The organism is Pseudomonas alkylphenolica (genome assembly GCF_000746525.1).
Lineage (GTDB): Bacteria > Pseudomonadota > Gammaproteobacteria > Pseudomonadales > Pseudomonadaceae > Aquipseudomonas > Aquipseudomonas alkylphenolica.
In genome coordinates this window covers 5,097,501-5,209,713 of record NZ_CP009048.1, presented here as the reverse complement: position 1 = coordinate 5,209,713, position 112,213 = coordinate 5,097,501, and the positions used below count along the sequence as shown (strand labels likewise).

Sequence of the window (112,213 nt, the reverse complement as noted above, 5' to 3'; positions counted from 1 at the left end):
ATGCAGGAAGGCATCGATCTGCGCATAGGTCACGCCATGCGACGCCTCGTCCGGCTTGCCTGGGGCCAGGTCTTCCAGGTCCGCGGTCGGTACTTTCTCCACCAGTGATTCCGGGGCGCCAAAGCTGCGCGCGATTGCCCGTACCTGGTTCTTCACCAGTCCGCTCAGGGGCGCCAGGTCGCAGGAACCATCCCCGAACTTGGTAAAGAAGCCCATCACCGCTTCGGCGGCGTGGTCGGTGCCGATCACCAGGCCCTGGCGGGCGCCGGCGATGGTGTATTGGGCGACCATGCGCATGCGTGCCTTGGTATTGCCGACGACGAAATCGACCATCGCTGGCTGACCGTTCTCGAGCGCTTGCACCTCTTTGGTCAGCGCCTGTACGGCCGGGGCAATGTTTACCGTGTGCAGTTCATCCGGCTTGATCACTTCCAGACAAGCCTGAGCGTCATGCTCATCCTGTTGGACGTGGTAGGGCAGGCGCACGGCGATGAAGCGGTACTGCTCATCACCGGTCTCGCTACGCAACTCATTGATCGCCCGTTGCGCCAGCAGGGCAGCGGTCAGCGAATCGACACCGCCACTGATACCCAGCACCAGGGTTTTCAGGCGGGCATTGTTCAGGCACTGCTTGATGAATGCCACGCGCCGGGTCACTTCGGCATCGAGCGCGGCGCGGTCGGCAAACGGCGGCTGGACCTTGAGCGCTTGCGCAATCTCTCGCTGGACAGCTTGCATGAATTACTCCTTGGGCACTTTGAAGACGTGGCGCAGGTAGGCGACGAAGTTTTCGTCGCGGCATTGGGTCTTGGCTGCCTCGTCGGAAATCTTGGCGACAGGCTGGCCGTTGCAGTCGGTCATTTTAAGCACGATGTTCATCGGCGCCACCCCGGGAATGTCACAGGTCAGGTTGGTGCCAATGCCGAAGCTGACGTTGATCCGCCCGCGCAGGGCACGGAAGATCTCCAGCGACTTGGTCAGGTTCAGGCCATCGGAGAACACCAGGGTCTTGGTCATCGGGTCGATGCCGAGCTTGCGGTAGTGGGCGATGGCCTTTTCCGCCCAGCGCACCGGGTCGCCCGAGTCATGGCGCAGGCCGTCGAACAGCTTGGCGAAGAACAGGTCGAAATCGCCGAGGAAGGCATCCATGGTGATGCAGTCGGTCAAGGCGATGCCGAGCAGGCCGCGGTACTCGCGGACCCAGCAGTCGAGGGCGGCGATCTGGCTGTCGATCAAACGTGGTCCCAGCTGCTGGTGGGCCATGATCCACTCGTGGGCCATGGTCCCCAAGGGCTTGATATCCAGCTTTCGTGCCAGGTGCACGTTGCTGGTGCCGACGAAGCGCGCGGGGAAATCCTCCTTGAGTACCCTTACGACTTCTTCCTGGACCTTGTAGGAGAAGCGCCGGCGGGTGCCGAAGTCGGCCACCTGCAATTCAGCCAGCTCATCGCTGCTGGCGTGGGCCTTGAGCCAGTCGAACTTGCGGTAGAGCTGGTCGCGCGCTTCGCTGAGTTTGACCTGGGGATAGCGCTGGCGGTTGCGCACTTCGCTGATGATCGCCAGCAGCGGCACCTCGAAGAGGATCACGTGCAGCCACGGGCCACGCAGACGCAGGTACAGCTCATCGTTTTCGATGCCCAATTGCAGGTAGCGCAAATTGAAGCGAAACAGGCCGAGAAAACGCAGGAAGTCCGGCTTTATGAAGCTGATCTGTTCAAGAAAACCCAATTGGCCATTGGCCAGACTCAGTTCGCACAGCTTGTCGATCTGTTCGCGTATCTGCGCCAGATAGGGGCGCAGATCTTCGCCATTGCGGCAGCGAAACTCCCATTCGACGTCGACGTTGGGATAGTTGTGCAGCACGGCCTGCATCATGCTCAGCTTGTAGAAATCCGTGTCGAGCAGGTTCTGCACGATGCGATCGGCGAAGGCGCTCTCGCTCATAAGGGGCTCCGTAAGGGGCGCGCGCCATCAACTGCCAGCAACGACGCACAGACCTCGCCATTGTGCCAGCCTTTTTCCGCAGGTGGGCAGGCACGCCTCGGGTACATCGGTAGCAGCCTACAGGTAGCAGCGCTTTCCCGGGTCAGCGGCTAGCCTGTAGTGGTGCCCGCTGTAGCAGTCGCGCACCAAGGATGTGCAGTTCGGTTACGCATCCTGTTACAGGCTGGTTGCACGTAAACACTTGCCGGGGTTGCAATGATGGCACTTGGTGGTTGCTCTTTTTCTCCTGGTGCGGTGGCGCTTGGCTTGCCGCAGACGGTTGCACAGCCAGTAAAAAAAGGACGCGGCCCAGACCCCGGGAACTTCTTCACGCGTTTTTCCAGAATAAAAATCCAATGGCACGGCCCTTGCTCAGAGCAATTGCTGAAAGTTGTAGTGCCAACCAAAAAAACTCCAAGGAGCACCACCTCATGTCGCAGACGTTTTACAAGAAAGGCTTTCTGGCCCTTGCCGTAGCTACGGCGCTGGGTGTTTCTTCGTATGTTCAGGCCGACATCAAGATCGGCGTAGCAGGGCCGATGACCGGTCCCAGCGCAGCGTTTGGCGAGCAGTACATGAAAGGTGCACAGGCGGCGGCAGATGCCATCAACGCCGCGGGCGGTGTCAACGGCGAGAAGATCGTTCTGGTAGCAGGTGACGATGCCTGTGAGCCGAAACAGGCCGTAGCCGTTGCCAACCGTCTGGTCGACCAGGACAAGGTCGCCGGTGTGGTCGGGCACTTCTGCTCGTCCAATACCATCCCCGCTTCCGAGGTGTATGACGAAGCCGGGGTGATCTCCATCACCCCGGGCTCGACCAACCCAAAGGTTACCGAGCGCGGCCTGAGCGCCATGTTCCGTATGTGCGGGCGTGACGACCAGCAAGGCATCGTCGCCGGCGACTACATCGTCGACGTGCTCAAGGGCAAGAAAGTCGTGGTGCTGCACGACAAGGACACCTACGGTCAGGGCCTGGCGGATGCAACCAAAGCCCAGCTGGCCAAACGTGGCGTAACCCCGGTGCTGTATGAAGGTCTGACCCGTGGCGAGAAGGACTTCAGCGCCGTGGTCACCAAGATCCGCGGAGCGGGTGCCGACGTCGTCTACTTCGGTGGGCTGCATCCAGAAGCAGGTCCATTGGTCCGTCAACTGCGTGAGGCGGGTCTGAAGGACGTCAAATTCATGTCCGATGACGGCATCGTCACTGACGAGCTGGTCACCACCGCCGGTGGCGCACAGTACGTCGATGGCGTGTACATGACTTTCGGCGCCGACCCACGCCTGCTGCCTGACAGCAAGGCGGTAGTGGATGCCTTCCGCAAGACCGGCTATGAACCTGAGGGCTACACCCTGTACGCCTATGCATCGCTGCAGGCCCTGGCCGCAGGCTTCAACGGCGCCAAGTCGAACAAGGGCGAGGACGCTGCCAAGTGGCTCAAGGCCAATCCGGTGAAAACCGTGATGGGTGAGAAGACCTGGGACGACAAGGGCGACCTGAAAGTCTCTGACTACGTGGTCTACCAGTGGGACAAGGACGGCAAGTACCACCAACTGGAAAAACAAAAATAACAACGGTATCCGACCCGGGCCTGTGCCCGGGTCGCTACCCGGTTTTGCGCCGTACCTGTCTTTTCTCGTAGATCTGCACAACCCTGCGCTGCGAGGGCCGCTTCATCCGGGGCTCACCGTAGTCGGCGCTTGTGCAATCTCAAATACGTGAGATTGCGTTATGGATGGTATTTTTCTGCAGCAACTGGTCAACGGGCTGACCCTCGGGTCTGTCTATGGCCTGATCGCCATCGGCTACACAATGGTCTATGGCATTATCGGCATGATCAACTTCGCGCACGGCGAGGTGTATATGATCTCCGCTTACCTGGCGGCGATCAGTCTGGCATTGCTGGCGTACTTCGGTATCGAATCCTTCCCGCTGCTGATGCTCGGGACGCTGATCTTCACTGTCGTGGTAACCGGCGTTTATGGCTGGACCATTGAACGCATCGCCTACAAACCCCTGCGTAACTCCACCCGCCTGGCGCCGCTGATCAGTGCCATCGGTATCTCGCTGATCCTGCAGAACTACGCACAGATCAGCCAGGGTGCACGCCAGCAAGGCATTCCTACCCTGCTCGAAGGCGCCTGGCGCCTGGAAGTGGGCACCGGCTTCGTCCAGCTGACCTACACCAAGATCTTTATCCTGGTCGCCGCGTTCGTCGGCATGGCCGCGCTGACCTACATCATCAAGTTCACCAAGCTGGGGCGCATGTGCCGAGCGACCCAACAGGATCGCAAGATGGCCTCGATCCTCGGTATCAACACTGACCGGGTGATCTCCTACGTGTTCGTCATCGGTGCGGTAATGGCCGCGCTGGCGGGCGTGCTGATCACCATGAACTACGGCACCTTCGACTTCTATGCCGGCTTCATCATCGGCATCAAGGCCTTCACCGCAGCGGTACTGGGTGGCATCGGCTCGCTGCCGGGCGCCATGCTCGGCGGGATCATCCTCGGCATCTCCGAGTCGCTGTTCTCCGGGTTGATCAACTCCGACTACAAAGACGTGTTCAGTTTCTCCCTGCTGGTGCTGATTCTGATCTTCCGTCCCCAAGGCCTGCTGGGTCGCCCACTCGTGGCGAAGGTGTAAGTATGTCTGCTGCCAAATCCGCTTCATTCGATCTCAAACGCAGCCTGATTGATGCGATTCTCGCCGGGCTGATTTCCCTGATTGTCTTCGGGCCCATCGTTGGTGTGGTACTCGATGGCTACAGCTTCAACATGGAACCGACGCGCGTGGCCTGGCTGGTGGCCGGGGTCATGGTCGGACGTTTCGTTCTCAGCCTGTTCCTGCAGACCCCCAAGGGCCAGACGATCCTGCAAGGTTTCGAGGGCAGCGGCTCCGGCGTGCACGTGCTGGCGCCGGACTACAAATCGCGGCTGCGCTGGATCATTCCTGGCCTGATCGTGATCGCCATCGTCTTCCCGTTCTTTGCCAACAAGTACCTGCTGACGGTGGTCATCCTCGGCCTGATCTACGTGCTGCTCGGGCTTGGCCTGAACATCGTGGTAGGTCTGGCCGGCCTGCTCGACCTCGGCTACGTGGCTTTCTACGCCATCGGTGCCTACGGTCTGGCGCTGGGCTACCAGTACCTGGGCCTGGGCTTCTGGACCGTGTTGCCGCTGGCCGCCCTAGCCGCAGCGTTGGCCGGGTGCATATTGGGCTTCCCGGTCTTGCGAATGCACGGTGACTACCTGGCCATCGTGACCCTGGGCTTCGGTGAAATCATCCGCCTGATACTCAACAACTGGCTGTCGTTCACCGGCGGTCCGAACGGCATGCCGGTGCCATCGCCGACCTTCATGGGCCTGGAATTCGGGCGTCGGGCCAAGGACGGCGGGGTGCCGTTTCACGAGTTCTTCGGCATCGACTACAACCCCAACCTGAAATTCCTGTTCATCTACATCGTGCTGTTCCTGGTGGTGCTGGCGGTGCTGTACATCAAGCACCGGCTGACCCGCATGCCGGTCGGCCGCGCCTGGGAAGCGCTGCGCGAAGACGAAATCGCCTGTCGTTCCATGGGCCTGAACCACGTACTGGTCAAACTCTCGGCGTTCACCATCGGTGCTTCGACGGCGGGCCTGGCCGGGGTGTTCTTTGCCAGCTACCAGGGCTTCGTCAACCCGTCCTCGTTCACCTTCTTCGAGTCGGCGCTGATCCTCGCCATCGTGGTCCTCGGTGGCATGGGCTCGACGGTCGGTGTGGTGATCGCCGCGTTCGTCCTGACCGTGGCCCCGGAGCTGCTGCGCAGCTTCTCCGAGTACCGGGTGCTGCTGTTCGGCGTACTCATGGTGTTGATGATGATCTGGCGACCGCGCGGGCTGATTCGCATCAGCCGTACCGGTGTAGTTCCGCGTAAAGGAGTAGCGCCATGAGCGATGACGTGATTCTCTCGGTCGACAACCTGATGATGCAGTTTGGCGGGATCAAGGCGCTCAGCGATGTCAGCCTCAAGGTCCGGCGCAACTCGATCTTCGCCTTGATCGGCCCTAACGGCGCGGGCAAGACCACGGTGTTCAACTGCCTGACCGGCTTCTACAAGGCCAGTGGCGGCAAGATCGAACTGAACATGCGCGGTACCCGCACCAACGTGATCCAGCTGCTTGGCGAGCGTTTCCGGCTGGGCGACTTCGTTTCGCCCAAGCGCTTCATCAACCGCCTGCACTACAAAATGTTCGGCGGTACCCACCTGGTCAACCGCGCAGGTCTGGCGCGGACCTTCCAGAACATTCGCCTGTTCCGGGAAATGTCGGTGGTGGAGAACCTGCTGGTGGCCCAGCACATGTGGGTCAACCGCAATCTGCTGTCGGGTGTGCTCAATACCAAGGCGTACCGCAAGGCGGAAAGCGATGCCCTGGACCATGCCTTCTACTGGCTGGAAGTGGTCGACCTGGTTGACTGTGCCAACCGTCTGGCTGGTGAGTTGTCCTACGGCCAGCAACGCCGCCTGGAGATTGCCCGGGCAATGTGTACCCGGCCACAGATCATCTGCCTGGATGAACCGGCGGCAGGCCTCAACCCGCAGGAAACCGAAGCGCTGAGCAAGATGATCCGCGTGCTGCGGGACGAGCACGACATTACCGTGGTGCTGATCGAGCACGACATGGGCATGGTCATGAGCATCTCCGACCATATCGTGGTCCTGGACCACGGCAACGTGATCGCCGAAGGCGCACCGCAAGACATCCGTCATAACCCGACGGTGATTGCGGCTTATCTGGGCGCCGATGAAGAGGAACTGGTATGAGTTCAGCGATCCTCGAAATGAAAGAGATCGATGTGTTCTACGGGCCGATCCAGGCCCTGAAGAAAGTCTCGCTGCACATCAACGAAGGCGAAACGGTGAGCCTGATCGGCTCCAACGGTGCCGGCAAATCGACCCTGCTGATGTCGATCTTCGGGCAGCCGCGGGCGGCGAGCGGGCAGATTGTCTATCGCGGTACTGACATTACCCGCAAGTCCTCTCACTACATTGCCTCCAACGGTATCGCCCAGTCGCCGGAAGGGCGCCGGGTGTTCCCGGACATGTCGGTGGAAGAGAACCTGATGATGGGCACCATCCCCATCGGGGACAAATTCGCCAACGAAGACATGCAGCGCATGTTCGAGCTGTTTCCACGGCTCAAGGAACGGCGTAATCAGCGTGCCATGACCATGTCCGGTGGTGAGCAGCAAATGCTCGCCATCGCCCGGGCGTTGATGAGCAGGCCCAAGCTGTTGCTGCTCGACGAGCCGTCCCTGGGGCTGGCGCCGATTGTGGTCAAGCAGATCTTCGCCACCCTGCGCGAACTGGCACAGACCGGCATGACCATCTTCCTGGTGGAGCAGAACGCCAACCATGCGCTCAAGCTCTCGGACCGCGCCTATGTGATGGTCAACGGCCAGATCCGCATGACCGGTAGCGGACAGGAGCTGTTGGTCAACGAGGAGGTGCGTAACGCTTATCTGGGCGGGCACTGATCCGAGCTGGCAAAAAGGCCCTGCACTGCAGGGCTTTTTTTTGTCCACAGCTTTGTGGAAAACCTTACGAGCACTTCCTTTGGGGCGCGACACAAAGTCGCTGCAAGCGGATGTTTTTACGTGCATTCGAGTTGTCCACCATTGGTGTGGAAGCGGCTGTGGGTAACTTGGTGGCACCTTGCTGAAAGCCTTTGATTACAAGGCTCTCAGTCGTATGGTTGTTTTTTGATCAAGTGTTCAGGAAAGATTTTCAGCGGCCGTTGTCAAGTCTTTTGTAGTCAGTGCAACTTGCCTGAAAACCCAGGGAGAAGGCTGTGGATAAGTCTGTGGGCAAGCATTGGAAAGAACGCTGTAAGCGCCGTCGCCGAAGGCCTTGAGCCATCACGGAAATTATCGCCCACGCGCTTTGGGTAGCCCCGAGGTCAATCTGCACGTCTGTGGTCAAGGAAAATACTTGTCGATCCCGCTGAAACAGGCGGATTGCGCGGCGTGGAGTTGCCCCCATTCTTTGTGCAAGAGCCTGTGGATAAGGTGAGCAAAGCTTGCTCCAGGCCATATGGATCAAGGGGTTGGCGCGTTTGATCGTTTTTTGTACAGTGCATGTATGCTTGCTGGCAGGGTTATCGGCGGGCATTCTGCTGATCCGTGATCTCGACCTTGCAAGGAGTACCCGATGACTTCCACCGTTTTCATCACTGGCGCGACCTCTGGCTTCGGCGAAGCCTGTGCCCGTCGATTTGCCGAAGCTGGCTGGTCGCTGGTGCTGACCGGTCGCCGTCAGGAGCGCCTGGACGCGCTATGCGCAGAGTTGTCGAAGCAGACTGAAGTGCACGGCCTGGTAGTCGATGTGCGTGACCGCAAGGCCATGGAAGCGGCGATTGCCAACTTGCCGCCGTCGTTCGCCAAGTTGCGCGGGCTGATCAACAACGCCGGCCTGGCCCTGGGCGCCGACCCGGCCCCCAAGTGCGACCTGGACGACTGGGAAACCATGGTCGACACCAACATCAAGGGCCTGATGTACAGCACCCGCCTGTTGTTGCCACGGCTGATTGCCCATGGTCGCGGCGCAACCATTCTCAACGTGGGGTCGGTGGCGGGTAACTATCCGTATCCGGGCAGCCATGTGTATGGCGGTACCAAGGCCTTTGTCGGCCAGTTTTCCTTGAGCCTGCGCTGCGACCTGCAAGGCACCGGTGTGCGTGTCAGCAACATTGAGCCAGGCTTGTGTGAAAGCGAGTTTTCCCTGGTGCGCTTTGGTGGTGATCAGGCACGCTATGACGCGACCTACGCAGGCGCTGAGGCCATCCAGCCGCAGGACATTGCCGAGACCATTTTCTGGATCATGAACCAGCCGGCGCATATCAATATCAACAGCCTGGAGCTGATGCCGGTGAGCCAGGCGTGGGCCGGGTTCTCGATTGACCGATCCGGTAAGGCTTGATTGGCTCTATCGCGGGGCAAGCCCGCTCCCACCGGTTTTTACACTGTGGGAGCGGGCTTGCCCCGCGATAGCTTCAGCAACCCTTCCAGACAGGTCGCCAGATGATAAGGCGTGGTCGACGGCATATCGCTGCGGCTGACCGCGCCACTGGCGTCACGGCACTCGTACCAGCCACCGGCATGCAGGAAATGCTGCTGCAGCGCCTGCAACTGGGTAAGTACCTTGCCGGCGCAGCTCGGGCGCAAGGCCAGGGCGCGCAAGTACTCGGCCTGGGCCCAGATGCGCTGGGTGGCATCGCGGACCTCGCCGTCGGCGCCGAGCATGGCCAACACCGCGGTGTCTTTCACTCCGTATTGCTCGGCATAGGCGAACGCCCGGTCGAGTGACGCATGCAGCTCGCTACCGCGCAGCAGCGCTGAAGACTCCAGCAGGAAGAACCACTCGAACTGGTGGCCCGGTTCGAACCAGTTATCCACAGCGCCGCGTGGTTTTTCCAGCATCACCCCGTGTTCGGCATCGATGAAGTGCTCCTGCATGGCTTTGGCTAGCGTTTGCAGGGCATTTTGTACTGCTTCGTCATCGCGTACCGAGAGGGTCGCGAGGAGCGCTTCAGCCAAATGCATCAGCGGATTCTGCAAAGGGCCGCTACCAAGGTCCGACCAGTCTTCATCGAGGCTGGCTTCATACAAGCCGTCATCCCGGGCAAAACGTTCGGCGACCACACTCAGTGCTGCATTGAGGGTGGACTCGACCAGCTGTTCGCGGATCTGTCCCCAGTAGTGAGCGCAGGCAAAGATGATGAAGGCGTGGGTGTAGAGGTCCTTGCGCCGATCCAGCGGTTTGCCCTGGGCATCGATGCTGTAGAACCAGCCGCCATGCTCGGCATCGTGGAAGTGCCGTTGCAACGAGCGGAACAGCGCCGCTGCGCGTTCACGGGCGCCAGGTTGCTCGATGCGGCTGCTGAACAGGTACAGCTGACGGGCACAGGCCATGGCCCGGTAGCGCTCTACAGGCAGCGGCTGCTGCTGTGCATCCAGCGCTTCGTAAGGCAGGGCCATTTCTGCATTCCAGCCCGGTCCTTGCCAGAGCGGCACGATGCGCTGGGTAAAGTGCGTCTGCACTTGTTCGAGCAGGGCGGGCAGTTCAGGCTTGGCAGTACGAAGGTCGGGCATGGAGAAGAATCGTCGCGATCGGTGCGTTTGCGCGCATGGTAGCAGGAAACGCTGCTATAGCCTTATGGGAGCAACTAACGTGAGCTCCCCGGTGGGAGCGGGCTTGCCCCGCGATTGCGAGCTGTCTGGCACACCGCTTCGCGGGGCAAGCCCGCTCCTACAGGGTACTGAGCCCTTGCCAGTGCTTGGCGCCGACGAAGATGAAGCGCAGTTGCTGGGTGATCTTGTCCTGGGCGCTCAGCGTTTGTCCGGCATCGTCGGCCGGCTCATCGATCAGTTCCGGCAGGGTGGCGAACACGGTTTTCACCACTAGGTCGGCGATCACCGAGAGGGCGGCGTTATCCAGGTGCTGCCAGCGCGGCATACGCTCAAGGTCGGTGGCCAGGTCCGAACTGATGCCCTGGCGCAGGGTGGCAATCGCCTGTCGTACCGGTTGCGAGCCACCGTATTGCTCGCGCGCGAGAAACAGGAACTGCGGGCGATTGGCCGCGACCACGTCGAGGAAGATACGCACCGAGGCGTCGGTAATGCCGCCGAGTTCGAGTTCATTGTGGCGGACCAGGCGAATGGTCTGGCGAAAGGTTTCGCCGACTTCATTGACCAGGGCCAGGCCGAGCTGGTCCATATCGGAAAAATGCCGGTAGAAACCGGTGGGTACGATACCCGCGCATTTGCTCACTTCACGCAGGCTGATGCTGCCGAAGCCTCGGCCACTTTCCATCAGGTGGCGGGCGGCATCCAGCAGGGCTTGGCGGGTCTGTTGCTTTTGTTCGGCGCGCGGCAGCATGGCGAGTATCGGTTGGCAGTGAAACAGCCCTGCACTCTAATAGCCTGCGCCAGGAAAAACAAAGCCCGGTCAATTGACCGGGCTTGGAGGGGAACCGTTGCAAGGCTGGGATCTCTTATTGTCTGGCATAGGTTTCAGCTCGCGCGCTGGTTCATTTCGATCAGCCGGTCAGAACCACCTTCGGCTACGCGGATGTTACGTTCCAGCAGACGATCCGAACCGCCTTCGGCTACACGGTTGTTGCGTTCCAGCAGACGATCCGAGCCGCCTTCGGCTACACGATTGTTGCGTTCCAGCAGACGATCAGATCCACCTTCGGCCAGGGTGTTCAGCGGTTGCGATATCACGGTGGAGCTGGAACGGGACTCGGCGGTCAGGCTTTGTTCGCTGGCAGGAATGGCGAAGGCATTGGCGGCCAGGATGGACAGGGACAGGCTCAGCAGCAATTGGCGTTTCATGGTTCGGTGCTCCTTGGAGGGGCTGGAAAGTGGGTACGGAGCCAATGCTACGCTCGGGGGCGCGAGATAAAAGTTCATAAAGATAATGGTGACAATCGATGGAATTGATGCTTTGGCGCGAAGGCTCTAGGCTGCACTCTGCAGCCGGGTGAAAGGGCGCTGGCAGCGCTTTTCAAGGCGGGGGTGGCAAGCCGGATTGATGGAAAACCGAGAAAAAAGTCAGGAAAAAAGCGAAATCACCCATCGCCAGTTAAACCCCTCGGCTTTTCAGCAGTCCGATGACTAAGTGCCATCAATACGCCCATTAGTGCTTTATGGGCGTCAGGAGAGTCATGCAATGACGCGTCCCGCCAGAATCCTCACCTGGACCTTTGCCAGCCTGCTGCTGGTCGTGACCTTACTGGTAATCGTCATCGCGACGTTCGACTGGAACCGGGTCAAGCCGACCCTCAATGCCAAGGTCTCCGAAGCGCTGCAGCGGCCCTTCGCTATCAACGGTAATCTCGCCGTGGTTTGGCAGCGCGAGCCGCAGCAGGGTGGTTGGCGGGCCTGGATTCCCTGGCCGCGCTTCATCGCCGAAGACCTGACCCTGGGCAACCCGGACTGGCTCAAGGAGCCACAGATGGCTGCTCTCAAGCGCGTCGAGTTTCGCCTGGCACCCTTGCCGCTGCTGTTCCAGCAAATCGTCATCCCGCGTATCGATCTCAACCAGCCCACCGCCACGCTCACGCGCCTGGCCGATGGGCGGGCCAACTGGACCTTCGATTTCGCTGCCAAGGATAAGCAGGCCGAGCCTTCCGGGTGGGCGCTGGATATCGGCGCCATCGGTTTCGACAAGGGCCAGGTCAGCCTTGACGACCAGACGTTGAAAACCAGCCTGGATATCGTTATCGATCCGCTGGGCAAGCCGATCCCGTTCGCCGACATTGTCGGCAAGGCCGCGGCGCAGAAAAGCGCCACCGCCCAGGCCTACGCCTTTGGCCTCAAGGTCAAAGGGCGCTACAAAGGCCAGCCACTTTCAGGCAGCGGCAAGATTGGCGGCCTGCTGGCGCTGCAGGATGCGAGCCTGCCGTTCCCGTTGCAGGCCGACATGCAGATCGCCGATACCCGTATCGCGCTGGCCGGCACCCTGACCGACCCGCGCAACCTGGGCGCTCTTGATCTGCGCCTGCGACTCTCGGGCGCGAGCCTGGGCAACCTGTATCCGTTGACGGGGGTGACCCTGCCGGATTCGCCGGCGTATTCCACCGATGGGCATCTGGTAGCCAAGTTGCATGAACCCGGTGGCGCACTGTTTCGCTACGAGGGCTTCAACGGCAAGATCGGTGACAGTGATATCCATGGCGACCTGACGTTCGTCTCCAGCCAGCCGCGGCCCAAGCTCAGTGGCAACCTGGTGTCCAATCAATTGCTGTTCAAGGACCTTGCGCCGCTGATCGGTGCCGACTCCAACGCCGAGCAGAAGGCTCGCGGCGGCGCCAGTAAGCAACCGGCAGGCAAGGTTCTGCCGGTCGAGGAATTTCGCACCGAGCGCTGGCGGAGCATGGACGCCGACGTGACCTTCAGTGGCAAGCGCATCGTGCACAACCAGGATTTGCCGTTCAACGACCTCTCCAGTCACTTTGTCCTCGATGATGGCGTGCTGCGCCTGGCGCCGCTGCATTTTGGCGTGGCCGGTGGCACCCTTGATGCTCAGATTCGCCTGGATGGCCGCACGGCGCCGCTGCAAGGCCGCGCCCAGCTCAGCGCGCGCGGTTTCAAGCTCAAGCAGCTGTTTCCGACCTTCGAACCGATGAAAACCAGCTTCGGTCAGCTCAATGGCGACGCCGACCTCAGTGGCCGCGGTAATTCGGTGGCGGCGTTGCTGGCCACTGCCAATGGCGACCTGAAGATGTTGATCAACGATGGCGCCATCAGCCGGGGCCTGATGGAAATCGCCGGGCTGAACGTGGGCAACTATGTGGTGGGCCAGCTGTTTGGTGACAAGGAAGTGAAGATCAACTGTGCAGCCGCTGATTTCGGTATCAAGGAGGGTTTGGCGACCACCCGCCTGTTCGTCTTCGACACCGAGAACGCAATCATCTATATCAATGGCACCGCCAACTTCGCCAGTGAGCAGCTGGACCTGAAGGTCAATCCCGAGTCCAAGGGCCTGCGCTTGTTCTCGCTGCGTTCGCCTTTGTATGTGCGTGGACCGTTTGCCAAGCCCAGCGCCGGCGTACAGGCGGTACCGCTGGCCTTGCGAGGGGCGGGTATGGTCGCGTTGGGGGTGGTGGTTGGCCCGGCGGCGGGCCTGCTGGCGTTGGTGGCACCTGGCGGTGATGTGCCGAATCAGTGCACGCCGCTGCTTGAGCAGATGAAGGCCGGGAAGGCGCCGCGGACGGTGAAGGCCGGTTAACAGCATCGCGGGGCAAGCCCGCTCCTACCAGGTGATCTCGGTGGGAGCGGGCTTGCCCCGCGATATCATCGGCGTGCCCTTCTTCCTGCGCGAGGACGCCTTCGAAGACGCGCCAGCAGTTCGATTGCGATTGCAACTGAAGTACCTGTAGGGTGGGCCGACTGTCCACGGAACGGAGACTGCAGCCATGGCCCAAGCGCTTGCCACGCGTTATCCACTGGTACTGGTGCCGGGCATGCTCGGCTTCGTCCGCCTGCTGCTCTATCCCTACTGGTTCGGCATTGTCTCGGCCTTGCGCCGGGGCGGGGCCAGGGTCTTTGCCATTCAGGTGTCGCCACTCAATGCCACTGAGGTGCGTGGCGAGCAGTTGTTGCAGATCATCGCCGACATCCGCCAACGCACAGGTGCCGACAAGGTCAACCTGCTCGGCCACAGCCAGGGTGCGCTGACGGCACGCTATGCGGCGGCCAGGCGCCCGGAATGGGTGGCGTCGGTGACTTCGATTGCCGGGCCCAATCACGGCTCGGAGCTGGCGGATTACCTGCTTGAGCATTACCCCGCCGATTCTGCCCGTGGGCGCTTGCTCAAGGCCCTGCTGCATGGCCTGGGGGTGTTGATGGGCTGGCTGGAAACCGGCTGGCGCGGACCAAAGCTGCCGATTGACGTGCACGCCTCGCACCATTCGCTGACCCGCGCTGGCGTGGCGTTGTTCAATCAGGCTTATCCACAGGGGCTGCCCAGCACCTGGGGCGGGGAGGGGCCCGCCGAGGTCAACGGCGTGCGTTACTACTCCTGGTCCGGCACCTTGCAGCCGGGGCTGACCGACAAGGGCCTGAACCGCCTGGACGGCAGCAATCGCTTCTGCCGTCTGTTTGCCCGGACCTTCATCCATGAGGCCGGGCAGTGTGACGGCATGGTCGGTCGCTACAGCTCGCACCTGGGCCAGGTGATCGGCGATGACTATCCGCTCGACCACCTGGACATCGTCAATCAGTCACTCGGTGCGGTGGGCAAGGGCGCCGACCCGGTGCGCCTGTTCACCGAGCATGCGGCGCGGCTCAAGGCTGCGGGGCTGTAACCGGGACCGGGCGGATGGGCGTTTTCCAGCGTTCAGCCAGAATCACCCCGGCCAGGGTCAACAGACCGCCGAACAGGTGATACCGTGCCAGCTGTTCATCGAGGACCACGGCGGCGATCACTGCGGTGATCGCAGGCAACAGGTTGAAAAACAGTGTGGTACGGCTGGGGCCCAGACGACTGACGGCCTGCATCCAGGTCAGTGGCGCGACCATCGAGGCCAGTACGCAGGCGTACAGCACCAGGCCGATATTGCCCGGGCCAAGGCCGGTTTTCTCGGAGAACAGGAACAGTGGGAACAACACAACAATCGCCACCAGCACCTGCAGATAGAGCAGCACGAGCGGGGCAAGGCGCAGCTGCCATTTTTTCAGCAAGGTGCTGTACAGCGCGTAGGCCAGGGTGGCGATCAGCATCAGTGCATCACCGCCATTGACCCCGTGTTGCAGCAAGGCGCCCAGATCACCCGCCGACACCACCACAAGCACCCCGACAAAGGACACCACGGCACCGATCAGCGCACCGAAGGTCAGGCGCTGGCCCAGGCTGATGATTGCCAGGGCCAGCGACATCAACGGCATCAGCGACAGGATGATGCCCATGTTGGTCGCGCTGGTGATGGCGGCGGCGAAGTAGGCCAGGCTCTGGTACACCGCCATGCCCAGCACGCCGAGGATGAAGATTTTGCCCAGGTTACGGCGGATTTCCGCCCAGTTGCGCAGCATCGGCCGTAGCAGGAACGGGGTGAACAACAGACCGGCCAGCAGCCAGCGGTAGAAACCGATCTCGGCGGGAAAAATCGCCCCGGCCGACATCTTGGTGACTACCGTGTTGCCGGCCCAGATCAGGATGGCCAGCAAAGGAAACGCATAATTCATGACGCAGGAACTCGTGTAGGTACAGGGCGCTATTATCCACTGTCTGTCTTGCTAGCTATACTTGCATCCAGACAACCTGCCCATCGATCCAGACAGCATGCAGCGCAAATACCTCAACATCCCGCAATTCACAGCCTTGCCGGCGCCGGTGTACTTCCGTTACGACGAGTTCGGGGCCGACACCCACAGTGCCGCGCACCGCCATGCCTGGGGCCAGCTCAATTATGCGGCCCACGGCATCATGCACCTGGAGATCGCCGGCCAGCGCTTTGTTTCGCCACCGCACTATGCCGTGTGGGTACCGCCGGACACCGAACACAGCTGCTACAACCCCCAGGCCATCGTCTACCGCTCGGTCTATCTGGACCGCGCCTTGTGCCAGGGATTACCGACGCAGCCCTGCACGCTGGTGATCAGTGAGATTCTCAAGGCCATCCTCGGCGACTTTGCCCGGCGCGACGTGAAGGTTCCCGAGGATGAAGCCGACCGCCGCCTGGCTCAGGTGCTGGTCGACCAGCTGCGCCTGGCCCCGACCCAGACCTGCTTTCTGCCCTATGCCCGCAGCGCCGGCCTGGACGGCGTATTGCAGGCCTTGCACGCTGAGCCCGGGGACAACCGGCCGTTGGCCGACTGGGCGGCGAGTGTGCATGTCAGTGAGCGCACCCTGGCCCGGCAGTTTCTGCGCGAGCTGGGCATCAGCTTTGGCGAATGGCGCCTGCGTCTGCGCTTTCTGCGGGCCATTGATGCGCTGGAGCAGAACCTGCCGATCCAGCAGATTGCCTTCGACCTTGGCTACAGCAGCCCCTCGGCTTTTATCGCCATGTTTCAGCGTCATGCCCACTGCACGCCTGAGCAATATCGGCGTCAGGCCCGCACTGCCACTATGCCTGCCCGGTGAAGGCTGGCAGACTGCGTTTTTTCCTGCAGTTGCCCCTTGAGGTTGTATGACCTTTACCCCGCGCCAGATCAAAATGGCCAGTTGGATCATCGTCTTCGCCGGCCTGTTGCTGGCGTTGCCGCTCAAGCTGTTGCCGAGCCTGCTGGCAGGCCTGCTGGTGTTCGAACTGGTCAACATGCTTACCCCCAAACTGCAGCACCTGATCGCCGGCGAGCGCGCGCGCTGGCTGGCGGTGGCATTGCTCGGCACCCTGGTGGTCAGCACCCTGACCCTGGTGTTTGCCGGTGCGATCAGTTTTCTCCTGCACGAAGCCGAGAATCCTGGCGCCTCGCTGGACAAGTTCATGCTCTTGGTGGATCAGGCCCGTGGCCAGTTACCGCCGTTCGTCGATGCCTACCTGCCGGCCAGCGCGGCGGAGTTCAAGGTCGCCATTGGCGAGTGGCTGAAGACCCATCTGGGTGAACTGCAACTGGTCGGCAAGGGCGCGGCGCACATGTTCGTCACCCTGCTGATCGGGATGATCCTCGGGGCCATCGTCGCCTTGCAGCGCATCCCGGATATTTCCCGGCGCAAGCCGTTGGCCGCGGCGCTGTTCAATCGCCTGGCGCTGCTGGTCCAGGCGTTTCGCAACATCGTCTTCGCGCAGATCAAGATTTCCCTGCTCAACACCTTTTTCACCGGGATCTTCCTGGCCGTGGTGTTGCCGATGTTCGGCGTGCACCTGCCGCTGACCAAGACCCTGATCGTGCTGACCTTCCTGCTGGGCCTGTTGCCGGTGATCGGCAACCTGATGTCCAACACCCTGATCACCATCGTCGGGCTGTCGCTGTCGATCTGGGTGGCGATGGCGGCGCTGGGCTATCTGATTGTTATCCACAAGGTCGAGTACTTCCTCAACGCGCGGATTGTCGGCGGGCAGATCAGCGCCAAGTCCTGGGAACTGTTGTTGGCGATGCTGGTGTGTGAGGCGGCGTTCGGGTTGCCGGGGGTGGTGGCGGGGCCGATCTACTATGCCTACCTGAAGAGCGAGCTGCGCCAGGCTGAGCTGGTGTGAAGTCTGATCGCGGGGCAAGCCCGCTCCCACCGGATTTTCACTATCCCTGTGGGAGCGGGCTTGCCCCGCGATAGTTTTTCAGCCGTACCGCTTGCGAGCCTCAATGGCCAAACCACTACCGATACTGCCGAAGATGTTGCCTTCAACATGCCGCGCATTCGGCAGCATGGCCGCCACGCTCTGGCGCAGCGCCGGAATGCCGCTGGAACCACCGGTGAAGAACACCGTATCAACCTGGGCAACGCCGACACCGGCCTTGTTCAGCAGCTCGCTGACACTGCCACGCACGCGCTCGAGCAGGTTGTCGATCGATTCTTCGAATAGCGCCCGGGTCAGCTCGACGCTCAACCCCGACTCAACCCGCTTGAGATCGACCAGGCGGCGCTCGTTGTGGGTCAGTTCGATCTTGGTTTCTTCCACTTCCATCGCCAGCCAGTGACCGGCGCGCTGTTCGATCAGCTTGAACAGGCGGTCGATGCCGTCGGTGTCTTCGATGTCGTAACGCATGCTGCCCAGGGCCAGCTGGGATTTTTGCGAGTACACCGAGTTGATCGTGTGCCAGGTGGCCAGGTTCATGTGGTGGCTGGTCGGCATGAAGGCGCCGCTTTTCATCCGGCTGCCATAGCCGAACAGCGGCATCACGCCCTGCAGGCTCAATTGCTTGTCGAAGTCGGTACCGCCGATGTGCACACCGCCGGTAGCGAGAATGTCGGCGTGGCGATCATCGAGCATGTGCCGTTCAGGCGCCAGGCGCACCAGGGAGAAGTCCGAGGTACCACCGCCGATGTCGACGATCAGTACCAGCTCTTCGCCCTGAATGTTTGACTCGTAGTCGAAGGCCGCGGCAATCGGCTCGTACTGGAAGGAGACTTCCTTGAAGCCGATTTTGCGGGCCACTTCGGCCAGGGTGTCTTCGGCTTCCTGGTCGGCGGCCTGGTCGTCATCGACGAAATGCACCGGGCGACCCAGCACCACTTCATCGAAGGCTCTGCCCGCATTGGCTTCGGCGCGTTTTTTCAGCTCGCCGATGAACATGCCCAGCAGGTCCTTGAACGGCAGCGCGGTGCCGAGCACGCTGGTGTCGTGCTTGATCAGCTTGGAACCCAGCAGGCTCTTGAGCGAGCGCATCAGCCGGCCTTCGTAACCTTCGAGGTATTCGTGCAGGGCCAGCCGGCCGTAGACCGGGCGGCGCTCCTCGATGTTGAAGAACACCACCGACGGCAGGGTGATCTTGCCGTCTTCCAGGGCGATCAACGACTCCACGCCCGGGCGATGCCAGCCGACGGTGGAGTTGGAGGTGCCGAAGTCGATGCCGCAGGCACGGGCCGGGGATGCGTCACTCATGGGTTGTACTTCCAGCGGAAAAACGGCCGCGCAGTTTATGCCAGTGGCCAGCAGAATCAAGACCGATTATCTGCTTTACAGCAAACCCAAGGGCACCTTGAAAGGCTATGCTTGACCCCAATCTTCAGAAGCATTGAACAACTTTACGGTGATTCCTTAGATGGACTTCAAAGACTATTACAAGATACTGGGCGTAGAGCCGACTGCGGACGACAAGGCGATCAAGACCGCCTACCGCAAGCTTGCGCGCAAGTATCACCCCGACGTCAGCAAAGAGCGCGACGCCGAGGAAAAATTCAAAGAGGCCAATGAAGCCTACGAGGCCTTGAGCAGCCCGGAAAAACGCGCTGAGTACGACGAACTGCGCAAATACGGCCAGCACGGCCGGCCCTTCCAGGGCCCGCCAGGCTGGGAAAGCCGCAGTTCCGGCGGTTTCGAAGGCGGCGATTTTTCCGACTTCTTCAGCTCGATCTTCGGTGCGCGTGGTGGCAACGGCAATCCTTTTGGCCGCGGCCAGCAACGTAGCAGCGGTCGGCGAGGGCAGGACGTGGAAATGGAACTGGCGATTTTCCTAGAGGAAACCCTGTCCGCGGAATCGAAGCAGATCAGCTTCCAGGTCCCGCAACACAACGCCAATGGCCAGCGTACCGGCTTCACCACCAAGACCCTGAACGTGAAGATCCCGGCCGGGGTCAGCGATGGCGAGAAGATCCGCCTCAAGGGCCAGGGTGCACCGGGGATCGGCGGTGGCGCCAACGGCGACCTGTTCCTGACCATTCGCATGGCACCGCATCCGCTGTTCGATGTCGAAGGTCATGACCTGATCATCACCGTGCCGCTGGCGCCCTGGGAAGCGGCGCTGGGTACCAAGGTGGCGATGCCGACCCTGACCGGCAAGGTCAACCTGACCATCCGTCCGGACAGTCAGAACGGCCAACGCCTGCGGATCAAAGGCATGGGCCTGAGTAACAAGCAGGGCCAGCGTGGCGACCTGTACGCACAGTTGAAAGTGGTGATGCCGAGCCAGTCCGATGCTGCCGCCCGCGAGCTGTGGACCAAGCTGTCGGAGCAGGCCGCGTTCAATCCGAGGACACAATGGAGTAGCTGACCATGAGCAGTACCCTGATCGTTCAACTGGACATGCAGACCCTCTGTCAGGAAGCCGATCTGCCGGCGGCCTACGTGATCGAAATCGTCGAACACGGCATTGTCGAGCCTTCCGGGCGAACGCCGGAAGACTGGCTGTTTGACGATCAGGCACCGGTGCTGGCCAAGCGCGCGGCCAAGCTGCATCACGATCTGCACCTGGAGTGGGAAGGGGTGGCGCTGGCCCTGGAGTTGTTGGAGGAGGTTCAGCAGCTGCGTAGTGAGAACAGTATGCTCAGGCAACGCTTAGCGCGGTTTGTACAGGGGTGAAAATACGCTAGGGCTACCTAGTATTTTTGTCAGTAGACGAGTTTTTTGATAGCTCGTAGCGTAATGGCCTGGGCATGCCCATGTGTCCAATTCGCCAGGAGCAACCAAAATGGCAGTGAAAATTTTGAGTCACTCGGATTTTGCCGATCAGGTTTTGAAGTCTAGCAAGCCGGTAGTGGTTGAGTTTTATAGGTACAAAGCTGACGGCAGCGAAAACGCCAGCAAGAGAGCAAGTGTGTATGTTGATGAGTGGGCTGCATCTGAGGGCAGAGCAACATTTTTTCGTATCTCTTTAACTGAAGCGATTCAACTTGCCAAGACCTACGATGTCCAGTCTGCTCCTACGTTGGTCTATTTCAGCGGTGGCGAAAAAAAGAATGAATTGGTTGGTTACTACAACGATGAGCGGCCGAAAAGTATGTTGGCCAAATTGCTTTGAGCTTGTTCATTTTTGTGTGCTCTCGTTGAGCGCTTTGTTAGCCAAGCCTACTCTGAAAGGGCTTTCATTGCCCTGCAGGAGTGAGCTTGGCCTGCACTGAATTCCTAAAGTAATTTGTAATACAACGCCGTCGGCCGATAAGTGCCATCCGGCCCGCAGGCGTATTCCGGAATTTCCCCCGCCTTGATATACCCCAGCGACTGATAGAACGCCTCCGCCCCCGACCCCGCCTCGGTATCTAGATACAACGTATTACGCTGTTTCTGCCGCGCCGCCGCTTCCAGGGCCTGTATCAGTTGCAACCCCAGTCCGCGGCGCCGCGCCGCACTGTGCACCAGCAGCTTCTGCACTTCGGCGCGTTTCAAGCCATTGAGCTTCTGGCACAGCCCCAACTGCACACTGCCCAGCACTTCCTTGTCTTTGCCGACCACCCACAGCAGCAGCTCGCCGCTGACCAGGCGCTGTTTCACTTCATCGAGATAGCTGTTGGCCTGCTGTGTATCGAGGTCCGCCAGAAAGCCCACCGAAGCGCCGTGCGCGACGGCATCCAGCAACAGCGCCATCAGGCCGTCGCGGTAGTAGGCAAAGCCTTCAGCGGTGACACGATTGAGTTGCGCTGCATTCATGGAACTTCACTCCGTTGAGCGTGGGGGCGCGCCGGGGTTGAGGATCAACTGCATAAATGTCAGGTCGAGCCAGCGACCGAACTTCACCCCGACCTGAGGCATCTGCCCGTTTAAGGTGAAACCCAGACGCTCGTGTAAACGGATCGAGGCGGTATTACCGCTTTCGATGGCAGCGACCAACACATGCTTGTCACAGGCGCGTGCGCGCTCGATCAAGGCCGCCATCAGTTTCGGGCCCAGACCGTTGCCGCGCTGGTCGCTGCGGATGTACACCGAGTGCTCGACGGTATGGCGAAAGCCTTCGAAGGGCCGCCAGTCGCCGAATGAAGCATAGCCAAGCACGTCGTTGCCTGCGGCTGCGTCCACCGCTACCAGGATCGGGTAGCGCTGGGCCTGGCGGGCGTCGAACCAGGCCTGGCGATTGGCTAGATCAACGGGTTGTTCATTCCAGATCGCCGTGGTGTTGAGCACGGCGTCGTTGTAGATGTCGCGAATGCCCGGCAGATCGGCAGTTTCGGCATCACGAATCAGGTAAGTCATGGCAGGTTCTCGAACGTCTACGAAGTGTTGTCAGGTTAAATGGTTACCAGCCCGCGCACACCTTCGGCTTCCATGTTTTCACCGCGTCCGGCCTGGACGATTTCGCCGCGGGACATCACCAGGTACTGGTCGGCAAGTTCGGCGGCAAAGTCGTAGAACTGCTCGACCAGAAGGATGGCCATGTCGCCACGGGCGGCCAGTTTGCTGATGACTGCGCCGATTTCCTTGATCACCGAGGGCTGGATGCCTTCGGTTGGCTCATCGAGGATCAGCAGGCGTGGCTGACTGGCCAGGGCGCGGCCGATCGCCAGTTGCTGTTGCTGGCCACCGGAGAGGTCACCGCCACGGCGATGTTTCATTTGCAGCAGTACCGGGAATAGTTCGTAGATGAACGGCGGGACGCTTCTGGCCTGGCTGGCGCTGAAGCGCGACAGGCCCATCAGCAGGTTCTCTTCGACGCTCAGGCGCGGGAAAATCTCCCGGCCCTGGGGGACATAGGCGATACCGGCTTGCACCCGTTGATGCGGCTTGAGTGCGGTGATGGCCTGGCCCTCCCAGTGCACGCTGCCTTCACGGGTGGGCAGCAGGCCCATCAGGCAGCGCAGCAGGGTGGTCTTGCCGACGCCGTTGCGGCCCAGAAGGCAGGTCACTTCGCCGACCCTGGCCTCGAAAGACAGACCGCGCAGGATGTGGCTGCCGCCGTAGTATTGGTGCAGTGAGTCGATTTTCAGCATGGTGTTGTCCTTGGTTGGCCTTTTCGCGGGGCAAGCCCGCTCCCACCGAGCCCCCCCTGTGGGAGCGGGCTTGCCCCGCGATGCTTTAAATTACCTACCCAGATAAACCTCAATAACCCGATCCTCAGCCTGCACCTGTTCCAGCGAACCCTCTGCCAGCACACTACCCTGGTGCAGCACGGTGACATGGTCGGCAATGCTGCCGACAAAGCCCATGTCGTGCTCGACCACCATCAGTGAGTGCTTGCCGGCCAGGCCCTTGAACAGTTCGGCGGTGAACTCGGTTTCAGCGTCGGTCATGCCCGCCACCGGCTCGTCGAGCAGCAGCAGTTGCGGGTCTTGCATCAACAGCATGCCGATCTCCAGGAATTGCTTCTGGCCGTGCGAGAGCAAACCAGCCGGGCGTTGAGCAGAGGCGGTCAGGCGAATGGTGTGGAGGATTTCGTCGATACGGTCCCTTTGTTCACCACTCAGGCGTGCAATCAGGCTGGCGAGTACCGACTTGTCGGCCTTCTGCGCCAGTTCCAGGTTCTCGAACACACTCAAGGCCTCGAACACCGTCGGCTTCTGGAACTTGCGCCCGATGCCGGCCTGGGCGATCTGTACTTCGCTCATGCGCGTCAGGTCGAGGGTATCGCCGAACCAGGCCTTGCCGCTGCTGGGGCGGGTCTTGCCGGTGATCACATCCATCAGGGTGGTTTTACCCGCGCCGTTAGGGCCGATGATGCAGCGCAATTCGCCGACGCCGATGTACAGATTCAGCGCATTGAGTGCCTTGAATCCGTCGAAGCTGACGCTGATGTCCTCCAGCGTCAGAACGGTACCGTGGCGGGCATCCAGGCCTGCGCCGCGCACCTGGCCAAGGCCGATGGCATCGCGGCCGCTGCCGGCGTCGAGGATCGGTTCGAGCATGAATTCCGGGTGCACCGGTGGCAGTGGTATGGCTCTCATTGCTCGCCCCTTTTCTTCAGCAGTCCGACTACGCCTTTGGGCAGGTACAAGGTGACCACAATGAACAGCGCTCCCAGGCAGAACAGCCAGTACTCGGGAAACGCCACGGTGAACCAGCTCTTCATGCCATTGACCAGACCGGCGCCGAGCAACGGGCCGATCAGGGTGCCGCGCCCACCGAGGGCCACCCACACGGCGGCTTCGATGGAGTTGGTCGGCGACATTTCACTGGGGTTGATGATGCCCACCTGCGGTACATACAGCGCACCAGCCAGGCCGCAGAGCACGGCGCTGAGCACCCAGACGAACAGCTTGAAACCACGCGGGTCGTAGCCACAGAACATCAGCCGGTTCTCGGCGTCGCGCAGCGCGGTCAGCACCCGGCCGAACTTGCTCCGGGCCAGGCGCCAGCCGAGGTACAGGCTGACCACCAGCAGCGCGACGGTCAGCAGGAACAGCACCGCGCGGGTGCTTTGCGCAGTGATCGGAAAACCGAGGATGCTGCGAAAGTTGGTAAAGCCGTTGTTGCCGCCAAAACCGGTCTCGTTGCGAAAGAACAAGAGCATGCCGGCGAAGGTCAGGGCCTGGGTCATGATCGAGAAATACACGCCCTTGATCCGCGAGCGGAAGGCGAAGAAGCCGAACACCAACGCCAGCAATCCGGGCGCCAGCACCACCAGGCACAGGGCCCAGGCAAAGTGCTGGGTGCCGGCCCAGTACCAGGGCAGTTCGGTCCACGACAGGAAGGTCATGAACGCCGGCAGGCCATCGCCCGCCGCCTCGCGCATCAGGTACATGCCCATGGCATAGCCGCCGAGGGCGAAGAACAGCCCGTGACCCAGCGACAGCAATCCGGCATAGCCCCAGACCAGATCCAGTGCCAGGGCGACAATGGCGTAGCAGAGAATCTTGCCGACCAGGGTCAGGGTATAGGCCGAGACCTGTAGGCCATGGCCGTCGGGTAGCAACGACAACAACGGCAGGGCCAGCAGCACCAGCAGGACAACAGCAGCAATGGCCACCGTCCAGCGCGGGCCGGCTTTCTGGCTGGCGGTAACAAGCAGAGGCTGGTTCATCAGTCGATTACCCGTCCCTTGAGGGCGAAGAGGCCTTGCGGGCGTTTCTGGATGAACAGAATAATCAGCGCAAGGATGAGGATCTTGCCGAGCACCGCACCGATCTGCGGCTCCAGCAGTTTGTTGGCTATCCCCAGGCCGAAGGCGGCCCAGAGGCTACCGGCCAGTTGCCCGACGCCGCCGAGCACCACCACCAGGAAGGAATCGATGATGTAGCTCTGGCCCAGGTCCGGGCCGACGTTGCCGATCTGGCTCAGGGCCACGCCGCCGAGCCCGGCGATGCCCGACCCGAGGCCAAAGGCGAGCATGTCCACGCGCCCGGTGGGCACGCCGCAGCAGGCGGCCATGTTGCGGTTCTGGGTGACGGCACGCACGTTCAGGCCCAGGCGCGTACGGTTGAGCAGCAGCCAGGTCAGCAACACCACGAACAGGGCGAAGCCGATGATCACCATGCGGCTGTAGGGCAGGACCAGGTTCGGCAGCACCTGAATACCGCCGGAGAGCCAGCCCGGGTTGGCCACTTCGACGTTCTGCGCGCCAAACAGCAGGCGGATGGCCTGGATCAGGATCAGGCTGATGCCCCAGGTCGCCAGCAGGGTTTCCAGCGGGCGACCGTACAAGTGACGGATCACCGTGCGTTCCAGCAGCATGCCGACCCCGGCACTGACGGCGAAGGCCACCGGCAGGGCAATCAGCGGATAGAACTCGATGGCGCTTGGTGCGTAGCGCTGGATCAGCACCTGCACCACATAGGTGGCGTAAGCGCCGAGCATCAGCATCTCGCCGTGGGCCATGTTGATCACCCCGAGCAGGCCGAAGGTGATTGCCAGGCCCAGGGCGGCCAACAGCAGGATCGAGCCCAGCGACAGGCCGCTGAAGGCCTGGCCGAGTAGTTCACCGACCAGCAGCTTGCGCTTGACCTGGGCCAGGCTGGTTTCGGCGGCGGTGCGGACACTGGCGTCGGTTTCTACGCCAGGTTCAAGCAGCGATTCGAGGCGGGTGCGGGCCATCGGGTCGCCGGTTTCACCGAGCAGACGTACGGCGGCCAGGCGTACGGCTGGGTCGCTGGCTGCCAGTTGCAGGTTGGCCAGGGCCAGGCCGAGGGCTGCGTGCACGGCGGCATCGGTTTCAGTGGCGAAGCGTCGGTCGAGGAAGGCGACTTGTGGCGGCTGGGCGCTTTTTTGCAGCTGTTGGGCGGCGGCCAGACGCACCTTGGCGTCGTCGCTGAGTAATTGATGGCTGGCCAGGGCGTTATCGACGAGCCCGCGCAGGCGATTGTTCAGGCGCAGCTTGCGGTTGTCGCTGGCGCTGAGGCGGCCCTGCTGCAGGGAAGTCAGCAGTTCCAGGCGAGCCGGGTCGGGTTGTGCTGCCCAGTCCTGAAGCAGGCGGGCCTGGTCGTTGGCCTTGGCGGCGATGAAGTAGTCGGCATCGCTGGCCTGGGCGGCCAGGGGCAGCAGTAGAAGACTGAGGAAAAGGTACAGGAGAGCCTTGGGCATGACGGTTTCCTTGTGGGGTGCTTTGGGGCCTCTTCGCGGGGCAAGCCCGCTCCCACCGGGGTTGTGTATCCCCCCTGTGGGAGCGGGCTTGCCCCGCGATGAACTCAGTTACCCTTCACCGCATAATCCGGCCGCTTGTCATTACCCGGAATGAACGGGCTCCACGGCTGCGCCCGCAGCGGCTGCTCGGTCTCCCAGACCACATTGAACTGCCCGTCATCCTGGATCTCGCCGATCATCACCGGCTTGTGCAGGTGGTGGTTGGTCTTGTCCATGGTCAGGGTGTAACCCGACGGTGCCTTGAAAGTCTGCCCGGCCAGGGCTTCGCGAACCTTGTCGACATCGGTGGTGCCAGCCTTCTCGACTGCCTGGGCCCACATGTGGATACCGACGTAGGTGGCTTCCATCGGATCGTTGGTCACCGCCTTGTCGGCGCCCGGCAGGTTCTTGGCCTTGGCGTAGGCTTTCCAGTCGGCGACGAACTGGCTGTTGACCGGGTTGTCCACCGACTCGAAGTAGTTCCATGCTGCCAGATGCCCCACCAACGGCTTGGTGTCGATCCCGCGCAGTTCTTCTTCACCCACGGAGAAGGCCACCACCGGCACGTCGGTGGCTTTCAGACCCTGGTTGGCCAGTTCTTTGTAGAACGGCACGTTGGAGTCGCCGTTGACCGTGGAGATCACCGCCGTCTTGCCGCCTGCCGAGAACTTCTTGATGTTGGCGACGATGGTTTGATAGTCGCTGTGGCCAAACGGCGTGTACACCTCTTCGATGTCCTTGTCGGCCACGCCCTTGCTGTGCAGGAAGGCGCGCAGGATCTTGTTGGTGGTGCGTGGATAGACATAGTCGGTGCCGAGCAGGAAGTAGCGCCTGGCCGCGCCGCCGTCTTCGCTCATCAGGTACTCCACCGCCGGGATCGCCTGCTGGTTCGGCGCGGCGCCGGTGTAGAAGACGTTCGGCGACATTTCTTCGCCTTCGTACTGCACCGGGTAGAACAGCAGGCCGTTGAGCTCTTCGAACACTGGCAGCACCGACTTGCGTGACACCGAGGTCCAGCAACCGAACACCACCGCGACCTTGTCCTGAGTCAGCAGCTGGCGGCCTTTCTCGGCGAACAGCGGCCAGTTCGACGCCGGGTCGACCACCACCGGTTCCAGCAGCTTGCCGTTGACGCCACCCTTGGCGTTGATCTGCTCGATGGTCATCAAGGCCATGTCCTTGAGCGAGGTCTCGGAAATCGCCATGGTCCCGGACAGCGAATGCAGGATGCCGACCTTGATGGTCTCGGCGGCCTGAATGCTCCAGCTAAGACCCATCGCCGCGATGGACGCGCTGAGGGTGAAGGCCTTGATCAGACTGCGACGCTTCATAGTGCTCTCTCCGTTGAGTTCGAATGTGCGGGTAAGGCAGATGGCGACTTCGGGAGAGAGCTTTAGCAAGGGCTGTGCCGGAACCGCCGAGGGCTCTGGCACGGGCATTGAGCGGCGTGGAGGCGAATACTTGCACCGGCCTGGGGCTGAACGGGGGAGGCGGTGCAGCCGGTTGCGCCGCGCTGGTGCGCAACCGGCTGGGGGTCAGTTCTGCTGGGTTGCCAACGCTTGGCGATTGCGCCGCACGAACTGATAGGTCACGGCCAGCAACAGGAACCACAGCGGCGTGACGATCAATGCCTGACGGGTGTCGCTCTCCAGGCTCAGCAGCACCAGGATGAAGGCGAAGAAGGTCAGGCACACGTAGCACATCAAACGTCCGCCGGGCATCTTGTACTTCGACGCCTGATGCAGGGCCGGGCGGTTTTTGCGGAAGCTCAGGTACGACAGCAGGATCAGGGTCCAGACGAACATGAACAGGATCGCCGACACCGTGGTCACCAGGGTGAAGGCTTCGATCAGGTCCGGAATCACGTACATCAGCGCCGCGCCGAGCAACAGGCAGGTGCAGGAGAAGTACAAGCCGTTGGCCGGTACCTTGCGGCTGGACAGGTGCTCGAAGCTGCGCGGCGCATCGCCTTGCTGGGCCAGGCCGAACAGCATGCGGCTGGTGGAGAACACGCCGCTGTTGGCCGAAGAGGCGGCCGAGGTCAGCACCACGAAGTTGATGATGCTCGCCGCCGCAGGCAGTCCCGCCAGCACGAACAGTTCAACGAACGGGCTCTTGCCCGGCACCACGTCACGCCATGGTGTCACCACCATGATGGTGATCAGCGCCAGGACGTAGAAGATGATGATCCGCACCGGAATCGAGTTGATTGCACGCGGCAGGGTGCGCTCGGGGTTCTTCGCCTCGGCGGCAGTGGTACCCACCAGCTCGATACCGACGAAGGCAAACACGGCAATCTGGAAGCCGGCGAAGAAGCCCATCAGGCCATGGGGGAACATGCCGTCATCGTTCCACAGGTTGGCCAGGTTGGCGGTACGTCCGGCTGGCGATTCGAAGCCGACCAGGACCATGTACAGGCCAGTGCCGACCAGGGCGAGAATCGCAACGATCTTGATCATGGCAAACCAGAACTCGATCTCGCCGAACATCTTCACCGTGATCAGGTTCAGCGACAGCAACAGGCCGACACACGCCAGCGCCGGCGCCCACTGCGGCAGATCGGGAAACCAGAACTGTGAGTAGGCGGAGATGGCAATGACGTCGGCGATACCGGTGATGATCCAGCAGAACCAGTAGGTCCAGCCGGTGAAATAGCCCGCCCAGGGACCGAGCAGGTCGGCGGAGAAGTCGATGAACGACTTGTATTCCAGGTTCGACAGCAGCAGTTCGCCCATGGCGCGCATGACGAAGAACAGCATGAAGCCGATGATCATGTAGACGAAGATGATCGACGGGCCGGCGAGGCTGATGGTCTTGCCCGAGCCCATGAACAGCCCGGTGCCGATGGCGCCACCGATGGCGATCAGCTGAATATGGCGGTTGGAGAGGCTGCGTTCGAGGTGTTCGTGTTCGTCAGGCGTGGGGTGTTGCGGGGACAGGTTCGCGGTCATAGGCTCGGCATTCCGTTCAGTACAGTTCTCTTGTGCGCGCTAGGCTAACACGCGCCTTCCTGGCGCAACCGCGACAATACGTCTCAAGACCAAAGCGTGGTTGACGGTGATCAACGCTTGCGCATCAAGCCGATAAAGAACAGGCCGCCGATGGCTGCGGTGGCGATACCGATGGGCAGGTCCTCCGGCGAAATCAGCGTGCGCGCGGCCACATCGACCCAGATCAGGAACAGGCTGCCGAGCAGCAGGCACACCGGCAGCAGGCGCGTGTGTTCGGCACCGACCAGGCGCCGGGCAATGTGCGGGACCATCAGGCCGACAAAGCCGATGGAACCACTGATCGCCACCAGCACCCCAGTCAGCAGTGAGCAGATCAGGAAGGCCACCAGGCGCACCGAGCGCGCATTCAAGCCGAGGGTCACCGCCGTCTGTTCGCCAGCCATCAGCGCATTCAGCGCGCGGGCCATGCCCAGCAACAGGGTCAGGCCCAGCAGCACGCTGATGGCCGGGATCGGCAGCAGCTCCCAGCGCGCCAGGCCCAGGCCGCCGAGCATCCAGAACATCACCGCGGAGCTGGCGCGGTGGTCGCCGAGAAACAGCAACAGGTTGGCGATGGCCATCATCACAAAGGCCACCGCCACGCCGCACAGCAGCAGGCGGTCGCTGTCCAGGCGGCCATGGCGGCTGGCAATCGCCAGCACCAGCAGCATGCTGCACAGGGCGCCGACAAAGGCGGCCAGCGGCAAGGTCAGCACGCCGAGTACTTCACCGATGTGCAGCACCACCAGCACCGCACCGAGCGTGGCACCGGAGGTTACGCCGAGCAGGTGCGGGTCGGCCAAGGGATTGCGCGTCGTTGCCTGCAGCACCGCACCGATCATTGCCAGGCCACCACCGACCAGTGCTGCCAGGAGCATGCGCGGCACGCGGATAAGCCAGACGATATGTTCCTGGCCGGTGCTCCAGGCGGGGGCTTCGGGGGCAATGCCGAAGACCTTGAACAGCAGCACCCGCCATACCACCTCGACTGGTACCGGCGCGGCGCCAAAACCCAGCGACACCACGCAGGACACCAGCAGCAGGCCAATCAGCCCGAGCAACAGCAGGCGATAGCGGCTCATGTGTCGTGCAGGCCGGCGGCGATGACTTCGATGGCCTCGACGTTTTCCAGGCTCGGCGTGGCGCCGACGTAGGGAATCACCACGAAGCGCTTGTTGCGGATTGCCGCCACTGATTGCAGGGCCGGGTGCTGTTCGAGGAATGCCTGCTTCTGCGCGGCGCTGATTTCGCCATAGTCGACGATGACAATCACTTCAGGGTTGCGCTCGACCACGCTCTCCCAGTTCACCCGCGTCCAGCTGGCCTCGATATCGTCCAGTACGTTGCGGCCACCGGCAGCGTCGATCAGCGCTTGCGGCATGCCCAGGCGCCCGGAGGTCATGGCGCGGTCTTCGCCGCTGTCATACAGGAACACCCGTGGGCGCTGTGCGGGCAGTTGTTGCTGCACGACAGCGATGCGCTGCTGCATCTGGCCGATCAACTGCTCGGCGCGGTCCTGCACGTCGAAGATCCGGCCCAGGTTGCGCAGGTCGTTGTAGGTGTCGTCGAGGCTGGCTGCCGGACGCTTCATGACGAAGGCACAGGACTCGGTCAATTCGTACACCGGGATGTCCAGCGGCGCCAGGGTCTGCGGGGTCAGGTCGCCGCCGACGCGCATGCCGTAGTCCCAGCCGGCGAAGAAGAAGTCGACATTGGCGTTGAGCAGGGTTTCCACCGACGGGTACTTGCTGGCCAGCTCCGGCAGGCCAGCGAGTTCTTTGCGCAGCTCAGGAGTGACCGCCTTCCAGCCGCTGACACCGCTGTAGCCGACCATGCGCTGGCGCAGGCCGAGGGCGAGCATCATCTGGGTCATGTTGATGTCGTGACTCAGGGCATGCGTCGGGGCCTTGTTGAAGGTCACCTGGCGGTTGCAGCTCTGGATGGTCAACGGGTACTGGGTCGCCTGGGCGAAGGCGCTGCTGCTGGCGAGCAGGCCCAGCAGCATAAGCAGGGTGGTTCGAATCATCGCTGGGTTATCCAGGTAAGGCGTGGGTGGTCGGCGAGCGGGTGGCGGTCGATCAGTGCCTGTACCCCGAAGACCTCGTGCAGCAACTCGGTGGTGAGCACTTCGCTCGGCGTGCCGCTGGCGACGATGCGCCCGTGGTCCAGCACATACAGGCGATCACAGAAAGCGGCGGCCAGATTCAGGTCATGGATGCTCGCAAGGGTGCCGATACCCAGGCACCGTACCTGCTGCAACAGCTCCAGCTGATAACGCGGATCGAGGTGGTTGGTCGGCTCGTCGAGGATCAACAGTTGCGGCTGCTGAACCAGCGCGCGGGCGAGAATTACCCGCTGCTTTTCACCTCCTGACAGGCTGGCAAAACTGTGGTCGTCGAAACCCTCCAGACCGACCGCCTGCAGTGCGGATTTGACCAAACGGCGGTCTTCGTCGTTGTCGCCGTCGAACAGGCCCTTGTGCGGCGTGCGACCCATGGCGACGACTTCCTCGACGTTGAGGCCGAAGGCATCGGGAAATTCCTGCAGGACCACAGCGATACGCTGGGCACACCAGCGCGGCGATTGCCGCCACAGGTCGTGTTGATCCAGACACACCTGGCCACGCTCGGGCTTGTTGAAGCGATAAGCACAACGCAGCAGGCTGGTCTTGCCGCTGCCGTTGGGGCCGATCAGGCCGACGAACTCCCCCGCCCTGACCTGCAGATCGACCGCGCGCAGCTGGAACTGGTGATGACAATGGCCGTGGCCCAGGGGCGACCAGTGCAGGTCGCTGATACTCAGGGTACTCATGACAGTCCTGGCGAAAGCGGGCGCGTATGTTAGCAGCTGCCTGTGCAGGGGGGCAGTCGGTGGGAGCGGGCTTGCCCCGCGATTGCGGTTTGTCAGCCATATCGCATCGCGGGGCAAGCCCGCTCCCACAGGCGCACGTCAGGCTACTTTCAGTTTCCGTGACAACACTCCCCAGTCCAACACCCAAACCGCAAGCAGCGAAATGCCCACCAATGGAAATGCCACCCCTAACCCAATCATGATCACGATTGCAGTCTTCCAGCGCGGCAGGTCATGACGCAGTGGCGGTACGCCAAGACCACCTTCGGGACGACGCTTCCACCACATCACCAGCCCGCTGACCGAGCCCAGCAGGATCATCAGGCACACCAACAGAATGATGATCTGGTTGAGCGCACCGAACATCTTGCCCTCATGCAGCATCACCCCAAGCTCGGTGGCGCGGGCAACGTTGTTGTAATCCTGCCAGCGCACATCCACCAGGACCTTGCCGGTGTACTGGTCGACATGCAGGGTGGCGTCGTTGCGTGGGTCGTCGGCGAATACGGCAATGGTGTATACGCCGTCGGCGCTGGTCGGCAGGGTGATGCTGTAGCCGGGTTCGATCGCGCGGGTGCTGGCCAGGTCCTGGACTTGCTGCAGGCTGACTTGCGGGGCCGCCGGTGCACTTGCCCCCATGCTGTGCCCGACATGTTCGGCATGCGCGCCCGACTGCGGTATGGGGGTGTTTTCCATGGCCCAGGGTACGGTCTGGCGCGTTGCGCTGTTGAGCTCGCGAGCCTGTTGATCGGACTTGGGCACATCGTTCCACATCGCTGCCGGGAAGGTGTTCCAGACATCGGCATAGTGTTTGCCCCAGAAACCGGTCCAGGTCATGCCGCTGAGCAGCATCAACAGCAGCAGGGCCGAACCCCAGAACCCGGTGACCGCGTGCAGGTCGCGCCATAGCAGGCGTCCGCGGGCATTCAGGCGTGGCCAGAGCACGCCGGCGCTAAGCTTGCCGCGCGGCCACCAGAGGTACAGACCGGACACCACCAGGACGATGCCCCAGCCTGCGGCCAGCTCCACCAGACGATCGCCGACGGTGCCGATCATCAGCTCGCCATGCAGGGCACGGGCGACCGCTTGCAGGTTGCTTTTCGCGTCTTGCTCGCCCAGCACGTTGCCGTCGTAGGGGTTGATGAACACATTCAGTTCACGACCTGCATCCTGAACCACAAACTGCGCGCTACGGTCGGCGGCCACCGCTGGCAGGTACTGGCTGACCTGGCCCTTGGGGTAAACCTGGTGCACTTGCTGCAGCAAGCTGTCGGCGCTTTGTGTGTGGTGCCCGGCCTCGACCACCATCAAGTCGCGGTAGAGCAACGGATCAAGCTGCGGTTTGAACAGATAGATGATCCCGGTAATCGCCAGCAGGATCATGAACGGGGCGACGAACAGCCCAGCATAAAAGTGCCAACGCCAGGCCAGGTTGTAAAAACTGATCGGCGGTTTGCTCATGGTGTGCTCCCATGTTGTGCAGAGAAGGCGCGATCGCTGATCGCGCCCCGGTGATGGATCAGAAACTCAGGTCGACTTTGGTCCAGAGCGTGCGCCCCGGCTCATTGATGGCCTGTGGATCGCTCGCGGGATAACCAAAGCCGGCATTACCCGCCAGGTTCAGATGTTCGGCGTAAGCCTTGTCGAACAGGTTGTCGACCCCCGCACTGAGCTTCAGGTGCGTGCTGACCTTGTAGCTGCCATTGAGCGAAAACACCCCGAAACCCGCGCTTTTTTCATAGTCCTTGCCGACCACGTTGCCGTAGCCCTCGGCGACGCGGTTCTGCGCGGCGACGAGCCGCCACAACGCCCCGGCGCTCCAGTCGTCGCGGCTGTAGGTCAGCCCCAGGCGGCTCTCCAGGGGTGGCATCTGTGGTAGCGCCGTGCCATCACTGCTGTTCTTGCCCCAAGCGTAGGCCAGGGTTGCGTCGGCTTTCCAGTTGGAGGTCAACATATACGCTGCCCCCAGTTCGCCTCCCATGATCCGCGCGTCGACGTTCTGCGCCCGCGAGCTGCTCTTGCCCATCATGTTCGTGCGGTAGTCGAAGAGGATGTAGTCGCGGATCTGTCCGACATAGCCTGACGCCCAGGCTTGCAGATTTTCGTTCTGGTACTGGATGCCGAAGTCCAGCTGGGTGGTTTTCTCCGGTTTGATGCTGTCGAAGGCATTGACCGAACCGGCTGGCCCCGATTTGGGCGAGAACAGCTCCCAGTAGTCGGGGAAGCGCTCGGCATGGCCGAGGCCAACGTAGGTGGTGGCAGGGATCTCGACGAGGTCATGCTCGTAGCGGACAAAACCGCTGGGCAGGGTGTCTGCGCGTGTATCGCCGTTGGTGGCGCTGGTTTCCCGGTAGTCCTTGGCCGAGGCACGGTCCAGGCGCGCGCCGGTGATCACGCGGTCCTGCTCGGCGGCATACCAGGTCAGTTCGCCGAACGCGCCGTAGTTGTGGAAGTCGGCGTCTTTGGTCCAGGGCATCTCCTTGTGCACGTCAATGCCCATGCCGCCGCGCTTGCGGTGTTCGTTGGTCTGCGCATCGACGCCGGCGATCAATTGCAGCTCGCTCCAGCGCCAGGTGCCCTTGATCCGGCCGCCCAGGGTGCGGCGGTCGACGTTGCTGACCATCGGCATACCCATCATCCCCGTGCCCGAGGGCGTGCGCAGGGTGTAGTTGTCCATCACGTGGTCGGCGTAGTTGTAGTAGACCTGGGCTTCAAGCTTGTCCCAGACCTCGCCAATGTTGGACTTCTCAAAGCGCAGGCCGAGGCTTTCGCGCTTGAACTGCGAGCCGTCCATGCCGCGCCCGGCGTAACGGGCTTCGCCGTCGCCCTTGCCGGCCGTGAGTTCCACCAGGGTGTCGGCATCGGGTGTCCAGCCCAGGGCCACGTCGCCATTCCACTTGTCCCAGCGCGACGGCACGGTGTCGCCATTGCCGTCTTCGTAATCATCCGAGTGCGATTGGTTGCCGACAAAGCGTACGTAGCCAAGCGCGTTGCCCGCAGCGGTGTCGACGACTTTGTCGAAGCGGCCGTTGGAGCCGGCCAGCAGGCTGGCGTTGACCCGGCTGCCCAGCTCACCGAATTTCTCCGGGTCACGGTCAAAGAGGATGGTTCCGGCCGATGCGCCTGGGCCCCAGATCACGCTTTGCGGGCCTTTGATCACGGTCAGGCGATCATAGGTTTCCGGCGAGATGTAAGAGGTGGGGGCGTCCATCCGGTTGGGGCAGGCGCCGAGCATCACGCCGCCGTTGGTGAGGATGTTCAGGCGCGAGCCGAACATGCCGCGCAGTACCGGGTCGCCATTGGTGCCGCCGGCGCGGATCGCGGAAAAGCCGGGGATGGTTTTCAGGTAGTCGGCGCCATCGCTGGCCGGCACCGGTTGGCGTGGGTCCTTGGGGTTGGTGACGATGGTCAGGGGCGAGCTGGGGGCGACGGCGGTGATCACCGTCGGGCTCAGTTCGGGGGCGTCGTGAGCGTGCTCGTCATGCGGCTGGCTGGCGGCCAGGGCGAAAGGGCTGAGCAGGGTGCCGCAGATCACGGCGAGGGTCCCGCGCAGGGACAAACGAAAGACAGCAGTACAGCTGGACATAGTGATTCCAACATCGATCAGTCATGAAGGCGCGCAAGGTCAGCGGCAAGGTGCCGGAGCCTTGAGTGCGGAAAGTGTTTTCAGACAGCGATGAAGGACGGTGGGGCGCGGGTTCGGGCCCCGGGGAAAACAGTCTGCCGGGCATGGCCCTGGCGGGGCTGGACGATCAGGCTGCTGCTGGCAGGCGCCGCTTCGGTATTGAGCAGGCTCAGGGCCTGCGGCAGTGCCGGGCAGTGGAAGAACAGGCTGCAGTAGCCACATTTCTCCCAGATCACATGCAGCGATGGACTGCTGTTGTGATGGCTGTCGCCATGGCAATCAGCGCTGCTGTCCATGCTCATGGACATGCTCATGCCCATGTCTTTCGACATGGCACGGTGATCCATCGGCATCGACTGGGAAACCAGTGGGCCGATAAAGATCATCAACATGGCGAACAGGCTCAGCCAGCTGCCGCGCACCCTTCTGGAGTCAGGGCGCGCGTGGCGGGTGAGGCTGCTGCGGGCGATGCTCATGGCGAGCAGCGTTCAGCGGTCAGTGATTGTGTACTTCACCTTCGGGCGCTTGCTTCTGCACCGTGACTTCGACGGTGATATCGCCTGCGTTCTTGAAATGCAGGGTCAACGGGAAGCGCTTGCCGTCAGTCAGCAGGCTGCGGTCTTTGGGTTGCATCAGCATCACGTGGTAGGCACCGGGGGCGAACACCAGGTCTTTGCCTGGGGCCACTTCGACGCTCTGTACCTGCTGCATTTTCATCAGGCCGTCTTTGTGCACATGCTCATGCAACTGGGCATCGTCGCTGATCGGGCTGTCGACACGGAGCAGCGTATCGGCGGCAGTACCGTTGTTATGGATGACGAAGTAGGCAGCAACGTTAGGGGCGTTGGGCGGCAGTTCCTGCGACCACGGATGGGCGATATGCAGATCACCCTTGGTGTATTCGTGGGCAGTGGCAAAGGTTGCCGGCAGCAACAGGGCGGCCAGCAGCAGGGCGTTCTTGAACATGGTGATTCTCCAGTCGATTCAGGTTCGCAGCAGTGAGCGTAGTGAAATCAGGCCAGAGGGGAGGCGCGCGGATTCAGCGCCGGCCACAGCTGACGCGGGGTCGGCTGGTTGGCGCTGAGCAGGATCCTGGGCGGTGCAAAGTCCTGGGCAGGCAGCAGCAAGCGTGGCGGATGCCCTGGCAGTGCCAACAGTGGCGCGGCCCCGGAACAGCACCAGCAATGCTGCATGGTCGAGTGGTCATCGTTCTGTTGGCTGCCGTCCGGCGAGCCTAGAGAAATGGCGATCAGCTTGGTGCCGCCAGTGGAGCAGAACGCGCCCCAGAGCAACTGTTCGCTCTGGCTTTTTGGCGCGGCAGCGGACAACGGCATGGCCAGCAGATTGAACAGCACTGCAAAGCAGGCGATCCAGGCATGGGCAAGCCGATGTGATGGCATGGAGAGATCCGGTCAGGAATCGAATGGTGGCTATTTAGCCAGAGTTGAAAGTATATGTAAAAAAGCCGGGCATGCGATGAAGTGTCGCACGGTGGGAGCAACTGTCTTGGCCTAGTGCTTTGTAAAGCAGCCTCTGTGGTGGGAGCGGGCTTGCCCCGCGATGCGATTTGACTGACAGCATGCGATCGCGGGGCAAGCCCGCTCCCACGGCAAGCCTGCTCCCACCAAAGTCGTCAGACGGCCTTGTTGCGGCCCATCAAACCACGCACGGTCTCCTGCAGGTCGGCCGGGAGCACCACGACTTTGGCGTTGTCGCTGCCGGCCAGGTTTTCCATCGCACCGATGTAGCGCTCGCCCAGCAAGTACATCGCCGGGGTGATCTCGCTGCCAACCGCGTCCCTGACCAGGGTGATTGAACGGGCCGAGGCTTCGGCCAGGTTGATCTGCGCTTCGGCATCGAGCTTGGCCGATTGCAGGCGGGCTTCGGCTTCGAGAATGGCCGCCTGCTTGGCACCTTCGGCACGGGTGACATCGGCTTTACGTTCACGCTCGGCAGCGGCCTGACGTTCCATGGCCGACTGCATGTTTTCCGAAGGCTTGATGTCCTGGATCTCGACCGAGCGGACGGTCACGCCCCAGTCTTCGGTCTGCTCCGACATCGCTTCGCGCAGACGGGCCTTGATCTGTTCGCGGCTGGAGAGGGCTTCGTCCAGATCCATGGCGCCGACAATGGCACGCAACGAGGTCATGGTCAGGCTGGTCACCGCGTAGGTGAAATCCTGCACCCCGTAGGCGGCTTTCTGCGGGTCGACGACCTTGGCGAAGCACAGCGCGTTGGCGACGATGACGGCGTTGTCGCGGGTGATGATTTCCTGTTGCTGCACGTCGAGGATGATGTCCTTGGTCGGCAGGCGGTAGGCGACCACGTCCATGTAGGGAATGACGATGTTCAGGCCGGGCTTGAGGGTGGCGTGGTAGCGACCCAGGCGCTCGACGATCCACTCCTCGCCCTGAGGCACGATGCGCACCCCTTTGAACAGGGTAATGATGACGAACGCGGCGATAGTGGCGGCGACGATAAGGCTGGTCATGTATCAAGCTTTCCTTTTGCTGATCAGGCCCGGGTGACCCGGGCAGTATTGCCTTCGATGGCAGTGATGCGTACGCGCTCGCCCGACGGGATCTCGGCATCGGCGACGCAGATCCATTCCTCGTTGCCGAGGATAGGCTTCTGGAAGCGCACACGGCCCTTGGTGAACTCGGAGACCGTGGCGGTGAGCAGGCCGACTTCGCCGATCACGTTGTCGGCGGTCCAGCGGGTGTCCGGCTTCTTCTTGCGAAACACCTTGAACCACAGCAGCGTGGTGATGGACGAGAGCGCTACCCAGAGCAGCACCTGCATGTCGAGCTGCAGGCTCGGGGCCAGGTAGGCGATGAACGACACCAGCACAGCGCCGATGCCGAACCAGAGAATGAAGAAGGTCGGCAGCACGAGTTCGAGCACAACCAGGCCGAAACCGAACACCAGCCAGATCCACCATTGCATTTCCATATGGGCGAATTCTTCCAGGGGGAGAGGGCGTAGTGTAAGGCAGGGGGGGACGATTGAGCCATTCAGAAAAGTCTGAAACAGCAGGTAGGGCGCATCGAAAGCTTCAGATTTCGCGTCTTTAGAAACTATCTTACGGATGTCGTATGGCCGCCGCCCGCGGATCTCTTCCGTATAGGCCTAGATCAGTCGCCGTAATTTGTAGGAGCGGATTCATCCGCGAAGGACTGCCTCGCAGTCCCTTTTTTGGGGCCGCATCGCGACCCTTCGCGGATGAATCCGCTCCTACGACAAGCCTTGTATCCTGTGTGGCTTGCCCCGCAATTTCGTTACAGGTCGAGTGCAGCGACCATCTCATCGACAGTAAAGAACTCCCTATCGACCACCGGCAACTCAGGCCGCTTCAGCACCAGCACAGGTACACCACGCTCTCTTGCGACTTCCAGCTTGGGCTCAGTCGCACCGCTGCCACTGTTTTTGCTGATCAGCACATCAATCTGCCGACGCTCGAACAACGCACGTTCGTCTTCGAGGTGAAACGGCCCGCGTGCGCCGATCACTTCACAACGCTCATTTCCGGGACAGGCTTCCAGAGCACGCAAGGTCCAGAACTGCTGCTCCGGGATTTCGTCGAGATGCTGCAAGGGCTCGCGGCCAAGGGTGAACAGCGGACGCCGGAACGGCCGCAGCGCTTCGATCAATTCAGCCCAGTCGGCCACTTCGCGCCAGTCATCTCCGGCTTGCGCCTGCCAGGCCGGCCGTCGCAGGGCCCAGCAGGGAATGCCGGTTAGCTGTGCGGCGCGGGCTGCGTTGGCGCTGATCTGCGCAGCATAGGGATGGGTGGCGTCGATCAACAGGTCGATGTTTTCCGCGAGTAGATAAGCGGCCAAGCCCTCGGCCCCACCAAAACCGCCAACCCGCACCTGACATCTCAAGTCACTGGGCACCCGGCCAATCCCGGCCAGGCTGTAGACATGCGCAGGGCCTAGGGTACGGGCAATGGTCAATGCCTCGGTGACGCCGCCAAGCAGCAAGATACGCTTCATACAGTTGCTCGCCTCTCGGTGGGAGCGGGCTTGCCCCGCGATCGCATGTTGTCAGTCAAATCGCATCGCGAGGCAAGCTCGCTCCCACAGCAAGCTCGCTCCCACCGGGGTGAGCGGCATGGCCAACGATGGCGCCTTGCCGATCAATGGCAAACACTTCTACCTGCACCTGGGCAGGCACTACGCTGCGCGCAAAGGCCAGGGCATGGGCGCACACCGCATCACCCAGGGCGATACCTGCAGCGCTGGCCATGGCCAGGGCCTGCTGGCTGGTGTTGGCCTGGCGAATCGCCGCTTGCAAGTCGCTGTCGGCACCTATGGCTGCGGCCCACTCGGCCAGTTGCGGCAAGTCGATGCTGGAGTGGCGGCTGTGCAGGTCCATGTGGCCGGCGGCGAGTTTGCTGATCTTGCCGAAGCCGCCGCACAGGCTGAGTTTATCCACCGGCACTTTGCGCAGGTGTTTGAGTACTGCGCCGACGAAGTCGCCCATTTCGATCAGGGCGATTTCCGGCAGGTTGTAGACCCGGCGCATGGTGTCTTCGCTGGCGTTGCCGGTGCAGGCGGCGATGTGCAGGTAGCCGTTGGTTTTCGCCACATCGATACCTTGATGGATCGAGGCGATATAGGCCGAGCAGGAGAACGGCCGAACGATACCGCTAGTGCCAAGAATCGACAGGCCACCCAGAATGCCCAGGCGCGGGTTCATGGTTTTCAGCGCCAGGCTTTCGCCGTCCTGCACATTTACCGTGACTTCAAAACCGCCGTTGTACGCACACGCTTCGGCAAGCTGCTGCAGGTGCTCGGTCATCATCCGCCGTGGCACCGGGTTGATCGCCGGTTCGCCCACCGCCAGGACCAGACCGGGACGGGTCACGGTACCCACGCCTGTGCCAGCGACAAAGCGCACGCCGGGTTCAGCCTGCAGGCGCACGCGACTGTAGAGCAGGGCACCATGGGTAACATCGGGGTCGTCACCGGCATCCTTGAGGGTGCCGGCTTCGGCGCCGTCCTCGTGCAGGCGACAGAACTCCAGGCGCATTTGCACCTGCTTGCCCTTGGGCAAGGTGATCTGCACGGCGTCGCTCTGGGCACCGGTCAACAGCAGACGTGCCGCGGCAAGACTGGTGGCAGTGGCGCAGCTGCCGGTAGTCAGGCCGCTGCGCAGGGGGGCGGGTTGTTCCTGGGTCTCGTCACGCATCAACGGGCTTGATCGCTTCTAGCAGGGTGATCGGCAAGGCTTGGCGCCAGGTGTCGAACTCGCCCAAGGGTTGTGCCTGGGCGATATGGATGCGGGTCAGTTCGCCGCCATGTTGTTCACGCCAGTTGACCAGGGTCAGCTCGCTTTGCAGAGTCACTGCATTGGCCACCAGGCGGCCACCCGGGCGCAGTTGCGCCCAGCAATGTTGCAGCACGCCTTCACGGGTGACGCCGCCGCCGATGAAGATCGCATCCGGGCGCTCCAGCCCCTCCAGCGCCTGCGGAGCACGGCCACGGATCAATTGCAGGCCAGGGACGCCAAGGGCATCGCGGTTGTGCTCGATCAGTTGTTGGCGACCCTCATCGGATTCAATCGCCAGTGCCCGGCAGCTGGGGTGGGCGCGCATCCACTCGATGCCGATCGAGCCGCTGCCAGCGCCGACATCCCACAGCAACTCACCCGGTTGTGGCGCCAGGCGGGCGAGGGTGATGGCGCGTACGTCACGTTTGGTCAGTTGACCGTCGTGCTCGAAGGCGGCGTCAGGCAGACCTGCCAGGGGCGACAGGCGCGGTGCATCGGGCGCGGCCAGGCATTCGATGGCAACCAGGTTCAAGTCGGCGATGTCGCTGTGCGGCCAGCGTCCGGCAGTGCCTTCGAGGCAGCGTTCGGCGCTACCGCCAAGGTGCTCGAAGACCTGTATACGGCTCGGCCCGAAGCCACGTTCGCGCAGCAACGCGGCAATCGCCGCAGGGCTGCTGCCATCGTTGCTCAGCACCAGCAAGCGCACACCGCTATAGAGATGAACATTGAGGGCACTGAGTGGCCGGGCCACCACCGACAGTGTCGTCACCTCCTGCAACGGCCAGCCCAGGCGCGCGGCAGCCAGGGCGCAGGAGGAGGGCATCGGCAACACGTTCATCTCATCGGCGTCGAGCTGGCGGGCGAGGCTGGCGCCCACCCCGAAGAACATCGGGTCACCGCTGGCCAGCACGCACACCGGTTCGCCGCGCAGGGCCAGCACTGGCGCCAGGGAGAAGGGGCTGGGCCACAACAGGCGTTCGCCGCGGATACAGCGCGGCAGCAAATCCAGCTGGCGCTGGCCGCCAAACACCCGTGAAGCAGCCAACAGTGCACGCCGGGCATTCTTGCCCAGGCCACTGAAGCCGTCTTCACCGATACCTACTACAGTCAGCCACGGCGACATGCGTTTTCCTCAATACCCAGCAATCCGACCGGCAGGCTTTTCATGCCTTCGGACAAAGCAGGCATAATACCGCGCCTTCTACACTGAAGTGCCTTTTCACGATTGTCGGGTGACCTTTTGAACCAGCCTGTATCGGCCCACCAGCCCCACGCTTCGTTGCGCCCCTCGGCCTGTCCGGGGTTGCTGCGTATCGTCCAGGCCAAAGACGGTGGGATCTGCCGGATCAAGCTGGCCGGCGGTGCGCTCACGGCAGACCAGGCTGATGCGGTCGCTAGTGCTGCCGAACGGTTTGCCGCCGGCGAGATCGAGGCCACCAACCGGGGCAATCTGCAGGTCCGTGGCATCGGCAACGAACAGGCCGGGCTGATCGAACTGTTGTTGGCGGCCGGCCTGGGCCCGCGCGATGCTGCGGGGGACGATGTGCGTAACCTGATGCTCAGCCCGGTAGCCGGGGTCGATCCGCAGATGCTGTTCGACACCCGCCCTTTGGCGGCGCAGCTGCTGCAGGCGCTGGAAACCACTGCGCGCTTTCATCAGCTTTCCGCCAAGTTCGCCGTGCAGCTGGATGGCGGCGAAGCGTTGGCGATGCTTGAACACCCCCATGACCTGTGGCTCAGCGCCGTGCAGCTGGATGGTGCACTATGGCTGGTGTTTGGCCTGGCAGGTTGCCCTGCGCAGGATGCACCCCTGGGTGCTGTGCCCCTGGCTCAGGGGCATGCGCTGGTGCTGGCGGTGCTCCATCGCTTTCTCGACCTGGCCACACCAGAGCAAGTGCGGATGCGTCAGTTGCTGGTCGAGCATTCGCCGGACGATTTTGTCGCGGGGCTCGGTTTGTCGATCCGTCGCGACCCGGCTGTCTTGCAATGGCGTCGCCCGGCAACGGCAGGCAGCCGCTATCTGGGGATTTATCCACAGTGCCAAGCTGACCTGAGCGCGGTCGGCGGTGCTGCACCGTTGGGCCGTCTGAGCCCGTCGATGTTGCGCGGCGCTGCGCAACTGGCGCGTGAATGGGGTGACGGCAGTCTGCGCATGACACCTTGGCAGAGCCTGTTGCTACCCAATATCCCACACCGCCACGTCGACGCCGTTCAGACCGGACTGGCCCAACTCGGCCTGCTGTGCTCGGCAGATGAACAGCTGGCTCGTCTGGTTGCCTGCACCGGTTCTGCCGGGTGCGCCAAGGCCCAGGCCGAGACCAAGGGCGATGCCCGGCTGCTGGCCACATTGCTCACCAGCGGCGCCCCGGCCAGCGTGCACTTGAGCGGCTGTCCACGTTCCTGTGCCATGGCCCACGTCGCTCCGGCCACCTTGCTGGCGCAAAGCCCGGGCCACTATGACTTGTATCTGCGTGACGCAGCCCAGCCGGGTTTCGGCAGCCTGCGCGCACGCAACCTCACACTGAAAGAAGCCGGCGCACTGCTAGACGCCTGCCCACGGAGCACCCTTGATGATTGATTACATCCGCGATGGTCAGGAGATCTATCGCAATTCCTTCGCGATCATTCGGGAGGAAGCGCGGCTCGATCGTATTCCTGCCGATCTGGAAAAACTCGCGGTTCGGGTGATCCATGCATGCGGCATGGTCGATGCCATTGATGGCCTGCAGTTTTCGCCAGGCGCCGGCAAGGCCGGGCGTGATGCCCTGGCCGCTGGCGCGCCGATCCTCTGCGATGCACGGATGGTCTCTGAAGGCATCACCCGCGCTCGTCTGCCAGCCAATAACCCGGTGATCTGTACGTTGCGTGACGAACAGGTGCCGGATCTGGCCCGTGAGCTGGGCAACACCCGCTCGGCGGTGGCCCTGGAACTCTGGCGCCCGCACCTTGAAGGCAGCGTGGTGGTGATTGGCAACGCGCCGACCGCGTTGTTCTACCTGCTGGAAATGCTCGATGCCGGTGCACCGAAACCGGCCTTGATTCTCGGCTTCCCGGTGGGCTTTGTCGGGGCTGCCGAATCCAAGGCAATGCTCGCTGCCGACAGCCGTGGCGTGCCTTTTGTGATCATGCAGGGCCGTCTTGGCGGCAGCGCCATGGCGGCGGCTGCGGTCAATGCCCTGGCCACGGAGGTCGAATGATGCAGGCTCGTGGACGTTTGCTTGGCCTGGGCGTGGGCCCCGGCGATCCGGAACTGATTACCCTCAAGGCCTTGCGCCTGCTGCGCGAGTCGCCAGTGGTGGCTTACTTCGTCGCCAAGGGCAAGCGTGGCAATGCCTTTGGCATCATCGAAGGTCACTTGCAGGAGGCCCAGACGTTGCTGCCGCTGGTGTACCCAGTGACCACCGAAGCGCTGCCCGCACCGTTGTCGTACGAACAGGTAATCAGCGATTTTTATGATGAGGCCGCGCTGGAAGTGGCTGCCCATCTGGACGCCGGGCGTGATGTCGCGGTGATCTGCGAAGGTGATCCGTTCTTTTATGGCTCCTACATGTACCTGCATGACCGGCTTGCTGAACGCTACGATGCCGAAGTGATTCCGGGGGTCTGCTCGATGCTTGGCGGTGCTTCGGTATTGGGTGCGCCGCTGGTCTATCGCAACCAGAGTCTGTCGGTGCTGTCCGGTGTGTTGCCGCACGATGAGCTCAAACGCCGCCTGGCCGACGCCGATGCCGCAGTGATCATGAAGCTTGGGCGCAACTTCCCCAAGGTTCGTGAGGTACTGGCTGAACTCGGTCTGGCCGAGCGTGCTCTGTACGTGGAGCGGGCAACCATGGCCAATCAGAAGATCGTTGCCCTGGATGAGGTCGATCCGCAGTCGTCGCCATACTTCTCGCTGATCATCGTTCCGGGTGAAAGGTGGCAGGGGTGATGACGCGCAAAGCACCGGCGATTGTCATTCTCGGCACCGGCAGCCTCGCCACTGCCCGCAAGATCCAGCAGCTGTATCCGGACGCGCTGATCCATGGCCTGCAGGGCCGGGTCGAAGACGTCGATCGCAGCTATCAGGAGTTCGGTGCCACTGTGCGTCAGCTCTATCTACAGGACACACCGATCATCGCCTTGTGCGCGGCCGGTATCGTTATCCGCACCCTGGCCAGCCTGCTGCTGGAAAAGGGCGTCGAGCCACCGGTACTGGCTGTGGCCGAGGATGGCAGCGCTGTGGTGCCGCTGCTCGGTGGCCTCGCTGGGGTCAACCTCATGGCCCGGGAAATAGCCGCGGGCCTGGGTGTCGCGGCGGCAATCACCACCAGTGGTGAACTGCGTTTTGGTACCTGCCTGCTCAACCCGCCCAGTGGCTATGCCCTGGCCGACCTGGAGCTGGGCAAGCGTTTTGTCAGCGACCTGTTGGCTGGCGAATCGGTGCGTATCGACGGGGAGGCGCCTTGGCTCGCCGATGCTCAGTTGCCACAGAGCGATCAGGCGCAACTGGCCATTCATGTTGGCTGCGACGCGCGGGAAGTTTCGGCCCACGAGCTGGTGATCTATCCGCGTTGCGTGATGCTGGCGGTCACGGCTGTCGTGCCGGAACTGGCCACTGTGGTACGTGATGCATTGCGTAGTGCACGCATCGCCGAGCCCGCCTTGGCTTGTCTGTTGGCGAGCGATTCGCTGATGGCTGATCCGGACCTGCATGCGGCAGCGGCCGAGCTGGGTGTTGCGCTGCGTTTCGCACCGGCTGCCGAAAGCGCCAGTGCCCTGGCGGCACAGGCGTTGCCGCAGTTACTGCCACCGCAGCCGGTGAGTGAAGGTTTGGCAATTCTGGTTTCGAGCCAGCCCATTGACCCGTTGCAGATCGGTCGCGCCCGCGGTCGACTGGCGGTGATCGGTCTCGGCCCAGGCGCCGCCGAGCTCATGGTGCCCGCAGTCAAGGCCGAGCTGGCCCGCGCCAACGATATCCTCGGTTATGAGACCTATGTGCGCATGGCTGGCCCATTCCGGGCGGACCAGGTCATGCATTGCACCGACAACCGCGAAGAAATGCAGCGCGCCCGGCATGCCTTCGAGCTGGCCGCCCAAGGGCGCTCGGTGGTGGTGGTGTCCTCTGGCGACCCGGGTGTATTTGCGATGGCCGCTGCGGTGCTTGAGGCGTTGCACGAGTCCACTGATCCGCACTGGCATGCGGTTGACCTTGAAGTGCTGCCCGGCGTTTCTGCGTCTCTGGCCACCGCCGCCCAGGCCGGTGCGCCGCTGGGGCATGACTTCTGTGTGCTGTCGCTATCGGACAACCTCAAACCCTGGTCGATTATCGAGAAGCGCCTGGACCTGGCCTGTCAGGCCGATCTGGCGTTGGCGTTCTACAACCCGATCTCGCGCTCACGGCCCTGGCAGCTGGGGCGGGCACTGGAGATCGTGCGCCAGCACCGTCTCGGAACAACGCCTGTAGTCCTTGGTCGTGATGTGGGGCGGCCGGGGCAGACGCTGCGTGTCCTTCAGTTGCAAGCGCTGGTGCCTGAGGATGTGGACATGCGCACCATGGTGCTGATCGGCTCCTCTACTACCGTTGCCTTCGATCGTCCGGGGCGGCAGCCATGGGTTTATACGCCCCGGTGGTACGGTCACAAACCCTGACTCCCCAGAGGGCATGTTTCACCGTGCCCAATGTGTCTCTGACGGATCAATGTGATGGGGGTGGCTTGCCAGCAAGCCATCCCCATCAATGATCAAGGAAGAGCACTCATGAGTGAAATTCAAAGCGCTGGCAACAATGTCCAGTTGAACAACGGCGACCTTCTGGTGTTCGTGGGTCTGTCCACAGAAAACAGCGACGCACTCAAGTACAGCCATCTGTTCAGTACCCTCGCCGCTTCGGCGCAGTTTTACCCGACGACCGAAGGCCAGCAATGGTTCCAGACTTACCTGCAGACCATGCAAACCTGCGGTTGGCTGCCAATCAAGTATTCGTACACCAAGGAAGTCGCAAGTTCTCAGAACCTGTCGGTCAAGAACCTGTTGGTCAAGGCCGTGCAGGCCGGTCTGGGTTACGCCACCGGAGGCGCCACGACGGTAGCCACACTGGTGAACGTTGCCCGCGACGCGGTTGACACTTTGGCGAAAAGCCCTGAGGCCACCACGCTATTTGAACGCACCAGTGCCGAGAAAGAAGGCACCGCGCTGAGCATGGCGGTGTGCACCCAGCACGCCAATGGTGAGGTGCTGCTGAGCGTCGGCTGTATGCAGAGCACCGAGTCGCCTCCGGGCAAAACCAATGTGTTGGTCTTTGAATGGAGCTCCAGCCATTCGGATACCTATACCGGCGCTGCTGCCCTGTCCTTCCATCGCGGTCTGTATGACCAGGTCAAAGACACGCTGATTGAGCGCGTAGGCGATAAAAGCAAAAAGGACGTGCTCACCCTGTCAATCGAGCCGAAAAAACGCTCGTGATGGCGGGCACCGGCGACTGCGGTCGCCGGTGCTTTTGTTTGGTACAGGGAGGTATGAAATGCATACGCAAGCATTTTCTTTAGTGCTGTCCGGCAACTGTCTGATGCTGCTGTCCACTGATCTTGATGAGCGTGAGCGCCACGATGCCATCGACTCTCAATTGTTTGCCTGGCTTAACGCTTCAGCCGAATTTCTGTTGCTGGGTGAAAACAAGCAGTGGCACGGCACCTATATGGACAGGCATACCGGGCTGGGTTGGGTTGTCAGTGCCTCTGCCGAGAAGACCAAGGTAGTGAAGGCGCCCGTGCCCGGCACGCCTCTGGCGATTGCCGGGCACGAGTCGAGCGCGTTGTTGCCCGCCCAGATGCTGCCTGCCTTGAACGACGCACTGGCGAAGGTTCAAGCGTTGCCTGCTATGCATCCCGCACTGCAGGTGTTGAGCACCGAGGCGCTGGAGCGGGTACAGGACTCATGCATCAAGCCGGTCACTCGTCTTGCTTTTGAGCTGCGGGTGGTATTGCCAGGCTTGCGGGTGGTGGCGAGCAGCCTGTTCCTGGAAACCAGCCAGGCCATGAATGGGCAATGGTTAACACAGGAATTGCAGGCTGAAGAAATCAACCATCAGGTGACCAGAAGCTTTGTTGGCGAACTGTTCCCCGGTGTTTTTTCAGGGGTCAGAGCGCTGTTGGAGAAGCGGCTGGAGCTGCTTCGATCTCAATATGTCATGCCGGTCAGTGTCAGGGAGGATAGGGTATGAATGAACCATTAGCCGCGAGCGTGTCGGTGGTTTCCGGTAGTTTGACTGCATTTTTGCCAACGATGAGCTTTGAGGATCAGCAGGACGTGATCCTCGCCAATCTGTTTGCCCAGCGGATTGCGCGCAGCGAACGGGCCAGCGGGCTGAACATGGACTGGCTGACCAATTACAAACGGCGCTTGCAGTTCCTGGGCTGGGATGCGACGCCTGCCCCCGATACCTATGTGCCAGGGCCACAACCCGGGCCGTTGGCTGAGGAGGCGGTCAGCCACATTGCCCAGCTGGCTACGCAGCAGATGGTCACTGCCGGTAAACAGGCACTGCACAGCTTGTCCGAGGATGGCGAGGCACTCGAGTGCTTCGAAGACAATGCATTGAGCAAGGAAAAGGACACGGCCATTTATCAGTTGCTGCTGTGTACCAGAGCGGGTAGCTACATCGACATCGTGCTCTATCATCAGGAACTGAAAGCCAGGAATTTCGCTCAGCGCTTTCTGTTCGCCAATCCCGAAAATGGTGTGCGTGTGGCGGCCAACGCCTTGGAGCGGGTCCGCTTCAATATTCGTTTGTTCAGGCAGGAGTGGCGTAACAAAGTCATGATCAGCACAGCCCGGCAGAACCTGAACGATGTGAAAAAGCTTCCGCTTATAAGGCCAGGTAACCCTTGATCCCGCTGAAGATGATCTGCGCTGCCAGTGCGCAGACGAACAGCCCCATCAGCCGGCTGACGATCTGCAAACCCTGATCGCCAAGTAGCCGTTCGATCCGGTGCGAGAGGTACAGCACCAGGCCGACGGTGAAGCTGGCCAGGGCAATACTGATAATGGCCAGTAACTTGTCGTCCCACTCAGGCTGGCCGACACCCATGACCAGCAGGGCGCCGATAGTACCGGGGCCGACGGTCAGGGGAATGGTCAGTGGGACAATGGTGACGTCCTGCTGAACGTTATCAGTCTGTACGGCGGACTTACCCTGAGCCATGGCTAGCGCAGAGATGAACAGTACGCTGCCGGCTCCGATGCGGAAGGCATCGGGGGTGATGCCGAACACCCCGAAGATCTGTCTACCGAACAGATACAGCACCACGCTGGCGATCAGCGCGGCGAATGCCACCCGCCAGGCCAGTTGTTTGCGCTCCTTGCTGGAGTAGCCGCGTGTCAGGCTGATAAAGCAGGAGAGCACAAAGAACGGGCTGTAGAGCACGAGCATTTTCAGGTAGACGCTGAACAACTCATGGAGCATGGTCTGAGCTCGCGATGGACAGGGGACGAGAAGCAAGTGTATCAGGGGTCTGACGGTTTACGGGGTCGGCACCTGAGAGGATTCGCTTTCGCGCTGGGCGACCCAGTGTTCGATCAATTCGCGCAACTGTGACAGCTCGACCGGTTTGGCCATATGGCCGTCCATGCCGGCCAGGCGTGCGCGTTCCTTGTGTTCGGCAAGAATGTGCGCTGTCAGGGCCACCACCGGCGTGCGCTTGCGCTGGTTGCTGAGTTCCCAGATGCGCAGCTGCTGGGTGGCTGAGAAGCCATCGAGCACGGGCATTTCGCAGTCCATCAACACCAGGTCGTAGCGCTGGGCTTTCATCGCCTGCAGGGCTTCTTCGCCGTTGCTGGCGGTATCGGGTTCGAGGTTGAGCTTGCCGAGCATGCCGCGGATGACTTTGGTCGAGATGCTGTTGTCTTCGGCCACTAGAATGCGGAAGTCACTGGGCAGGTTCAGCGGCGGGCTCAGGCTGACAGGAGCCGGAATGCTCGGCTGGCCTTTGCTGCGTTGCGCCAGTTCTTCGGCCAGGGTGGTCTTGAGAGTGTAACCGGCGACCGGTTTGGCCAGGATCCGCTTGACCCCGGCATTGCGCGCGATGACCTTGCTCGGCGCATTGCTGATGCCGGTGAGCATGATCAGCAGGATGTCATGGTTCAGGCTCGGGTCTTCTTTGATCTTGGCTGCCAGCTGCATGCCGGTCATGCCGGGCATATTCTGGTCGAGCAGGACCGCATCGAAATAATCGCGCAGGTGCGCCTTGGTACGCAGCAAGGCCAGGGCTTCCTTGCCCGAAGGCACGGCGCTGACGTTCATGCCCCAGGCACTGCACTGTTGCACCAGGACCTTGCGGCAGGTGTCGTTGTCGTCCACCACCAGCACCCGGGCGCCGCGCAGCGGGCCATCGAGATCGGCGGGAGGCTGTTCGAGGCGCTGCGGATCGAGCGGCAGGGTCAGCCACAAGGTGTTGCCCATGCCGTGGCTGGTCTTGATCCCGAACTCACCCTGCATCAGGGTAATCAGCTGCTTGGCGATGACCAGGCCCAGATGCCCGCCCAGCTTGTTGCTGGAAAGAAAGTGTTTGCTGTGCAATTCGGCTTGCAACAGGGCTTCGCGGTCGCCTGGGGAAATCGCCTCGCCACTGTCCTGCACGGCAATGCGCAGACGTGGCGCGTTGCCGCGCTGATCGAGCGCCACCACCAGAAGGATTTCGCCTTGCTCGGTTTTCTTCAGGGCGTTTTCCAGCAGGCTGAGCAGCGCCTGGCGCAGGCGCGTCGGGTCACCGCTGATGACCCGCGGTACTTGCGGCTGGGTGAAGCTGATCAACTCGATGTTCTGCTGTTCGGCCTTGGCGCGGAAAATACTCAGGCAATCCTCGATCAGCGCGTTGAGATCGAACTGCACATCGTCCAGCTCGATCTGCCCGGACTCAAGCTTGGAAATGTCGAGAATCTCGTTGATCAGGGTGAGCAGTTCGTTGCCGGCGCTGTGGATGGTTTGCACGTAGTCGCGCTGCTTGACCGACAACGGGGTGCCCAGCAGCAGTTCGGTCATGCCCAGTACGCCGTTCATCGGCGTGCGGATCTCATGGCTGATCTTGGCCAGGAACTCGGCCTTGGCGTTGATCTCGGCGTTGCTGGCCGCCAGCGCACAACTGGCGCTGAAGCGCTCTTCACTGATCCGGCGCAGGCGCTCGCTGACCGACAGATTGAGCAGCAGGCCGCTGAAACTGGTGAGGCCCAGAAGAATGAACAGCAGCCATTGTGTCGGCGTGCGGGTCAGGCCGAGGAGGGCCGGAAGTACCACCAGGCAGCCAATGTTGAAGGCCAGCATCGACAAGGCGAACAGCCGCGCCGGCGCATAGCCCTTGTGCCAGTGGTAGCTGGCAACCAGCAGCATGCTCAGCGTGCCGAGGGCGAACAGCGCATAGGTCATCAGGTTGAGCGGCAGGGTATCGACGAACAGCAGCAGCAGGCCGAAGACCCCGATCAGGATCATCTCTGCCTGGAGCAGGCGGCTCAGGCGTGGGTGCTCACAGGGGCTGAAGAAGCGCAAGGTGAAGGTCAGGCCGGCCAGGCTCGCAAGCAGGGCGGTCAGGTAGGCGGCTGGTGTTTGCGCCGAGTGCCAGAGGCTCCACCAGGGGCCGCTGAGGTTGAGCAGGATCAGGGCGCTGAGCAGCATCAGGCCGTGATAGACGGCAAGGCTCAGGCTGGTGCTGGAGCGCGAATAGGCAAAGCGGATGAGGTTGTGCAGCATCAACATCAGTAGGCAGCCGAACAACAGGCCGAACAGCAAGGTCTGGCGCTGATCGGCGGCGACCTGAGTGGCAGGCTCCAGGCCGATGCTCGGACGCAGTTGATGTTCGGAAACCAGACGCAGGTAGATATCCAGCGTATGCGCGCTGCCCGGCAGGGCCAGCTGGTGATCGCTGCTGCGCACGGTGGTGTCGCCGCTTTCGGAGGGGCGGCCGTTGTGTATGTGCTTGATCAGCTGGTCGCCGTCCAGGGCATAAAGATCAAGACGGGACAGATCCGGCGCGAAGACCCGCAGCAATTGTTCATGCTGCCCGGGTTCCAGGCGATAGTGCAACCACAGCGCCTGGTCTGGCGATGCGGCATCGAGTTGGTTCAGCTCAATCGGGCTGAATTGATTGCGGTAGCGATCGGAACGTATATCACTGAGCTGCAGGTTGGCTTGTTCGTCGAGCAAAACCGCCCAGCCACCGCTTTGTTCGGCTGAGGCCGGCAACAGGCAGAGTAGGGTCAGCAGGCTGACGGTGAGGCCAATGGCGATCCTGAGCCAACGCACGACGAGATCCTTTCTTAGCAAAGAGCCGAATGATAACTATGCGCGGCGCGCCAAGGCGAAGGCAAGGCCCATGATGGGTCTTGCCTTCGAATCGGAAGCAGGACGCCGAGGGCGTCACCGCTTCCAGGCGCGTTTTTACTGCTGATGCTCACCACGTTCGCGGGCAATGGCACGATAGCCGATGTCCTTGCGGTAGAAGCTGCCTTCCCAGTTGATCTCGGCAGCCAGGCGATAAGCCTGCTGTTGTGCAGCTTCAACGGTTTCGCCCAAGGCCGTGGCGCAGAGTACGCGACCACCGGTGGCAACCACCTGGCCGTCCTTCAGTGCGGTACCGGCATGGAACACCTTGCCGGTCAGTTTGGCGGCAGCGTCCAGGCCGTTGATTGCCGCGCCTTTGCTGTAATCGCCAGGGTAGCCGCCAGCAGCCAGGACTACGCCCAGGCTTGGTTGCGGGTTCCACTGCGCTTCAACCTTGTCCAGCGCCTTGGCAAAGGCGGCCTCGATCAGCAGCACCAGGCTCGATTCCAGGCGCAGCATGACCGGTTGGGTTTCCGGGTCGCCGAAGCGGCAGTTGAACTCGATGACTTTCGGGTTACCGGCCTTGTCGATCATCAGACCAGCATAGAGGAAACCGGTGTAGACGTTGCCCTCTTCAGCCATGCCGCGCACGGTCGGCCAGATCACCAGATCCATGACCCGCTGGTGCACGTCGGCAGTGACCACAGGTGCCGGCGAGTAGGCGCCCATGCCACCGGTGTTCGGGCCGCTATCGCCGTCGCCAACACGCTTGTGGTCCTGGCTGGTGGCCATTGGCAGTACATTCTGACCATCGACCATGACGATAAAGCTGGCTTCTTCGCCATCGAGGAACTCTTCGATCACCACGCGCGAGCCGGCGTCGCCGAACGCGTTGCCTGCGAGCATGTCGCGCACGGCGTCTTCGGCTTCGGCGAGGGTCATGGCGACGATCACGCCTTTACCTGCGGCCAGGCCGTCGGCCTTGATCACGATCGGTGCACCTTTTTCGCGCAGGTAGGCCAGGGCCGGTTCGATCTCGGTGAAGTTCTGGTAGTCGGCGGTAGGAATCTTGTGGCGGGCCAGGAAGTCCTTGGTGAAAGCCTTGGAGCCTTCCAGCTGGGCTGCGCCCTTGGTTGGGCCAAAGCAGTCCAGGCCGCGGCTGCGGAACAGGTCGACGACACCGGCAACCAGCGGACCTTCAGGACCGACGATGGTCAGGGCAACATTTTTTTCGGCGAAGTCGGCCAATTGTTCCAGGGCAGTGACGTCGATGTCGACGTTCTCGCACTTGGCTTCGGTGGCGGTACCGGCGTTGCCCGGAGCAACGAAGACTTTCTCGACCCGTGGGTCCTGAGCGACTTTCCAGGCCAGGGCGTGTTCACGACCGCCGCTACCGATAATCAAAACTTTCATGTCAAAACCTCGATGACGCTAATTCGGATGGGGCATCTTGCTGTGGGAGCGGGCTTGCCCCGCGATTGCGATGTGGCAGACAGATCGCAATCGCGGGGCAAGCCCGTTCCCACAGGGGCCTTAATCAGTGACGGAAGTGACGCATGCCGGTGAACACCATGGCGATGCCAGCTTCATCAGCGGCAGCGATGACTTCAGCATCACGCATCGAACCACCTGGCTGGATCACCGCAGTGATACCCACTTTAGCTGCGTTATCGATACCGTCACGGAACGGGAAGAACGCATCCGATGCCATGACCGCACCCTGTACCTGCAGGCCAGCGTGCTCTGCCTTGATTGCCGCAATGCGAGCGGAGTTCACACGGCTCATCTGGCCGGCACCGACACCGATGGTCTGACGGCCCTTGGCGTAGACGATGGCGTTGGATTTGACGAACTTGGCCACTTTCCAGGCGAAGATCAGGTCGTCGATCTCTTGTTGGGTCGGTGCACGCTTGGTCACCACTTTCAGGTCTGCAGCGCTGATCATGCCGATGTCGCGGCTCTGTACCAGCAGACCACCGGTAACACGCTTGTAGTCCCAGGCAGCGGCACGCTCAGCCGACCACTCGCCGCAGGCCAGCAGGCGCACATTGGCCTTGGCTGCAACCACGGCGCGGGCTTCGTCGCTGACGCTCGGGGCGATGATGACTTCGACGAACTGGCGCTCGACGATGGCCTTGGCGGTTTCGGCATCCAGTTCGCGGTTGAAGGCGATGATGCCGCCGAAGGCCGACTCGGTGTCGGTAGCGTAGGCCAGTTCATAGGCCTGGCGGATGCCGCCTTCGGCGTCCGGGCTGACCGCCACGCCGCACGGGTTGGCGTGCTTGACGATGACGCAGGCTGGCTTGACGAAGCTCTTCACGCATTCCAGCGCGGCGTCGGTATCGGCCACGTTGTTGTACGACAGTTCTTTGCCCTGCAGCTGCACGGCGGTGGCGATGCCGGCTTCGGCAGGCTTGGCTTCGACATAGAACGCTGCGCTCTGGTGCGGGTTCTCGCCGTAGCGCATTTCCTGGGCTTTGACGAACTGGCTGTTGAAGGTGCGCGGGAATTCGCTGCGGCCTTCGGTGCTCAGCGTTTCAGCCGCCTGGTTAACGGTGCCCATGTAGTTGGCAATCATGCCGTCGTAGGTGGCAGTGTGCTCGAACGCCTTGAGCATCAGGTCGAAACGCTGGGCATAGGTCAGGCCGCCGGCCTTGAGGCTTTCCAGCACCTGAGCGTAATCGCTGGCGTTGACCACGATAGCGACGTCTTTGTGGTTCTTGGCCGCCGAGCGAACCATGGTCGGGCCGCCGATGTCGATGTTCTCGATGGCGGTCGGCAGGTCGCAGCCAGGCTTGGAGATGGTGGCTTCGAACGGGTAGAGGTTGACCGCGACCAGGTCGATCGGCTTGATCCCGTGTTCGGCCATGATGGCGTCGTCGGTGCCACGACGGCCGAGGATGCCGCCGTGGATTTTCGGGTGCAGGGTCTTGACCCGGCCGTCCATCATTTCGGCAAAGCCGGTGTAGTCGGCAACTTCCACCGCGGCAACGCCGTTGTCCTGGAGCAGCTTGAAGGTGCCGCCGGTGGACAGGATCTCGACGCCGAGCTGTTCCAGCTCACGGGCAAATTCAAGGATCCCGGTCTTGTCGGAGACACTGATCAAGGCGCGGCGGATCGGCAGGCGGGTAGTCTGGTCGGTCATTTCAGATTCCATAACGCGGTGGAGTCAGCAAAAAAGGCGACCTCATCGAATGGGAGCCGCCTTTTCTGGTTTGGATGCTTGCTTACAACAAATCGTACTGCTTAAGCTTTTTTCGCAAGGTGCCGCGGTTGAGTCCGAGCAGCTCGCTGGCCTTGGTCTGGTTGCCCTTGACGTAGTTCATCACGCTTTCGAGCAACGGCGCTTCGACTTCCGAGAGCACCAGGTTGTACACGTCCGTGACGGCCGCGCCCTCAAGATGGGCGAAATAGTTGTGCAGCGCCTTTTCCACACTGCCGCGAAGGGTCTGACCCTCTTCGCTCGGTGTATTCAGGTGCTGTTTCAGGTTGACGTTGTCGCTCACGGGCGTTGTTCCACTCACTAAAGTCTCGGTCATCATCGTCATGCGGCCACCCCTTGTCCGTCCTCTGTCTCAAGGCTCTGTTCACGCTCGCGGAAAAAACCACGAACGTCGGCGCACTGCGCTTGTGTATCTTCCAAACGATTGAACTGGGCGCGAAACTCCCTGGCGCCCGGAAGCGTTGCCAGGTACCAGCCGACGTGCTTGCGGGCGATGCGTACACCCATCACATCGCCATAAAAGGCGTGCAGCGCGGCCAGATGCTCCAGCAGAATGCGTTCCACTTCTTGCAGCTGCAGCGCCGGCAAGTGTTCGCCGGTGCGCAGGTAATGCTCGATCTCGCGAAAGATCCACGGCCGCCCCTGGGCAGCCCGGCCTATCAACAGGCCGTCGGCCCCGGTCGCTTGAAGCACGGCCCGGGCCTTTTCTGGCGAAGTGATATCGCCGTTGGCAAAAACCGGAATCGACACCGCCTGCTTGATTGCTGCGATGGTGTCGTACTCGGCGTCGCCGGTGTAAAGGTCGGCGCGGGTGCGTCCATGTACTGCCAGTGCCTGGATCCCGGCCTGTTCGGCAATCTTTGCCACCGTCAGGCCGTTTTTGTTCGCCCGGTCCCATCCTGTACGGATTTTCAGCGTGACCGGTACATCCACGGCGGCAACCACCGCGTGGAGGATCTCGCTGACCAAGGCTTCATCTTTCAATAAAGCAGAGCCTGCAGCTTTGTTGCAGACTTTTTTTGCCGGGCAGCCCATGTTGATATCGATGATCTGTGCGCCAGCCTCGACATTGGCCCGGGCCGCCGCTGCGAGCATCTGCGCGTCACCGCCAGCGATCTGTACCGAGCGCGGCTCGGGATCACCCTGGTGAATCATGCGCAGACGCGACTTGCGGCTGTTCCACAGGCTCATGTCGCTGCTGACCATCTCCGACACCACCAGGCCTGCGCCCATTCGTCGGCAGAGCTGACGAAATGGCTGGTCCGTGACCCCGGCCATCGGCGCGAGGATCAGGTTGTTCTGCAGTGTGTATGGGCCGATGCGTACCGCCGACATAGGAGTTCCCTGTTGTGGGGCCGGATCATTAGAGTTCGAAAAAGGGTGGGCATGATACCCGCTCTCGGTGACCGGATAAAGATGGATTTGGATAAAATCTGAACAGCTGCGACGTTATGCCCGACAGTTTGCACGGTCGGGCAGGCAAGCCAGGCGCTATTCGGGAGAGCGGAAGCTCAGGCTGTAATTGACCGCCTTGGGCCCTGGATCGAGGATGTCCAGGGCGATGTGGATCGGCACCTGGCTGGGCATTTCACCTTTGCCGGCCAGTTCACCGCTGAGGTACTCGGCGGGTTTGAAGCGCCGGCTGGCGATCAGTTGGCCGTTGAGGTCGGCAAAGCGCAGTTCCAGCAGCGGAAACGGCTGGGTGAAGGGGGCACGGTTGTAGATGATCGCGTCGACGATCAGTGCGCCGTTGAAATCCGGGTGGCTGCGCACCACCAGGTTGCTGCTCTTGATCCGGGCAATATCGACGCGCGAAGGTACATCGCAGCCTACCTGCGGGCAGATCTGCTGGAACCAGGGGCGATACTGGTCCTGGCGGGCCAGTTCGTCAAAGTGATACCAGATGTACTGGCCCGCCAGGGCGGCGGCGGCCAGCAGCACCAGGAATATCCACAGCAGGCGTTTGCCCCAGTGGGGCTTGGGTTTTTTCCAGTCCAGCTGCAGCGGGTCGTCGACCAGGTCGAGCAGCGGCTCCTTGCGTGCCGGGCGGCTGGAGACCGGGCCGAGGCCGAGTTCGTGGCGCTCGTCCAGATTGCTGTGCGCTGTGTCGAGGTCGTCGTCCGGGTCTTTTGCCGACAGGCGTTCGCCAAGCGGCTCGTCAAGCTCGGCCACGATCGGCTGCTGATGGTGCAGGGGGGCGTCCAGGTCGTCATCGAGGACATCCGGGTCCAGTGACAGCGACGGTTCGGTGCGTTCACCCGGCGCAGGCGCAAGGTCCAGGGGCTCCTGTTCAACCAGCGGCGGCTGTGGCTCTTCGAGCGCCTCGTTCAGCGTGTCACGCTCGCTGGCCGGGGTGCTGAACAGGCTGTCGGGCCAGTGCTGGTCGTCGTTTTCCGGCTCGTCGCGGTGGGCGCTGAGGCTGTCTTCACGAGGGGTGCTGGCCTTGAACTCGGTGACTGGCTGAATCTCACGCTGTTCCAGGCGCGCCAGCTCCTGATCCAGGTCGAGCTGGTCGAGGTCCAGCTCGGTGGTGCTCCATGCGTGCTGACTGACCGGCGTCACCGGTTCCGGCGCTGCTGGCTCGGTGCTCGTTGGCTCGGCAGCAGGCTGCTGCGCCGCACTTTGCTCCAGCAGCTGCTTGGCGGCGTTGAACACCTGCAGGCAGGCACCGCAACGCACTACGCCGCGAGCCACGCTCAACTGATTGTGGCTGACGCGAAAGCTGGTCTGGCAATGCGGGCACTGAGTGACGAAACTGTCGGTCATGCGGCGGTCCGGGTTATACAGATAGTTATTCTAGGCGCAGTTAACGGCGGCGACCACTGATGCGTACCCAGCCGTCACGAACGCTGATGGGGTCCAGATCGAAGTCTTTGGCGTAGGCCGCGGCAACCTCTTCGCCCTGTTCGGCGAGGATCCCCGACAGTGCCAGCAGGCCACCCGGGCGCACCAGTCCGGACAGTTGCGGGGCCAGCGAGACCAGCGGGCCGGCCAGGATGTTGGCAACCAGCACATCAGCCTGCATCGCCGGCATGTGCTCCGGCAGGTACAGGGCAAGTTTATCGTCGGCGATGCCATTGCGTCCGGCGTTGTCGCGGGAAGCTTCCAGGGCTTGCACGTCAATATCGGTGCCGACCGCTTCACGGGCGCCGAGCAGCAGGGCGGCAATCGCCAGAATCCCCGAGCCGCAGCCGAAGTCGAGCACTTGGGTGTCTTTCAGGTCCTGACCGTCGAGCCACTCCAGGCACAGTGCGGTGGTCGGGTGGGTGCCGGTGCCGAATGCCAGGCCCGGATCGAGCAGCAGGTTGACCGCCTCTGGCTCCGGTGCGGCATGCCAGCTCGGCACGATCCACAGGCGCTGACCGAAACGCATCGGCTGGAAGTTGTCCATCCAGCTGCGTTCCCAGTCCTGGTCTTCGATAACTTCGGCCTGGTGTTCCGGCAGTGCGGCGCCGGTCAGCAGCTGCAGGTGAGCGAACACTGCGGCGGCGTCGGTATCGGCTTCGAACAAGGCCAGCAGGTGGGTGTGCGACCACAGCGGCGTGGTGTTGAGGTCCGGTTCGAAAATCGGCTGATCTTCGGCATCCATGAAGGTGACCGAAACCGCGCCTACTTCGAGCAGGGCGTCTTCATAGGTTTCGGCTTGTTCCGGGCTGATGGCCAGACGTACTTGCAGCCAAGGCATGGCGGGCACCTTTGGAAAAATCTACAGGGGGCAGCCCAAGGCTGCGAGAAGCCCGCCAGTTTACTTGAGTGCGAAGGGTTTGTGGAAACAACCCTGTGGGGGCGGGGCTCCAAAAAAAAGACCCCGGCCACTGGGCCGGGGTCTTTTTCACATCACCTGCTGAATCACTCCTGGCTAGCCAGTTTGTGTTCCAGATAGTGAATGTTGACGCCACCTTTGCAGAAACCTTCATCACGCACCAGGTCGCGGTGCAGCGGGATGTTGGTCTTGATGCCGTCGACGACGATCTCGTCCAGGGCATTGCGCATGCGGGCCATGGCTTCGTCGCGGTCTTTGCCGTAGGTGATCAGCTTGCCGATCAGCGAGTCGTAGTTCGGCGGTACCGCATAGCCGCTGTACAGGTGCGAATCGACGCGAACGCCGTTGCCGCCTGGAGCGTGGAAATGCTTGACGGTGCCTGGGCTCGGGATGAACTTCTTCGGGTCTTCGGCGTTGATCCGGCACTCCAGCGAGTGACCACGAATCACCACGTCATCCTGAGTGAACGACAGCTTGTTGCCAGCGGCGATGCTGAGCATCTCCTTGACGATGTCGATACCGGTGACCATCTCCGAAACCGGGTGCTCCACCTGAACACGGGTGTTCATTTCGATGAAGTAGAACGCGCCGTTTTCGTACAGGAACTCGAAGGTGCCGGCGCCACGGTAGCCGATCTCGATGCACGCATCGACGCAACGCTTGAAGACTTCCTGACGGGCTTTTTCATCGATGCCTGGGGCCGGTGCTTCTTCCAGTACCTTCTGGTGGCGGCGCTGCAGCGAGCAGTCGCGGTCACCCAGATGCACGGCATTGCCCTGGCCGTCGGACAGGACCTGGACTTCCACGTGACGCGGGTTGGTCAGGAACTTCTCGAGGTAAACCATCGGGTTGCCGAACGCGGCGCCGGCTTCGGTGCGGGTCAGCTTGGCCGAGGCGATCAGGTCCTCTTCCTTGTGCACCACGCGCATGCCGCGACCACCACCGCCACCGGCGGCCTTGATGATCACCGGGTAGCCGACTTCACGGCCAATGCGCAGGGCTTCTTCTTCGTCTTCCGGCAGCGGGCCGTCGGAACCCGGTACGGTAGGAACGCCGCTTTTGATCATCGCGTCCTTGGCCGATACCTTGTCGCCCATCAGGCGAATGGTGTCAGCTTTCGGGCCGATGAAGGCAAAGCCGGAGTTCTCGACCTGTTCGGCGAAGTCGGCGTTTTCCGCGAGGAAGCCGTAGCCCGGGTGAATGGCGGTAGCGCCAGTCACTTCGGCCGCGGCAATGATCGCCGGGATGTGCAGGTAGGACTGGCTGGCCGAAGCCGGACCGATGCAGACCGACTCGTCTGCCAGGCCCAGGTGCATCAGTTCGCGGTCAGCCGTGGAGTGTACGGCGACGGTCTTGATGCCCAGCTCTTTACAGGCACGCAGGATCCGCAGGGCAATTTCCCCACGGTTGGCAATCAGGACTTTTTCGAGCTTCGCAGACATCGTTGGCTCTCCGCGGTTCAAACGATGGTGAACAGCGGCTGGTCGAACTCAACCGGCTGACCGTCTTCTACCAGGATGGATTCGATCACACCGCTGGTTTCAGCTTCGATGTGGTTCATCATCTTCATGGCTTCGACGATGCACAGGGTGTCGCCTTTCTTCACGGTCTGGCCGACTTCAACGAAGGCTGGCGAGCTAGGCGAGGCTTTGCGGTAGAAGGTACCGACCATTGGCGAACGGGCAACGGTGCCGTTCAGTTTTGGTGCGGCTGGGGCTTCGGCGGCAGCTGGGGCGGCGGCAGGCGCGGCTACTGGAGCAGCGGCGGCAACTGGAGCCGGTGCGTAGTACTGCTGGGCCGGGGTCTTGCTGTGACGGCTGATCCGTACGGATTCCTCGCCTTCCTTGATCTCCAGCTCGTCGATGCCAGACTCTTCCAGCAGTTCGATCAGTTTCTTGACTTTACGGATATCCATTAATCATCAACTCCCAAGGTTCGGTCAGGGGCGTAAATATAAAAACGTGTTAGCAAACGTTTCTTGTGAGCCCCGGCCTACAGGCCAGGTGCTCGTCATCAGGGCTTTGCGTTAGCAGCCAGGTGTTCCAGGGCAGACTCCAGGGCCAGCCGATAACCGCTGGCGCCCAGGCCGCAGATCACTCCTACAGCGACATCGGAAAAGTAGGAGTGATGGCGAAAAGGTTCACGCTTGTGCACGTTGGACAGGTGCACTTCGATGAATGGGATGCTCACTGCCAGCAATGCGTCACGTAATGCGACACTTGTATGCGTGAAAGCCGCCGGATTGATCAGGATGAAGTCGACCCCTTCGCCGCGCGCGGCATGGATACGGTCGATCAATTCATACTCGGCATTGCTTTGCAGGTATTGCAGGTGATGGCCGGCGGCACGGGCGCGCTGCTCCAGGTCCTGGTTGATCTGGGCCAGGGTAACGGCGCCGTAGACCCCCGGTTCACGGGTGCCGAGCAGGTTCAGGTTGGGGCCGTGCAGCACCAGTAGCGTTGCCATCTGTGGTTCCTTTTATCGTTAGGCACAAACGTTGCGCGGCGACTATGCCGTAAACCGGCGGGCAGTGTCCAGTTGCCTGCAATAGCCAGCACGATGACCGAGATTCACGCCAAATATGTGACTAATTTATTAAATTCGGTCATTGATGATGGCTTTCAGCGGCCAGAAGAAGTTATAGACCCAGATCGGCGCGAATGCGCGTCAGATGCTCGGCAAATTCGCCGGCGTTTGTCTCACCTACCACGCGAACGCTGGTTTTTTCGCTGCCGTTCGCGGCAAAAAACAATAGCGCCGGCGGGCCGAACAGCTGGTAGCGGTCGAGCAGGGTGCGCTGTTCGGCATTGCTTTCGGTGATATCGAAGCGCAGCAGCTTGTAGCCCTCAAGCTGACGCTGGACCGCAGGCGCGGTCAGCACCTCGTGCTCGATGACCTTGCAACTGATGCACCAGTCGGCGTACCAGTCCAGTACCACCGGTTGTCCATCGGCCTTGGCCTGGGCCAGGGCATTGTCGAGCGCGGCGGGAGTGGTCACGGTCTGCCAGGCGTTTTCGGACCTGGCCTGGAGGTTGCCAGCACCGCCGGAGACGGCGGCCTGAGGTAGCGGACGCAGCGGGTCGGTCTGGCCACTCAGTGCGCCATACCAACAGGCCAGGGCGTAGACCAGCAGCAACAGGCCGAGCAACTGCGCCAGGCGCTGCAGGGTGGTTTTCGCGGTGAACTCCAGGGCGCCGAGGAACACCGCCACACCGGCACTCAACAGGCCCACCAGCAGCAACGTGACCTGGCCGGGCAAAACCCGGCTGAGCAGGCCGATGGCCAGGCCCAGCAGCAGTACGCCAATAGCATTCTTCACCGTCACCAGCCAAGGACCGCTTTTTGGCAGCCAGGCCGCACCACCGGTGGCCACCAGCAGCAATGGGGCGCCCATGCCCAGGCCCAGGGCGAACAGTTTCAACGCGCCGCCCACGGCGTCACCACTGGCGCTGATATACAGCAGCGCGCCGGCCAACGGTGCCGACACGCAGGGCGATACCAGCAAGCTCGAGAATACCCCGAGAATCGCCGCACCGAGCAGCGAACCGCCCTTGGTCTGGCCGACCAGGCGCTCCAGGCGATGGCTGATGGCATGAGGCAGCTTCAATTCGAACAGGCCGAACATGGCCAGGGCGAACAGCACGAAAAACAGCGAGAACGGCACCAGCACCCAGGCTGATTGCAGACGTGCCTGCAGGTTCATGCCGGCGCCGAACAGGCCCATCAGTGCGCCGAGCAGGGCGAAACAGGCGGCCATCGGCAGTACATAGGCCAGCGACAGGCTGAAACCGCGCAGGCCACCGACCTGACCACGCAGGACCACGCCGGAGAGGATCGGCAGCATTGGCAGTACGCAAGGGGTGAAGGTCAGGCCGACACCGGCGAGAAAGAACAGCAGCAGTTCTTTCCAGGTCCAGGCTTTTGCCGTCGCTCCCGGTGCGTTGGCGGCCGATGCGCCAGCGCTACCTTCAATGCTCAGGCGCTCGGTTTCCGGTGGGTAGCACAGGCCTTTATCGGCGCAGCCCTGGTAACCCACCAGCAAGGTGAAGGCGCGCGCGTCATTGGCGGGGCGCGGGATGTCGATGTCGAGGATGCCGTGGTAGACCTCGACGTCGCCGAAGAACTCGTCGTGCTTGGCTTCGCCGGGCGGGATCTGCGCAGCACCCAGGGCGATGTCGGCAGGTTCGGTACGAAAATGGAAGCGATGGCGATACAGGTAATAGCCATCAGCGGCGACGAAGCGCAGCTTGATGGTTTGCGCGTCGCTCTGAACCACGCTGAGCTTGAAGGCTTCGTGCACCGGCAGAAAGTCGGCACTGTTGTTCAGCGACGGGGCGCCCAAGGTAGCGCTGGGGCGGTTGTCGAGCAGGCCGGCGCCGACGGCGGGCAGGGCCAGAAGCAGGAAAATCAGGCAAAGCAGGCGGCGCATGGCGGTCTCGCTGTACAGATGTGCCTGCATGATAACCCAATCGCGGGGCAAGCCCGCTCCCACCGATTGGTATGGCCCGGTAGGAGCGGGCTTGCCCCGCGATTGGGACTCAAACCCGAAACGCCCGCACTGCAGTATTCAGCTCGCCGCCCAGCCGGAGCAACTGCTCACCTTGTTCACGCCCTTCACCAATACGCTGCAGATTGTCTTCACCCAAATCATGAATCCGCTCACTGTGATCACGAATCTCGCTCACCGCGCCGCTTTGCTGGGCGGTGACGTCGGCAATCCGTACCGCCGTGGCGGAGATGGTCTGGATTGCCGCGACGATCTCATCCAGCGCGCCGTCGGCGGCTTGAGCCTTGTCGGCGGTTGCCTCGGCATGTTCGAGCTGGGCGCGCATACCCTCTACCGACTCGCGCGCAGCTTGCTGCAGGCGGCCGATCAAGGTCTGGATCTCGCCAGTGGCACCCGTGGTGCGCTGAGCCAGCGAGCGCACTTCTTCGGCCACCACGGCAAAGCCGCGGCCCATTTCCCCGGCGCGTGCTGCCTCAATCGCGGCGTTCAGGGCCAGCAGGTTGGTTTGTTCGGCAATCGAGCGAATGACCGTGAGCACACCGCCAATAGTGGCTGACTCCTCGGCCAGTTGTTCGATCATCTGAGCATTGCCTTGCACTTCATCGACCAGCGCGCGCAGGCCGGTAAGGCTCTGGCCGATCACCGCCTGACCTTGCTCCACTGCGCGTCCGGCATCGCGGCTGGCATCGGCGGCCTGGCTGGCATCGCCGGCGACCTGCAGGATGGTTGCTTCCAGCTCGCCCAGGGCATCGCGGATTTGCGCAGTGTCACCGGCCTGACGCTCGGCGCCTGCATGCAGGGCGCTGCTCATGCCGGCCAGGGCATGACTGCTGCCCGCCACCTGTTCAGCATTGCTGCGGATGGTTCCGACCAGTTCCACCAGGTACAGGCGCAGGCGGTTGAGTGAATCCTGGATGTCATGCATTTCACGGTTGCTTTTGCCCAAGGCAATGGCCTGGCCGAAGTCACCTTCGGTCCAGCGTGAAAGCGCGGGCGCCAGGTTGGTCAGCACCCGTGCCAGGCGCCGTTGCAGAGTATCGATGAGTAGGGCGATCAACAGGATCAGGCCAATCATCAAGCCCTGGATCAGCCGCACTTCACCCTGGATCGTGGCGTGCTGGCTGCGCACCAGCGGCTCAAGGGCGGCAATCGCTTGCTGCACGGCGTCTATCTGCTGATGAGTACGGTCGGCCAGTTGACTGCGACGCTGGATCTGTTCGCGGGTGCGTTGCAGTTCGCCAGGGTAGCGTTTGAGCAGGCTGTTCAGTTCCCGTTTGAGGGCGACGCCGGTGTCTTCGGCTGCGCTGTCGCTTTGCGTCTCCAGGCCCATCAGGGCGGCAAAGTCATCGGCATTCGACTCGCGGGCGGCGGTGACGCCAAGCAGCGGCAGTTCATCGAGCGCCTGGGCCTGGGCGACCATCTGCTGCAGCTCACGCTCGACTTCGTCCGCCAGTTCGCTGCGGCCACTGCTGACCAGCTTATCGCGGGCCAGCGACAGCCGCGAGAGGTGCAGTGCGGCGCGCAATAGCGGCGCGCCATAGCGTCCGGCATCGCCGCTGGTGCTGCTCTGGGCGTAGCTGGCCAGTTGATCGAGACTTGCGCCGAGCTCGCGTTCAGCCTGGAGCAGCAAGGCCTGCGGGTCGCCGGCCAGTTTGCCGGCCGCCAGCAGCTCGTTGCCGGCAAACCCTTGCAGGCTGTCCAGGCTCGGGCGTAAGGAGGCGGACAAGGCCGGAGGCAGTTGCTTGAGTTCCTCCTGCAGGGCGCCGGTGGCCTGAACCGCAGTGGCGTGGCGCAAGGCGTCGCCGCTGTTGAGGTAGTCGAGGATGTTGCGGGCCGCCTGGTTCTGGAACTGCTGCGACAGCGACAGGTAACGCTCCATGATCTGGTAGGGGCGTTCCAGGGCGCGCTGCGACCACCACAGGGTGGCGCCCAAGGCGATACAGACGGTAACCAGCAACAGGGTGTTGAAATTGGTGAGCAGCTTCAGGCGCATGTCCGGGGTCTACCAACGGCCGAATGGTAAGCCCCTGAAGTTATTGCGTTTTTGTGACCGGGTTATGACGAAGTCAGGCGTTCGGGCAAATAAAGTGGCACTTTGCCTTGATCAGCCGACGCGTTGTACCCGGTTGCGCCCGGCCCCTTTGGCGCGGTACAGGGCTTCGTCGGCGGCGGTGGCCATGCTCAGGGCGTCGAGCTCATCGCTCAATTGCACCACGCCAGCGCTGAACGTGCAGGACAGATCCCGCGGTTGCGCCGGGTAGTGGATCTCGGCAAAGCGGCGGCGGATTTCATCCAGCACTTTGTGCGCTGCCGTCAGGTCGGTGTTGGGCATGACGATGGCGAACTCTTCACCGCCGTAGCGGCCGATGAAGTCGGTCTTGCGCAGGCGCTGCTTGAGAAACAGTGCCAGGCTCTTGATCACCCGGTCGCCCATGGGGTGGCCATGGCTGTCATTGACCTTCTTGAAGTGGTCGATGTCGAGCATGGCAAAACTCAGCGGCTGTGCTTCGCGGCGGGCGCGGAAACTGCAGTCTTCGAGCAGTTGCAGGATATGGGTGTGGTTGTACAGGCCGGTCAGGCTGTCGCGAACCATCCGCGCCTTGAGATTGCGCGCCCGCGCGGCACGGTTGCGCACGGTGGTGATCAGGTGGCGCGAGCGGATCGGCTTGGTCAGGAAGTCATCGCCGCCTTCGCTCATGGCGTCGAGCTGCTTGTCCAGATCGTCCTCGGCGGACAGGTAGATGATCGGCACGCTGACGTAGCGGTCATTGTGGCGAATTACCTTGGCCAGCTCCGTACCGGTGCAGTCGGGCATGTACATGTCGAGGATGATCAGGTCGGGCTGGAAGTCGGCAAGCTCGGCCATGGTGCGGATCGGCTCGGTCAGGGTCCGGGTGACGATGCCGGCACTGTTGAGCAGGCGCTCGGTGTGCATGGCCTGGGCCCGGGAATCGTCGATGATCAGCACTCTGAAGGGTTCGTACTGGGTGACGCTGGTCAGCAGTTCGACCTTTTCCAGCAGGCTGGAGGCTTCCAGGGTGCCGGTCAGGAACTCCTGGCCACCGGCGCGCACTGCGGCCAGACGCGTGGGCGTGTCGGTTTCATCCAGGCTGAAGAACAGCAACGGCACCCGCTGCTCCAGGCCTTGCTGGGCCTGGGCGGCCAGTTGCAGGCCGGCACCGCTGCCGGTGAAGTCGACATCCATGACGATCGCCGATGGCAAGCGCTCGCTCATCGAGGCACGAAACGCATCGGCGCTGTACAAGGCTTGTACACCGAGGCCGAAGAACTCCAGTTGCTGGGCCAGACGCTCGGCGCGGTCGTGGTCCTGGAGCATGATGTAGACCGGCTTGCGCAACGGCGGCAACGGCACCTGTTCGAGCTGGTCGCCCTGGCGCAGGCCGGTACGTGACAGACGCTGCATCAGCCGGTTGAGTTCGCTGATCAGGTGGCTGCTCAAGCGCGCGCTGTTGGCCTCGACGGCCTCCAGGGTATGGCCGATGGCTTCGGCCAGCTCGCTGTGCTCAGGTTGTTCGAAACGTGCGGCGTAGCGCTGTAGACGCAGGTTGGCTTCGCACAGTTCGCCCAGATCGCCAGTCGACCACTCGCTGCGCTGCAGGCGCTGCCAGATCTCGAGTATCTGCCGAGCCTGGTGAATCACCCGCTGGGCAAAATGTTGCTTGAGGCGTTCACGATTGGGGTCTTCTGGCTCGGTCATGTCCTGACTACTTGTAAGGGGTGAGGCAGTTCGAGTGATGGCTCTATGCTAGCACCACTTTCTGGACAATCGAGTGTCTTGTATCAATTATCTGTACAGGTTTGTTATTCATTTGCTGACTCGATAGTCGCTTATGCGAACCGACCCGCTTGATTTATAGTGCAGCGATACTTGCCGACCCCGGCAGGCGGCGCGCCGTGGAATTACCACGCAGCGCTGGCACGAAGCCCGGGGGTTGCGGTCGAACCCCTTGAACCGACGTGACAGAAAGGACAACGCCATGCTGGATTGGAAAAACCGTACAGGCAAAGCCGAAGCGCGCGAGCGGGTCGAGCCCCGCAGTGCCGCCACCCGCAGCTATTTCGGCGGATTGTTCTTCAGTCGTGCCCTGGGCACGCTGATTGGCCTGTACCTGCTGGTGTGCATTGGCCTGGGTTGGTACTGGAGCGCCGAGCCGGACCTGTTCCCGGTCCAGCAGAATGCCCAGGCTGCCGCCGAGATGACCGGTCAGCAGATGGTCGTAGGCTACACCACCGTAGAAACCCTCAAGACCGTTGCCGGTACCTTGTTGCACAAGCCGGGCGGCTACATTTCCAACGACCGCTTCCCGCCTGGCTTGTGGATGGACAATATGCCCAGCTGGGAATACGGCGTGCTGGTCCAGGTCCGCGACCTGAGCCGGGCCCTGCGCAAGGATTTCGCCCGCTCGCAGTCGCAGTCCGCTGAAGACGCCGATCTGGCCAAGGCCGAGCCGCGTTTCAACTTCGACAACAAGAGCTGGATCCTGCCGTCGAGCGAATCGGAGTTCCAGGAAGGCATCAACTCCCTGACCCGCTATCAGAAGCGTCTGGCCTCGCCGGATCAACAAGGCGCGCTGTTCTACACCCGTGCCGACAACCTCAACAACTGGTTGGGTGATGTCGCCACCCGTCTGGGCTCGTTGTCGCAGCGCCTGTCGGCCAGCGTTGGCCGGGTCAAGCTCAACAGCACCCTGAAGACCGAGTCGGTGGTTGCCGGCCAGGCGCCGCAGCTGGATGAAGAAGTGGTCGAAACCCCGTGGCTGCAGATCGACAACGTCTTCTATGAGGCCCGTGGTCAGGCCTGGGCGCTGTCGCACCTGCTGCGCGCCATCGAAGTGGACTTTGCCGATGTACTGGCGAAGAAGAACGCCACGGTCAGCGTGCGCCAGATCATTCGTGAGCTGGAGGCCTCCCAGGAGCCGCTGTGGAGCCCGATGGTGCTCAATGGCAGCGGCTTCGGCATGTGGGCCAACCACTCGCTGGTCATGGCCAACTACATCTCCCGCGCCAACGCGGCGGTGATCGACCTGCGCCAACTGCTGTCGCAAGGCTGATCGGTGAGCATTTCCAAGCAAGAGGCGGCGCATCGCGCTGCCTCGGATGCCGAACTGATCGCCTGGGTCGACGAGCACGATCAGCTGCTGGGTGCATTGCCTCGCGCCGAGTTGCGTGAAAAGGGCCTGATTGGGCGCGGTACCTACATTCTGTTGTTTAACTCGGCCGGTGAGCTGTGCGTACACCGGCGCACCGAGAGCAAGGCCATTTACCCGGGTTACTGGGATGTGGCCGCAGGCGGCATGGTCCAGGCCGACGAAAGCTTTGCCGAGTCGGCTGCCCGCGAACTGGAAGAAGAGCTGGGTGTAGCCGGAGTCGAGTTGACTGCCCACGAGCGTTTTTTCTTCGACCAGCCCGGCAACCGCCTCTGGTGTGCGGTGTTTTCGGCGGTCTGGGACGGGCCTTTGCGCCTGCAGCCCGAGGAAGTCAGCGAAGCGCGCTTTCTGCCGCTCGAACAGGCGCTGGCCGACAGCCGGCAACAGCCGTATTGCCCCGATTCCCTGGCGGCGTTGCAGCGCTACATCGACCGTCGGGCCTGAAGTCGCGAATCCTGTGCAAATTGGCGCAGTTTTGTACTTAGCATCTGCACAAATTATCGTTACACTGCGCGGCCTTTTAAGGCTGCCGCACCCTGGGTGCGGCAGTTGCGCTGCCCCTGCCAGAGTGGGGCTTCGCGGTCGGTACCCTGCCCGGGGCGCCGACCAGTTTTTGTCCTCACCGTACGAGGATCAAAAGTGGCCAAAAAAGCCGCATCATTCGCCGCCCTCGGTGGCCTGGTGTTCTCCACTGATGCAGGTCGGCATTGTCCGGACTGCAGCAAACCCATAGATGCCTGCATCTGCAAACAGACGCTCATCCCCGAAGGCGATGGCATTGCTCGCGTGCGCCGCGAAAGCAAAGGCCGTGGCGGCAAGACGGTGACGACCATCAGCGGTGTACCGCTGCCCCTGGAACAGCTCAAGGATCTGGCCAGCACGCTCAAGCGTCGCTGCGGAACCGGCGGCGCGTTGAAAGACGGGGTCATCGAAATCCAGGGCGATCACGTCGAGCTGTTGTTGGCAGAGCTGATCAAACAAGGCTTCAAAGCGAAAAAGTCCGGCGGCTGAAGACTGCATCGCGATTTTTTGCAATTCGCTTTCTAAACTCGTTCCCGTAGGAAGGGTCTATCCCTGAACACGGAAAATCGTCATTTCCAGGTTTTACACTGCGCCCGCCGTCCGTGGGTCGGTGTTATTCGACTTTTTATATAGGGGACTTCAATGTCCGTACGACGCACACGCAAAGATGATGGCAGCCAATGGACAGTTGCGGACAGCCGCAGTGTTTACGGGATTCGCCATTGGGGGGCCGGTTACTTCGCAATCAACGAGGCCGGCCGCGTCGAAGTCCGCCCCAACGGGCCTGGCAGCGCACCGATCGATCTTTACGAGCAAGTCGACGAGCTGCGCAAGAGCGGCCTGTCGCTGCCGCTGCTGGTGCGTTTCCCAGACATCCTGCAAGACCGCGTGCGCCAGCTGACCGGTGCGTTTGACGCCAACATCGCGCGCCTGGAGTACCAGAGCCAGTACACCGCGCTGTACCCGATCAAGGTCAACCAGCAGGAAGCGGTGGTGGAAAACATCATCGCCACTCAGAACGTGTCCATCGGCCTTGAGGCCGGTTCCAAGCCTGAACTGCTGGCGGTACTGGCGCTGGCGCCAAAAGGCGGGACCATTGTCTGCAACGGTTACAAGGATCGTGAGTTCATTCGTCTGGCGCTGATGGGCCAGAAGCTGGGCCACAACGTGTTCATCGTCATCGAGAAAGAGTCGGAAGTGGCGCTGGTGATCGAAGAGGCGGCCGAACTCAAGGTCAAGCCGCAGGTCGGTCTGCGCGTGCGCCTGTCGTCGCTGGCGTCGAGCAAGTGGGCCGATACCGGTGGCGAGAAATCCAAGTTCGGCCTGTCGGCCGCGCAGTTGATCTCGGTGGTCCAGCGCTTCCGTGACGCCGGCCTGGATCAGGGCATCCGTCTGCTGCACTTCCACATGGGGTCGCAGATCGCCAACCTGGCTGACTACCAGCATGGTTTCAAGGAAGCGATCCGTTACTACGGCGAGCTGCGCGCCCTGAACCTGCCGGTCGATCACATCGACGTCGGCGGTGGCCTGGGTGTCGACTATGACGGTACCCATTCGCGCAACGCCAGCTCGATCAACTACGACATGGACGATTACGCCGGTGTCGTGGTCGGCATGCTCAAAGAGTTCTGCGATGCCCAGGGCCTGCCACATCCGCACATCTTCTCCGAGAGCGGCCGCTCGCTGACGGCCCACCACGCCATGCTGGTGGTACAGGTCACCGACGTCGAGAAGCACAACGACGAAGTGCCGGTGATCGACAACAAGGAAAGCCTGCCCGAGACCGTACAGTGGCTGGCCGACCTGCTCGGCCCGACCGATATCGAGATGGTCACCGAGACTTACTGGCGTGCCACGCACTACATGAGCGACGTGGCAGCGCAGTACGCCGACGGCAAGATCACCCTGGCCGAGAAAGCCCTGGCCGAGCAGTGCTACTTCGCCGTGTGCCGGCGCCTGCACAACTCGCTCAAGGCCCGTCAGCGTTCGCACCGCCAGGTGCTGGACGAGCTCAACGACAAGCTTGCCGACAAGTACATCTGCAACTTCTCGGTGTTCCAGAGCCTGCCGGACACCTGGGCCATCGGCCAGGTCCTGCCGATCCTGCCGCTGCATCGCCTCGACGAAGAGCCGATGCGCCGTGCGGTGCTGCAGGATCTGACCTGCGACTCCGATGGCAAGATCAACCAGTACGTCGACGAGCAGAGCATCGAGACCAGCCTGCCGGTGCACGGCATCAACGAGGGTGAGGACTACCTGCTGGGGATTTTCCTGGTCGGTGCCTACCAGGAGATTCTCGGTGACATGCACAACCTGTTCGGCGACACCGACTCGGTGAACATCTACCAGAACCCTAACGGCAGCGTGTACCACGCCGGTATCGAGACCCACGACACCATCGAGGACATGCTGCGCTACGTGCACCTGTCGCCAGAGGAGTTGATGACTCACTACCGCGACAAGTGCGCCAGCGCCAAGATCACCGCGCGTGAGAAGACCCAGTTCCTTGATGCCTTGCGTCTGGGGCTGACCCGTTCGTCTTACCTGTCGAGCTGATGTAATCGCGGGGCAAGTCCGCTCCCACCGGGTGTTGTATGAACCTGGTGGGAGCGGGCTTGCCCCGCGATGCTTTCAACGACGAACAAACCACCCATCCCGCCGCTGCAACCGCCAGCCCATCACCCCCAGCGTCACTCCGCGCAAGGCCATGAACAGCAGAAAGCCCAACCACAAGCCATGGTTGCCCAGATCCCTGGCGGCATAGGCGACCGGCAAGGCAATCGCTACGCTGAGCAACATGCCATTACGCATCTCCCGCGCCCGCGTTGCCCCGATGAACAGACCGTCGAGCAAGTAACTCCACACCGCCACCAGCGGCAACAGCGCCAGATAAGGCAGGTACTGATAGGCCGTTGCGCGCACGCTTTCGATATCGGTCTGCATGTTGATAAACAGGTGTCCGCCAAACAGAAACAACACGGCAAAGCCACTGCTGGCCAGCAGCGACCAGCCGCAAGCCACGGTCAGCGAGCGACGCAAGGCCTGGCGATCACCGGCGCCGATGGCGTGCCCGCACAAGGCCTCGACCGCATGGGCCAGACCGTCGAGGGCATAGGCAGTGAGCAGCAGGCCATTGAGCAGCAGGGCATTGGCCGCGACAGTAGCCTCACCCAATCGAGCACCCTGCACGGTGATCAGGAAGAACACTGCCTGCAAGGCCAGGCTGCGGATGAAAATGTCGCGGTTGACGGCCAGCAGCGGCCGCCAGCTCTGCCAGCGGCGCAGCAGGGCCCAGGCGATCTGTCCCGGATAGGCGCGCAAGGCCGGGCGAGTCAGGGCCAGACCGAGCAGGGCGGCACTCCATTCGGCAATCACCGAGGCCCTTGCAGAACCGATCACGCCCCAGTCCAGGCCCAGCACGAACCACAGGTTGAGAGCGATATTGAGCAGGTTGGTGGTTAGCAGAATCGCCAGCGGCGCCCGGGCGTTCTGGGTGCCGAGGAACCAGCCGACCAGGGCAAAACTGGCGAGCGCCGCTGGCAGGCCTAGCAGACGGGTCTGGAAAAAGTCCTGGGTCGATTGCTCCAGCGCCGCCGAGGGCTGCATCAATTGCAGGGCCAGGTGACTGAAGGGCAGGGCGAGCAGGCCCAGCAGCAACGCGAACAGCAGCGCCAGCAACAAACCCTGCACCAGCACCTGGCGCAAGGCTGCGCCGTCGGCACGCCCGGCCGCCTGGGCGGCAAACCCGGTGGAGCCCATGCGCAGAAAACCCATGACCCAGGCCAGGAAGGTGTACAGGCTGGCACCCACGGCGACCGCACCCAACTGGTGAGCATGTGGCAGGTGACCGATCACCGCGCTATCGACCAGCGCCACCAGGGGTACGGAAATATTCGAGAGAATCATCGGCGCGGCCAGTGCCCAGACCTTGCGGTGGGTCGGGCGGTCGCGCCAGTCGGTCAACAATCGGGACATGTCGGCTCCAGGCAAGCCGGACATTGTAGCCGCAGCGCACGGAGACGGCCTGGTTGATATATAGTTCTTCCCTCAGAACCTGCTGCCAAAGAGTTTTTTCCATGCTCAACAAAGGATTGTTGCTGGCCTGCGTGCTGGCCTTGCTCAGCGCCTGCGACTCGTCTGCCCCAGACAAGCCAGCCCCGGCTCCGGCCTCTACGCCTGCGCAGACTCAGGAAGCCGCCAAGCCGGCCCGTGAAGACGCCGCGACCCTGGCCAAGCGTTATGCCGGTCGCGAACTGAGCGTGGTGGATGTCTCGGAAGTTCAAGTCGATGGCGCCAGCGCGCTGTCCTTGAGCTTCTCGGTGCCACTGGATGCGCAGCAGAATTTTGCCGACCGGGTGCACCTGGTCGATACCGTCAAAGGCAAAGTCGATGGTGCCTGGGAGCTCTCCGACAACGGTATGGAGCTGCGCCTGCGCCACCTCGAGCCGCAACGCAAATTGGTGCTGACCATCGATGCCGGCCTGCAGTCCGTAAACGGTGAGCGCCTGGCCGCCGAGTCGGTAAGCCGCCTGGAAACCCGCGACATGCAGGCCACCATCGGCTTCGCCAGCCGCGGTTCGCTGTTGCCTACGCGCCTGGCCGAAGGGCTGCCGGTGATCGCCCTGAACGTCAACAAGGTCGATGTCGAGTTCTTCCGCATCAAGCCTGAGTCGCTGTCATCCTTCCTCAGCGCCTGGGGCCGCAACAGCAGCCTGTACTACTACCAGTCGAAAGAAACCCTGGACATGGCCGAGCTGGTCTACAGCGGCCGTTTCGACCTCAACCCGGCGCGCAACACCCGTGAAACCGTGTTGCTGCCGATCGCCGGGATCAAGCCGCTGCAGGAGCCGGGCGTGTACCTGGCGGTGATGCGTGCTTCGGGCACCTACGACTACTCGCAGCCAGCCACCCTGTTCACCCTCAGCGACATCGGTGTGTCCGCGCACCGCTACCAGAACCGTATGGATGTGTTCACCCAGGGGCTGGAAGGTGGCAAGGCGCTGGGTGGCGTCAACCTTGAGCTGCTCGACGCCGAAGGCCGGGTGCTTGGTCAAGGCAAGACCGACAGCGACGGTCATGCCCAACTGCCGATGCCGCCAAAGGCGGAAACCCTGCTGGCCCATCAGGGCGTGCACACCACCATGTTGCGCCTGAACAGTGCGGCGCTGGACCTGGCGGAATTCGACATCACAGGTCCCCAGGCCAATCCCCTGCAGTTCTTCGTCTTCGGTCCACGCGACCTGTACCGCCCAGGCGAGACTGTGCTGCTCAATGGCCTGTTGCGCGACCAGGACGGTCGCCCGCTGAAGCCGCAGCCGGTAACCGTGGAAGTGCGCCGGCCCGATGAGCAGATCAGCCGCAAGTTCGTTTGGGAACCGGGTAGTAACGGCCTCTACCAGTATCAGCTGCAACTGGCCACGGAAGCCCCGACCGGGCGCTGGCAGTTGCTGTTTGACCTGGGCGGTGGCAAGAAGCAGATCTATGAGTTTCTTGTTGAAGACTTCCTGCCCGAGCGCCTGGCCCTGGAGCTCAAAGGCAGCGATGAGCCGCTGAGTCCTGAACAGGGCGCCGAGATCGACGTCAATGGCCGTTACCTCTACGGCGCCCCGGCCTCGGGCAACCGCTTGAGCGGCCAGGCGTATGTCCGCCCGCTGCGTGAAGCGGTAGCGGCGTTGCCGGGCTATCAGTTCGGTTCGATCACCGAGCAGGAGCTGAGCCAGGACCTGGAGCTGGATGAGGTCACCCTGGACGCCAACGGCAAGACCACCATCAGCATCGAAAGCAAATGGTCCGAAGCCCGTTCGCCGCTGCAACTGACGGTGCAGGCCAGCTTGCAGGAGTCCGGTGGCCGGCCGATCACCCGGCGCCTGGAGCAGCCGATCTGGCCGGCCGAACGCCTGCCGGGGTTGCGCGGCTTGTTCGACGGTGAAGAAACCGACAGCGATGCTCCGGTGGAGTTCGAAATGCTGGTTGCCGATCGTGACGGCAACAAGCTGGCGGTCAACGGCCTCAAGGTGCGCTTGATTCGCGAGCGCCGTGACTACTACTGGAACTACTCGCAAAGTGACGGCTGGAGCTACAACTTCAACGAGAAGTTCCTGACCCAGAGTGAAGAGACGGTCAACATCAAGGCGGGCTCGACCGCCAAGCTGACCTTCCAGGTTGAGTGGGGCCCGTACCGTGTCGAGGTCGAAGACCCGCAGACCGGCCTGGTCTCCAGCGCGCGCTTCTGGGCCGGCTACCGTGCCCAGGACAACGCCGACGGCGGTGCCGTGCGTCCGGACCAGGTCAAGCTGGCCCTGGACAAACCGTCCTACGCCGATGGCGCTACCGCCAACGTTACGGTCACGCCACCTGCGGCCGGTACCGGTTACCTGATGGTCGAATCCAGTGAAGGACCGCTGTGGTGGCAGGAGATCGACGTGCCGGCCGAAGGCAAGACCTTCGCCATCAACCTCGACCGTAAATGGGCGCGCCATGACCTGTATGTCAGCGCCCTGGTGATTCGTCCGGGCGAGCGCAAGGTCAACGCCACGCCCAAGCGTGCGGTCGGGGTGCTGCACCTGCCGCTGGACCGTGCCGAACGCAAACTGGCGGTGACCCTCAGCGCGCCGGAAAAGATGCGTCCCAAGCAGCCGTTGACGGTCAAGGTCCAGGCCCGCAATGCCGACGGCAGTGTGCCTAAGCAGGTGCATGTGCTGCTGGCGGCGGTGGACGTGGGCATTCTCAATATCACCGACTACACGACGCCGGACCCGTTCACCGGCATGTTCGGCCGCAAGGCTTACGGCGCCGACCAGCTGGACATCTATGGCCAGTTGATCGAAGCCGGTCAGGGCCGTCTGGCCAGCCTGGCTTTCGGTGGTGATGCGGCGATGGCCAAGGGTGGCAAACGACCGAACACCAGCGTCACCATCGTCGCCCAGCAGAGCGCGCCGGTGACCCTCAACGAAAACGGCGAAGGCGAGGCCAGTGTCGATATCCCCGACTTCAACGGTGAACTGCGCCTGATGGCCCAGGCCTGGACCGATGAGCGCTATGGCGTGGCTGAAGGCAAGACCGTGGTCGCTGCGCCATTGATCGCCGAGCTGTCGGCACCGCGCTTCCTCGCCGGTGGTGACAGCACTACCTTGGCGCTGGATGTCTCGAACCTGTCCGGGCAGGCGCAAAAACTCAACGTGCGCCTGAGCACCGAAGGCCAGTTGAGCCTTATGCGCGCAGCCGAGCAAACCCTCGAACTGACCCAGGGCAAGCGTGTCACCCTGCTGGTACCGGTGCAGGCCAACGGTGGTCTGGGCCAGGGCAAGGTCAAGGTCGAGGTGCTGGGGCTGCAACTGCCGGGTGAGACGGCCACAGCCTTCAGCCGCGAATGGACCCTGGGCGTGCGTCCGGCCTACCCGGCCATGCTCAAGCACTACCGGGTGGCGCTTAACGATCAACCGTGGAGCCTGCCGGAGGCTGACCTGGCCGCATTCGAGCCGGCCGGTCTGGAGGCGATGCTGGCTTTGTCCAGCCGTCCGCCGCTGAACCTGGCCGAACAGATCCGCGCCCTGGAAGCCTACCCTTATGGCTGCCTGGAGCAGACCACCAGTGGTCTGTATCCCTCGTTGTATGCCGATGCCGCGACCCTCAAGCGTCTGGGCATCACTGGCGAGCCCGCCGAGGTGCGCAAGCGCAAGATCGAGATGGGCATCGAACACCTGCTGGGCATGCAGCGCTACAACGGCAGCTTCGGCCTGTGGAGTTCGGATTCCGAGGAGGAGTACTGGCTGACGGCCTATGTCACCGATTTCCTGCTGCGGGCTCGCGAGCAGGGCTATGCGGTGCCTGCCGATGCCCTGAAGAAAGCCAGCGAGCGCCTGCTGCGCTATCTGCAGGAGCGCAACCTGATTGAGGTGAACTACAGCAATAACGCCGAGCACAGCCGTTTTGCCGTGCAGGCTTATGCCGCTCTGGTGCTGGCCCGCACGCAGCAGGCGCCGCTGGGTGCGCTGCGTAGCCTGTTCGAGCGGCGCAGTGATGCTCGCTCCGGCTTGCCTTTGGTGCAGTTGGCCATCGCCCTGGAAAAAATGGGTGACAAACCCCGCGCCCAGCAAGCCTTGCAAGCGGGCCTGGCGGTCAGTCGCAACGACAAGGACTGGCTAGGCGACTACGGCAGCCCGGTGCGCGACCAGGCCTTGATCCTGGCCTTGCTCGAAGAGAACAACCTGGCCAGCACCCAGCTGGATCAACGGCTGTTCCAGTTGTCCGACCAGGTCGCGGCCAGCCAGTGGTTGTCGACCCAGGAACGCAACGCCTTGTTCCTCGCCGGCCGCGGCTTGCTGAACAAACCGGAAGGCAAGTGGTCGGCGCGTCTGGACAGTGCGGGCGAACTGCGTGACCTGGACAGCGCGCAATCGGGCCTGAAACTGGAAGGGCCACTGCTGGCTTCGCCGCTGACGGTGCAGAATCAGGGCAGCGACACCTTGTATCAGCAACTGACCCTGTCCGGTTACCCACGCTACGCCCCGGCGCCAAGCAACTCCGGCATGAACATTCGTCGTGAGTACCTGGGTTTGAACGGTCGGACTCTGGATATCCGTGCGCTCAAGAGTGGTGATCTGGTGCTGGTGCACCTGGCCGTGACTGCTACGTCCCGGGTACCGGATGCGCTGGTGGTCGACCTGCTGCCTGCCGGTCTCGAGCTGGAAAACCAGAACCTGGCGCAGAGCGCGGCGAGCCTGGACAACGCCAGCAGTGCGGTCAAACAGTGGCGCGACTCGATGCAGAACGCCAACGTTGTGCACCAGGAGTTCCGTGATGATCGTTATGTCGCGGCGCTGCCTGTGGACAGCTACGGCACTACGCACTTGCTGTATCTGGCGCGTGCAGTGACCCCGGGTACCTATCGGGTGCCGCCGCCGCAGGTGGAATCGATGTATCGACCGAACCTGCAGTCGGTGGGTGAATCGGCAGGTGAGATGGTGATCAAGGGCCGTTGAAGGGACTGGTAGGAGCGGGCTTGCCCCGCGATGCGATGTGACTGACACAACGCAATCGCGGGGCAAGCCCGCTCCCACCCACCGTCAGTGAATGATCCAGCTCAGCACCCACAACCCCAGCACCAGCCAGATGATGCCGAGGATGATCGAGGCACGCATGAAGGCACGGATGGCCGAGTACAGCAGCATCAAGCCGATGATCAGGGCAACGATGCTGACCAGCGAGGTGTCCATGCCCAATGTGCGCGCCAGGCCATCGATGAAGTTGCCACCGGCGTTGGCCAGCAGGTTGAACAAACCGCTCAGGCCATCGACGACAAAGCGGATCAGTGCCCCCAACGCCTGGCCGAGCCACTCGAAAAAACCTTCTACATGCATAGTTGCTTCCTGATGATCGTATCGGCTCGTTGGCCGTTGCCAAACCTTTGGCTGTGTATTGGCCTGCTCGGTTCCCTGTCCATCGCCAGCGACTCGGAGGCCTGATGCCCATCTTAGCTAAACGCCTGAGCGTCGTATCGGCTGTCGTGCTGTTGTGCGGCGCGCTGTTGTGGGCTGCCGACCGCCTGTGGCCTTTGCCGCTGCCGGCCGATGACCTGGCGCGCGTGGTGCTGGCCGAGGACGGCACGCCGTTGTGGCGTTTCGCCGATGCCGATGGGGTCTGGCGGTATCCGGTCAGTGCCGATCAGGTATCGCCCTATTATCTGCAGGCGCTGCTGACCTACGAGGATCGCTGGTTCTACCAGCATCCAGGGGTCAATCCGTTGGCCCTGGTCCGTGCTGCCTGGCAAAACCTGCGCGGCGGGCGGGTGCTGTCGGGCGGCAGTACCCTGTCGATGCAGGTCGCGCGTCTGCTCGATCCGCATTCGCGCACGGTGCCTGGCAAGCTGCGTCAGTTGTGGCGCACCGCCCAGCTGGAGTGGCACCTGAGCAAGGCGCAGATTCTGGAAATCTACCTCAATCGCGCGCCGTTCGGCGGTACCTTGCAGGGCGTGGCAGCGGCCAGCTGGGCCTACCTGGGCAAATCACCGCAACACCTGACCCCGTCTGAAGCAGCCATGCTCGCAGTACTGCCCCAGGCGCCGAGCCGCTTGCGCCCGGACCGTCACCCGGCCCGCGCGCAAGTGGCCCGCGACAAAGTGCTCAAGCGCCTGGCCGAGTACCAGGTATGGCCGCAGCAACGCGTCATTGAGGCGATGGAAGAGCCATTGTTACTGGCACCGCGTCAGGAGCCTGCGCTGGCACCGTTGCTGGCGCGACGCCTGAACCGGCCGCACAGTCCGCCGCTGATCCGCACCACTGTCGATGCCGCGCTGCAGCGGCGCCTGGAAGACTTGCTGCTTGGGTGGCGCGCCCGCCTGCCCGAGCGCACCTCGGCGGCGATCCTGGTGGTGGAGGCGCAGACCATGGCGGTACGCGCTTACCTTGGCTCGGTCGATCTGAATGATGAACGCCGTTTCGGGCATGTCGACATGATCACCGCGCTGCGCTCCCCCGGTTCGACCCTCAAGCCTTTTCTCTATGGCATGGCCATGGACGATGGCCTGATTCATTCCGAATCCTTGCTGCAGGACGTGCCCAGACGCTACGGCGATTATCGCCCGGGGAACTTCTCCATGGGCTTCAGCGGCCCGGTGGCGGCCAGTTCCGCCTTGGCGCTGTCGCTCAATCTGCCGGCGGTGCAGTTGCTGGAAGCCTATGGTCCCAAGCGCTTTGCCGCGCAAATGCGCAATGGCGGCGTGCCGTTGACCCTGCCACCGCTGGCCGAGCCGAACCTGTCGCTGATCCTGGGCGGCGCTGGCAGTCGCCTGGAAGACCTGGTGGCCGGTTACGGTGCGCTGTCACGCGGTGGAATGAGTGCGCCCATGCGCTTGCAGCCGGACGCACCACTGCTCGAACACCGGCTGCTGTCGCCAGGTAGCGCCTGGATCATCCGGCGCATTCTCAGTGGCCAGGCGCGCCCGGACCGTGATCCGCATGCTGAACTGGTACAGCGTCCGCTGCTGGCCTGGAAGACCGGAACCAGCTATGGCTTTCGCGATGCCTGGTCGATTGGCGTCGGGCCGCGCTATCTGATCGGTATCTGGATCGGTCGTCCGGATGGCACCCCGGTGCCCGGACAGTTCGGCCTGGCTTCGGCGGCACCGTTGATGCTGCAGGTCCATGATGTGCTGAGCAACCGTGACAGCCAGCGCGGCATTGCCGTGCCGGTGGCCGCGGTGCCGGAGAATGTCGGGGTGGCCGCGATCTGCTGGCCGCTGGGTCAACCGCTGGCCCGCCAGGACAGCAATTGCCGGCGTCAGCGTTTTGCCTGGACCCTGGATGGCACCACGCCGCCAACCTTGCAGGCGGCCGACCAGCCCTTGAGCGTCGGCTTGCGCGAAACGGTCTGGGTCAACACCCAAGGACAGCGGGTGGATGCCAGTTGCCCAGGGGCCCAGGCCAGGGAGGTTGCCTTGTGGCCGGCGCCGCTGGAACCCTGGTTGCCCCGCGTGGAACGTCGCGAAGCGCGGCTGCCCCCGGTTGATCCGCACTGCCCACCACAGGTGCCGGCTACCGCACCGCCGCTGTCCATCGTCGGCGTGCGCCAGGGCGATCAACTGCGCCGTCCGGCCACCAGCAGCGAACCGTTGCGTCTTGAGGTTTCCGCGCTGGGCGGCAGTGGTCGGCGCTGGTGGTTCCTCAATGGCGCGCCGCTGGGTGAGTCGCAGGGCCAGGAGTACTTGAGCGCTCGCTTCGAGCAGAGCGGGCGGGTGGAATTGAGCGCGCTGGATGAGAGCGGCCAGACCGCGCGGGTCGAGTTTCAGATCAATGAATGAACGGGCTGCATGGCAGCCGCCATTCTGATTAGACGACGATGCGCACACCACCTACGCTTGAACCAGACGAGGGAGCCGTCTTGGTGCTCTTGTATCTGTCGGGATCATGGAGCGTCAAATGCGTCCGTTGGCCGTCGCGGTTCTCAGTCTTTCTTGGGCAAGCGGGCTGAGCGCCGGATCGCTGCCAGTGTTTCTCGATAGCAATGAAGTCGAACGCAGCCTGCCGGCGCCAAACCTGCCCGCCGACAGCTATCGCCCCGACACGCCGGCCTTGCATGTAGCCACCCCCGCAGCACCGCCGCTGCAACTGCCGATGAACACGCGGATCCTGTTGCACAAGGTGCGTTTTGTCGGTGGCACCCTCTATCCGCTGAGCGACCTGCGGGACAATTATCAGGAACTGGTCAATCGCGAGATCACCCTGGGTGAGTTGGTCGAAGCCACCCAGCGCCTGACCCGGCGTTATCAGCAGGATGGTTACCTGTTGTCCTACGCGTACCTGCCGCCACAGGACTTTGCCGATGGGCGTGTGCAGGTGGTGCTGGCCGAGGGCTACATTCGCGACTATGAACTGCAAGGTGATATCGGACCGGCATCCGCCTATCTGCACACGCTAGCGAGCAAACTCAAGGCCGAGCGCCCGCTCACACACAAGACCTTGCAACGCTATACCGCCCTGATGAGCCGGGTGCCTGGCGTTACATTGCAGGCCCAGGTGCCGCCTGGCGACGCCAATGGTGCGAGCACCTTGGTTGTTCAGGCTTCGCGCCAGCCCTTCAGCTCGACGCTGAATCTCAGCGATGGCAACCGCGAGGACCCGCAGGCGCTGCTGGCTGTCAGCAGCAATGCGCAGACTGCGCTGGTCGAGCAAGTGAGCTTCACTGCGCTGTTTCCTCCCGGTGATGAGCATGAGCATTACTACCGCCTGGACTATGCCCAGTACCTGGACAGCGAAGGCAGTCAGCTGAACCTGTCGGCCACGCGCTACCGCAGTGATCCAGGCGCTCTGGTTCGCCTGAACAACGGCACCGACCTCAAGCAGCATCGTGAGCATGAGCGCTATTCGATTGGCCTGAGCCAGGTCGTGACGGCTTCCCCCGAGGAGTGGCTCAACGTTGCCGGGCGTCTCTACGCAGTGAGTGACGACACCGATTATCAGGCTGTCGACACTGCATTCAAGAGTCGGAGCCGCACCGACCTGCGCGCCCTGGCCTTCGAAGGCGACTGGCGCCAGACCGATCCCCGGCAATTGCGCATCCTCAGTGTCGGCGCCTACCAGGGCATAGATTACCTGGGGGCGAACACCGACAGCGATGTCGACTTGGACTTTCTGCGTCTGCGGGTGTCCGGGTTGCAGAGTGATCGCTATTTCGATCATTGGCAGGGTGTGATTTCGGCGGCGCTGAACTGGAGCAACGACAGTTTGCCGGACAGCGAGCGTGCAGTATTTGGCGGCCAGAGTTTCGGCCGTGGTTATCCCGCCGATCAGGCTTCGGGTGACAAGGGCTGGGGTGTGGCATATGAGCTGAACTACAGTTTCAGCAGCGATGGCCACTGGTTCAAGCGGGTGCAGCCCTATGTGGTAGTGGATGCCGCGCGCAGCTGGTTCAACGAGCTTGAAATTCGCGACTCACGCTTGTCTTCGACAGCGCTGGGGGTGCGCGTTGGCGATGCACGCTACTACAGCATTTCCCTGGAAGCGGCCAAACCGATGTCGGACATCGCCCTCGACAGCCTCGACCGGCAGCCGCGTTTTACCTTGAGCTTCAGCTTTCAGCTGTAATCGCGGGGCAAGCCCGCTCCCACAGGCTCCCCACTGGTGGGAGCTGGCTTGCCCCGCGATCAATCAGTTGACCCGATGCAGCGTGGCTTGGGAAAGAGGTTATCCAGGGTTTCCAGCAGACGGATGTGATAGATCGGTTTGCGAAACAGGTCCAGCACCTGCGGGCGTAGCAGGTCACTGATGTCGTCCATGTCGGCATGACTGGAGGTGGCGATCACCGGCAAGTGCTGGCGGGCAGTGTGCTCACGCAGGCGCTTGATCAGTGAAATGCCACTGTCTTCCGGCATACGCAGGTCGGTGATCACCAGGGCCATATCCGGGTGGCGGGTGAGCTGCTGCAGGGCGAGTTTTACCGAGGTGGCGGTGTGGCAGCGAAAGCCCTCGGCCTCAAGCAGTTCGGCAAGTTCCAGCAACGCCTCCTCTTCGTCATCCACCAGGAGAATCTGTTCGCGCAGAGAGGAGCTTGGCATGGTGTGTTTCCATTACAGGTCAGAGGTCAGGCCGTTCAGTTCATGAAGCCCACAGCCAGGAGACGGGCCTAGTGCGCCGTTACCCGCAGGTGCAGTGGCGAAGTGCTCGATGACAGCGCCAGCGCCAGCTGCGTACGATTGTGCATATGGGTCAGGCGCAGTACCTGGGAGACGTAGAGCTTGACGGTGTTTTCGGTGATGCCCAATTCGCAGGCGATCTGATAGTTGGTCTTGCCCTGACTGACCAGGCGCGCGACTTCCAGTTGCCGGGGTGACAGTTGTTCGAAGTTGCCTGGAAGGTTCTCGGCGACCGGCTCGCTGTCGACGTCTGTGGCGCGACGGTGTGCGCCCAGACCCCGGGCTTTTTCCAGGTCTTGGTAAAGGTCGTCGATCGAGTCGGCCAGGTACTGCAGTTTCTGGTTCAGGTTGCCCAGTCGCTGCTGGCATTGCTGTTGTTCCTGCAGTGCGGCCTCCTGGCGTTGCACGCCTTCGAGCAGTTCGTTCAGGTCCAGGGGTTTCTGGTAGTAGTCGGCAAAGCCTGCGCGCAAAGCTCTGATCACATCCTGTTTGTCGGCTCGGTCAGTGAGCATGATCGCCTCGAAAATCCGTTGTTGCCCGGCAATCACCTTCAAGGCGCCGAACAGTTCAACGCCATCGCAATCCGGCATGTGCAGATCGCACAACACCAGGCCGATCGACGGGTCGGCGGCAAAGGTTTCGATAGCCTGGTTACTGGACAGGCACGGCAGGCAACGGTAGCCGTTGCGCTCGAGAAGTTCACACAGCTCTTCGACGACCAAGGGCTGGCCATCGACGACCAACACCTTTACTTCACTGAGTATCCTGTTCACACGCTACTCCCTGCTGAGAAGCCCCTCTCTCCCGGAGCCTGGGGTCTTGCAATCGCTGGTCAACTCACTAGAAAGTAGTCGTACTTTGCGCCCATGTACAAGCCATGCACGAGCTAGAAACAGGCGTGGGCGACTAATGGATCCATACACTGGCCAGCACGAAACCCGCCAGTATGAAGGGAGCAAAGGGTTGCTTGTTTGCAGAGTCCTCAGTTAATTGCTTGATGCGGTTCTTGACCTTTTGACTCAACAGGGACCACAGCCAGCGACGGCTGGAAAGCCAGATCAGCACAGCTATTCCGGCGCCGATGAAGGTACCCAGCACATACATGCGATCGGTCGCCAGCGCCAGGGCCGCGAGTAACTTCACATCACCGGCGCCAAAGCGGCCGAGCATGTAGCCGGGCAGGGTCAGGAGCATGACGATGGCCAGTGCCCAGCCGCCTTCGCTGGCGTCGGCGCCGATCCAGGTGTGTCCGGTCATGAACAAATAGGCCAGGGCGCCGGCCGCCGCGCCGAGGGTCAGGGAGTTGGCGATCTGGCGCTCACGCATATCTTGTTCAGCGCACAAGGCAAGCCACAGCAGCAGAACAATGCTTTGCATTGGCGAAATGCATCCCTTTGTGGTGAATGATTCTATGCTGTCAGTCAGGTGTCACTGTCAGGGTAGACGCGATCATGAAAGCAAGCCTGGTCGGAAGGCAAAAAGGCGCTGCGGCGCTGGAGTTCGTTGCGGTATTCGTGATCTTTTTTGCGCTGTTCCATAGTGCGGTCAGCTACAAGACCCAAGCGAGCCGGCAACGGTGAGTTGCGTAGCACGGTTGTTCGGGCGTTTGCGTGGGCGCTCCACATCGGTCATTGCCGAGCCGCAGCCGCCGGCCAGTATGCCCGCCGTGGGGTTGCAGATATGGCTCGACGATGGTGCCAGGGTACAGCGCCTGGCCGGCCCCTTGCGTGCGGCGCTGGCGTTGCCGGCGCACAGCGAGGTGCGATTGCAGGACTATGTGCAGCCCTACAGCCTGGTGGTGCTTGAGGGAGAGCCCATGGACTGGCAGGCGCAGCCGCTGGATCTGGATTTCAAGGCGGTCGGTGGCGGTACGCTGCATACCCGAGGCTGGCTGCTGGGGCAGCCCGGCAACTGGCTGTTGCAGCTGTTCGACATCGGCGATCTGTTGCAACACCACCAGCAGTCGCTGGGCGCAGAGCGCCAACGCCACCTGATGAGCCATTTGGCCTGCGAACTGCGCAATTGCAGCATCGAGCGTCTTGGGCAAGTGGCCCAGGAGCAATTGCAATGGCTGGTCCGTCATTGGCGGGCCAGCGGTGGGCGGATCCTGCTGCCGGGGGAGCAGGGCTGGCAAACCTATGCCAGCAGCAACGCGCCACTGCATTGGCCCAGTGATGAGGCGATCGGACATCTGCTGGACCGACTGGTCCCGGGGCAGATGGTCTCAAGTACCGATCATGCAGACCTGCAAGCCCTACTGCCGCAGTTCGATACTTATCTGCTGCCCTATGCCCAGGGGCATATTGTCCAGGCCTGGCTGATCTGTGTCGGCCCGCTTGAGGCACTGGTTGCGGCGGATGCGCTCAGTGCCTGTGCCGCCTATGCCGAACCCCTGGTTGGCCGTTTGGCTGCATTCAATCTGCAGCAACACAGCGAGCGCCTGGACAGCCTGCAACTGCAGCTCGGCGCCGGGTGGTGGCAGTGGCGTTTGAACGAAGCGACGTTGCAGTTGGACCCCGGCCTGGCTGGCAGTCTGGGGATGCCGAACCAGTTGACCATCAGTCAGTGGCTGAGCCGCGTGCACCCGAGCGACCGCGAAGCGGTGCAACTGGCTCTTGGTGAGCTGCAGCGTGACGGTTGTGCCTTGCACTTGAGTCTGCGCCTGCTCGACAACAACCTGCCGGCCACTGCCCGCTGGTTTCGCTTGTGCGGGCAGGTGCGTGGCAGTGGCCAGCAACGTCGGCTGCAAGGTTTCATGCTCGATATCAGTGATATCAAGTGCCAGTAACGCTAGGTCAGCGCCTTTAGCGCGGCGGATAGTTCGACAAGGCGTTCATCACGGTTTCCTGGATTGCGTTGCTGCGCTCTTCGGGGCTTGGCGGGTAGTTGTTCATGATCTGCTCGGCACTGCCACGCCACACCAGCTTGCCATCTTTGGCGTCGAACATATCGACCTGGATGGTCGCCACCTTGTAGTCAACGCTGCGGGTTTCGTTGTACATCGGCCCGCCCCAGTAGTTACCCCAGTAGCCTCCCCAGGCACCGCCATAGTTGGTGGTGATCTGCTGCTGACGCTGCTCGACGATGAGGTAGGTCTGCACTTTCAGATCGCCCTTGCTGCTGCCCTGGGCCGGGCGCAAACCACGCTGATCAAGCTGGCCGGTAACGGCCTGGCGGATGCGCTGTTCGGTCAGGTCGCTCTTGATCCGCGGATCGTCGGGGCGGTACTGCAGTGCCGGTTCCTGCCAGACCCAGCTGCGGTAGGCGGCAAAATCGCGGCTGGCGTCGTAGTCCTGAGTGATGTTGTGGCTCTGGCAGGCACCCAGCAACACCACGAGTGAAAGTAAAGCGAGACGGCACAACATGATGGATCTCCAATTGCCTTTAGCTGGGAGGATAGCCGTTGAGGGCCTTTTTCAATGATTCGCGCAGGGCCTCCTCGCGTTCGCCCTGGGAACCCTGGCTGGCGGTCTCGGCGCTGGCGCTCCAGACGGCCTGACCGTCGCGGGCGTCATACAGGTCGACACGGACCACCATCACTTCGACTTCGTAAGTGCGCACCAGCGGAGCGCTGGCATACACCCCATAACCATTGTGGTAACGGCCGGCGCTGCCATAAGCGCCGTAGCCGCCATAGGGGTAAGCACCATAGGGATAACCTCCATAGGGGTAATAATCTTCGCGCACCTGCTGCAGGCGGCGCTCCAGTTGCACATTGGCGCTGACCAGCAGATCGCCCGCCTGGCCATTGCGTGCCGGGCGCAGGCCGCGCTGGTCGAGGGCGTTGCTGACCGCTTCGGCCAGTTGCGCAGGTTCCGCCAGGGCGCCGCCAGCCGGCAGCTGGCCGTCCTGCCAGGCCCAGCTGCGGTAGCGGCCAAAGTCCCGCGGCGGTGCAGGATAAGCACTGGCATCGAAGGTAGTGGCCGCTTGCGGCGGAGCCGGAGGCAGCGGGCGGGAGCTGGCGACATAGGGGTTGCTGCTCTGGCAGCCTGTCAGTGCCAGGCACAACAGGCCCAGGGTCAAACGGTACGGCATGTCACCCTCCCGGCGTGATTCAGCGTGGTCGACAGAGCCAGTGCAGGTAACGCCCCAACCCGGCAAAGGCGGGATGGCGCCGATGTGCCAGTTCCATTTCCAGCAGGTCGAGCAACTCGGCCCTGGCCTGGAACTCGCTTGGCATGTAATCGTGAAACACCCGTACTCCGCTTTCTGTTTCGACCTGCCACAGAGCTTCAAGTTGCACCCTGAGCGTGCGTGGATCAAGCGGTTTTTGCGGGGTCAGGCTTTGCTTTTCACCGGCCATGTCGTCGCGGCGCAGTTTGCGGAAATGGCCCTTGAGCAGGTTGCGATAGACCAGTGCATCACGGTTGTAGAACGCCAGTGACAGCAGGCCATCGCTGCGGGTCAGCTGGTGCAGTACCGGCAGGATGGTTTCCGGTTCCGCCAGCCACTCCAGCACCGCATGACACAGCACCAGGTCGTAGGGTTCGGTCAGCTGGCCGAGCAGGTCTTGCCAGGGGGCCTGGATGAACGTCGCCTGCTGCCCGGCTTCGGCAAATCGCGTGCGGGCGCCTTCGAGCATCGGCGCGGCGGGTTCGGCGAGGGTGACCTGGTGGCCGCGCTCGGCCAGCCACAAGGCCATGTGCCCCAGGCCCGCACCGATATCGAGGACGCGCAAGGGGCGCTTGGGCAGGGTCTCGGCGAGGTCGGCCTGCAGCACTGCAAGGCGGATCGCGCCTTTGGCACCGCCGTAGATTTTCTCGGCAAAGCGCGTGGCCAGGGCATCGAAATGGCGGTCTTTCATCGGGCAAACCGCCTTTCGCTGTCGGCCAGCTTGGCGCGCACCACCTGATCCATGTCCAGGCCCAGCTCGCTGCACAGCAGCAACAGGTACAGCACCACATCGCCGACCTCCTGGCCGGCGTGCTCCAGTTGCTCAGGCGTCAGCTGGCGTGACTGGTCTTCGCTCAGCCACTGGAAAATCTCCACCAGTTCGGCCATTTCAACACTGGCGGCCATGGCCAGGTTTTTCGGGCTGTGAAAGCCGCGCCAGTCGTTGTTGTCACGGATGCGGTGCAGGCGTTGGGTCAGTTCGTGCAGGTTCATCAAGGCTCTCCTCAAGCCGCATAGCTTCAGGCGGGCCGCTGTGCAACGCAAGCGCGGTGTATCAGTCCTGTGGCCGCCAGCTACCGCGCATATGTACCAGCTCGCCATGACCGTCCAGGCGTAGCTGACCCTGGGCGGCGCTGGGGCTGGCGTTGAGGAACACTTCGCTGGGCAGGCGCACCGGCTTGAGGAAGTCCACTGCAATCTCGTAACCACTGACTGGCAGGTGTCCGCGCAACGCGGCAAGGGTCATGGCTTTGCTCCACATGCCATGAGCAATGGCGCAGGGGAAGCCGAACAGCCTGGCACTGGTAGCGCTCAGGTGGATCGGGTTGTAGTCGCCGCAGACCTTGGCGTAACGGCGACCGATATCGCTGTCGGCGTACCAGCGGGTCAGTTCATCCAGGGGCTCGTTGACCTGCTCTGCAGTGGCCGGGGGTTCCCCGCTCAGTTTTACGCCGCGGCAGAGCATGCGGCTGGTTTCCGACCAGAGCAGCCCCAAGCCATCCTCAGCTTCGGTAATCATGTCGCAGGTGGCACCCTTCTCGTGTGGCTGCAGGTTCTCCACATGCACAGAGAAGAGCAGGCGGCTGATACCACCCAGCGGACGTATCACGCGGATGCTGTTGTGCAGATGGACCATGCCCAGCAAGGGGAAGGGGAACGCCTTGGCCGTCAGCACCTGCAACTGCAAGGCGAAGGCCATTACGTGCGGGAAGGTCGGCGGCAAGCGTCCATCGTCGCTGAAATGGCAGAGCTTGCGATAGGCCTCGAGCTGCTGCGGCCGAACCTCCAGGTAACAGCGCAATCCGCTGTCGGGCAAGGTGTCGCCAGTGATCTTGCGCTTGCGCGCGGCGCGCAGGTAAAGGCTGGAAAGTGCCGCTGTGCTGCTCAGGTCCTGCCAGTGTCGAGTCATGTTCAGGCCCCCATCACGGCCTGGCCGCAGACGCGCAGCACCTGGCCATTGACCGCGCCGGAGCCAGGTTGCACCAGCCAGGCGATAGCTTCGGCGACGTCCTGGGGCAGGCCGCCCTGACCCAGGGAACTCATGCGCCGTCCGGCTTCGCGCAGGGCGAAGGGAATGGCGGCGGTCATGCGGGTTTCGATAAAACCTGGGGCCACGGCGTTGATGCTGCTACCGCGCGCAGCCAGTTTCGGCGCCCAGGCCTGGGCCAGGCCGATCAGCCCGGCCTTGCTGGCGGCGTAGTTGGATTGGCCGCGGTTGCCGGCGATACCGCTGATCGAGGCCAGCAACACGATGCGCGCGTGGTCATGCAGGGCGCCGCTGTCGAACAGTGCCTGGGTCAGCAACTGCGGCGCCTTGAGATTGACTGCCAGCACTGAGTCCCAGTATTCGGGGGTCATGTTGGCGAGGGTCTTGTCGCGGGTGATGCCGGCGTTGTGCACGACGATGTCGATGCCGTCCGGAAGCCCTTCGAGCAGTTGCGCGGCGGCGTCGGCGGCGCAGATGTCCAGCGCCAGGCTGCGCCCGCCGAGGCGTGCGGCCAGGGCCTCAAGGTCTGTTCTGGCCTGGGGTACATCGAGCAGCACGACCTCGGCGCCGTCGCGGGCCAGGGTTTCGGCAATGGCCGCGCCGATGCCGCGCGCCGCCCCGGTGACCAGCGCCTTGCGTCCGGCCAACGGCCGGGTCCAGTCCTGCACCTGCGTGGCGCAGGCCTGCAGGCGCAGGACCTGGCCGGAAACGAAGGCGCTCTTGGGCGAGAGGAAAAAGCGCAAGGCGCCTTCGAGCTGGTCTTCAGCATCGTCACTGACGTACAGCAACTGCAGGGTGCCCCCGGCGCGCAGCTCCTTGGCCAGTGAACGACTGAAGCCTTCCACGGCGCGTTGGGCGACTTGCGCCAGCGGGTCATCAAGCTGCTCCGGGGCCCGCCCGAGAATCACCACATGGGCGCAGGGCGCCAGGCTGCGCAGCAGCGGCTGGAAGAACTCGCGCAGCTGCTTGAGCTGGTCAATGTCGTCCAGCTCGCTGGCGTCGAACACCACGGCCTTGAGCTTGGGGCCAAGGCCCGCGACCCATTCGCTGGCGTTCAGGTCGGGGCTGGCGAAGCTGTAGATCTCATCGGTCAGGCGTTGGGCAAACGCCTCGACTTTGTTTGCCAGGGGGCCGCCGCCGAGCAGCAACGCGCCTTCGACCGGGCGCAGACGACCGGCCTGCCAGCGTTCCAGGCGAGCAGGGCTGGGCAAACCGACGGCACCGACCAGGCGGCGGCCGAGATCGGAGTTGGCGAAGTCGATATAGCGGTCGCTCATGTGCGGCTCTCCCTGAAATAAGCTTCAAAGTGTGGACCATCTTTGGCCGTTGGTCGTTCGAACGCTGAAAAAACACCTACGCTGTTGGGGAGCAAACAGTCTTAACCCTGTGGGAGCGGGCTTGCCCCGCGATTGCAAGCCGCCAGTCACATCGCATCGCGGGGCAAGCCCGCTCCCACCGTTATGAAGAGGACGTTTCGCATGCGCTCATTGCGCCGGGTCGCAATCATTGGCGGCAACCGGATTCCCTTCGCCCGTTCCAACGGTGCCTACGCCACAGCCAGCAACCAGGCGATGCTCACGGCAGCCCTCGAAGGGCTGATCGAGCGCTTCGGGCTGCATGGCCTGCAACTGGGCGAGGTCGCCGCCGGGGCGGTGCTCAAACATTCACGGGACATGAACCTGACCCGCGAGTGCGTGCTTGGTTCGCGGCTGTCGGCGCAAACCCCGGCTTACGATCTGCAGCAGGCCTGTGGTACCGGGCTGGAAACCGCCTTGCTGGTGGCCAACAAGATCGCCCTAGGGCAGATCGACAGCGGAATTGCTGGTGGCGTCGACACCACTTCCGATGCGCCCATCGCGGTCAATGAAGGTTTGCGCCGGATTCTGCTTCAGGCCAATCGCGGCAAGACCCTGGCAGATAAACTCAAGGCGTTTCTGCAGTTGCGTCCAGGGCACCTGAAGCCGGAACTGCCACGCAATGGCGAGCCGCGCACGGGGCTGTCCATGGGGCAGCATTGCGAGCTGATGGCGCAGAGCTGGCAAATTCCCCGAGCGGATCAGGACCAGCTGGCACTACTCAGTCACCAACACATGGCAGCGGCCTATGCCGAGGGCTGGCATGACGATCTGCTCACGCCTTTCCTCGGCCTGACCCGCGACAACAACCTGCGCGCCGACCTGACCCTGGAGAAGCTCGCCAGTCTCAAGTCGGTGTTCGAGCGTAGCGACAAGGGCACCCTCACCGCCGGCAACTCCACGCCGCTCACCGATGGCGCGTCTGTGGTGTTGCTGGGCAGTGAAGAGTGGGCCCATGAACACCAGCTTGAGGTGCTTGCCTATCTGGTCGACGGCGAAACCGCTGCGGTGGACTTCGTCAAAGGCCAGGAAGGGCTGCTGATGGCACCGGTCTACGCGGTGCCACGTTTGCTGGCGCGCAATGGTCTGAGTCTGCAGGATTTCGATTACTACGAGATTCATGAAGCCTTCGCCGCCCAGGTGCTGTGCACCCTCAAGGCCTGGGAAGATCCCGATTACTGTCAGCGCCGCCTGGGGCTGAGCGAAGCGCTGGGGGCGATCGATCGCAGCAAGCTCAACGTCAAGGGCAGCTCATTGGCGGCCGGGCACCCGTTTGCCGCTACCGGTGGGCGCATCCTGGCCAACATGGCCAAACTGCTGGCCACCGCCGGCAAGGGCCGTGGCCTGATTTCGATCTGCGCCGCCGGTGGTCAGGGCGTGACGGCGATCATCGAGCGCTGAGCAATGTGCCCGCAGTGATGGGGGCCGGACGATTGGCATAGTGTTCGGCCATGATCGAGCAGACGATCAGTTGCAGCGGATGGTAGATCATGATCGGCAGCAGGATCAGGCCCAGGCCCGGATGCGCACCGAAGATCAGTGCGGCCATCGGTGCACCGGCGGCCAGGGATTTCTTGCTGGCACAGAACACCGCTGCCACTTCATCGGCCGGGCTCAAACGCAGGGTCCGGGCGGTGCGGGTGGTCAACCAGAGAATCAGCGCCAGCAACAGAGCACTGCCCAGAAACGCGGTAAGCAATACTGCACTGCCTTGCTGCTGCCACATGCCCGAGACCATCGAGTTACAGAAGGCCGCATAGACCAGCAGCAGGATCACCAGCTTGTCGAGGATGTTGGTGTAACGCTTGTGCTTGGCGAAGAAACGCCCCAGCCAGGGACGCAGCAACTGGCCGAGCACCAGCGGCAGCAACAACAGGGCGCAGAGGTCGAGCAGGGTGGCGCCGAGGTCGATGCCGTTGCTGCCGGTGCCGACCACCAGGCTGACCAGCCAGGGCGTGATGAAGATCCCGAGGACACTGGACAGGCTGGCATTGAGGATCGCTGCCGGCACATTGCCGCCAGCGCTGCCGGTCAGGGCCACCGAAGACGAGATGGTCGAGGGCAGAGCGCACAGGTAGAAAAAGCCCAGCATCAGCAGCGCCGGTACATGACTGCCAAGCAGCTTGTCCGCCAGCCACCAGAGCAGAGGGAAGACCACGAAGGTAAAACCCTGCACCATCAGATGCAGTCGGCCATTCTTCAGGCCGCGGCCAATCTGCTCGCTGGACAGGTTGATACCGTGCAGGAAGAACACCAGGAACACCCCGCCATTGATCAGGTATTCGGCATGCATTGCCCCGCCGCTGCGGCCAACATCAGGGAACCGCCAGGCCAGGAAGGTGGCGAGGAACATGCCGCAGAGGAACCAGTCGGTTAACACGCGTTTAAGGTGTTTGAGCGCTTGCATCGGCGGGCCTTCGAATCATTTTGTAATCATTGAGCGCAAAGGCTACGCTCGGCGCATGATTGCCGTCTTGCGACATAAGGCCAAGTGATGCCGATAAACGGACAACAACCTTCACCGCGTCCGATTCCTGTGCTCGAGCGCCTGCCGCGGGCGCTGTACGCGCGGGCGGAAAGTCTCGGGGCCGGCTCCTGGACACCACGTCATCAGCATGACTGGGTGCAGTTCTCCTACGCGATCAGTGGCGTGCTGGGGGTGTACACCGCCGAGGGCAGCTACTTCGCGCCGCCGCAGTGGGGCGTCTGGATTCCGCCTGGGGTTGAACATGAGGTGGTGACCTCGATGCAGGCCGAGATGCGCAGCCTGTATGTGCGCCGTGAGGAAGCTTGCTGGGCGCCGGGGCAGTGCCGGGTGCTGGAAGTGACGCCACTGGCGCGCGAGCTGATCAAGCAGTTCTGTCTGCTGCCGGTTGACTACACCGAAGGCGACAGCGCTGAGGCGCGGCTGGTGGCGGTGTTGCTGGACCAGTTGCAGGCCTTGCCGGAGGTGGGCTTTTCCTTGCCGTTGCCGCAGCATCCACGCTTGCTTGAACTGTGCAACGAATTGCTCGCCCACCCGGACCAGGGACAAACCCTGGGGCAGTGGGCGCAGCGCTTGAATACCTCGGAAAAGACCCTGATGCGCCTGTTCCAGCGCGAAACCGGCTTGAGCTTTCGTGGCTGGCGCCAGCGCATGCGCCTGCTATCGTCGCTGACAACGCTGGAGGCCGGGCAGAGCGTCACCGAAGCTGCGCTGGGCTGCGGTTATGACTCCACCTCGGCTTATATAGCGGCGTTCAAAAGCCTGTTCGGTTTCACCCCAGGGGGCATGCGACTGTAGTGCGGTAAAGAAATCTGGTGATTTTTGTGAACGATTGGGCACCAACATTTACAAAAACTATGGCAAGTCTGACCGATTGCCGTTACAACGCAGTGCGGTCTTGCTACAGCGACAATCCGGTGCAGCACCGGTGACCTACAAAAAATCCCGTGTCTGGCAGAACAGGACCCCCGACAAAAGCCGATGAAGACTCCAAAACGCATTGAACCACTGGTTGAAGATGGACTGGTCGACGAAGTACTGCGACCGTTGATGAGTGGCAAGGAGGCCGCCGTGTACGTGGTGCGCTGCGGAAAGGAATTGCGCTGTGCCAAGGTCTACAAGGAAGCCAACAAACGCAGCTTCCGCCAGGCCGCCGAATACCAGGAAGGGCGCAAGGTACGCAACAGCCGCCAGGCCCGGGCCATGGCCAAAGGTTCCAAGTACGGGCGCAAAGAGGCCGAGGACGCCTGGCAGAATGCCGAAGTGGCGGCCCTGTTCCGCTTGGCCAATGCCGGCGTGCGTGTGCCACGGCCTTACGACTTTCTCGATGGCGTGCTGCTGATGGAACTGGTGGCCGACGAGTACGGCGATGCCGCCCCACGACTCAACGATGTGTACCTGGAGCCTGAGCAAGCCCGCGAGTACCACGCGTTCGTGATCCGCCAGATTGTGCTGATGCTCTGCACCGGCCTTGTGCATGGTGACCTGTCGGAGTTCAACGTGCTGCTCGGGCCCGATGGCCCGGTGATCATCGACTTGCCACAGGCGGTGGATGCGGCAGGCAACAACCACGCCTTCAGCATGCTGGAGCGCGATGTCGGCAACATGGCGGCCTATTTCGGGCGTTTTGCTCCGGAGCTCAGGGACACCCGCTACGCCCAGGAAATGTGGGCCCTGTACCAGGCTGGCGAATTGTTGCCGGAAAGCGAGCTTACCGGTCAGTTCGCCCAGGACGAGCACAGCGCCGATATCGACGGGGTTATGCGTGAAATCGATGCCGCGCGCTTTGACGAAGCCCGTCGGCGTGCCATCAGAGAGGACGCCGAACGGGGTTCGAGCAAGGAAGAAGAGCCTACCCCACCCTGGTTGCAGTAAGCCGTCAGTGACAGCAACTGCCCCCGGCTGCCAGGTCCTTGAGGATCGGGCAGTCGGGACGATCGTCGCCCTGGCAGTGGGCAACCAGTTCGCTCAGGGTATCGCGCAGGCTCACCAGCTCTTCGATGCGCCGGTTGAGGTCATCGATATGCTGGCTGGCCAGGGCCTTGACGTCGGCGCTGGCGCGCTGGCGGTCCTGCCACAGGGTCAGCAGACGGGCGACCTCTTCCAGTGAGAAGCCCAGGTCGCGCGAGCGCTTGATGAAGGCCAGGCGATGCAAGTCTTCCTGTTGGTACAAGCGGTAACCGCTGTCGCTGCGCAGGGCCGGCTTGAGCAGACCAATCGACTCGTAGTAGCGAATCATCTTGGCGCTCAACCCGGAGCGGCGAGCGGCTTGGCCGATGTTCATTGGGCGTTGTCCTGTGGTGGGGTTTCAGGCTTCCAGGTTTTCAGCCAGAGCGCGTTGCTGACCACACTGACACTCGACAGCGCCATCGCCGCACCCGCCAGTACCGGGTTAAGCATGCCGAAAGCGGCCAGCGGAATCCCGATCAGGTTGTAGATGAAGGCCCAGAACAGGTTCTGGCGAATCTTCGCATAGGTCTTGCGGCTGATCTCCAGAGCGGCCGGCACCAGGCGCGGATCACCGCGCATCAGGGTGATACCGGCGGCCTGCATGGCCACGTCAGTGCCACCACCCATGGCGATACCGATATCGGCTGCGGCCAGGGCCGGAGCGTCGTTGATGCCGTCACCGACCATCGCCACCACACCCGACTGCTTGAGCTGCGCGACGTGGGCGGCCTTGTCGCCTGGCAGCACTTCGGCGTGCACGTCATTGATGCCCAGGGCTTGGGCGACGACCATGGCGCTGCCACGGTTGTCACCGGTCAGCAGATGGCTGCTGATGCCTTGCCCGGCCAGTTGCTGCACGGCCTGTCCGGCACCGGGCTTGAGACTGTCGCCAAAAGCGAAAAGGCCCAGCACACGCGGCTGCGGGCTGCGTTCGATCAGCCACGACAGGGTCCGGCCTTCGGCTTCCCAGTCTTTGGCACTGACTTGCAGGTCGCCCGCTTGCAGGCCGCTCTCGTCGAGCATACGACGGTTGCCCAAGGCCAGTTCGCGACCGTCCAGGCTGCCGGCGATCCCGCGTCCGGTCAGTGACTGGCTGTTGCTGATGTCGGCGACGACCAGCCCTTGTTCTGCACAGGCATCGAGTACGGCCTTGGCCAGTGGATGCTCGCTGCCGCGCTGCAGGGCGCCGGCCAGTTGCAGGAGTTGAGCCGGTTCACCGACCGCCGCCTTGCTGTGGACGATGCGCGGGCTGCCGGAAGTCAGGGTGCCGGTCTTGTCGAATACTACCCGGTTGACCGCATGGGCACGCTCCAGGGCCTCGGCGTCCTTGATCAGAATACCGTGGCGAGCGGCGACCCCGGTACCGGCCATGATCGCCGTCGGCGTGGCCAGACCAAGTGCGCAGGGACAGGCGATGACCAGCACGGCGACGGCGTTGATCAAGGCGGTTTCAATCGGTGCGCCGGCCAGCCACCAGCCGACCAGGGTAATCAGCGCCAGCACCAAGACCGCCGGGACGAACACCTGGCTGACGCGGTCCACCAGTTTCTGGATCGGTGCCTTGGCCGCTTGTGCGTCTTCGACCAGGCGGATGATGCGCGCCAGGACCGTTTCGGTACCCAGGGCCAGGGTACGCACGATCAAGCGGCCTTCGCCATTGATCGCACCACCGGTGACTTTGTCCCCCGACTGTTTCGGTACCGGCAGACTTTCGCCGCTGATCAGTGCCTCGTCAGCGTGGCTTTGTCCTTCGATGACTTCTCCATCCACCGGAAAGCGTTCGCCGGGTTTGACCACGACCAGGTCGTGCAGACGCAGTTCGCTGATCGCCACATCACGTTCCTGGCCATCGACCAGCAGCAAGGCACGCTCCGGACGCAGGGCTTCGAGGGCGCGGATAGCGCTGGCGGTCTGGCGTTTGGCGCGGCTTTCCAGGTACTTGCCGAGCAGCACCAGGGCAATCACCACGGCAGAGGCTTCGAAGTACAGGTGCGGCATCACCCCGGGGCTGGCCTGGGCCCATTCATAGATACTCAGGCCGTAACCGGCGCTGGTACCGATGGCGACCAGCAGGTCCATGTTGCCGGCGCCAGCGCGCACGGCTTTCCAGGCGGCGACATAGAAACGTGCGCCGAGAATGAACTGCACCGGGGTGGCGAGGACGAACTGCACCCAGGCCGGCAACATCCAGTGCACACCGAAAGGCTGCAACACCATCGGCAGTACCAGGGGCAGCGCCAGCAATACCGCCAGGGCCACCGACCAACGCTCCTTGCGCAGGCGGCGTTCGGCATCGGCCTGATTGACCTGGGTGCTTTGCGGCAGGCTGGCCGAGTAGCCAGCGTGGATGACGGCATCGATCAAGCGGCTGCTGTCGAGCTGGCCGAGCATCTGGATGTGCGCACGTTCGTTGGCCAGGTTGACACTGACCTGTTGTACGCCGGGCACTTTGGCCAGCGCCCGTTCGACCCTGCCCGCGCAGGAGGCGCAGGTCATGCCGCCGATTTGCAGCTCCAGGGTCTGGTTGGGCACATGGTAGCCGGCTTGTTCGACCGCCTCGACCAGGGCCGGCAGGCTATCGGCCGGCGCTTGAATGCGCGCCTGTTCGGTGGCGAGGTTGACGCTGACCTGTTCGGCGCCGCTGACTTTACGCAGGGCGCGCTCGACCCGGCCAGCACAGCTGGCGCAGGTCATGCCGACAATCGGCAGATCGAAAGTGGTAGATGCAGACATGGGCACTCCTCCTTGGACAGGCCACCAGCATCAACCTTGCCATGCGGGTAAGGTCAATAGCCCAGGCCGGATCTGATCAATTTGAGGCCATTCTGATCGGCTGCAATCCGGTATTTATTGATCTGCCCGGGCAACAGCTTCAAGTGGTTGCTGCGCTGGTTCTCGATCCCTGGCTGGCACCCTGGCGCCTGGCCAGGCAGGTAGCGCAGGCGCACATCGAGGTCGCCCGGCGGCAAGTTGAATGAGGTCGACTGCTCCTGGAACACGCGCCCGGCCAGTTGATCGTTGATGTACACACCGATCTCGCACGAGGTCGCCACTTCCAGGCGTTCGCGGGAGATGATCAGAATGCTGTAGTCACTTGGCCCCGCGGCGCTGGCCTGGGGAAGCCCAGCGAAAATACCCAGCAGGCCGAAAAGGCCGAAAGCTGCCCTGCGCATGAAATCAAACTCCTGCATCGTCAATCGTCAGGCTCGCAGCTTGGCCGACCCGGACGATGATTTCCAGCCCGGCAGCGTGAAGCGGATCTTGACCTTGCCCCGGTGGCAAGCTTGAAACTGAGTCAAAACCCACAGGAGGCAGTCCCCATGCAAGTGTTCAACGTTCAAGGAATGACTTGCGGCCATTGCGTCAAGGCCGTGACCCGTGCAGTGCAGGCTCAGGATGAAGAAGCCGTGGTTGAAGTCGACCTCGCGCAGAAACAAGTGAAGGTGCAAAGTTCGTTGCAGGCTCCACAGATTCTTCAACTGATCCGCGAAGAAGGCTATCAGGCCGAAGCGCTCTGACCCCTGCGGGCCCGCGCGGTGGATAAAAGATTCACTGCGCGGGCCCAACTCTTCGCAGCGAAACCCCGGCAGGACGGTTAAACTAGCAGACTTGCTTAGCCTGCTATGGATTCCCGATGAACCTGCGAACCATCCTGATTCTGGGCGCCCTGAGTGCGTTCGGGCCCCTGGCGATTGATTTTTACCTGCCAGGCTTTCCAGCGATGGCGCTGGCCTTCGGTACTGACGAAAAACATATCCAGACCACTCTGGCCGCCTACTTCCTGGGCTTGTCCATTGGTCAGCTGGCCTATGGGCCGGTGGCCGATCGTTTCGGTCGCAGGGTTCCCCTGCTGGTTGGCGTCTGCCTGTTTACCCTGGCGTCACTCGCTTGCGCCTTTGCACCCAACCTCGATGCGTTGATCGCGGCGCGCTTCGTCCAGGCGCTGGGCGGATGCGCCGGTATGGTGCTGTCACGGGCGATCGTCAGTGACAAATGCGATGCGATAGCCTCGGCCAAGGTGTTTTCCCAGTTGGTTCTGGTGATGGGCCTGGCGCCGATCCTGGCACCGATGCTCGGGGGTGTGCTGGTCAATGTGTATGGCTGGCAATCGATCTTTGTCGCCCTGACCCTGTTCAGTGCCCTGTGCACCCTGGCCGTCGCTTTGGGCTTGCCGGAAAGCCTGCCGGCCAGCCAGCCACGCCAGCCGCTTTCCGGTGCCTTGCGCCAGTATGGGCGCCTGCTCAAGGATCGGGTCTTCATCGGCCATGCCTTGACCGGTGGTATCGCCATTGCCGGGATGTTTTCCTATATCGCCGGTTCACCGTTCGTCTTCATCAAGCTTTACGGAGTGCCCGCCGAGCACTATGGCTGGCTGTTCGGCAGCAACGCGGCAGGGTTCATTCTGGTGGCGCAGATCAATGCGCGGCTGCTGGCCAAGCGCGGGCCGGCCTTTTTGCTGAGGCGGGCAGTCTGGGTGTACCTGGCGTCGGGCTTGACCTTGCTGGCGATCAGCGGCTTGCAACCGGCCCAGCTCTGGCCGTTGTTGATTCCGCTGTTCATCTGCATTGCCAGCCTCGGTTGCATCATCCCCAATGCCTCGGCGTGCGCCATGAACGGACAAGGCGCACGGGCCGGGAGCGCTTCGGCGCTACTAGGCTGTATTCAGTTCAGTGTCGCGGCGGGCGCAGCGGCATTGGTCGGCGTGTTGCACGATGGCAGCGCAATGCCCATGGCGCTGGTCATCAGCCTGTGTGGGCTGGGGGCAGTTGCGATGTCGATGGCCACCCGTCGGGTACAGCTCAGCCGACCCGTTTGAGCGGGTGCGGCGCCTGCAAGCGGGCCTGCAAGGTGTTGACGAAGGCGCGGGCCTCGGCCTCGCTGCGAAAGTTCACGACCTGCTGGTCCAGCCGAACCTGCCATGGGCAGCCGGGCTTCTGGGCTGATGCACTGACTTGAATAATCATCGTGGCATACCTGCGGTTTAGCGTTGGCTGAAGAATTGTAGCGCTGCCGTACTGCAGGGATATGACCTGAGTCAGTTGTCGGACTGACGGTCATGCCCACTCCGAAATCGGAGCGGGCACCATGCCTCAGAAACCTTCGAGAACGATCTTGCCCTTGGCCGCACCGCTTTCCAGCAGGGCGTGGGCACGCCGCAGATTGGCGGCGTTGATGGTGCCGTAATGCTCGCCCAGGGTGGTCTTGAGGGTACCGGCATCGATCAGTTCGGCAACCCGGTTGAGCAGCTTGTGCTGCTCGATCATGTCGGCGGTTTCGAACAGCGAACGGGTGTACATGAACTCCCAGTGCAGCGACAGGCTCTTGCGTTTGAGCAGGCCGACGTCCAGTTGTTTGGGGTCATCAATCAGCGCCAGCTTGCCTTGCGGGGCCAAGGCCTCGACCAGTTGTGCCAGGTGCTGGTCGGTCTGGGTCAGGCTGGCGACATGGGTGACGTAATCGATACCCTGCGCCTTGAGTGCTTCGGCGAGTGGCTGGCTATGATCGACCACCTGGTCGGCGCCCAGTTGACGGACCCATTCCTGGGTCTGTGGACGCGAGGCGGTACCGATCACGGTGAGCCCGGTCAACTGGCTGGCCAATTGGGTCAGAATCGAGCCGACGCCACCGGCAGCGCCGACGATCAACAGACGCTGGCCCGAATCCTCTTGCCCTTCAGCAATCTGCAGGCGCTCGAACAGCAGTTCCCAGGCGGTGATCGCCGTCAGCGGCAGGGCGGCGGCCTCAGCGAAGCTCAGGGTCCTGGGCATATGGCCAACGATGCGTTCGTCGACCACATGCAGCTCACTGTTGGCTCCGGACCGGGCGATGGAGCCTGCGTAATAAACCTTGTCGCCTGGCTGAAACAGGCTGACCTCGCTGCCCACCGCCTTGACCACACCGGCCACATCCCAACCCAGCACCTTGGCGACGCCAGCTTCAGGCTGCACGTTCTGGCGGACTTTGGTATCCACCGGGTTGACGGAGATGGCCCGCACTTCTACCAGCAGGTCCCGTGGCCCTGGCTCAGGGACTGGCAGTTCAATGTCCTGCAGGGAGGCCGGGTCGGTAATGGCCAGGGAATGGTAGTAGGCGATGGCTTTCATGTGTGAGGTCCTCAAGGGTAAATCGTTGGACGCCATCATTGGCGCTTTCACTTCCTGTTAAAAGCCGCTAGAACGACAGATACTTTCAATGTTTTTTTGATAATACCGAGGCCTTTCCGTGCGAATCGATGACCTGCAGCTGTTCGTTCGCACCGCCGAACTGGGCAGCCTGTCGGCGGCGGCACGCCTGCTCGATCTTTCCCCGGCGGTGGCCAGTGCCGCACTCAAACGCCTGGAGCAGCAATTGGGTACGCGCTTGCTGGCCCGCTCTACCCGCAACCTGCGCCTGACCGCCGAAGGCGAGGGATTTCTGTTACATGCGCGCAATGCCCTGGCCAGCCTGGATGAAGGGCGGCGTCAGTTGGCACGGGGGCAGGATGACGTCAGTGGCGTGTTGCAGCTGTCTGCGCCGTCGGACTTCGGGCGCAATGTCTTACTGCCCTGGCTGGATGAACTGCAGCGCGAGCATCCGAAGCTGTCGGTGCGCCTGTTGCTGGGCGACCGCAATGCCGACCTGTTTCGCCAGGCGGCGGACATTGCCCTGCGCTACGGCACACCGGAAGATTCAAGCCTGGTGGCACTGCCGCTGTGCGCTGATAACCGCCGTGTGTTGTGCGCCTCGCCTGCGTACCTGGCCCGGCATGGCGAGCCGAAGGACGTCGCCCACCTGGCTCAGCACAATTGCCTGCTCTACCAGCTGGGCAGCCGCGTTCACGATCATTGGCGATTTGGCCGGGGAGCAACTGAAGCCGGGATAACCGTCAGCGGCGACCGCTTCTGTGACGATGCCGATGTGGTCCGCCGCTGGGCGCTGGCCGGCTTGGGAATCGCCTACAAATCCTGGCTGGATGTGGCGTTCGACGTGCAGGCAGGACGCTTGAAGGTACTGTTGGGGCACCTGGAAGGCGAAGCCGCACCGCTGAACCTGATGTGCACGCATCGGGCGCAATTGGGTAAGCCGGTGCAGTTGCTGCGCAATCTGCTCAGGGAGCGCTGCCAGGCTCTGCTCGAACAACGGCAGCATGTGAGCCTTTAGCGCGCTTTTGGTACTACAGAATCGGCCGATTTATTTGTAGTTTCTGAGTGCATCAACTGTAGGCTTAGTTTCTGATTTTTTTATCGCCAGCTATTTAAAAGTTGAAACGAACAGGTATGGCATGCGGCTCTACGACAAACATGTAGAAAGTCATCCTGCCTATTCCCTGAGAACGTCATGGCTATGGTTCGGCAGAGCAGGGTAGTTTTACCCGGTTGCCTGCAGACAGGCGCGGAGTTTGTTGCGCCGCGGCGGCTTATAATCGATCCAGCAGTCGTTTCCAGCGAGAGAAACTTCCATGTCAGCGGCCGGCAAGTTATCGCTCCCCCTCTATCTTTGCCTGGTTTACAGCACTGGCTGACTGCTGGTGAGTCAACCCTACAACTTCCAGCCGTTCTGACATCGGGAACCTCGCAGTAAATGTTGCTGCCATGGTTATTCGAACGATTTCAGATGTGATCTCGCAGGGAGTTGAGATATGAAACCTGTTACAAGTATCAGCCAGATTGCCAGCCTGCTTGCCGACCCTAAACGCAGCGCGATGCTCTGGGCGTTGATCGACGGAATGGCGCGGCCTTCTGATGAACTGGCGGACATAACCGGCCTGACGCTTTCTTCGGCCTGTGCGCATTTGGCAAGGCTCTCGGCCAGCGGCTTGCTCAAGCTTGAGCCGCGCGGCAGAAAGCGGTATTTCAGGCTTGCCGGGCCTGAAGTCGGCGCTGCTGTGGAAGCACTGGCCAGTGTTCAGGTCACTACCCGGGAAATGCTCGCGGCCCGGGAGGATGTCGGCATTCCCCTGTCCATGCGCCGGGCGCGGTTGTGCGGTGATCATCTGGGCGGTGAGCTGGCGGCGGACCTTTACCAGCGCCTGTTCGACGCAGGTTGGCTGGAGGGCCTGGAGCAACAGATCGAAGTGACCCCGGAGGGACGCACGCAATTTGCCAGCCATGGCATCTTCATTGAAGCGCTGGCCCGCTATCAGCACAGAAGATTCAGCAGCTGCCGCTGCTGCAGCGAGTGGAGCGACCATCGCCCGCACCTGGGCGGTGCATTGGGCAGTAGCCTGCTGAAGCTGTTCATGCAATCCGGCTGGATCCGCGAGAGTGAGACGTCACGCAGGTTGCAGATCAGTGCGGCGGGACTGCATCAGATCAACCGGATTGCCCAGCCGCTAACGTTGAAATCAGTCGGCTAGCGCCGAGGCAAACCCGCTCCTTCTGTAGGAGCGGGCTTGCCCCGCGATGCGGCCATTAATCCCTACGGCTTCACCAACCGCGCATCCAGGCTGTTCTGCGCCAGACGCCGGGCCTGATCCTGAGTCATGCCCAAGTGGGTATGTAGGGCATGGAAGTTTTCGGTGACATAACCACCAAAATACGCTGGATCATCCGAGTTCACCGTGACCTTCACGCCGCGCTCGAGCATGTCGAGGATGTTGTGCTGGCTCATATGGTCGAAGACGCACAATTTGGTGTTGGACAGCGGGCAGACGGTCAGCGGGATCTGCTCGTCAATGATCCGCTGCATCAGGCGTTCGTCTTCAATGGCGCGCACGCCATGGTCGATGCGCTGGATCTTGAGCAGGTCGATGGCTTCCCAGATGTACTCGGGCGGACCTTCTTCACCGGCGTGGGCAACGGTCAGGAAGCCTTCGCTGCGGGCGCGGTCGAAGACGCGCTGGAACTTGCTCGGCGGGTGGCCCATTTCCGAGCTGTCCAGACCTACGGCGATAAAGGCATCGCGAAACGGCAGGGCCTGGTCGAGGGTCTTGTGCGCTTCGTCTTCGCTCAGGTGGCGCAGGAAGCTCAGGATCAGGCCGCTACCGATGCCCAGCTGCTGCTGGCCATCCTTGAGCGCAGCGCTGATGCCATTGAGCACCACTTCGAAGGGAATGCCGCGATCGGTGTGGGTTTGCGGGTCGAAGAACGGCTCGGTATGGATCACGTTCTGCGCCTTGCAGCGCAACAGGTACGCCCAGGTCAGGTCGTAGAAGTCCTGCTCGGTGCGCAGCACGTCGGCGCCCTGGTAGTAGAGGTCGAGAAACTCCTGCAGGTTGTTGAACGCATAGGCCGAGCGCAAGGCTTCGACGTCGTTCCAGGGCAGGGCGATTTTGTTGCGTTCGGCCAGGGCGAACAGCAACTCGGGCTCCAGCGATCCTTCCAGGTGCAGGTGCAATTCTGCCTTGGGCAGCGCGTTAAGCCAGTCGTACATAAAGTCGGTTTCTCATCAGGTGCGGTTGTCAGCATTCTACAGGGTTGTTCGCCGCTGGCCGAGAAACCTGACCGGGCGGCCTTTGCCGGAAACCTTCTACAGTGACTGCAGTCACTTTGCCCGCTACCACCTGCTCAAGGCCGTCGATGCTTAGCCTCCTGAACCAGGAAAAACCGTTGATACTGGCTGTGCTGCTGGCGGCTCTGGCCTGGCCGCTGCAGGGGCAACTGCTGAGGCATGGCCACACGGTCGCGTTACTGGCGGGGCGGTGCTGGTGCTGGCGATCATGATGAGCAATGAGGCCTCGCCGACGCTGGTACGTGACACCATCTACTCGGCGGTGATGCTCGATATCAACGGGATCCTTGGACTGGCAGCGCTGATGGGCGGGCTCAAGCACGGCGAGCAGCCCTACAACGATGATTCGGCACGCACTTACAGCGTGATGATCCTGACCGCCATGGGCGTTTCCATGGTGGTACCCGAGTTCATTGCGCGAGAGCACTGGAAGCTGTATTCGGCGTTTACCATTGCCGCGATGCTGCTGCTCTACGCATTGTTCCTGCGTATGCAGGTCGGGTCCCACAGCTATTTCTTCAGCTACAGCTACCCGCAGAAAAAACGCCGCGACCCATCGCCGGCCCCGGTAAGCAAGGTGCGCTCGATCAGCATCCTGATCGTCGGGGTGATGATTATCGGCGTACTGGCGGAGGCGATGTCACATCCTCTGGATTACGGCCTGCAGGGCAGTGGTGCGCCGCCGGTGCTGATGGCTATTGTGGTGGCGACGATTTCTGCGGCGCCGGAGATCTTCACCGCACTGCGCGCGGCGCTGGCCAACCGCATGCAGTCGGTGGTCAATATCGCCCTGGGGGCATCACTGTCCACGGTGATATTGACCGTGCCACTGATGGAGGCAATGGCGCTCTACACCGGCCAGCCCTTTCAGATGGCCATGATGCCAGTGCAGACGGTGATGATCGCCATCACCCTGATCGTCAGCGCGATCAATCTCAACGATGGCGAAACCAACGCGATCGAGGGCATGACCCACTTCGTGCTGTTCGCCACCTTCATCATGCTGGCGTTTCTTGGGCTCTGACGCCTTAGCCGGCAATCAGCTGTGCGGCAGCCTGGCGGTGATCGGCGATCAGACCCTGGACGTCCAGGCCTTCGATCTGGCCGTCAATCACCCGCCACTGGCCGGCGATCATGACCCGGTCGGCACGGTCGGCACCGCACAGTAACAGCGCCGAAAGCGGATCGTGGCTGCCGGAGAAGCGCAACTCGTCGAGTTTGAACAGGGCCAGGTCAGCCTGTTTGCCGACCGCCAGCTCACCGATGTCGGTACGCCCAAGCAACTGCGCCGACCCGCGGGTAGCCCAGCCCAGGGCAAGTTCAGGAGTGATCGCTTCGGCGCCGTAGCGCAGGCGCTGCAGGTACAGGGCCTGGCGCGCTTCGAGGATCATGTTGGAGGCATCGTTGGAGGCTGACCCGTCGACACCCAGGCCAACCGGCGCACCAGCGTTGGTCAGGTCAACAGTCGGGCAAATGCCCGAGGCCAGGCGCATGTTCGAACTCGGGCAATGGCAGATGCCGGTACCGGCAGCGCCCAGGCGGGCAATTTCGTCCGGGTTGAAGTGAATCCCGTGGGCCAGCCAGGTACGTGGGCCAAGCCAGCCGACACTGTCTAGGTAATCCACGGTGCGCAGCCCGAAGCGTTGCAGGCAGAAGTCTTCTTCATCGAGGGTTTCGGCCAGGTGGGTGTGCAGGCGCACATCCAGCTCTTCGGCAAGGCTGGCACTGGCACGCATGATTTCTGGGGTGACCGAGAACGGCGAGCAGGGCGCCAGGGCAATCTGGATTTGCGCGCCCTCGCCACGTTCGTGGTAGCTGTGGATAAGCCGCTGGCTGTCGGCCAGGATCACTTCACCCTGTTGCACCGTCTGTTGCGGCGGCAGACCGCCGTCGGCTTCGCCCAGGCTCATCGAGCCGCGGGTGAGCATGGCGCGCATACCGAGCTTGCGCACGGCCTCGACCTGTACGTCGATGGCGTTTTCCAGGCCATCCGGGAACAGGTAATGGTGATCGGCCGCCGTGGTGCAGCCGGACAGCAGCAATTCAGCCAGGGCTACGCGGGTGGCCAGCTCCAGCTTGGCTGGAGTCAGGCGGGCCCAGACCGGGTAGAGGGTCTTGAGCCAGGGAAACAGCGGCTGATTGACCACCGGCGCCCAGGCGCGGGTCAGGGTCTGGTAGAAGTGGTGGTGGGTGTTGATAAGTCCTGGCAGGACCACGTGCTCGCGGGCGTCGAAGACTTGTCCACAGGGGCTGGACGGGGTTTCGCCGAGGGCCAGGAGTTCAGTGATACGGCCGTCTTCAAGGACCAGGCCGCCACGGGCATCGAGGCTGTTGGCGGTGAAGATGGCAAGCGGGTTTTTCAACCAGATACGGGTCGCAGGCATGGTGCCGGCTCCTCTGAAAGTGGGTTCAGGTTAGCCAGCTCAGTGTTGCCCTGTCTGCTGATCCAGGTCCGCCACGGTGGGCGAGGTGTCGAGTCTACACCCACCGTGAACGGTTTCACCAGATCAGGCTGTCGCCCTTGTAGTTGATGAAGTACAGGCCGCCTTTGCCGGCGTTGGCCTTGACCTGTTCGAGCATGCCTTGGGTGCTGGTGAGCACGTCGATTTCGGCATTCTCGCCACCCATGTCGGTCTTGACCCAGCCCGGGTGCATGGCCAGCACAGTCTGCTGTGGCTGTTGCAGGGTGACGAAACTGTTGATCATCGAGTTCAGCGCCGCTTTGCTGGCTTTGTACAGGCACATCTCGCTGCCGTCGGGAATGGTGATGCTGCCGAGGATCGAACTCATGAACGCCAGCACGCCATCGTTGCGCAGCTGCGGGGCAAAGCGCTGGGCGACGCGGATCGGCGATACGGCGTTGGTCATGAACAGGTCGCCGACGTCGGCCAACTGTGCGCGTTCGGCGTTTTGGTCGCCTGGGCCCATGATCCCGGCGTTGACGAACAGCAGGTCGAAGACCTGACCGTGCAGGCGTTGTTGCAGGGCGTCGAGCTGAGTGCCGCTGTTCATCTCCAGGGTTTCCACCTGGACTCTCGGTAGCTCTGTCAGCTGGGTGGCCTTGGCCGGGTCACGCACTGTGGCTGTGACATCCCAGCCGTCTTCCACCAGGCGCTGTACCAGACCCAGCCCGAGGCCGCGCGAGGCGCCGATGATCAGGGCGGTTTTGTTCGAGGGCATGAGGAACTCCTTTCAATGGGTACGTCGTTGATCAAAGAATAACCAGTCTAGCCAAACCGTGGCCGAACAGGCTGTTGACGCAGGGGTACACGGCTTATCCACAGCTTGCTCCACAGTATCTGTGAGCAAGCTCCAGATGTGGATATAAGCGCCTGCTGGCTTCCTCCCGGGGGAAATAAATGGGGATAACTGACTGATTTTCCGGCAGTTGAAACGCTGTCATCAAATCTTGATCAAAATATGATCGTTTGCCTGAAGGCCGCGTGATTCAAGGCGCGCAGGCGAATGCCCAGAGGTTATCCACAGCCGGGCCCACAGTGAATGTGGGCAATTGTTCAGCGTCGCTCCAGCAGAATCCGGCCGCGGCTGAGGTCGGCCAGCTGGCGTTGCAGCGGCTCGATCTGTTCTTCACCCAAAGCCAGCAACAAATCAACGCCATTGGCGGTGAAGTGTTCTTCCAGCACCAGGCCGTCGGCTTCTGCCACGCGCAATTTAAGCAGGGCCAGCTCACTGAAACTGCAACTGCAGCTGACTTCGCTGCGGCTGACGAGCAGGCGCTTTTCTGCCTGCTGCAGGCACTTGTTGGCGCCGCCGCCATAAGCGCGGGCCAGACCGCCGGTACCCAGTTGAATACCGCCGTACCAGCGGATCACCAGGACCACGACCTGATCGCAGTCCTGGGCTTCGATCGCCGCCAGGATCGGGCGCCCGGCCGTGCCGCCGGGTTCGCCGTCGTCGCTGCTGCGGTATTGCGCACCCAGCTTCCAGGCCCAGCAGTTGTGGGTGGCGGCCAGGTCGCTGTGCTGTTCAATGAAGCTCATGGCCTCGGCAGCGCTGTTGATCGGCGCTGCCAGGGTAATGAAGCGGCTCTTGCGAATCTCTTCGCGAAATTCGCAGGTGTCGAGCAGGGTAAAAGGCATAAACGCAGGTTCAGTCGGGAAGTTTCAGGCCACAGCCTTTGAGAATGATGTGGATAAGATTGTTGCTGGCATCTTCCATGTCTTGCTTGGTCAGGCGGCTACGGCCGGTGACCTGACAGATCTGGGTGGCAAAGTCCGCATAATGCTGGGTACTGCCCCAGAGCAGGAAAATCAGGTGCACGGGATCGACCGGGTCCATCTTGCCGGCGTCGATCCAGGCCTGGAACACCGCGGCACGGCCTTTGAACCACTCGCGATAATCCTGGCTGAAATAGTCGCTCAGGCACTGGCCGCCACTGATGATTTCCATGGCGAAGATCCGCGAAGCCTGGGGATTGCGCCGGGAGAACTCCATCTTGGTGCGGATGTAAGTGCTCAGCGCCGTTGCCGGATCGTCCTCGACGTTCAGGGCATTGAAGGTGCTGTCCCACAACTCGATGATGTTGCTCAGCACCGCCACATACAGGCTCAGTTTGTTGGTGAAGTAGTAGTGCAGGTTCGCCTTCGGCAGCCCGGCCTTGAGGGCGATGGTGTTCATGCTGGTGCCCTTGAAGCCATGACGGGCGAACTCGTCTTCGGCAGCCTGGATGATGGCTTGCTCGTTCTTCTGACGAATGCGGCCGGCGGGCTTGCCCGGGGCGGTGACACGATGCGCAGGGACTTCGAAGGGCATGGACGATTCCAGACAAGGCAATGGGTATCACTTCTGATCGGCTAACCTACCACAGCATCGAGCCTCAGCGAGTAGCCGCCAGACTTTCCAGAAAGCTTTCCAGGACCAGATGCGGGCGTCGGCCCTTGCGCGTCACCCAGCACAGGCTCAGGTCATAGAAGCGCTGGTTCGGCTTGAGTGCGCGCAGTCGCCCTTGTTGTACCCAGAAGCTGGCGTAGTGATCCGGCAGGTAGCCGATATAGCGCCCGGTGAGGATCAGAAAGGCCATGCCTTCGCGGTCCGAGGCGCTGGCGGTGCAGTTGAGTGCCTGATAGTGCGCCTGGACATCGGCTGGCAAGCGGAACGTCGGGGCGATGGCGTCCTGGCTATTGAGGCGTTCGTCGTCCAGTTGACGGTCGTCGGCATAAAACAGCGGATGGCCCACGGCGCAATAGAGCAGCGAACGTTCACTGTAGAGCGGCTGATATTCCAGTCCCGACAGCGGACTGGTTTGCGGAACCACACCGACGTGCAGGCTGCCGTCGAGTACCCCTTGCTCAACCTGGCTGGGGGCGATCATGCGGATCTGGATGCGCACATCCGGGCCACGGTCCTTGAGCTGGGCCAGGGCGTGGGTGATGCGCATGTGCGGCAAGGTCACCAGGTTGTCGGTCAGGCCGATGTTCAGCTCTCCGCGCAGGTGCTGGTGCAGGCCGTTGACCTCGGTGCGGAAACTCTCCAGGGCACTGAGCAGTTGCAGGGCCGATTGATACACCTCGCGGCCTTCCTCGGTCAGCGAGAAGCCAGCGCGCCCGCGCTGGCACAGGCGTAATCCCAGGCGCTGCTCCAGATCGCTCATCTGCTGACTGATGGCCGAGCGGCCAATGCCGAGGACGTTCTCGGCCGCGGAAAAGCCGCCACACTCGACTACGCTGCGGTAGATCTTCAGTAGACGGATATCAAAGTCGCTGACTTGCGCGAGGGGATCGGGGCGCCGGCTCATAGTTTAGTGTTCGTCTATCTGAAGATTAGAAAAGTTGGGTTTTCCAGACTTTATCCCCGTGACAACTTAGTGGCAACAACACTTATCGCTGCCCAATTGCCTTGCGAGGACTTGCCCGATGAATCTGCCTGAAAACGCTCCTGTCGGTCTGGCCAGCCAGCTCAAGCTGGACGCCCACTGGATGCCCTACACCGCCAACCGCAATTTTCAGCGCGATCCACGGCTGATCGTTGCCGCCGAAGGCAGCTACCTGACCGACGACAAAGGGCGCAAGATCTATGACTCGCTGTCGGGTCTGTGGACCTGCGGTGCCGGTCACACCCGCAAGCAGATCCAGGAAGCCGTGTCGCGTCAGTTGGGCGTGCTCGATTACTCGCCAGCCTTCCAGTTCGGTCACCCGCTGTCGTTCCAGCTGGCCGAGAAGATCACCGAGCTGACCCCGGGCAACCTCAATCACGTCTTCTATACCAACTCCGGTTCCGAGTGCGCTGACACTGCGGTGAAGATGGTGCGCGCCTACTGGCGTCTGAAAGGCCAGGCCACCAAGACCAAACTGATCGGCCGTGCCCGTGGTTACCACGGGGTGAACATCGCCGGTACCAGCCTGGGCGGCGTCAACGGCAACCGTAAACTGTTCGGCCAGTTGCTCGATGTCGACCACATTCCGCACACCCTGCTGGCCAGCAACGCCTTTACCAAGGGCATGCCGGAAGAGGGCGGTATCGCCCTGGCCGATGAAATGCTCAAGCTGATCGAACTGCATGATGCTTCGAACATTGCCGCACTGATCGTCGAGCCACTGGCGGGTTCCGCCGGTGTCCTGCCGCCACCTAAGGGCTACCTGAAACGCCTGCGGGAAATCTGCGACCAGCACAACATCCTGCTGATCTTCGACGAAGTCATCACCGGCTTTGGCCGTATGGGCGCGATGACCGGTGCCGAAGCCTTTGGCGTTACCCCGGACCTGATGTGCATCGCCAAGCAAGTCACCAACGGTGCCATCCCGATGGGCGCGGTGATTGCCAGCAGCGAGATCTATCAGACCTTCATGAACCAGCCAACCCCGGAATACGCCGTGGAATTCCCGCACGGCTATACCTACTCGGCGCACCCGGTTGCTTGCGCTGCCGGTATCGCCGCCCTGGATCTGCTGGAGAAGGAAAACCTGGTGCAGGCTGCCGCCGAACTGGCGCCGCATTTCGAGAAAGTGCTGCACGGCGTCAAGGGGGCGAAGAACATCATCGACATCCGTAACTACGGCCTGGCCGGTGCCATCCAGATTGCCGCCCGTGACGGTGATGCCATCGTGCGTCCGTACGAGATTGCCATGAAGCTGTGGCAAGCCGGCTTCTATGTGCGCTTCGGTGGCGACACCCTGCAGTTTGGCCCGACCTTCAACAGCCAGCCGCAGGAACTGGATCGCTTGTTCGATGCGGTCGGTGAGGCCATCAACCAGGTCAGCTGATTCTTTACACCTATAT

Annotated in this window: 101 protein-coding genes and 2 pseudogenes (1 of these 103 running past the window's edge); 38 read left to right on the top strand and 65 right to left on the bottom strand. The window is 62.3% G+C overall.

Annotated features, from left to right (window positions below; translation table 11 throughout):
- Positions 1-738, bottom strand: the 5' portion of a protein-coding gene (nadE, locus tag PSAKL28_RS23915) for an NAD(+) synthase (RefSeq protein WP_038615175.1). 90 nt of this gene lie to the left of the window's left edge; only the first 738 of its 828 coding nucleotides appear in the window; it begins with the start codon at positions 736-738; its stop codon lies beyond the left edge, outside the window.
- Between the two features lie 3 nt (positions 739-741).
- The gene (gene pncB, locus PSAKL28_RS23910) at positions 742-1,944 is read right to left on the bottom strand and encodes a nicotinate phosphoribosyltransferase (RefSeq protein WP_038615173.1); all 1,203 of its coding nucleotides are present in this window, start codon (positions 1,942-1,944) and stop codon (positions 742-744) included.
- Positions 1,945-2,414: 470 nt separating this feature from the next.
- Between pncB and PSAKL28_RS23905 the strand changes: the two genes are divergently transcribed.
- From PSAKL28_RS23905 to PSAKL28_RS23880, 6 genes are all read left to right on the top strand, one after another.
- The gene (locus PSAKL28_RS23905) at positions 2,415-3,551 is read left to right on the top strand and encodes an ABC transporter substrate-binding protein (RefSeq protein ID WP_038615171.1); all 1,137 of its coding nucleotides are present in this window, start codon (positions 2,415-2,417) and stop codon (positions 3,549-3,551) included.
- Positions 3,552-3,711: 160 nt separating this feature from the next.
- Positions 3,712-4,626, top strand: coding sequence for an ABC transporter permease subunit (locus PSAKL28_RS23900; RefSeq protein ID WP_038615169.1), 915 nt, complete (start codon positions 3,712-3,714; stop codon positions 4,624-4,626).
- Positions 4,627-4,628: 2 nt separating this feature from the next.
- Positions 4,629-5,912, top strand: coding sequence for a high-affinity branched-chain amino acid ABC transporter permease LivM (livM, locus tag PSAKL28_RS23895; RefSeq protein ID WP_038615167.1), 1,284 nt, complete (start codon positions 4,629-4,631; stop codon positions 5,910-5,912).
- Positions 5,909-6,784 carry an ABC transporter ATP-binding protein gene (locus tag PSAKL28_RS23890; protein ID WP_038615164.1) on the top strand — a complete coding sequence of 292 codons (876 nt, stop codon included), beginning with the start codon at positions 5,909-5,911 and terminating at the stop codon, positions 6,782-6,784. The genes livM and PSAKL28_RS23890 overlap by 4 nt, the downstream gene beginning before the upstream one ends.
- Complete coding sequence (locus tag PSAKL28_RS23885) at positions 6,781-7,497, top strand: ABC transporter ATP-binding protein (RefSeq protein WP_038615162.1); 717 nt, start codon at positions 6,781-6,783, stop codon at positions 7,495-7,497. Before PSAKL28_RS23890 ends, PSAKL28_RS23885 begins: the two co-directional genes overlap by 4 nt.
- Positions 7,498-8,170: 673 nt before the next feature.
- A complete protein-coding gene (locus PSAKL28_RS23880) occupies positions 8,171-8,938 on the top strand; it encodes an SDR family oxidoreductase (RefSeq protein WP_038615160.1) in 768 nt (255 codons plus the stop codon).
- Between the two features lie 38 nt (positions 8,939-8,976).
- On the opposite strand, the gene PSAKL28_RS23875 is transcribed toward PSAKL28_RS23880, so the two are convergent.
- From PSAKL28_RS23875 to PSAKL28_RS23865, 3 genes and pseudogenes are all read right to left on the bottom strand, one after another.
- A complete protein-coding gene (locus PSAKL28_RS23875) occupies positions 8,977-10,110 on the bottom strand; it encodes an AGE family epimerase/isomerase (RefSeq protein ID WP_038615158.1) in 1,134 nt (377 codons plus the stop codon).
- Positions 10,111-10,267: 157 nt separating this feature from the next.
- Positions 10,268-10,897: a TetR family transcriptional regulator gene (locus PSAKL28_RS23870; protein WP_038615156.1), complete on the bottom strand. Its 630-nt coding sequence runs from the start codon at positions 10,895-10,897 to the stop codon at positions 10,268-10,270.
- 137 nt (positions 10,898-11,034) lie between these two features.
- Positions 11,035-11,355 (bottom strand): annotated as a pseudogene (locus tag PSAKL28_RS23865) (hypothetical protein); the annotation flags it as partial.
- Between the two features lie 337 nt (positions 11,356-11,692).
- Between PSAKL28_RS23865 and PSAKL28_RS23860 the strand changes: the two are divergent.
- Together PSAKL28_RS23860 and PSAKL28_RS23855 are read left to right on the top strand one after the other, a co-directional pair.
- The gene (locus PSAKL28_RS23860) at positions 11,693-13,753 is read left to right on the top strand and encodes an AsmA family protein (RefSeq protein WP_038615151.1); all 2,061 of its coding nucleotides are present in this window, start codon (positions 11,693-11,695) and stop codon (positions 13,751-13,753) included.
- A 187-nt stretch (positions 13,754-13,940) separates the two neighbouring features.
- Entirely contained in the window at positions 13,941-14,831 is an 891-nt protein-coding gene (locus PSAKL28_RS23855) for an esterase/lipase family protein (RefSeq protein WP_038615149.1), read from the top strand.
- Here the strand turns inward: PSAKL28_RS23855 and PSAKL28_RS23850 are convergent.
- Positions 14,812-15,708, bottom strand: coding sequence for a DMT family transporter (locus tag PSAKL28_RS23850; RefSeq protein WP_038615147.1), 897 nt, complete (start codon positions 15,706-15,708; stop codon positions 14,812-14,814). The two genes, PSAKL28_RS23855 and PSAKL28_RS23850, sit on opposite strands and share 20 nt — an antisense overlap.
- 97 nt (positions 15,709-15,805) lie before the next feature.
- Between PSAKL28_RS23850 and PSAKL28_RS23845 the strand changes: the two genes are divergently transcribed.
- Both PSAKL28_RS23845 and PSAKL28_RS23840 read left to right on the top strand, forming a co-directional pair.
- The gene (locus tag PSAKL28_RS23845) at positions 15,806-16,606 is read left to right on the top strand and encodes an AraC family transcriptional regulator (protein ID WP_038615145.1); all 801 of its coding nucleotides are present in this window, start codon (positions 15,806-15,808) and stop codon (positions 16,604-16,606) included.
- 46 nt (positions 16,607-16,652) lie between these two features.
- Positions 16,653-17,660: an AI-2E family transporter gene (locus tag PSAKL28_RS23840; protein WP_038615144.1), complete on the top strand. Its 1,008-nt coding sequence runs from the start codon at positions 16,653-16,655 to the stop codon at positions 17,658-17,660.
- A gap of 78 nt (positions 17,661-17,738) precedes the next feature.
- Here the strand turns inward: PSAKL28_RS23840 and PSAKL28_RS23835 are convergent, their stop codons facing one another.
- Positions 17,739-19,004 carry an Hsp70 family protein gene (locus PSAKL28_RS23835; RefSeq protein WP_038615141.1) on the bottom strand — a complete coding sequence of 422 codons (1,266 nt, stop codon included), beginning with the start codon at positions 19,002-19,004 and terminating at the stop codon, positions 17,739-17,741.
- 160 nt (positions 19,005-19,164) lie between these two features.
- Between PSAKL28_RS23835 and cbpA the strand changes: the two genes are divergently transcribed.
- From cbpA to PSAKL28_RS23820, 3 genes are all read left to right on the top strand, one after another.
- Positions 19,165-20,112 carry a curved DNA-binding protein gene (cbpA, locus tag PSAKL28_RS23830; RefSeq protein ID WP_038615139.1) on the top strand — a complete coding sequence of 316 codons (948 nt, stop codon included), beginning with the start codon at positions 19,165-19,167 and terminating at the stop codon, positions 20,110-20,112.
- Between the two features lie 2 nt (positions 20,113-20,114).
- The gene (locus PSAKL28_RS23825; protein WP_038615137.1) at positions 20,115-20,420 is read left to right on the top strand and encodes a chaperone modulator CbpM; all 306 of its coding nucleotides are present in this window, start codon (positions 20,115-20,117) and stop codon (positions 20,418-20,420) included.
- Between the two features lie 109 nt (positions 20,421-20,529).
- Entirely contained in the window at positions 20,530-20,859 is a 330-nt protein-coding gene (locus PSAKL28_RS23820; protein WP_038615135.1) for a thioredoxin family protein, read from the top strand.
- 104 nt (positions 20,860-20,963) lie between these two features.
- Here PSAKL28_RS23820 and PSAKL28_RS23815 read toward each other — a convergent pair whose 3' ends face one another.
- The 21 genes from PSAKL28_RS23815 to PSAKL28_RS23715 form a co-directional block, all read right to left on the bottom strand.
- Complete coding sequence (locus PSAKL28_RS23815) at positions 20,964-21,485, bottom strand: GNAT family N-acetyltransferase (protein ID WP_038615133.1); 522 nt, start codon at positions 21,483-21,485, stop codon at positions 20,964-20,966.
- 6 nt (positions 21,486-21,491) lie between these two features.
- Positions 21,492-22,025: a GNAT family N-acetyltransferase gene (locus PSAKL28_RS23810; RefSeq protein ID WP_038615131.1), complete on the bottom strand. Its 534-nt coding sequence runs from the start codon at positions 22,023-22,025 to the stop codon at positions 21,492-21,494.
- Positions 22,026-22,060: 35 nt separating this feature from the next.
- Positions 22,061-22,759: an urea ABC transporter ATP-binding subunit UrtE gene (urtE, locus tag PSAKL28_RS23805; protein WP_038615129.1), complete on the bottom strand. Its 699-nt coding sequence runs from the start codon at positions 22,757-22,759 to the stop codon at positions 22,061-22,063.
- A 90-nt stretch (positions 22,760-22,849) separates the two neighbouring features.
- Positions 22,850-23,671, bottom strand: coding sequence for an urea ABC transporter ATP-binding protein UrtD (gene urtD / locus PSAKL28_RS23800; RefSeq protein WP_038615127.1), 822 nt, complete (start codon positions 23,669-23,671; stop codon positions 22,850-22,852).
- A 35-nt stretch (positions 23,672-23,706) separates the two neighbouring features.
- Positions 23,707-24,786, bottom strand: a complete 1,080-nt coding sequence (gene urtC, locus PSAKL28_RS23795) for an urea ABC transporter permease subunit UrtC (RefSeq protein ID WP_038615125.1) — start codon at positions 24,784-24,786, stop codon at positions 23,707-23,709.
- Positions 24,786-26,282 carry an urea ABC transporter permease subunit UrtB gene (gene urtB / locus PSAKL28_RS23790; protein ID WP_038615123.1) on the bottom strand — a complete coding sequence of 499 codons (1,497 nt, stop codon included), beginning with the start codon at positions 26,280-26,282 and terminating at the stop codon, positions 24,786-24,788. Before urtB ends, urtC begins: the two co-directional genes overlap by 1 nt.
- Before the next feature lie 104 nt (positions 26,283-26,386).
- A complete protein-coding gene (gene urtA, locus PSAKL28_RS23785) occupies positions 26,387-27,652 on the bottom strand; it encodes an urea ABC transporter substrate-binding protein (RefSeq protein ID WP_038615121.1) in 1,266 nt (421 codons plus the stop codon).
- A gap of 204 nt (positions 27,653-27,856) precedes the next feature.
- A complete protein-coding gene (gene cycA, locus PSAKL28_RS23780) occupies positions 27,857-29,272 on the bottom strand; it encodes a D-serine/D-alanine/glycine transporter (RefSeq protein ID WP_096335690.1) in 1,416 nt (471 codons plus the stop codon).
- Between the two features lie 110 nt (positions 29,273-29,382).
- Positions 29,383-30,393 carry a FecCD family ABC transporter permease gene (locus PSAKL28_RS23775; protein WP_038615119.1) on the bottom strand — a complete coding sequence of 337 codons (1,011 nt, stop codon included), beginning with the start codon at positions 30,391-30,393 and terminating at the stop codon, positions 29,383-29,385.
- Entirely contained in the window at positions 30,390-31,337 is a 948-nt protein-coding gene (locus PSAKL28_RS23770) for an ABC transporter substrate-binding protein (RefSeq protein WP_038615116.1), read from the bottom strand. Before PSAKL28_RS23770 ends, PSAKL28_RS23775 begins: the two co-directional genes overlap by 4 nt.
- The gene (locus tag PSAKL28_RS23765) at positions 31,334-32,122 is read right to left on the bottom strand and encodes an ABC transporter ATP-binding protein (protein ID WP_038615114.1); all 789 of its coding nucleotides are present in this window, start codon (positions 32,120-32,122) and stop codon (positions 31,334-31,336) included. Before PSAKL28_RS23765 ends, PSAKL28_RS23770 begins: the two co-directional genes overlap by 4 nt.
- 138 nt (positions 32,123-32,260) lie before the next feature.
- Complete coding sequence (locus PSAKL28_RS23760; RefSeq protein ID WP_038615113.1) at positions 32,261-33,622, bottom strand: PepSY-associated TM helix domain-containing protein; 1,362 nt, start codon at positions 33,620-33,622, stop codon at positions 32,261-32,263.
- 58 nt (positions 33,623-33,680) lie between these two features.
- Positions 33,681-35,747 (bottom strand): TonB-dependent copper receptor, encoded by a 2,067-nt coding sequence (locus PSAKL28_RS23755; RefSeq protein ID WP_038615111.1) that lies wholly within the window; start codon positions 35,745-35,747, stop codon positions 33,681-33,683.
- Positions 35,748-35,827: 80 nt separating this feature from the next.
- The gene (locus tag PSAKL28_RS23750) at positions 35,828-36,262 is read right to left on the bottom strand and encodes a DUF2946 domain-containing protein (RefSeq protein ID WP_038615109.1); all 435 of its coding nucleotides are present in this window, start codon (positions 36,260-36,262) and stop codon (positions 35,828-35,830) included.
- A 19-nt stretch (positions 36,263-36,281) separates the two neighbouring features.
- Positions 36,282-36,752, bottom strand: a complete 471-nt coding sequence (locus PSAKL28_RS23745) for a copper chaperone PCu(A)C (protein WP_038615107.1) — start codon at positions 36,750-36,752, stop codon at positions 36,282-36,284.
- A gap of 47 nt (positions 36,753-36,799) precedes the next feature.
- Positions 36,800-37,186, bottom strand: a complete 387-nt coding sequence (locus PSAKL28_RS23740; RefSeq protein WP_038615105.1) for a DUF2946 domain-containing protein — start codon at positions 37,184-37,186, stop codon at positions 36,800-36,802.
- 233 nt (positions 37,187-37,419) lie between these two features.
- Positions 37,420-38,277, bottom strand: a complete 858-nt coding sequence (locus PSAKL28_RS23735; protein ID WP_038615104.1) for an SPFH domain-containing protein — start codon at positions 38,275-38,277, stop codon at positions 37,420-37,422.
- 23 nt (positions 38,278-38,300) lie between these two features.
- Positions 38,301-38,738: an NfeD family protein gene (locus PSAKL28_RS23730; protein ID WP_038615103.1), complete on the bottom strand. Its 438-nt coding sequence runs from the start codon at positions 38,736-38,738 to the stop codon at positions 38,301-38,303.
- Positions 38,739-39,064: 326 nt separating this feature from the next.
- Positions 39,065-39,781, bottom strand: a complete 717-nt coding sequence (locus PSAKL28_RS23725) for a cobalt-precorrin-6A reductase (RefSeq protein WP_038615102.1) — start codon at positions 39,779-39,781, stop codon at positions 39,065-39,067.
- A 55-nt stretch (positions 39,782-39,836) separates the two neighbouring features.
- The gene (locus PSAKL28_RS23720; protein ID WP_051939556.1) at positions 39,837-40,979 is read right to left on the bottom strand and encodes a cobalt-precorrin-5B (C(1))-methyltransferase; all 1,143 of its coding nucleotides are present in this window, start codon (positions 40,977-40,979) and stop codon (positions 39,837-39,839) included.
- Entirely contained in the window at positions 40,972-42,183 is a 1,212-nt protein-coding gene (locus tag PSAKL28_RS23715) for a bifunctional cobalt-precorrin-7 (C(5))-methyltransferase/cobalt-precorrin-6B (C(15))-methyltransferase (protein ID WP_038615101.1), read from the bottom strand. Before PSAKL28_RS23715 ends, PSAKL28_RS23720 begins: the two co-directional genes overlap by 8 nt.
- A 117-nt stretch (positions 42,184-42,300) precedes the next feature.
- Here PSAKL28_RS23715 and cobG point away from each other — a divergent pair, with 117 nt between their 5' ends.
- The 7 genes from cobG to PSAKL28_RS23680 all read left to right on the top strand — a co-directional run bounded on the left by cobG (position 42,301) and on the right by PSAKL28_RS23680 (position 48,926).
- Positions 42,301-43,638 (top strand): precorrin-3B synthase, encoded by a 1,338-nt coding sequence (cobG, locus tag PSAKL28_RS23710; protein ID WP_306452884.1) that lies wholly within the window; start codon positions 42,301-42,303, stop codon positions 43,636-43,638.
- Entirely contained in the window at positions 43,631-44,257 is a 627-nt protein-coding gene (locus tag PSAKL28_RS23705) for a precorrin-8X methylmutase (protein ID WP_038615097.1), read from the top strand. Before cobG ends, PSAKL28_RS23705 begins: the two co-directional genes overlap by 8 nt.
- Positions 44,254-44,988 carry a precorrin-2 C(20)-methyltransferase gene (locus PSAKL28_RS23700; protein WP_174446950.1) on the top strand — a complete coding sequence of 245 codons (735 nt, stop codon included), beginning with the start codon at positions 44,254-44,256 and terminating at the stop codon, positions 44,986-44,988. The genes PSAKL28_RS23705 and PSAKL28_RS23700 overlap by 4 nt, the downstream gene beginning before the upstream one ends.
- Entirely contained in the window at positions 44,988-46,688 is a 1,701-nt protein-coding gene (gene cobJ / locus PSAKL28_RS23695; protein ID WP_038615096.1) for a precorrin-3B C(17)-methyltransferase, read from the top strand. Before PSAKL28_RS23700 ends, cobJ begins: the two co-directional genes overlap by 1 nt.
- Before the next feature lie 108 nt (positions 46,689-46,796).
- Complete coding sequence (locus PSAKL28_RS23690) at positions 46,797-47,501, top strand: hypothetical protein (RefSeq protein ID WP_038615095.1); 705 nt, start codon at positions 46,797-46,799, stop codon at positions 47,499-47,501.
- Between the two features lie 58 nt (positions 47,502-47,559).
- Positions 47,560-48,258, top strand: coding sequence for a hypothetical protein (locus PSAKL28_RS23685; RefSeq protein WP_038615094.1), 699 nt, complete (start codon positions 47,560-47,562; stop codon positions 48,256-48,258).
- Positions 48,255-48,926, top strand: coding sequence for a hypothetical protein (locus PSAKL28_RS23680; protein ID WP_157687069.1), 672 nt, complete (start codon positions 48,255-48,257; stop codon positions 48,924-48,926). The genes PSAKL28_RS23685 and PSAKL28_RS23680 overlap by 4 nt, the downstream gene beginning before the upstream one ends.
- On the opposite strand, the gene tspR is transcribed toward PSAKL28_RS23680, so the two are convergent.
- From tspR to PSAKL28_RS23610, 14 genes are all read right to left on the bottom strand, one after another.
- Positions 48,904-49,500 (bottom strand): type III secretion system genes modulator TspR, encoded by a 597-nt coding sequence (gene tspR, locus PSAKL28_RS23675; protein WP_038615090.1) that lies wholly within the window; start codon positions 49,498-49,500, stop codon positions 48,904-48,906. The genes PSAKL28_RS23680 and tspR overlap by 23 nt on opposite strands.
- A 57-nt stretch (positions 49,501-49,557) precedes the next feature.
- The gene (locus PSAKL28_RS23670) at positions 49,558-52,329 is read right to left on the bottom strand and encodes a hybrid sensor histidine kinase/response regulator (RefSeq protein WP_038615087.1); all 2,772 of its coding nucleotides are present in this window, start codon (positions 52,327-52,329) and stop codon (positions 49,558-49,560) included.
- 135 nt (positions 52,330-52,464) lie between these two features.
- Positions 52,465-53,760, bottom strand: a complete 1,296-nt coding sequence (gene purD, locus PSAKL28_RS23665) for a phosphoribosylamine--glycine ligase (RefSeq protein WP_038615084.1) — start codon at positions 53,758-53,760, stop codon at positions 52,465-52,467.
- Positions 53,761-53,884: 124 nt separating this feature from the next.
- A complete protein-coding gene (gene purH, locus PSAKL28_RS23660; RefSeq protein ID WP_038615082.1) occupies positions 53,885-55,492 on the bottom strand; it encodes a bifunctional phosphoribosylaminoimidazolecarboxamide formyltransferase/IMP cyclohydrolase in 1,608 nt (535 codons plus the stop codon).
- Positions 55,493-55,574: 82 nt separating this feature from the next.
- Entirely contained in the window at positions 55,575-55,895 is a 321-nt protein-coding gene (gene fis / locus PSAKL28_RS23655; protein ID WP_003186237.1) for a DNA-binding transcriptional regulator Fis, read from the bottom strand.
- On the bottom strand, positions 55,892-56,905 hold the full coding sequence (dusB, locus tag PSAKL28_RS23650) for a tRNA dihydrouridine synthase DusB (RefSeq protein WP_038615079.1): 1,014 nt from the start codon (positions 56,903-56,905) through the stop codon (positions 55,892-55,894). The genes fis and dusB overlap by 4 nt, the downstream gene beginning before the upstream one ends.
- Positions 56,906-57,061: 156 nt before the next feature.
- Entirely contained in the window at positions 57,062-58,336 is a 1,275-nt protein-coding gene (locus tag PSAKL28_RS23645; protein ID WP_038615076.1) for a DUF3426 domain-containing protein, read from the bottom strand.
- A 40-nt stretch (positions 58,337-58,376) separates the two neighbouring features.
- Positions 58,377-59,255, bottom strand: coding sequence for a 50S ribosomal protein L11 methyltransferase (gene prmA, locus PSAKL28_RS23640; RefSeq protein WP_038615073.1), 879 nt, complete (start codon positions 59,253-59,255; stop codon positions 58,377-58,379).
- 164 nt (positions 59,256-59,419) lie between these two features.
- A complete protein-coding gene (gene accC / locus PSAKL28_RS23635) occupies positions 59,420-60,775 on the bottom strand; it encodes an acetyl-CoA carboxylase biotin carboxylase subunit (RefSeq protein ID WP_038615071.1) in 1,356 nt (451 codons plus the stop codon).
- A gap of 17 nt (positions 60,776-60,792) precedes the next feature.
- Positions 60,793-61,248: an acetyl-CoA carboxylase biotin carboxyl carrier protein gene (gene accB / locus PSAKL28_RS23630; RefSeq protein WP_038615068.1), complete on the bottom strand. Its 456-nt coding sequence runs from the start codon at positions 61,246-61,248 to the stop codon at positions 60,793-60,795.
- A gap of 98 nt (positions 61,249-61,346) precedes the next feature.
- Positions 61,347-61,799 (bottom strand): type II 3-dehydroquinate dehydratase, encoded by a 453-nt coding sequence (aroQ, locus tag PSAKL28_RS23625; protein ID WP_038615065.1) that lies wholly within the window; start codon positions 61,797-61,799, stop codon positions 61,347-61,349.
- Between the two features lie 172 nt (positions 61,800-61,971).
- Positions 61,972-63,762 (bottom strand): protein-disulfide reductase DsbD, encoded by a 1,791-nt coding sequence (locus PSAKL28_RS23620; protein WP_038616984.1) that lies wholly within the window; start codon positions 63,760-63,762, stop codon positions 61,972-61,974.
- A 109-nt stretch (positions 63,763-63,871) separates the two neighbouring features.
- A complete protein-coding gene (locus PSAKL28_RS28660) occupies positions 63,872-64,651 on the bottom strand; it encodes a methyl-accepting chemotaxis protein (protein WP_371262012.1) in 780 nt (259 codons plus the stop codon).
- A gap of 1,293 nt (positions 64,652-65,944) precedes the next feature.
- Positions 65,945-67,558 (bottom strand): response regulator, encoded by a 1,614-nt coding sequence (locus PSAKL28_RS23610; RefSeq protein WP_038615059.1) that lies wholly within the window; start codon positions 67,556-67,558, stop codon positions 65,945-65,947.
- A gap of 280 nt (positions 67,559-67,838) precedes the next feature.
- Between PSAKL28_RS23610 and PSAKL28_RS23605 the strand changes: the two genes are divergently transcribed.
- From PSAKL28_RS23605 to speA, 4 genes are all read left to right on the top strand, one after another.
- Positions 67,839-68,912: a DUF2333 family protein gene (locus PSAKL28_RS23605; RefSeq protein WP_038615057.1), complete on the top strand. Its 1,074-nt coding sequence runs from the start codon at positions 67,839-67,841 to the stop codon at positions 68,910-68,912.
- A 3-nt stretch (positions 68,913-68,915) separates the two neighbouring features.
- The gene (locus PSAKL28_RS23600) at positions 68,916-69,452 is read left to right on the top strand and encodes an NUDIX hydrolase (RefSeq protein ID WP_038615053.1); all 537 of its coding nucleotides are present in this window, start codon (positions 68,916-68,918) and stop codon (positions 69,450-69,452) included.
- Between the two features lie 195 nt (positions 69,453-69,647).
- Entirely contained in the window at positions 69,648-70,019 is a 372-nt protein-coding gene (locus PSAKL28_RS23595) for a translation initiation factor Sui1 (protein WP_010221702.1), read from the top strand.
- 153 nt (positions 70,020-70,172) lie between these two features.
- The gene (gene speA, locus PSAKL28_RS23590; protein WP_038615050.1) at positions 70,173-72,086 is read left to right on the top strand and encodes an arginine decarboxylase; all 1,914 of its coding nucleotides are present in this window, start codon (positions 70,173-70,175) and stop codon (positions 72,084-72,086) included.
- Between the two features lie 75 nt (positions 72,087-72,161).
- On the opposite strand, the gene PSAKL28_RS23585 is transcribed toward speA, so the two are convergent.
- Positions 72,162-73,505 (bottom strand): MATE family efflux transporter, encoded by a 1,344-nt coding sequence (locus PSAKL28_RS23585; RefSeq protein ID WP_038615047.1) that lies wholly within the window; start codon positions 73,503-73,505, stop codon positions 72,162-72,164.
- A 101-nt stretch (positions 73,506-73,606) separates the two neighbouring features.
- Here PSAKL28_RS23585 and PSAKL28_RS23580 point away from each other — a divergent pair, with 101 nt between their 5' ends.
- Positions 73,607-78,511: an alpha-2-macroglobulin family protein gene (locus tag PSAKL28_RS23580; RefSeq protein WP_038615044.1), complete on the top strand. Its 4,905-nt coding sequence runs from the start codon at positions 73,607-73,609 to the stop codon at positions 78,509-78,511.
- 84 nt (positions 78,512-78,595) lie between these two features.
- On the opposite strand, the gene PSAKL28_RS23575 is transcribed toward PSAKL28_RS23580, so the two are convergent.
- A complete protein-coding gene (locus PSAKL28_RS23575; protein WP_038615042.1) occupies positions 78,596-78,889 on the bottom strand; it encodes a hypothetical protein in 294 nt (97 codons plus the stop codon).
- Positions 78,890-78,993: 104 nt separating this feature from the next.
- Here PSAKL28_RS23575 and pbpC point away from each other — a divergent pair, with 104 nt between their 5' ends.
- Positions 78,994-81,327: a peptidoglycan glycosyltransferase PbpC gene (pbpC, locus tag PSAKL28_RS23570; protein ID WP_038615040.1), complete on the top strand. Its 2,334-nt coding sequence runs from the start codon at positions 78,994-78,996 to the stop codon at positions 81,325-81,327.
- Positions 81,328-81,445: 118 nt separating this feature from the next.
- Complete coding sequence (locus tag PSAKL28_RS23565) at positions 81,446-83,110, top strand: ShlB/FhaC/HecB family hemolysin secretion/activation protein (protein WP_038615038.1); 1,665 nt, start codon at positions 81,446-81,448, stop codon at positions 83,108-83,110.
- Positions 83,111-83,169: 59 nt separating this feature from the next.
- Here the strand turns inward: PSAKL28_RS23565 and PSAKL28_RS23560 are convergent, their stop codons facing one another.
- The 3 genes from PSAKL28_RS23560 to PSAKL28_RS23550 form a co-directional block, all read right to left on the bottom strand.
- Positions 83,170-83,580: a response regulator gene (locus PSAKL28_RS23560; protein WP_038615036.1), complete on the bottom strand. Its 411-nt coding sequence runs from the start codon at positions 83,578-83,580 to the stop codon at positions 83,170-83,172.
- A gap of 68 nt (positions 83,581-83,648) precedes the next feature.
- Positions 83,649-84,431: a response regulator transcription factor gene (locus PSAKL28_RS23555; protein ID WP_038615033.1), complete on the bottom strand. Its 783-nt coding sequence runs from the start codon at positions 84,429-84,431 to the stop codon at positions 83,649-83,651.
- 133 nt (positions 84,432-84,564) lie between these two features.
- Positions 84,565-85,035 (bottom strand): prepilin peptidase, encoded by a 471-nt coding sequence (locus tag PSAKL28_RS23550; RefSeq protein WP_038615029.1) that lies wholly within the window; start codon positions 85,033-85,035, stop codon positions 84,565-84,567.
- 74 nt (positions 85,036-85,109) lie between these two features.
- On the opposite strand from PSAKL28_RS23550, the gene PSAKL28_RS27230 reads away from it, so the two are divergent.
- Both PSAKL28_RS27230 and PSAKL28_RS23545 read left to right on the top strand, forming a co-directional pair.
- Complete coding sequence (locus PSAKL28_RS27230) at positions 85,110-85,238, top strand: hypothetical protein (protein ID WP_371261978.1); 129 nt, start codon at positions 85,110-85,112, stop codon at positions 85,236-85,238.
- Positions 85,235-86,446, top strand: coding sequence for a PAS domain-containing protein (locus PSAKL28_RS23545; protein WP_038616982.1), 1,212 nt, complete (start codon positions 85,235-85,237; stop codon positions 86,444-86,446). The genes PSAKL28_RS27230 and PSAKL28_RS23545 overlap by 4 nt, the downstream gene beginning before the upstream one ends.
- Before the next feature lie 16 nt (positions 86,447-86,462).
- Here the strand turns inward: PSAKL28_RS23545 and PSAKL28_RS23540 are convergent, their stop codons facing one another.
- The 6 genes from PSAKL28_RS23540 to PSAKL28_RS23515 form a co-directional block, all read right to left on the bottom strand.
- Positions 86,463-87,023, bottom strand: coding sequence for a DUF4136 domain-containing protein (locus tag PSAKL28_RS23540; RefSeq protein WP_038615026.1), 561 nt, complete (start codon positions 87,021-87,023; stop codon positions 86,463-86,465).
- 19 nt (positions 87,024-87,042) lie between these two features.
- Positions 87,043-87,693, bottom strand: coding sequence for a DUF4136 domain-containing protein (locus tag PSAKL28_RS23535; RefSeq protein WP_038615023.1), 651 nt, complete (start codon positions 87,691-87,693; stop codon positions 87,043-87,045).
- Between the two features lie 19 nt (positions 87,694-87,712).
- Positions 87,713-88,462 (bottom strand): methyltransferase domain-containing protein, encoded by a 750-nt coding sequence (locus PSAKL28_RS23530; protein ID WP_038615021.1) that lies wholly within the window; start codon positions 88,460-88,462, stop codon positions 87,713-87,715.
- Entirely contained in the window at positions 88,459-88,764 is a 306-nt protein-coding gene (locus PSAKL28_RS23525; RefSeq protein ID WP_038615019.1) for a MazG-like family protein, read from the bottom strand. Before PSAKL28_RS23525 ends, PSAKL28_RS23530 begins: the two co-directional genes overlap by 4 nt.
- A gap of 61 nt (positions 88,765-88,825) precedes the next feature.
- Complete coding sequence (locus PSAKL28_RS23520) at positions 88,826-89,680, bottom strand: MaoC family dehydratase (RefSeq protein ID WP_038615017.1); 855 nt, start codon at positions 89,678-89,680, stop codon at positions 88,826-88,828.
- Between the two features lie 2 nt (positions 89,681-89,682).
- Positions 89,683-91,035 carry a 3-oxoacyl-ACP reductase gene (locus tag PSAKL28_RS23515; RefSeq protein WP_038615015.1) on the bottom strand — a complete coding sequence of 451 codons (1,353 nt, stop codon included), beginning with the start codon at positions 91,033-91,035 and terminating at the stop codon, positions 89,683-89,685.
- Between the two features lie 201 nt (positions 91,036-91,236).
- On the opposite strand from PSAKL28_RS23515, the gene PSAKL28_RS23510 reads away from it, so the two are divergent.
- A complete protein-coding gene (locus PSAKL28_RS23510; protein ID WP_038615013.1) occupies positions 91,237-92,514 on the top strand; it encodes an acetyl-CoA C-acetyltransferase in 1,278 nt (425 codons plus the stop codon).
- On the opposite strand, the gene PSAKL28_RS23505 is transcribed toward PSAKL28_RS23510, so the two are convergent.
- Positions 92,501-93,520, bottom strand: coding sequence for a bile acid:sodium symporter family protein (locus PSAKL28_RS23505; protein ID WP_038615012.1), 1,020 nt, complete (start codon positions 93,518-93,520; stop codon positions 92,501-92,503). The two genes, PSAKL28_RS23510 and PSAKL28_RS23505, sit on opposite strands and share 14 nt — an antisense overlap.
- An 87-nt stretch (positions 93,521-93,607) precedes the next feature.
- Between PSAKL28_RS23505 and PSAKL28_RS23500 the strand changes: the two genes are divergently transcribed.
- Both PSAKL28_RS23500 and PSAKL28_RS23495 read left to right on the top strand, forming a co-directional pair.
- The gene (locus tag PSAKL28_RS23500) at positions 93,608-94,396 is read left to right on the top strand and encodes an AraC family transcriptional regulator (RefSeq protein WP_038615010.1); all 789 of its coding nucleotides are present in this window, start codon (positions 93,608-93,610) and stop codon (positions 94,394-94,396) included.
- A 183-nt stretch (positions 94,397-94,579) separates the two neighbouring features.
- On the top strand, positions 94,580-95,473 hold the full coding sequence (locus PSAKL28_RS23495) for a PA4780 family RIO1-like protein kinase (RefSeq protein WP_038615008.1): 894 nt from the start codon (positions 94,580-94,582) through the stop codon (positions 95,471-95,473).
- Between the two features lie 4 nt (positions 95,474-95,477).
- On the opposite strand, the gene cueR is transcribed toward PSAKL28_RS23495, so the two are convergent.
- From cueR to PSAKL28_RS23480, 3 genes are read right to left on the bottom strand one after another with little or no spacing between them, the layout of a single operon-like run.
- Positions 95,478-95,882 (bottom strand): Cu(I)-responsive transcriptional regulator, encoded by a 405-nt coding sequence (gene cueR, locus PSAKL28_RS23490; protein ID WP_038615006.1) that lies wholly within the window; start codon positions 95,880-95,882, stop codon positions 95,478-95,480.
- A complete protein-coding gene (locus tag PSAKL28_RS23485; RefSeq protein ID WP_038615005.1) occupies positions 95,879-98,281 on the bottom strand; it encodes a heavy metal translocating P-type ATPase in 2,403 nt (800 codons plus the stop codon). Before PSAKL28_RS23485 ends, cueR begins: the two co-directional genes overlap by 4 nt.
- A 53-nt stretch (positions 98,282-98,334) precedes the next feature.
- Positions 98,335-98,721, bottom strand: coding sequence for a hypothetical protein (locus PSAKL28_RS23480; RefSeq protein ID WP_038615003.1), 387 nt, complete (start codon positions 98,719-98,721; stop codon positions 98,335-98,337).
- A gap of 147 nt (positions 98,722-98,868) precedes the next feature.
- On the opposite strand from PSAKL28_RS23480, the gene PSAKL28_RS23475 reads away from it, so the two are divergent.
- Together PSAKL28_RS23475 and PSAKL28_RS23470 are read left to right on the top strand one after the other, a co-directional pair.
- Positions 98,869-99,066: a heavy-metal-associated domain-containing protein gene (locus PSAKL28_RS23475; RefSeq protein WP_038615001.1), complete on the top strand. Its 198-nt coding sequence runs from the start codon at positions 98,869-98,871 to the stop codon at positions 99,064-99,066.
- A 116-nt stretch (positions 99,067-99,182) separates the two neighbouring features.
- Positions 99,183-100,364: a multidrug effflux MFS transporter gene (locus PSAKL28_RS23470; RefSeq protein WP_038614999.1), complete on the top strand. Its 1,182-nt coding sequence runs from the start codon at positions 99,183-99,185 to the stop codon at positions 100,362-100,364.
- Here the strand turns inward: PSAKL28_RS23470 and PSAKL28_RS27945 are convergent.
- Positions 100,348-100,512 (bottom strand): hypothetical protein, encoded by a 165-nt coding sequence (locus PSAKL28_RS27945; protein WP_167335130.1) that lies wholly within the window; start codon positions 100,510-100,512, stop codon positions 100,348-100,350. The two genes, PSAKL28_RS23470 and PSAKL28_RS27945, sit on opposite strands and share 17 nt — an antisense overlap.
- Before the next feature lie 126 nt (positions 100,513-100,638).
- Positions 100,639-101,652, bottom strand: a complete 1,014-nt coding sequence (locus tag PSAKL28_RS23465; protein ID WP_038614996.1) for a zinc-binding alcohol dehydrogenase family protein — start codon at positions 101,650-101,652, stop codon at positions 100,639-100,641.
- A gap of 118 nt (positions 101,653-101,770) precedes the next feature.
- Here PSAKL28_RS23465 and vimR point away from each other — a divergent pair, with 118 nt between their 5' ends.
- Together vimR and PSAKL28_RS23455 are read left to right on the top strand one after the other, a co-directional pair.
- A complete protein-coding gene (vimR, locus tag PSAKL28_RS23460) occupies positions 101,771-102,688 on the top strand; it encodes a transcription regulator VimR (RefSeq protein WP_038614994.1) in 918 nt (305 codons plus the stop codon).
- A 478-nt stretch (positions 102,689-103,166) separates the two neighbouring features.
- Entirely contained in the window at positions 103,167-103,883 is a 717-nt protein-coding gene (locus PSAKL28_RS23455; protein ID WP_038614991.1) for an ArsR/SmtB family transcription factor, read from the top strand.
- Between the two features lie 62 nt (positions 103,884-103,945).
- Here the strand turns inward: PSAKL28_RS23455 and PSAKL28_RS23450 are convergent, their stop codons facing one another.
- Positions 103,946-104,899: an adenosine deaminase gene (locus PSAKL28_RS23450; RefSeq protein ID WP_038614988.1), complete on the bottom strand. Its 954-nt coding sequence runs from the start codon at positions 104,897-104,899 to the stop codon at positions 103,946-103,948.
- A gap of 146 nt (positions 104,900-105,045) precedes the next feature.
- On the opposite strand from PSAKL28_RS23450, the pseudogene PSAKL28_RS23445 reads away from it, so the two are divergent.
- A pseudogene (locus tag PSAKL28_RS23445) lies at positions 105,046-106,001 on the top strand (calcium:cation antiporter).
- Positions 106,002-106,005: 4 nt separating this feature from the next.
- Here the strand turns inward: PSAKL28_RS23445 and PSAKL28_RS23440 are convergent.
- From PSAKL28_RS23440 to PSAKL28_RS23420, 5 genes are all read right to left on the bottom strand, one after another.
- A complete protein-coding gene (locus PSAKL28_RS23440) occupies positions 106,006-107,361 on the bottom strand; it encodes an 8-oxoguanine deaminase (RefSeq protein ID WP_038614985.1) in 1,356 nt (451 codons plus the stop codon).
- A gap of 115 nt (positions 107,362-107,476) precedes the next feature.
- Positions 107,477-108,157 carry an SDR family oxidoreductase gene (locus PSAKL28_RS23435; RefSeq protein WP_038614982.1) on the bottom strand — a complete coding sequence of 227 codons (681 nt, stop codon included), beginning with the start codon at positions 108,155-108,157 and terminating at the stop codon, positions 107,477-107,479.
- A gap of 335 nt (positions 108,158-108,492) precedes the next feature.
- Positions 108,493-109,077, bottom strand: coding sequence for an IMPACT family protein (locus tag PSAKL28_RS23430; RefSeq protein ID WP_038614979.1), 585 nt, complete (start codon positions 109,075-109,077; stop codon positions 108,493-108,495).
- A 10-nt stretch (positions 109,078-109,087) separates the two neighbouring features.
- Entirely contained in the window at positions 109,088-109,750 is a 663-nt protein-coding gene (locus PSAKL28_RS23425; protein WP_038614977.1) for a TetR/AcrR family transcriptional regulator, read from the bottom strand.
- Between the two features lie 64 nt (positions 109,751-109,814).
- Positions 109,815-110,732 (bottom strand): LysR family transcriptional regulator, encoded by a 918-nt coding sequence (locus tag PSAKL28_RS23420; protein ID WP_038614975.1) that lies wholly within the window; start codon positions 110,730-110,732, stop codon positions 109,815-109,817.
- A gap of 118 nt (positions 110,733-110,850) precedes the next feature.
- Here PSAKL28_RS23420 and aptA point away from each other — a divergent pair, with 118 nt between their 5' ends.
- A complete protein-coding gene (aptA, locus tag PSAKL28_RS23415; RefSeq protein WP_038614973.1) occupies positions 110,851-112,197 on the top strand; it encodes an omega-aminotransferase AptA in 1,347 nt (448 codons plus the stop codon).
- Positions 112,198-112,213 lie beyond the last annotated feature (16 nt).

Excerpts from the sequence above, each read along its gene's own strand:
- pncB (WP_038615173.1), bottom strand. The coding sequence starts at position 1,944 with ATGAGCGAGAGCGCCTTCGCCGATCGCATCGTGCAGAACCTGCTCGAC.
- PSAKL28_RS23905 (WP_038615171.1), top strand. The coding sequence starts at position 2,415 with ATGTCGCAGACGTTTTACAAGAAAGGCTTTCTGGCCCTTGCCGTAGCT.
- PSAKL28_RS23900 (WP_038615169.1), top strand. The coding sequence starts at position 3,712 with ATGGATGGTATTTTTCTGCAGCAACTGGTCAACGGGCTGACCCTCGGG.
- livM (WP_038615167.1), top strand. The coding sequence starts at position 4,629 with ATGTCTGCTGCCAAATCCGCTTCATTCGATCTCAAACGCAGCCTGATT.
- PSAKL28_RS23890 (WP_038615164.1), top strand. The coding sequence starts at position 5,909 with ATGAGCGATGACGTGATTCTCTCGGTCGACAACCTGATGATGCAGTTT.
- PSAKL28_RS23885 (WP_038615162.1), top strand. The coding sequence starts at position 6,781 with ATGAGTTCAGCGATCCTCGAAATGAAAGAGATCGATGTGTTCTACGGG.
- PSAKL28_RS23880 (WP_038615160.1), top strand. The coding sequence starts at position 8,171 with ATGACTTCCACCGTTTTCATCACTGGCGCGACCTCTGGCTTCGGCGAA.
- PSAKL28_RS23875 (WP_038615158.1), bottom strand. The coding sequence starts at position 10,110 with ATGCCCGACCTTCGTACTGCCAAGCCTGAACTGCCCGCCCTGCTCGAA.
- PSAKL28_RS23870 (WP_038615156.1), bottom strand. The coding sequence starts at position 10,897 with ATGCTGCCGCGCGCCGAACAAAAGCAACAGACCCGCCAAGCCCTGCTG.
- PSAKL28_RS23860 (WP_038615151.1), top strand. The coding sequence starts at position 11,693 with ATGACGCGTCCCGCCAGAATCCTCACCTGGACCTTTGCCAGCCTGCTG.
- PSAKL28_RS23855 (WP_038615149.1), top strand. The coding sequence starts at position 13,941 with ATGGCCCAAGCGCTTGCCACGCGTTATCCACTGGTACTGGTGCCGGGC.
- PSAKL28_RS23850 (WP_038615147.1), bottom strand. The coding sequence starts at position 15,708 with ATGAATTATGCGTTTCCTTTGCTGGCCATCCTGATCTGGGCCGGCAAC.
- PSAKL28_RS23845 (WP_038615145.1), top strand. The coding sequence starts at position 15,806 with ATGCAGCGCAAATACCTCAACATCCCGCAATTCACAGCCTTGCCGGCG.
- PSAKL28_RS23840 (WP_038615144.1), top strand. The coding sequence starts at position 16,653 with ATGACCTTTACCCCGCGCCAGATCAAAATGGCCAGTTGGATCATCGTC.
- PSAKL28_RS23835 (WP_038615141.1), bottom strand. The coding sequence starts at position 19,004 with ATGAGTGACGCATCCCCGGCCCGTGCCTGCGGCATCGACTTCGGCACC.
- cbpA (WP_038615139.1), top strand. The coding sequence starts at position 19,165 with ATGGACTTCAAAGACTATTACAAGATACTGGGCGTAGAGCCGACTGCG.
- PSAKL28_RS23825 (WP_038615137.1), top strand. The coding sequence starts at position 20,115 with ATGAGCAGTACCCTGATCGTTCAACTGGACATGCAGACCCTCTGTCAG.
- PSAKL28_RS23820 (WP_038615135.1), top strand. The coding sequence starts at position 20,530 with ATGGCAGTGAAAATTTTGAGTCACTCGGATTTTGCCGATCAGGTTTTG.
- PSAKL28_RS23815 (WP_038615133.1), bottom strand. The coding sequence starts at position 21,485 with ATGAATGCAGCGCAACTCAATCGTGTCACCGCTGAAGGCTTTGCCTAC.
- PSAKL28_RS23810 (WP_038615131.1), bottom strand. The coding sequence starts at position 22,025 with ATGACTTACCTGATTCGTGATGCCGAAACTGCCGATCTGCCGGGCATT.
- urtE (WP_038615129.1), bottom strand. The coding sequence starts at position 22,759 with ATGCTGAAAATCGACTCACTGCACCAATACTACGGCGGCAGCCACATC.
- urtD (WP_038615127.1), bottom strand. The coding sequence starts at position 23,671 with ATGCTCGAACCGATCCTCGACGCCGGCAGCGGCCGCGATGCCATCGGC.
- urtC (WP_038615125.1), bottom strand. The coding sequence starts at position 24,786 with ATGAACCAGCCTCTGCTTGTTACCGCCAGCCAGAAAGCCGGCCCGCGC.
- urtB (WP_038615123.1), bottom strand. The coding sequence starts at position 26,282 with ATGCCCAAGGCTCTCCTGTACCTTTTCCTCAGTCTTCTACTGCTGCCC.
- urtA (WP_038615121.1), bottom strand. The coding sequence starts at position 27,652 with ATGAAGCGTCGCAGTCTGATCAAGGCCTTCACCCTCAGCGCGTCCATC.
- cycA (WP_096335690.1), bottom strand. The coding sequence starts at position 29,272 with ATGACCGCGAACCTGTCCCCGCAACACCCCACGCCTGACGAACACGAA.
- PSAKL28_RS23775 (WP_038615119.1), bottom strand. The coding sequence starts at position 30,393 with ATGAGCCGCTATCGCCTGCTGTTGCTCGGGCTGATTGGCCTGCTGCTG.
- PSAKL28_RS23770 (WP_038615116.1), bottom strand. The coding sequence starts at position 31,337 with ATGATTCGAACCACCCTGCTTATGCTGCTGGGCCTGCTCGCCAGCAGC.
- PSAKL28_RS23765 (WP_038615114.1), bottom strand. The coding sequence starts at position 32,122 with ATGAGTACCCTGAGTATCAGCGACCTGCACTGGTCGCCCCTGGGCCAC.
- PSAKL28_RS23760 (WP_038615113.1), bottom strand. The coding sequence starts at position 33,622 with ATGAGCAAACCGCCGATCAGTTTTTACAACCTGGCCTGGCGTTGGCAC.
- PSAKL28_RS23755 (WP_038615111.1), bottom strand. The coding sequence starts at position 35,747 with ATGTCCAGCTGTACTGCTGTCTTTCGTTTGTCCCTGCGCGGGACCCTC.
- PSAKL28_RS23750 (WP_038615109.1), bottom strand. The coding sequence starts at position 36,262 with ATGAGCATCGCCCGCAGCAGCCTCACCCGCCACGCGCGCCCTGACTCC.
- PSAKL28_RS23745 (WP_038615107.1), bottom strand. The coding sequence starts at position 36,752 with ATGTTCAAGAACGCCCTGCTGCTGGCCGCCCTGTTGCTGCCGGCAACC.
- PSAKL28_RS23740 (WP_038615105.1), bottom strand. The coding sequence starts at position 37,186 with ATGCCATCACATCGGCTTGCCCATGCCTGGATCGCCTGCTTTGCAGTG.
- PSAKL28_RS23735 (WP_038615104.1), bottom strand. The coding sequence starts at position 38,277 with ATGACCAGCCTTATCGTCGCCGCCACTATCGCCGCGTTCGTCATCATT.
- PSAKL28_RS23730 (WP_038615103.1), bottom strand. The coding sequence starts at position 38,738 with ATGGAAATGCAATGGTGGATCTGGCTGGTGTTCGGTTTCGGCCTGGTT.
- PSAKL28_RS23725 (WP_038615102.1), bottom strand. The coding sequence starts at position 39,781 with ATGAAGCGTATCTTGCTGCTTGGCGGCGTCACCGAGGCATTGACCATT.
- PSAKL28_RS23720 (WP_051939556.1), bottom strand. The coding sequence starts at position 40,979 with ATGCGTGACGAGACCCAGGAACAACCCGCCCCCCTGCGCAGCGGCCTG.
- PSAKL28_RS23715 (WP_038615101.1), bottom strand. The coding sequence starts at position 42,183 with ATGTCGCCGTGGCTGACTGTAGTAGGTATCGGTGAAGACGGCTTCAGT.
- PSAKL28_RS23705 (WP_038615097.1), top strand. The coding sequence starts at position 43,631 with ATGATTGATTACATCCGCGATGGTCAGGAGATCTATCGCAATTCCTTC.
- PSAKL28_RS23700 (WP_174446950.1), top strand. The coding sequence starts at position 44,254 with ATGATGCAGGCTCGTGGACGTTTGCTTGGCCTGGGCGTGGGCCCCGGC.
- cobJ (WP_038615096.1), top strand. The coding sequence starts at position 44,988 with ATGACGCGCAAAGCACCGGCGATTGTCATTCTCGGCACCGGCAGCCTC.
- PSAKL28_RS23690 (WP_038615095.1), top strand. The coding sequence starts at position 46,797 with ATGAGTGAAATTCAAAGCGCTGGCAACAATGTCCAGTTGAACAACGGC.
- PSAKL28_RS23685 (WP_038615094.1), top strand. The coding sequence starts at position 47,560 with ATGCATACGCAAGCATTTTCTTTAGTGCTGTCCGGCAACTGTCTGATG.
- PSAKL28_RS23680 (WP_157687069.1), top strand. The coding sequence starts at position 48,255 with ATGAATGAACCATTAGCCGCGAGCGTGTCGGTGGTTTCCGGTAGTTTG.
- tspR (WP_038615090.1), bottom strand. The coding sequence starts at position 49,500 with ATGCTCCATGAGTTGTTCAGCGTCTACCTGAAAATGCTCGTGCTCTAC.
- purD (WP_038615084.1), bottom strand. The coding sequence starts at position 53,760 with ATGAAAGTTTTGATTATCGGTAGCGGCGGTCGTGAACACGCCCTGGCC.
- purH (WP_038615082.1), bottom strand. The coding sequence starts at position 55,492 with ATGACCGACCAGACTACCCGCCTGCCGATCCGCCGCGCCTTGATCAGT.
- fis (WP_003186237.1), bottom strand. The coding sequence starts at position 55,895 with ATGACGATGATGACCGAGACTTTAGTGAGTGGAACAACGCCCGTGAGC.
- dusB (WP_038615079.1), bottom strand. The coding sequence starts at position 56,905 with ATGTCGGCGGTACGCATCGGCCCATACACACTGCAGAACAACCTGATC.
- PSAKL28_RS23645 (WP_038615076.1), bottom strand. The coding sequence starts at position 58,336 with ATGACCGACAGTTTCGTCACTCAGTGCCCGCATTGCCAGACCAGCTTT.
- prmA (WP_038615073.1), bottom strand. The coding sequence starts at position 59,255 with ATGCCTTGGCTGCAAGTACGTCTGGCCATCAGCCCGGAACAAGCCGAA.
- accC (WP_038615071.1), bottom strand. The coding sequence starts at position 60,775 with ATGTCTGCGAAGCTCGAAAAAGTCCTGATTGCCAACCGTGGGGAAATT.
- accB (WP_038615068.1), bottom strand. The coding sequence starts at position 61,248 with ATGGATATCCGTAAAGTCAAGAAACTGATCGAACTGCTGGAAGAGTCT.
- aroQ (WP_038615065.1), bottom strand. The coding sequence starts at position 61,799 with ATGGCAACGCTACTGGTGCTGCACGGCCCCAACCTGAACCTGCTCGGC.
- PSAKL28_RS23620 (WP_038616984.1), bottom strand. The coding sequence starts at position 63,762 with ATGCGCCGCCTGCTTTGCCTGATTTTCCTGCTTCTGGCCCTGCCCGCC.
- PSAKL28_RS28660 (WP_371262012.1), bottom strand. The coding sequence starts at position 64,651 with ATGAGCAGCGCCCTGCATGCAGGCGCCGAGCGTCAGGCCGGTGACACT.
- PSAKL28_RS23610 (WP_038615059.1), bottom strand. The coding sequence starts at position 67,558 with ATGACCGAGCCAGAAGACCCCAATCGTGAACGCCTCAAGCAACATTTT.
- PSAKL28_RS23605 (WP_038615057.1), top strand. The coding sequence starts at position 67,839 with ATGCTGGATTGGAAAAACCGTACAGGCAAAGCCGAAGCGCGCGAGCGG.
- speA (WP_038615050.1), top strand. The coding sequence starts at position 70,173 with ATGTCCGTACGACGCACACGCAAAGATGATGGCAGCCAATGGACAGTT.
- PSAKL28_RS23585 (WP_038615047.1), bottom strand. The coding sequence starts at position 73,505 with ATGTCCCGATTGTTGACCGACTGGCGCGACCGCCCGACCCACCGCAAG.
- PSAKL28_RS23580 (WP_038615044.1), top strand. The coding sequence starts at position 73,607 with ATGCTCAACAAAGGATTGTTGCTGGCCTGCGTGCTGGCCTTGCTCAGC.
- PSAKL28_RS23575 (WP_038615042.1), bottom strand. The coding sequence starts at position 78,889 with ATGCATGTAGAAGGTTTTTTCGAGTGGCTCGGCCAGGCGTTGGGGGCA.
- pbpC (WP_038615040.1), top strand. The coding sequence starts at position 78,994 with ATGCCCATCTTAGCTAAACGCCTGAGCGTCGTATCGGCTGTCGTGCTG.
- PSAKL28_RS23565 (WP_038615038.1), top strand. The coding sequence starts at position 81,446 with ATGCGTCCGTTGGCCGTCGCGGTTCTCAGTCTTTCTTGGGCAAGCGGG.
- PSAKL28_RS23560 (WP_038615036.1), bottom strand. The coding sequence starts at position 83,580 with ATGCCAAGCTCCTCTCTGCGCGAACAGATTCTCCTGGTGGATGACGAA.
- PSAKL28_RS23550 (WP_038615029.1), bottom strand. The coding sequence starts at position 85,035 with ATGCAAAGCATTGTTCTGCTGCTGTGGCTTGCCTTGTGCGCTGAACAA.
- PSAKL28_RS27230 (WP_371261978.1), top strand. The coding sequence starts at position 85,110 with ATGAAAGCAAGCCTGGTCGGAAGGCAAAAAGGCGCTGCGGCGCTGGAG.
- PSAKL28_RS23540 (WP_038615026.1), bottom strand. The coding sequence starts at position 87,023 with ATGTTGTGCCGTCTCGCTTTACTTTCACTCGTGGTGTTGCTGGGTGCC.
- PSAKL28_RS23535 (WP_038615023.1), bottom strand. The coding sequence starts at position 87,693 with ATGCCGTACCGTTTGACCCTGGGCCTGTTGTGCCTGGCACTGACAGGC.
- PSAKL28_RS23530 (WP_038615021.1), bottom strand. The coding sequence starts at position 88,462 with ATGAAAGACCGCCATTTCGATGCCCTGGCCACGCGCTTTGCCGAGAAA.
- PSAKL28_RS23525 (WP_038615019.1), bottom strand. The coding sequence starts at position 88,764 with ATGAACCTGCACGAACTGACCCAACGCCTGCACCGCATCCGTGACAAC.
- PSAKL28_RS23520 (WP_038615017.1), bottom strand. The coding sequence starts at position 89,680 with ATGACTCGACACTGGCAGGACCTGAGCAGCACAGCGGCACTTTCCAGC.
- PSAKL28_RS23515 (WP_038615015.1), bottom strand. The coding sequence starts at position 91,035 with ATGAGCGACCGCTATATCGACTTCGCCAACTCCGATCTCGGCCGCCGC.
- PSAKL28_RS23510 (WP_038615013.1), top strand. The coding sequence starts at position 91,237 with ATGCGCTCATTGCGCCGGGTCGCAATCATTGGCGGCAACCGGATTCCC.
- PSAKL28_RS23505 (WP_038615012.1), bottom strand. The coding sequence starts at position 93,520 with ATGCAAGCGCTCAAACACCTTAAACGCGTGTTAACCGACTGGTTCCTC.
- PSAKL28_RS23500 (WP_038615010.1), top strand. The coding sequence starts at position 93,608 with ATGCCGATAAACGGACAACAACCTTCACCGCGTCCGATTCCTGTGCTC.
- PSAKL28_RS23495 (WP_038615008.1), top strand. The coding sequence starts at position 94,580 with ATGAAGACTCCAAAACGCATTGAACCACTGGTTGAAGATGGACTGGTC.
- cueR (WP_038615006.1), bottom strand. The coding sequence starts at position 95,882 with ATGAACATCGGCCAAGCCGCTCGCCGCTCCGGGTTGAGCGCCAAGATG.
- PSAKL28_RS23485 (WP_038615005.1), bottom strand. The coding sequence starts at position 98,281 with ATGTCTGCATCTACCACTTTCGATCTGCCGATTGTCGGCATGACCTGC.
- PSAKL28_RS23480 (WP_038615003.1), bottom strand. The coding sequence starts at position 98,721 with ATGCGCAGGGCAGCTTTCGGCCTTTTCGGCCTGCTGGGTATTTTCGCT.
- PSAKL28_RS23475 (WP_038615001.1), top strand. The coding sequence starts at position 98,869 with ATGCAAGTGTTCAACGTTCAAGGAATGACTTGCGGCCATTGCGTCAAG.
- PSAKL28_RS23470 (WP_038614999.1), top strand. The coding sequence starts at position 99,183 with ATGAACCTGCGAACCATCCTGATTCTGGGCGCCCTGAGTGCGTTCGGG.
- PSAKL28_RS27945 (WP_167335130.1), bottom strand. The coding sequence starts at position 100,512 with ATGATTATTCAAGTCAGTGCATCAGCCCAGAAGCCCGGCTGCCCATGG.
- PSAKL28_RS23465 (WP_038614996.1), bottom strand. The coding sequence starts at position 101,652 with ATGAAAGCCATCGCCTACTACCATTCCCTGGCCATTACCGACCCGGCC.
- PSAKL28_RS23455 (WP_038614991.1), top strand. The coding sequence starts at position 103,167 with ATGAAACCTGTTACAAGTATCAGCCAGATTGCCAGCCTGCTTGCCGAC.
- PSAKL28_RS23450 (WP_038614988.1), bottom strand. The coding sequence starts at position 104,899 with ATGTACGACTGGCTTAACGCGCTGCCCAAGGCAGAATTGCACCTGCAC.
- PSAKL28_RS23440 (WP_038614985.1), bottom strand. The coding sequence starts at position 107,361 with ATGCCTGCGACCCGTATCTGGTTGAAAAACCCGCTTGCCATCTTCACC.
- PSAKL28_RS23435 (WP_038614982.1), bottom strand. The coding sequence starts at position 108,157 with ATGCCCTCGAACAAAACCGCCCTGATCATCGGCGCCTCGCGCGGCCTC.
- PSAKL28_RS23430 (WP_038614979.1), bottom strand. The coding sequence starts at position 109,077 with ATGCCTTTTACCCTGCTCGACACCTGCGAATTTCGCGAAGAGATTCGC.
- PSAKL28_RS23425 (WP_038614977.1), bottom strand. The coding sequence starts at position 109,750 with ATGCCCTTCGAAGTCCCTGCGCATCGTGTCACCGCCCCGGGCAAGCCC.
- PSAKL28_RS23420 (WP_038614975.1), bottom strand. The coding sequence starts at position 110,732 with ATGAGCCGGCGCCCCGATCCCCTCGCGCAAGTCAGCGACTTTGATATC.
- aptA (WP_038614973.1), top strand. The coding sequence starts at position 110,851 with ATGAATCTGCCTGAAAACGCTCCTGTCGGTCTGGCCAGCCAGCTCAAG.